Source organism: Belnapia sp. (genome assembly GCF_059504005.1).
This window is the reverse complement of the sequence record NZ_JCACHU010000127.1, coordinates 1-106,596: the sequence shown is the minus strand read 5'-3', so window position 1 is coordinate 106,596 and position 106,596 is coordinate 1. Positions and strand designations below refer to the sequence as shown.

The 106,596-nt window shown below is 71.6% G+C and carries 89 protein-coding genes and 1 pseudogene; 38 read left to right on the top strand and 52 right to left on the bottom strand.

Translation table 11 applies throughout. The annotated features are described in order from the left end of the window. Positions 1-343 precede the first annotated feature (343 nt). Entirely contained in the window at positions 344-904 is a 561-nt protein-coding gene (locus AC5JJ1_RS16380; protein WP_495786173.1) for an SOS response-associated peptidase family protein, read from the top strand. A 117-nt stretch (positions 905-1,021) separates the two neighbouring features. Beyond that, positions 1,022-1,234: a DUF551 domain-containing protein gene (locus tag AC5JJ1_RS16375; RefSeq protein ID WP_495786172.1), complete on the top strand. Its 213-nt coding sequence runs from the start codon at positions 1,022-1,024 to the stop codon at positions 1,232-1,234. Positions 1,235-1,377: 143 nt separating this feature from the next. Here the strand turns inward: AC5JJ1_RS16375 and AC5JJ1_RS16370 are convergent, their stop codons facing one another. The 4 genes from AC5JJ1_RS16370 to AC5JJ1_RS16355 all read right to left on the bottom strand — a co-directional run bounded on the left by AC5JJ1_RS16370 (position 1,378) and on the right by AC5JJ1_RS16355 (position 3,314). Next, a complete protein-coding gene (locus AC5JJ1_RS16370; RefSeq protein WP_495786171.1) occupies positions 1,378-1,998 on the bottom strand; it encodes a hypothetical protein in 621 nt (206 codons plus the stop codon). A gap of 93 nt (positions 1,999-2,091) precedes the next feature. Continuing rightward, positions 2,092-2,694, bottom strand: coding sequence for a hypothetical protein (locus AC5JJ1_RS16365; protein WP_495786170.1), 603 nt, complete (start codon positions 2,692-2,694; stop codon positions 2,092-2,094). Positions 2,695-2,775: 81 nt separating this feature from the next. Next, the gene (locus tag AC5JJ1_RS16360) at positions 2,776-3,084 is read right to left on the bottom strand and encodes a DUF6894 family protein (RefSeq protein WP_495786169.1); all 309 of its coding nucleotides are present in this window, start codon (positions 3,082-3,084) and stop codon (positions 2,776-2,778) included. 2 nt (positions 3,085-3,086) lie between these two features. Then, positions 3,087-3,314 (bottom strand): hypothetical protein, encoded by a 228-nt coding sequence (locus tag AC5JJ1_RS16355; RefSeq protein ID WP_495786168.1) that lies wholly within the window; start codon positions 3,312-3,314, stop codon positions 3,087-3,089. Between the two features lie 639 nt (positions 3,315-3,953). Here AC5JJ1_RS16355 and AC5JJ1_RS16350 point away from each other — a divergent pair. From AC5JJ1_RS16350 to AC5JJ1_RS16340, 3 genes are all read left to right on the top strand, one after another. Further along, the gene (locus AC5JJ1_RS16350) at positions 3,954-4,337 is read left to right on the top strand and encodes a hypothetical protein (RefSeq protein WP_495786167.1); all 384 of its coding nucleotides are present in this window, start codon (positions 3,954-3,956) and stop codon (positions 4,335-4,337) included. Positions 4,338-4,745: 408 nt separating this feature from the next. Next, entirely contained in the window at positions 4,746-4,964 is a 219-nt protein-coding gene (locus AC5JJ1_RS16345; RefSeq protein WP_495786166.1) for a ribbon-helix-helix domain-containing protein, read from the top strand. Positions 4,965-4,975: 11 nt separating this feature from the next. Then, positions 4,976-5,752, top strand: a complete 777-nt coding sequence (locus tag AC5JJ1_RS16340; RefSeq protein ID WP_495786165.1) for a sensor histidine kinase — start codon at positions 4,976-4,978, stop codon at positions 5,750-5,752. Positions 5,753-5,815: 63 nt separating this feature from the next. Here the strand turns inward: AC5JJ1_RS16340 and AC5JJ1_RS16335 are convergent, their stop codons facing one another. Beyond that, positions 5,816-6,781 carry an HNH endonuclease gene (locus tag AC5JJ1_RS16335; protein ID WP_495786164.1) on the bottom strand — a complete coding sequence of 322 codons (966 nt, stop codon included), beginning with the start codon at positions 6,779-6,781 and terminating at the stop codon, positions 5,816-5,818. A 50-nt stretch (positions 6,782-6,831) separates the two neighbouring features. On the opposite strand from AC5JJ1_RS16335, the gene AC5JJ1_RS16330 reads away from it, so the two are divergent. Both AC5JJ1_RS16330 and AC5JJ1_RS16325 read left to right on the top strand, forming a co-directional pair. After that, positions 6,832-7,134: a helix-turn-helix domain-containing protein gene (locus AC5JJ1_RS16330; RefSeq protein WP_495786163.1), complete on the top strand. Its 303-nt coding sequence runs from the start codon at positions 6,832-6,834 to the stop codon at positions 7,132-7,134. Positions 7,135-7,244: 110 nt separating this feature from the next. Continuing rightward, positions 7,245-7,526 (top strand): hypothetical protein, encoded by a 282-nt coding sequence (locus AC5JJ1_RS16325; RefSeq protein WP_495786162.1) that lies wholly within the window; start codon positions 7,245-7,247, stop codon positions 7,524-7,526. A gap of 205 nt (positions 7,527-7,731) precedes the next feature. Here the strand turns inward: AC5JJ1_RS16325 and AC5JJ1_RS16320 are convergent, their stop codons facing one another. After that, positions 7,732-9,297, bottom strand: a complete 1,566-nt coding sequence (locus AC5JJ1_RS16320; RefSeq protein WP_495786161.1) for a DUF6538 domain-containing protein — start codon at positions 9,295-9,297, stop codon at positions 7,732-7,734. A gap of 504 nt (positions 9,298-9,801) precedes the next feature. Between AC5JJ1_RS16320 and AC5JJ1_RS16315 the strand changes: the two genes are divergently transcribed. The 3 genes from AC5JJ1_RS16315 (at position 9,802) to AC5JJ1_RS16305 (ending at position 12,496) form a co-directional block, all read left to right on the top strand. Then, positions 9,802-10,419 carry a hypothetical protein gene (locus tag AC5JJ1_RS16315; protein ID WP_495786160.1) on the top strand — a complete coding sequence of 206 codons (618 nt, stop codon included), beginning with the start codon at positions 9,802-9,804 and terminating at the stop codon, positions 10,417-10,419. A gap of 34 nt (positions 10,420-10,453) precedes the next feature. Then, positions 10,454-11,248, top strand: a complete 795-nt coding sequence (locus AC5JJ1_RS16310; protein ID WP_495786159.1) for a DUF2243 domain-containing protein — start codon at positions 10,454-10,456, stop codon at positions 11,246-11,248. Between the two features lie 276 nt (positions 11,249-11,524). Continuing rightward, positions 11,525-12,496 carry a hypothetical protein gene (locus AC5JJ1_RS16305; protein ID WP_495786158.1) on the top strand — a complete coding sequence of 324 codons (972 nt, stop codon included), beginning with the start codon at positions 11,525-11,527 and terminating at the stop codon, positions 12,494-12,496. A 7-nt stretch (positions 12,497-12,503) separates the two neighbouring features. Here AC5JJ1_RS16305 and AC5JJ1_RS16300 read toward each other — a convergent pair whose 3' ends face one another. Beyond that, on the bottom strand, positions 12,504-12,641 hold the full coding sequence (locus AC5JJ1_RS16300; RefSeq protein WP_495786157.1) for a hypothetical protein: 138 nt from the start codon (positions 12,639-12,641) through the stop codon (positions 12,504-12,506). 133 nt (positions 12,642-12,774) lie between these two features. On the opposite strand from AC5JJ1_RS16300, the gene AC5JJ1_RS16295 reads away from it, so the two are divergent. After that, complete coding sequence (locus AC5JJ1_RS16295) at positions 12,775-13,617, top strand: alpha/beta fold hydrolase (RefSeq protein ID WP_495786156.1); 843 nt, start codon at positions 12,775-12,777, stop codon at positions 13,615-13,617. Here AC5JJ1_RS16295 and AC5JJ1_RS16290 read toward each other — a convergent pair. The 4 genes from AC5JJ1_RS16290 to AC5JJ1_RS16275 form a co-directional block, all read right to left on the bottom strand. After that, complete coding sequence (locus tag AC5JJ1_RS16290; RefSeq protein ID WP_495786155.1) at positions 13,556-14,299, bottom strand: endonuclease/exonuclease/phosphatase family protein; 744 nt, start codon at positions 14,297-14,299, stop codon at positions 13,556-13,558. The two genes, AC5JJ1_RS16295 and AC5JJ1_RS16290, sit on opposite strands and share 62 nt — an antisense overlap. Continuing rightward, entirely contained in the window at positions 14,300-14,884 is a 585-nt protein-coding gene (locus AC5JJ1_RS16285) for a DUF2238 domain-containing protein (RefSeq protein ID WP_495786154.1), read from the bottom strand. It lies immediately after the preceding gene. 55 nt (positions 14,885-14,939) lie between these two features. Next, entirely contained in the window at positions 14,940-16,754 is a 1,815-nt protein-coding gene (locus AC5JJ1_RS16280) for an ABC-F family ATP-binding cassette domain-containing protein (RefSeq protein ID WP_495786153.1), read from the bottom strand. A 61-nt stretch (positions 16,755-16,815) separates the two neighbouring features. Then, positions 16,816-17,097 (bottom strand): type II toxin-antitoxin system Phd/YefM family antitoxin, encoded by a 282-nt coding sequence (locus AC5JJ1_RS16275; RefSeq protein WP_495786152.1) that lies wholly within the window; start codon positions 17,095-17,097, stop codon positions 16,816-16,818. A 245-nt stretch (positions 17,098-17,342) separates the two neighbouring features. On the opposite strand from AC5JJ1_RS16275, the gene AC5JJ1_RS16270 reads away from it, so the two are divergent. The 4 genes from AC5JJ1_RS16270 to AC5JJ1_RS16255 all read left to right on the top strand — a co-directional run bounded on the left by AC5JJ1_RS16270 (position 17,343) and on the right by AC5JJ1_RS16255 (position 36,548). Continuing rightward, positions 17,343-19,085 (top strand): ShlB/FhaC/HecB family hemolysin secretion/activation protein, encoded by a 1,743-nt coding sequence (locus AC5JJ1_RS16270; protein WP_495786151.1) that lies wholly within the window; start codon positions 17,343-17,345, stop codon positions 19,083-19,085. Between the two features lie 46 nt (positions 19,086-19,131). Continuing rightward, positions 19,132-31,500, top strand: a complete 12,369-nt coding sequence (locus AC5JJ1_RS16265; protein WP_495786150.1) for a beta strand repeat-containing protein — start codon at positions 19,132-19,134, stop codon at positions 31,498-31,500. Between the two features lie 14 nt (positions 31,501-31,514). After that, entirely contained in the window at positions 31,515-34,493 is a 2,979-nt protein-coding gene (locus tag AC5JJ1_RS16260; protein ID WP_495786149.1) for a CHAT domain-containing protein, read from the top strand. 69 nt (positions 34,494-34,562) lie between these two features. Then, on the top strand, positions 34,563-36,548 hold the full coding sequence (locus tag AC5JJ1_RS16255) for a serine/threonine protein kinase (protein ID WP_495786148.1): 1,986 nt from the start codon (positions 34,563-34,565) through the stop codon (positions 36,546-36,548). 211 nt (positions 36,549-36,759) lie between these two features. Here AC5JJ1_RS16255 and AC5JJ1_RS16250 read toward each other — a convergent pair whose 3' ends face one another. The 11 genes from AC5JJ1_RS16250 to tssA form a co-directional block, all read right to left on the bottom strand. Further along, entirely contained in the window at positions 36,760-37,695 is a 936-nt protein-coding gene (locus AC5JJ1_RS16250) for a hypothetical protein (protein ID WP_495786147.1), read from the bottom strand. 7 nt (positions 37,696-37,702) lie between these two features. Next, positions 37,703-38,350, bottom strand: a complete 648-nt coding sequence (locus AC5JJ1_RS16245; protein WP_495786146.1) for an OmpA family protein — start codon at positions 38,348-38,350, stop codon at positions 37,703-37,705. A gap of 46 nt (positions 38,351-38,396) precedes the next feature. Beyond that, positions 38,397-38,963, bottom strand: a complete 567-nt coding sequence (locus AC5JJ1_RS16240; RefSeq protein ID WP_495786145.1) for an OmpA family protein — start codon at positions 38,961-38,963, stop codon at positions 38,397-38,399. A 117-nt stretch (positions 38,964-39,080) separates the two neighbouring features. Continuing rightward, a complete protein-coding gene (gene tssG / locus AC5JJ1_RS16235) occupies positions 39,081-40,073 on the bottom strand; it encodes a type VI secretion system baseplate subunit TssG (protein ID WP_495786144.1) in 993 nt (330 codons plus the stop codon). Further along, on the bottom strand, positions 40,070-41,893 hold the full coding sequence (gene tssF / locus AC5JJ1_RS16230; protein WP_495786143.1) for a type VI secretion system baseplate subunit TssF: 1,824 nt from the start codon (positions 41,891-41,893) through the stop codon (positions 40,070-40,072). The genes tssG and tssF overlap by 4 nt, the downstream gene beginning before the upstream one ends. 1 nt (position 41,894) lies before the next feature. Next, positions 41,895-42,395, bottom strand: coding sequence for a type VI secretion system baseplate subunit TssE (gene tssE, locus AC5JJ1_RS16225; RefSeq protein WP_495786142.1), 501 nt, complete (start codon positions 42,393-42,395; stop codon positions 41,895-41,897). Continuing rightward, positions 42,392-43,195 (bottom strand): type VI secretion system accessory protein TagJ, encoded by an 804-nt coding sequence (locus tag AC5JJ1_RS16220; RefSeq protein ID WP_495786141.1) that lies wholly within the window; start codon positions 43,193-43,195, stop codon positions 42,392-42,394. The genes tssE and AC5JJ1_RS16220 overlap by 4 nt, the downstream gene beginning before the upstream one ends. Continuing rightward, positions 43,192-44,772, bottom strand: a complete 1,581-nt coding sequence (tssC, locus tag AC5JJ1_RS16215; RefSeq protein ID WP_495786140.1) for a type VI secretion system contractile sheath large subunit — start codon at positions 44,770-44,772, stop codon at positions 43,192-43,194. The genes AC5JJ1_RS16220 and tssC (AC5JJ1_RS16215) overlap by 4 nt, the downstream gene beginning before the upstream one ends. A 61-nt stretch (positions 44,773-44,833) precedes the next feature. After that, the gene (tssC, locus tag AC5JJ1_RS16210; RefSeq protein ID WP_495786139.1) at positions 44,834-46,327 is read right to left on the bottom strand and encodes a type VI secretion system contractile sheath large subunit; all 1,494 of its coding nucleotides are present in this window, start codon (positions 46,325-46,327) and stop codon (positions 44,834-44,836) included. 3 nt (positions 46,328-46,330) lie between these two features. Continuing rightward, positions 46,331-46,840, bottom strand: coding sequence for a type VI secretion system contractile sheath small subunit (gene tssB / locus AC5JJ1_RS16205; RefSeq protein ID WP_495786138.1), 510 nt, complete (start codon positions 46,838-46,840; stop codon positions 46,331-46,333). 109 nt (positions 46,841-46,949) lie between these two features. Then, positions 46,950-48,089, bottom strand: a complete 1,140-nt coding sequence (gene tssA / locus AC5JJ1_RS16200; protein WP_495786137.1) for a type VI secretion system protein TssA — start codon at positions 48,087-48,089, stop codon at positions 46,950-46,952. Between the two features lie 144 nt (positions 48,090-48,233). On the opposite strand from tssA, the gene tssH reads away from it, so the two are divergent. The 4 genes from tssH to tcuA all read left to right on the top strand — a co-directional run bounded on the left by tssH (position 48,234) and on the right by tcuA (position 53,572). Then, a complete protein-coding gene (gene tssH, locus AC5JJ1_RS16195; RefSeq protein ID WP_495786136.1) occupies positions 48,234-50,882 on the top strand; it encodes a type VI secretion system ATPase TssH in 2,649 nt (882 codons plus the stop codon). Positions 50,883-50,935: 53 nt separating this feature from the next. Next, positions 50,936-51,409 (top strand): Hcp family type VI secretion system effector, encoded by a 474-nt coding sequence (locus AC5JJ1_RS16190; protein ID WP_495786135.1) that lies wholly within the window; start codon positions 50,936-50,938, stop codon positions 51,407-51,409. A gap of 105 nt (positions 51,410-51,514) precedes the next feature. Then, positions 51,515-51,979, top strand: coding sequence for an Hcp family type VI secretion system effector (locus AC5JJ1_RS16185; RefSeq protein WP_495786134.1), 465 nt, complete (start codon positions 51,515-51,517; stop codon positions 51,977-51,979). A gap of 60 nt (positions 51,980-52,039) precedes the next feature. Further along, positions 52,040-53,572 carry an FAD-dependent tricarballylate dehydrogenase TcuA gene (gene tcuA, locus AC5JJ1_RS16180; protein ID WP_495786133.1) on the top strand — a complete coding sequence of 511 codons (1,533 nt, stop codon included), beginning with the start codon at positions 52,040-52,042 and terminating at the stop codon, positions 53,570-53,572. Here tcuA and AC5JJ1_RS16175 read toward each other — a convergent pair. After that, the gene (locus AC5JJ1_RS16175; RefSeq protein WP_495786132.1) at positions 53,559-54,536 is read right to left on the bottom strand and encodes a Bug family tripartite tricarboxylate transporter substrate binding protein; all 978 of its coding nucleotides are present in this window, start codon (positions 54,534-54,536) and stop codon (positions 53,559-53,561) included. The two genes, tcuA and AC5JJ1_RS16175, sit on opposite strands and share 14 nt — an antisense overlap. A 167-nt stretch (positions 54,537-54,703) precedes the next feature. On the opposite strand from AC5JJ1_RS16175, the gene AC5JJ1_RS16170 reads away from it, so the two are divergent. Further along, a complete protein-coding gene (locus AC5JJ1_RS16170; RefSeq protein WP_495786131.1) occupies positions 54,704-55,408 on the top strand; it encodes a hypothetical protein in 705 nt (234 codons plus the stop codon). A 102-nt stretch (positions 55,409-55,510) separates the two neighbouring features. On the opposite strand, the gene AC5JJ1_RS16165 is transcribed toward AC5JJ1_RS16170, so the two are convergent. Next, positions 55,511-56,347 carry a flagellin gene (locus tag AC5JJ1_RS16165; RefSeq protein WP_495786130.1) on the bottom strand — a complete coding sequence of 279 codons (837 nt, stop codon included), beginning with the start codon at positions 56,345-56,347 and terminating at the stop codon, positions 55,511-55,513. Between the two features lie 202 nt (positions 56,348-56,549). Between AC5JJ1_RS16165 and kdsA the strand changes: the two genes are divergently transcribed. From kdsA to AC5JJ1_RS16150, 3 genes are read left to right on the top strand one after another with little or no spacing between them, the layout of a single operon-like run. Further along, complete coding sequence (gene kdsA, locus AC5JJ1_RS16160; RefSeq protein WP_495786129.1) at positions 56,550-57,392, top strand: 3-deoxy-8-phosphooctulonate synthase; 843 nt, start codon at positions 56,550-56,552, stop codon at positions 57,390-57,392. After that, positions 57,389-58,120: a 3-deoxy-manno-octulosonate cytidylyltransferase gene (locus AC5JJ1_RS16155; RefSeq protein ID WP_495786128.1), complete on the top strand. Its 732-nt coding sequence runs from the start codon at positions 57,389-57,391 to the stop codon at positions 58,118-58,120. Before kdsA ends, AC5JJ1_RS16155 begins: the two co-directional genes overlap by 4 nt. Beyond that, the gene (locus tag AC5JJ1_RS16150) at positions 58,117-59,112 is read left to right on the top strand and encodes a KpsF/GutQ family sugar-phosphate isomerase (protein WP_495786127.1); all 996 of its coding nucleotides are present in this window, start codon (positions 58,117-58,119) and stop codon (positions 59,110-59,112) included. The genes AC5JJ1_RS16155 and AC5JJ1_RS16150 overlap by 4 nt, the downstream gene beginning before the upstream one ends. Before the next feature lie 176 nt (positions 59,113-59,288). Here AC5JJ1_RS16150 and AC5JJ1_RS16145 read toward each other — a convergent pair whose 3' ends face one another. After that, a complete protein-coding gene (locus AC5JJ1_RS16145) occupies positions 59,289-60,509 on the bottom strand; it encodes an O-antigen ligase family protein (RefSeq protein WP_495786126.1) in 1,221 nt (406 codons plus the stop codon). Beyond that, positions 60,506-61,900, bottom strand: coding sequence for an aspartate aminotransferase family protein (locus AC5JJ1_RS16140; protein WP_495786125.1), 1,395 nt, complete (start codon positions 61,898-61,900; stop codon positions 60,506-60,508). Before AC5JJ1_RS16140 ends, AC5JJ1_RS16145 begins: the two co-directional genes overlap by 4 nt. Before the next feature lie 243 nt (positions 61,901-62,143). Between AC5JJ1_RS16140 and AC5JJ1_RS16135 the strand changes: the two genes are divergently transcribed. From AC5JJ1_RS16135 to AC5JJ1_RS16125, 3 genes are all read left to right on the top strand, one after another. After that, complete coding sequence (locus AC5JJ1_RS16135; protein ID WP_495786124.1) at positions 62,144-63,154, top strand: hypothetical protein; 1,011 nt, start codon at positions 62,144-62,146, stop codon at positions 63,152-63,154. Between the two features lie 101 nt (positions 63,155-63,255). Next, entirely contained in the window at positions 63,256-65,565 is a 2,310-nt protein-coding gene (locus AC5JJ1_RS16130) for a molybdopterin-dependent oxidoreductase (protein WP_495786123.1), read from the top strand. Then, a complete protein-coding gene (locus tag AC5JJ1_RS16125; RefSeq protein WP_495786122.1) occupies positions 65,562-67,082 on the top strand; it encodes a PhoX family protein in 1,521 nt (506 codons plus the stop codon). Before AC5JJ1_RS16130 ends, AC5JJ1_RS16125 begins: the two co-directional genes overlap by 4 nt. On the opposite strand, the gene AC5JJ1_RS16120 is transcribed toward AC5JJ1_RS16125, so the two are convergent. The 10 genes from AC5JJ1_RS16120 to AC5JJ1_RS16075 all read right to left on the bottom strand — a co-directional run bounded on the left by AC5JJ1_RS16120 (position 67,083) and on the right by AC5JJ1_RS16075 (position 76,617). Further along, positions 67,083-67,406, bottom strand: a complete 324-nt coding sequence (locus AC5JJ1_RS16120; RefSeq protein ID WP_495786121.1) for a hypothetical protein — start codon at positions 67,404-67,406, stop codon at positions 67,083-67,085. It abuts the gene before it with no gap. 153 nt (positions 67,407-67,559) lie between these two features. Then, positions 67,560-68,390, bottom strand: coding sequence for an energy transducer TonB family protein (locus AC5JJ1_RS16115; RefSeq protein ID WP_495786120.1), 831 nt, complete (start codon positions 68,388-68,390; stop codon positions 67,560-67,562). 4 nt (positions 68,391-68,394) lie between these two features. Continuing rightward, positions 68,395-68,844, bottom strand: coding sequence for a biopolymer transporter ExbD (locus tag AC5JJ1_RS16110; protein ID WP_495786119.1), 450 nt, complete (start codon positions 68,842-68,844; stop codon positions 68,395-68,397). Continuing rightward, positions 68,841-69,542, bottom strand: a complete 702-nt coding sequence (locus tag AC5JJ1_RS16105) for a MotA/TolQ/ExbB proton channel family protein (RefSeq protein ID WP_495786118.1) — start codon at positions 69,540-69,542, stop codon at positions 68,841-68,843. Before AC5JJ1_RS16105 ends, AC5JJ1_RS16110 begins: the two co-directional genes overlap by 4 nt. Beyond that, entirely contained in the window at positions 69,539-70,654 is a 1,116-nt protein-coding gene (locus AC5JJ1_RS16100; RefSeq protein ID WP_495786117.1) for a PepSY-associated TM helix domain-containing protein, read from the bottom strand. The genes AC5JJ1_RS16105 and AC5JJ1_RS16100 overlap by 4 nt, the downstream gene beginning before the upstream one ends. Further along, positions 70,651-71,334 carry a Fe2+-dependent dioxygenase gene (locus tag AC5JJ1_RS16095; RefSeq protein WP_495786116.1) on the bottom strand — a complete coding sequence of 228 codons (684 nt, stop codon included), beginning with the start codon at positions 71,332-71,334 and terminating at the stop codon, positions 70,651-70,653. The genes AC5JJ1_RS16100 and AC5JJ1_RS16095 overlap by 4 nt, the downstream gene beginning before the upstream one ends. Before the next feature lie 2 nt (positions 71,335-71,336). After that, complete coding sequence (locus AC5JJ1_RS16090; protein WP_495786115.1) at positions 71,337-73,412, bottom strand: TonB-dependent receptor; 2,076 nt, start codon at positions 73,410-73,412, stop codon at positions 71,337-71,339. Positions 73,413-73,554: 142 nt separating this feature from the next. Beyond that, positions 73,555-75,228, bottom strand: a complete 1,674-nt coding sequence (locus AC5JJ1_RS16085) for a peptide ABC transporter substrate-binding protein (RefSeq protein ID WP_495786114.1) — start codon at positions 75,226-75,228, stop codon at positions 73,555-73,557. After that, positions 75,225-75,890, bottom strand: a complete 666-nt coding sequence (locus tag AC5JJ1_RS16080) for a hypothetical protein (protein WP_495786113.1) — start codon at positions 75,888-75,890, stop codon at positions 75,225-75,227. Before AC5JJ1_RS16080 ends, AC5JJ1_RS16085 begins: the two co-directional genes overlap by 4 nt. A gap of 10 nt (positions 75,891-75,900) precedes the next feature. Further along, positions 75,901-76,617, bottom strand: coding sequence for an orotate phosphoribosyltransferase (locus AC5JJ1_RS16075; protein ID WP_495786112.1), 717 nt, complete (start codon positions 76,615-76,617; stop codon positions 75,901-75,903). Between the two features lie 60 nt (positions 76,618-76,677). Between AC5JJ1_RS16075 and AC5JJ1_RS16070 the strand changes: the two genes are divergently transcribed. Both AC5JJ1_RS16070 and AC5JJ1_RS16065 read left to right on the top strand, forming a co-directional pair. Continuing rightward, positions 76,678-77,703: a mitochondrial fission ELM1 family protein gene (locus AC5JJ1_RS16070; RefSeq protein WP_495786111.1), complete on the top strand. Its 1,026-nt coding sequence runs from the start codon at positions 76,678-76,680 to the stop codon at positions 77,701-77,703. A gap of 5 nt (positions 77,704-77,708) precedes the next feature. Then, positions 77,709-78,608 carry a protein-methionine-sulfoxide reductase heme-binding subunit MsrQ gene (locus AC5JJ1_RS16065; protein WP_495786110.1) on the top strand — a complete coding sequence of 300 codons (900 nt, stop codon included), beginning with the start codon at positions 77,709-77,711 and terminating at the stop codon, positions 78,606-78,608. On the opposite strand, the gene AC5JJ1_RS16060 is transcribed toward AC5JJ1_RS16065, so the two are convergent. Next, positions 78,574-78,993, bottom strand: a complete 420-nt coding sequence (locus tag AC5JJ1_RS16060; RefSeq protein ID WP_495786109.1) for a rhodanese-like domain-containing protein — start codon at positions 78,991-78,993, stop codon at positions 78,574-78,576. The genes AC5JJ1_RS16065 and AC5JJ1_RS16060 overlap by 35 nt on opposite strands. An 88-nt stretch (positions 78,994-79,081) precedes the next feature. Here AC5JJ1_RS16060 and ftrA point away from each other — a divergent pair, with 88 nt between their 5' ends. Beyond that, on the top strand, positions 79,082-80,119 hold the full coding sequence (ftrA, locus tag AC5JJ1_RS16055; RefSeq protein ID WP_495786108.1) for a transcriptional regulator FtrA: 1,038 nt from the start codon (positions 79,082-79,084) through the stop codon (positions 80,117-80,119). On the opposite strand, the gene AC5JJ1_RS16050 is transcribed toward ftrA, so the two are convergent. After that, positions 80,037-81,011, bottom strand: coding sequence for a phosphoribosylaminoimidazolesuccinocarboxamide synthase (locus AC5JJ1_RS16050; protein WP_495786107.1), 975 nt, complete (start codon positions 81,009-81,011; stop codon positions 80,037-80,039). The genes ftrA and AC5JJ1_RS16050 overlap by 83 nt on opposite strands. A gap of 185 nt (positions 81,012-81,196) precedes the next feature. On the opposite strand from AC5JJ1_RS16050, the gene AC5JJ1_RS16045 reads away from it, so the two are divergent. Together AC5JJ1_RS16045 and AC5JJ1_RS16040 are read left to right on the top strand one after the other, a co-directional pair. Next, positions 81,197-82,270: a tartrate dehydrogenase gene (locus tag AC5JJ1_RS16045; RefSeq protein ID WP_495786106.1), complete on the top strand. Its 1,074-nt coding sequence runs from the start codon at positions 81,197-81,199 to the stop codon at positions 82,268-82,270. Between the two features lie 241 nt (positions 82,271-82,511). Continuing rightward, the gene (locus AC5JJ1_RS16040) at positions 82,512-82,760 is read left to right on the top strand and encodes a hypothetical protein (protein ID WP_495786105.1); all 249 of its coding nucleotides are present in this window, start codon (positions 82,512-82,514) and stop codon (positions 82,758-82,760) included. 3 nt (positions 82,761-82,763) lie between these two features. On the opposite strand, the gene cuyB is transcribed toward AC5JJ1_RS16040, so the two are convergent. From cuyB to ruvX, 12 genes and pseudogenes are all read right to left on the bottom strand, one after another. Beyond that, positions 82,764-83,462, bottom strand: coding sequence for a cysteate racemase (gene cuyB / locus AC5JJ1_RS16035; RefSeq protein ID WP_495786104.1), 699 nt, complete (start codon positions 83,460-83,462; stop codon positions 82,764-82,766). 17 nt (positions 83,463-83,479) lie between these two features. Next, positions 83,480-83,713 (bottom strand): hypothetical protein, encoded by a 234-nt coding sequence (locus AC5JJ1_RS16030; RefSeq protein WP_495786103.1) that lies wholly within the window; start codon positions 83,711-83,713, stop codon positions 83,480-83,482. 12 nt (positions 83,714-83,725) lie between these two features. Further along, positions 83,726-84,061, bottom strand: coding sequence for a hypothetical protein (locus AC5JJ1_RS16025; protein ID WP_495786102.1), 336 nt, complete (start codon positions 84,059-84,061; stop codon positions 83,726-83,728). Positions 84,062-84,435: 374 nt separating this feature from the next. Continuing rightward, positions 84,436-85,755, bottom strand: a complete 1,320-nt coding sequence (gene gltA / locus AC5JJ1_RS16020) for a citrate synthase (protein WP_495786101.1) — start codon at positions 85,753-85,755, stop codon at positions 84,436-84,438. A gap of 157 nt (positions 85,756-85,912) precedes the next feature. Then, positions 85,913-87,358: a S41 family peptidase gene (locus tag AC5JJ1_RS16015; RefSeq protein WP_495786100.1), complete on the bottom strand. Its 1,446-nt coding sequence runs from the start codon at positions 87,356-87,358 to the stop codon at positions 85,913-85,915. Between the two features lie 68 nt (positions 87,359-87,426). Next, positions 87,427-89,544 (bottom strand): ribonuclease R family protein, encoded by a 2,118-nt coding sequence (locus tag AC5JJ1_RS16010; RefSeq protein ID WP_495786099.1) that lies wholly within the window; start codon positions 89,542-89,544, stop codon positions 87,427-87,429. Then, positions 89,544-92,306, bottom strand: a complete 2,763-nt coding sequence (gene topA / locus AC5JJ1_RS16005; RefSeq protein WP_495786098.1) for a type I DNA topoisomerase — start codon at positions 92,304-92,306, stop codon at positions 89,544-89,546. Before topA ends, AC5JJ1_RS16010 begins: the two co-directional genes overlap by 1 nt. Before the next feature lie 62 nt (positions 92,307-92,368). Continuing rightward, positions 92,369-93,467 (bottom strand): annotated as a pseudogene (gene dprA, locus AC5JJ1_RS16000) (DNA-processing protein DprA). 55 nt (positions 93,468-93,522) lie between these two features. After that, positions 93,523-94,104, bottom strand: a complete 582-nt coding sequence (gene plsY, locus AC5JJ1_RS15995; RefSeq protein ID WP_495786097.1) for a glycerol-3-phosphate 1-O-acyltransferase PlsY — start codon at positions 94,102-94,104, stop codon at positions 93,523-93,525. After that, positions 94,101-95,378 carry a dihydroorotase gene (locus AC5JJ1_RS15990; protein WP_495786096.1) on the bottom strand — a complete coding sequence of 426 codons (1,278 nt, stop codon included), beginning with the start codon at positions 95,376-95,378 and terminating at the stop codon, positions 94,101-94,103. The genes plsY and AC5JJ1_RS15990 overlap by 4 nt, the downstream gene beginning before the upstream one ends. Continuing rightward, complete coding sequence (locus tag AC5JJ1_RS15985; protein ID WP_495786095.1) at positions 95,371-96,321, bottom strand: aspartate carbamoyltransferase catalytic subunit; 951 nt, start codon at positions 96,319-96,321, stop codon at positions 95,371-95,373. Before AC5JJ1_RS15985 ends, AC5JJ1_RS15990 begins: the two co-directional genes overlap by 8 nt. Before the next feature lie 118 nt (positions 96,322-96,439). Next, complete coding sequence (gene ruvX, locus AC5JJ1_RS15980; protein ID WP_495786094.1) at positions 96,440-96,922, bottom strand: Holliday junction resolvase RuvX; 483 nt, start codon at positions 96,920-96,922, stop codon at positions 96,440-96,442. A gap of 44 nt (positions 96,923-96,966) precedes the next feature. Here ruvX and gatC point away from each other — a divergent pair, with 44 nt between their 5' ends. From gatC to gatB, 4 genes are read left to right on the top strand one after another with little or no spacing between them, the layout of a single operon-like run. Continuing rightward, the gene (gene gatC / locus AC5JJ1_RS15975; RefSeq protein WP_495786093.1) at positions 96,967-97,254 is read left to right on the top strand and encodes an Asp-tRNA(Asn)/Glu-tRNA(Gln) amidotransferase subunit GatC; all 288 of its coding nucleotides are present in this window, start codon (positions 96,967-96,969) and stop codon (positions 97,252-97,254) included. Between the two features lies 1 nt (position 97,255). Continuing rightward, positions 97,256-98,743 (top strand): Asp-tRNA(Asn)/Glu-tRNA(Gln) amidotransferase subunit GatA, encoded by a 1,488-nt coding sequence (gene gatA / locus AC5JJ1_RS15970; protein WP_495786092.1) that lies wholly within the window; start codon positions 97,256-97,258, stop codon positions 98,741-98,743. Continuing rightward, positions 98,740-99,105 carry a hypothetical protein gene (locus AC5JJ1_RS15965; RefSeq protein ID WP_495786091.1) on the top strand — a complete coding sequence of 122 codons (366 nt, stop codon included), beginning with the start codon at positions 98,740-98,742 and terminating at the stop codon, positions 99,103-99,105. The genes gatA and AC5JJ1_RS15965 overlap by 4 nt, the downstream gene beginning before the upstream one ends. After that, positions 99,102-100,550 (top strand): Asp-tRNA(Asn)/Glu-tRNA(Gln) amidotransferase subunit GatB, encoded by a 1,449-nt coding sequence (gene gatB, locus AC5JJ1_RS15960; RefSeq protein ID WP_495786090.1) that lies wholly within the window; start codon positions 99,102-99,104, stop codon positions 100,548-100,550. Before AC5JJ1_RS15965 ends, gatB begins: the two co-directional genes overlap by 4 nt. Positions 100,551-100,617: 67 nt before the next feature. Here gatB and AC5JJ1_RS15955 read toward each other — a convergent pair whose 3' ends face one another. After that, positions 100,618-100,887, bottom strand: coding sequence for a TM2 domain-containing protein (locus AC5JJ1_RS15955; protein WP_495786089.1), 270 nt, complete (start codon positions 100,885-100,887; stop codon positions 100,618-100,620). Between the two features lie 222 nt (positions 100,888-101,109). Between AC5JJ1_RS15955 and AC5JJ1_RS15950 the strand changes: the two genes are divergently transcribed. Continuing rightward, positions 101,110-101,739 (top strand): glutathione S-transferase family protein, encoded by a 630-nt coding sequence (locus AC5JJ1_RS15950; RefSeq protein WP_495786088.1) that lies wholly within the window; start codon positions 101,110-101,112, stop codon positions 101,737-101,739. Positions 101,740-101,755: 16 nt separating this feature from the next. After that, positions 101,756-102,985: a hypothetical protein gene (locus tag AC5JJ1_RS15945; protein WP_495786087.1), complete on the top strand. Its 1,230-nt coding sequence runs from the start codon at positions 101,756-101,758 to the stop codon at positions 102,983-102,985. A gap of 100 nt (positions 102,986-103,085) precedes the next feature. Here AC5JJ1_RS15945 and AC5JJ1_RS15940 read toward each other — a convergent pair whose 3' ends face one another. Then, positions 103,086-104,324 carry a metal-dependent hydrolase family protein gene (locus AC5JJ1_RS15940; protein ID WP_495786086.1) on the bottom strand — a complete coding sequence of 413 codons (1,239 nt, stop codon included), beginning with the start codon at positions 104,322-104,324 and terminating at the stop codon, positions 103,086-103,088. 136 nt (positions 104,325-104,460) lie between these two features. Here AC5JJ1_RS15940 and AC5JJ1_RS15935 point away from each other — a divergent pair, with 136 nt between their 5' ends. After that, the gene (locus AC5JJ1_RS15935; RefSeq protein ID WP_495786085.1) at positions 104,461-106,545 is read left to right on the top strand and encodes a TonB-dependent receptor; all 2,085 of its coding nucleotides are present in this window, start codon (positions 104,461-104,463) and stop codon (positions 106,543-106,545) included. Positions 106,546-106,596 lie beyond the last annotated feature (51 nt).

The following is a 106,596-nucleotide window of genomic DNA, read 5'->3' as shown; positions in this document are numbered from 1 at the left end:
ATTGTTCCATTATAGGGAAGTGGGCGCGAGAGTCAGTGTCCACGCCGGTTGGTATAAGAGAGGCAGGAAGGGAATGTTATACATAGTGCCTCCTCTGCTCCTCCCCTTTCTCTTTGAAAGGAACCCTTCGATGACCTCAAAAGAGAAGGGATCAAAAAGCTTTCGGCAGGACCCTTCAGCACAATCGAGGACCCACGCTGATAGGGTGCGCCAAGCGTTCGAAGGGGTAGAAGCACAATAAGTGGGCAAACCAGCCGCAGGTCATTAACAAATCGCCCCAAGGCGACCGAGCTCCGGCGATAGAGGCCATCGCGTCCTCATCCCTGCAACCTTCGCCATCTCGATGCCCGAACCAGCATGGAAGGCGATCAAGGGGGGACGGCCCGCATATGACACCCGCACAGTCGAGGTGCCGTCCGTCAAATCGTCAGCCCTGAAGAAAGCGCCCTGGGCTGATCTACTCCGCCGTCACCGCGGGATTGTGGCCGTGTCCGGGTACTACGATTGGACTGTGCCCCACCCCAACCTGCCGCACCACAAGCATGTCCACGCTGTCGTGCAACAGGATGGCAGCCCTATGTTGCTCGCCTGCCTTTACGATGATGCCTGTGAACAGCGGCGCGGTGCAGATGTGCGGTTCTCGGTCGTGACCGTTGACGCAAAGGGACATGAGGCGGCGCCGAATGGATGGATGCCCGTTATCTTGCAAGTCGACGATATCGTAGCGTGGATCGAGGACAGCGGTGCGGATCACGACTTAAAGCAACTTTCAGCGTTGCTGCGCCCCGCTGCGGACGGCGTGTTGCGGCGCGACAGGGTGACGAACGCAGTTGGAGACGCGGCGAACGACGGAGAGTGGCTGCTGCAACCGATCGATACAGTGACAGCCACCATGGCAGCCTAAGTTCGAGCACCGACTTCAGCTTTACCATGGCACGGCCAGCGATTGGGCTAGCGTCGCATTCGGCCGAGGCTGCTACCCTGCCTCCCAAACTTTGCTTGTAACGTCGTGGGAGGGGTCATGCAAAGCTATCAGCCTACCGCAACGGCCCCACAAAGCGGTCAGGTCATCCTAGTCTACCTTCCTGACCGTGCCGGCCATGCACTCCGACAAGATGTGATTACCGTCTATTGGAGTAGTTGGGGCGGTGGGAGATGGGAAACGGCGTGGAGCGGGGCTAAGCTCATCGCGAAGCCGACGCATTGGATGCCCTTACCCGCTCCTCCCACCTGACAAGCGTGGTGGATCAAACGGCCAGTTTCAGCCGAAGCGCCATGCCATGAGGTCTAGGGCGCGATATGGGTGTAGATGCCGCTCCCGGATTGTGTTCGAAACGATGGTGAGGCGAGGCCGATCGGAGGCCTCCCTTTCACGTTTCAATAAGAGTCGAGGTACGACGGCCGCTCTAGAGCAAAGGCGCCAAACAACTCCTCCAAAAAGGGCTTAAGAGCGTCCTTGGCCGATTGTCCTATGGAAATCTCACCTCTAAGCTCAACGCTATCAACCGTGGCGCCTCCAAGCCCATTACCTCCTGCCCATGCGCTGTTCGGCGGCGGCGGATAACTGAGCCGCATGCCCTTTATGCCCTCAATTCCCGCGATCCAAGTATATGGCCGATCAATTTCAAGGCGGCTTTCAAGAAACCCCATATAGTTATTCAAGCCATCAATCAGATGCTTCTCTGGAGATGCAAGTACGGGGGCGATTAAAGCGTTGTTGGCTGCCCGATATGCGGTTACGAGAAATGCATTGGTGCTCCAGATTTCCCCGGAGCGAAAACAGAACACAGAATCCTCAGCTGCATTGTGTTCGCCACCGGGAGCGTAGACCCCAAAGCCATCGCTTGCCCTGACGAAATCATAGCCATTCCAATTCTGACCGAGAGGAAGGATAATATGCGGGCGGGTCATTGCTTGTTCTATTTGCGGCACGGTCCATTTACGGTTTACGGCAAACGAAGGCATAACCCTTAACCATATGCCGGGCTTCCGAGCCATTCTAATTTCCCTTGCGGGTTGCCCTGTAAAACCATGAAAGTGGTCGCTCAACCCAAGCGGCTCGCCATCTTTGCGGAAACGCGATGGCCCATCTTATGGCTCGGCTGCTGAAAATGGAGGAGGAGTGGATGTCGCTCGAACACTCGCGCGATAGTCGTCACTCGAGAGGATTGCTCGCAGTGCCATTTCAATGTGCTGCGCGAGGGCCTGCAATTCCTTCTTCTTCTGATCTGCAGTTGCCTCGGCCGCCAAGTTATAAGTATGTGGCCAACGGAGATGTTTCATATCAAATGGCAAAGTTATATCGCTCGGCGTGCCGTAAGCTGCGTTCATAATCGGTATGAGTCGGCGATGACTCAGTGCTTTGAGCGCGTAACCGTACTCTATCAAAACATTTGGGTTAGGAGTTGGCCGGTCGGGCTTTCCCTCTCGCCCTATACGTATGCCAGTGAACGTCAAGTCCGCTATGAAAGCCAAGGACGCGCTAATTTTCCGGAAAATCGTGTCCACGATTGGAGGCTGACCGGGCTCTCCCTTAGTATCGTGATCTAACTCCATTGCATCCCGCATCGGCTCGTCGAGAGTAAGATCAGCCGCGATCCTTTTGATGGCTGAATTTGCCGCGGCCTCAATCAGTGAGCGTCCAACTCGATTAGGAGTGTCGGCTTGCCAAGCAAAAAACACCTTTCCGCTCACGCTTCATCTCCATAAACTAAGGCAATTTAGCCTACTTCGCATTCAAGGGCGATATTTTGGAAAATTAATGTTTGCTGTTTGTCATCCGGAGACGATCGTTACTCTATACCGCTCGCCGGCATCGTCCCGGACAACGACAGTAACCGTTTGACCAGCACCATTCGGGTTAAGCGTCGACCGCATGAGATGGGTGGCAGTCAGGATTGCTTGAAGCCTTGCCGCGTGAATGCCAATGAATCGTTCGCCTTCTTCATCACGGGACGATAAGCCGCACCCGTAGATGTCGAGGAGACAAACTTCGCCAACCGAAGCCGGGACCACCGACAACCGACGCCAATTCTGATCACCCCTCGAACCTGCAGACAGGTGGCGGCGGCTAGCGTGGGCCATGGTTAGGGGACCTTCGCGGCTGGCGGCGAGACAATGCCCTCGGCCGCCTCTCGAAGCATTGCCAGAGGCAGCGTGGGATATCGACCTAGCAGCACTGCCAGCGCCTCCACCACGCCATCACCGCCCGCATGAGCGGCAACTGAAGCAGCCTGTCCGACCGCTTCAGCCGTGTCTCTGTCGAGCCATACAGGCGAGGTAAGCGGCAAGAGAATCGGCAGGGCGTCCGGCATCGGCAGCAGGCTGGCACGCAGGGAGCGAACAATTCAAGAACGCTGAGCAAGCTGACCGGTGGCTATTCCCGTTATCCACAGTCTTATAGGCGAAATGAACGAGAAGGGTTAAGGAACTGGCAGCGTTACTATTTATCTCGCACCGTGCCGCTCTCGGTCAGGTAACTCCTTCTCGTAGGCACCACGCCCCCTACCCGTGGTTGGAGGTTGCCTCCAGGAACCGCATCGATTTTTTGTCACCGCACCCCCGCTGAAAACGGTTTGAAGCTGTACGGAGAGGCCACCCGCAGCGGTCCTACAAGGCAAACTCAGGACCGCCAAAGGCACTGCCAAGCGAAGCTTAGGTTCCACTGAAGCGAACCTTGGGCGGGGTTGAGCCAAACTCATTCCAGTATCGATTCTGAGCCAGCGTGGACACATACGTTCATTAATGCCCATCGACGGTTGCTGGTCGGGCGGCGACACCGGTGACTGTCCCGTCGGTGAGCGCAAACATGTGGCAACCACAACAGATCTTGAACAACCGGAAGTAGAAATGAGTTCAACGACTCATTTGGAGTTGGCAATGTCGGGTACGCCGTCCCCCTTGCGGCAGCCCGCGTCGGGCTTCGGCGCCCTTGTGACGGAGCTGCTTCCCCCATGCCGCTCGATTCCGCGACGTTCGATAGCCACCGCCCGCGACCATCCCAAATGCCATGCCTTGACGATGCCGAGCGACAAGCCGCTGCATGTTTCGGCCCCCGGCTGCAAGCCACCTTGGCGGCGACGCCACCGACCAGCCTCCCCCTTCTCGTCTTGATGGACCTGTCCGAAGGCCTTGCTGGCGCCAACTTCCGGCTTGCACTGCAGGGGCAGGACAGCGCCGTTGCCGGTCCCGGGGAAATTGCAATCGCAAGCGTGCCCGCCGGACTACCGAGCGCGCCCGTGGAACGCCGTGCCCTGTCGCTTCGGATCGCCTCGGCCGCCGCGGGAGCGTGGCGCCAACGCTGCCAGATCGAGCGCCTGGGCCTGGGCCTCGGTTAGCCAGGCTTGCCGGACGAGCGGTGCGCCTGCGCATCCTCAATGCCTCAGGCGACACCCCCATATACCGGACTTACTTGCCGCATCGGTGTCGCTCAAGCCGCCGTCTAGGCCGACTTGACGGCCTCTTCAAGCCAAGCTGAAGCGAGTTTCGGTCGGGCTAGGCGGTGATTGAGGAAAGCTTCGGCGAGGTTGAAGAACGGTCAGAGGCAGCGGAAGAAGGTACAGGAGGGGATGTAACTCATATTGCCTCCCTCCCTCTTTTCCCCTTCTTGAGTCTGCTCCAAGCCAAGGTGCGCAGGCAAAGGAGGGAAAACTCCGCGAAACAATCTAGACCCCATTTTTTAACTCTCTGCGACACCGTTCGAAAACCAAGCTGAACGTGAATGTCTGTGCTACATTATCGTTTAGATGCGGTCCCGGCATAGAAGCGACATGGCCATTCGGAAGTCCATATCCATCTCCATCATGCCCGAGCGAGAGCGCCTCGTCGCGGCCAGCATTAGCTCTGGCCGCTACCAGACGGCTAGTGAGGTGTTTCGCGCCGCCCTGCGCCTGCTTGACCGCGAGGAAGCCAACAGCTCATCCGATCAGCTTGTGGCTGCCCTTCCAAGGTCCCGCCGGGCTTAGACCGAGCGGCGATGACCTACCTGCCGAGCCAACGTGAGACAGAATTGGAAGCAGAGGTCACACGCCTGCGCGCTGAGCTGGCTAAACTAAGGGAGAGGGCCGCAGCCTCAACTGATCGTCACGGGCAGGAACTCGCTACTTCGGAAGAGGTGAACTTGGGCCTTGTGGAAGGCGAGCGGCGCCACGCCCTGTTGCTGGCTGAGTTGAACCACCGCGTGAAAAACATCCTGGCCACCGTTCAGGGGTTAGCCGCGCAGACGTTGAAGGGCACAGGCGGCGACCCTGTGCGGTTCGCGAAGCACTTCGTTGCACGGCTACGGACCCTGGCACGGGCGCACGACATGCTGACTGAGCTAGGATGGGAGGCAGCCGGCGTCGAGGACACTGTACGGAAGGCGCTCGCGCCTTGGCTGGAAACAGGCAAGGGCGTCCGGATTGGCGTATCGGCGGAATGCACGCGCTTCAAGGTATCGCCACGGCAGACGCAGGCGCTCGTGCTCGCCCTCCACGAATTGGCTACCAATGCGACCAAATACGGTGCGCTTTCGGCTGCAACAGGACACGTCGGCATCAGCTGCGTGGCAGGAGTGGGCGGCACAATGAAGATCCTATGGGAGGAAACGGGGGGGCCACCGGTGATAACGCCCATTGACCGGCGCGGCTTCGGCACGCGTCTCTTGGAGCGCGGTTTAGGTCAGGACCTTGGGCCAGGCAGCACGGTCAAACTGCAATTCGAGCCGCTTGGCCTGCGGGCGGTAATCCACTTCACCCCAGCACTGAGAGCTTAAAGTCTACTCAGCCCTGCTCTGAGGCGGGCTCCGAAAGTGCAGCCCGCCGGCGGTGCTGAAGCCTCACTTGCTGAAGCGATTGCCCCGTCCGATGTTGCACATCTGGCAAAGCACACGAAGATTGTCCAAGTCGTTCGTCCCACCCTTCGACACCGGGACGATATGATCGATGTGCAAGACGGTGCCCGGATGGAGCTTGGGGCTCTTCCCGCACGCCTCGCAGGTGTAGTTCCGGTCGTTAAGCAGGGCATACCGCACACTCGGCAGCACTGGCTCACGCTCACGCCCGAGCCTCGCCTGCGTCAAGAACTGCGCGAGGGTAAGCTTGCCGAGCTTCCACAGGACAAATGACGCAAGGAACGGCTTGAGCGGCCCGAAGTGGTAGTAGACGGTGCCGAAGGACACGCCGTCATTGTGTATGCGGCCATACTTCTTGAAGTCCTCCGTCGAGGGTGGGCGCCCACACCACCGCCAGATCCGCTCGACAGCGTCTACGATCTCCTCTTCGGAGTGCCGCGTCGATCTCGTCTGCCCCGGCACTGCGATGCCAAGCTCTTGCAACGCATCGAACCACGAGCCGAAGTGCCGCGAGACTGCCGTCGCGCTCACTGTTCGGAAGCGCCAATCCTTGAAGTTGGCAAGTGTCCGCTCCGCCACTCGGGTTGCCTTGGCGAAGCGGCGAAGCTCCTCCGCAATATCGGTCTTCGTCGGTGCATTCCTTTGTCGGGTCTGATGTTCGAGGCCGGCGCGCTTGAGAGCTTCAATCCATGTGCCGAGCTGGCCGATGATTGTGTGGTCGTGGAAGCGGCGTTTTGGCCATGCGCGATAGTTCAGCATCGTGCGGTCCCGCGGACCGTACGCCGCACCGAAGGCTCGCAAGTCCGCTAGCAACTCGGCGTCGGTGAAGCGCCACCGAACCTCGGGGAAGCGGAACAGCTCCGCGTCGTTAAGCGACCTTGCGGAAGTCGGTCTGGCGTTGAATAGGTCTGTCGTATCGTCCCGCTGTGCCGCGATCGCCTTCTTCGCCATAACCGCCCGCCTCCGCTTGCACGACGGCGCCGCTTCTGGCACCGCTTCCCGTGAGCGAGCAAGATTTCCGCACGAATCGCGCAGTTTTACCAGCCCAGATCCGGGCGGGCCGCGGACTGCTGGATTGGTCGCGGACCCGGCTGGCTAAGGAGAGTGGCGTGTCGCTCAGAGCCCTCGTTGAAATCGAGTCCGGTGAAACGGCACGCCCGCAAATCCGGACTTTGAACGCGCTTACAGCAGCACTGACCGCTGCCGGCGTCGAATTCATCCCCGCCAACGGAGGTGGCCCAGGCGTGCGGCTGACCCGCGAAGCGGCGCTGCGGGAAGCAATGGCGATTGTAAAGCGGGACTGAAGAGCAACGCATCCGGACCTCGGGTCTGAGCATATGCGGTGCTTGCAATAGCTTGCTGATCGAGCCGATGCTGCGCCGTCTCGGCACGTCGGCAGTTCATACGGTCACCCATGTCCAGCTTCGATCCGCACGACCCGGGTAATGCCAGCCGCAAGTTCGGACAAGAGATTGCCGACTTGGTCGTTAGCGTTGGCACCCTTGCGGCACGGGTGGAATTAAAGCGCATCGACGTCATCGTCGGTGGTGACTTCGTCGACGAGTCACCCAAGGCCCGCGACCAATACACCCGAGCGAAGGAGCACTTGCGCGAGCTACAAGCCGATTTGGAAGCTTCCAAAAGGGCGCTTGCCGAAGCCCTCGATGCGGCCTTGCTGGGACGCAGTTTGGATTAACACAGCTCTGTGCGGCAGGGTGAGGGTCACCATGGCCGCCATCACCCAAGCCTATCAATAACCTCGGCGCCCTTTGCCAATGAGCCAGATGGAACGTGCGGGTTCACCGAATGCGCCGGACTAGGCGTGTGGCTGACGAGCGAGGTTGTACTTCCGGACGCGCTAGCGGTGGTTATGAAGAAGTAGACGACGCGGTAACCCAATATCACGCCGCGGACTTCTCCGCGTGGGCTAGTATGCCCGATGCGTCTGCATTGCCCTCAATGCCAAAGTTGATGAGGTCGATCTTTGCCTTCAACGTCCGCATATTGTAGCTGCCATAGGTCCTGCCAATTGATTTCGCTGCGTGCCCGGTGAGCCGGTCATGGAATTCCTCGGCCACTCCGCCATCGCGGCAGCCATCCTTGAAGGTATGGCGAAACTCATGAAACACCTTCCCCGATCCGGGTAGCGCCGCCTCTATCCGCCGTGCCATGCGCTTGCTCATCGCATCGGCATCGACGCTGAATAGGCGCTCTGTCGGCCGACTCCCGATCCAAGCGAGAAAGCCGTCCGTGATAAGCTGGCGGTGGATCGGGACCTTGCGTACCGAGCCAGGAGTCTTGACCGTCCTCCCGACCTCCATGTCCTCATGGATGTCGATACAATGGACACCGTCGACCGCCATGATGTCGCGCTTGACGAGTTGGCAGATTTCATCAAGGCGCCCTCCCGAGTAAAGTGCAATGCGAGCCAGCCACCATTCTTCACCGCTCAAGGCTTGGAACAAGGCGCCAAGCTGGTCGGCGGTGTAGGCGCCGCGCTTCTTCGCATCCTTCGAGAAGGTGGCCTTGATTCGGACAAAAGGGTTGGCTTCGAGGAGCCCATCGTTGACCGCGACGTTGAGCAAGGTACGAAGCATGCTCCATTTCTTCTGCTTCGTCGCTCCGGCGAGATTGGTGGCGCTTACGAGAAACTCTTTAAAGCGTCGTGCATGTTCCACGGTGATCTCGGCATACCGAAGCGGGCCATTCACCGCCTCAAATTGCGCGATCGCTTTGGTCATTTCGCTATGCGCTGATGGCCCCGATGTCCCTTGAGCCTTCCAACGGGCGGCAAGCGCCGTGAGCGAGGCTGTATCGATGGGGTTCTCGCTCGCCTTGTCGCTGTCGTTGGACCCGCCGGCGACCAATGCCCGTTGGGCCTCCAGCGTCCGTCGTTCGGCCTCGGCGAGTTCACGCGCGCGCTCCATCAAGGCTGGAATCCAACGATCGGGGATAGTTCCGAAATCCGGACCGCCATCCTCATCCAGACCTTTGACAAGCGAGGCTCGCGCAGTCTCGTCCTCAAGGGCTGACAGATCGTGGTCAATGTGGCGGATGGCTTCTGCCCGGTTTGCTGGACGGGGTCGTGCAAACCCGGCTGCGAGGTTGCGGGCGACCACCTCGGCTTCGGCAGGCGTCGCCCAAGCGGGAGCAAACGGCAAGCCACCCGTCTCCATCCCGATCGTCACGGCTCCATGGGCCCGAAGCGCCGCGTCAAAGGCCTCTGAGGCCAGGAAGGCTTCCTCGTTCTTCCGGGTATCTTGGAGGCGCCGTGCCTCAGCAAATCGGCTCTCAAGGCCAGCCAATACGGCGTGGGAAGCGGCTTCGGCCTCCTTCCGCTGGGTTGTCTTGAGGCTGATCCAGACCTCCTTCTTCCCCCCGAATGCCATTTGCACATCGGGCGGGATCGGCCGCCGCACGTAGTAGATACCTTTACGGAGGTGTAGAAACTTGGGTCGGGAGGGCATTGGCGCTCACGCATTTTCGTAGCACTCCTTCGTAGCAGCCCTTGCCCAGCAAAGCCAGGAAATAGGCCACACTTTGACCTTGTGTGGCTTTTCCGATTGGCGTCGTCCCCTCCCGTTGGGGACGCCAGCCGCGGCCGTGGCCGGCCTCAGCCTTCAGACCAGGATCAGGTCCCGGCATCCCTCAGCCGCCAACGCCTTGCATCAGGTGCGGCAGGCCGGTGCGCCGCCGGCATCGCGGGCGACGAGGCGCTCCTGCCGGCCCTTCGGGTTGCTGTTCACGCCGGTCCTCCTGGATTGACCTCGAAGGTCAGCAGCCCCTCGGTGCGGCCGGCACATGCTCGCGCCAGGCCCCTGCCACCTCGCGCGTTGCCCCCATTCGGGCCAATTTCGCGGCCCGTCCCGCCCTGCCAGTGCGCGCATATTCCGCCGGCGCGCCGTGCAGCCTCGCGGCGCCCCGTCACGTTACCCGGACCAGCACGGGCATCGTGGCGGAGGGGCAGGCCGATGGGATCTGAGTCGGGACAGGCAGGCTATCGCGGCCGGGGCTTCGCCCCCTATGCATCGAACGAGGTCCCTGGCGGGGCGTGGTCCGTGGTCGCCGCCGGGCTTCTTGCGGGCGCTGCCGGGGTTGCGGCGATGACGCTCGGGGAGAAGCTGGAGCAGAGCATCACCGGCCGGCCGAATTCCTACGTGCCTGCCCATACGCTGGAGCGCCTGCTCGGCCTGCCGGCGCGGCCGGACCGGCAGCGGCTCGGGCTCAACTGGGCGATGCATTGGGGCCAGGGCATCCTGCTCGGCATCGCGCGGGCGGCGATGGCGCGCGGCGGCGTCGGCGGGCCCTTCGGCTCCTTCCTGTTCCTCAACCTGCGCCTGCTCAACGACCAGAGCCTGGAGAACGTCACCGGCGTCGGTGCGCCGCCCTGGACCTGGCCGCGCGACGAGCAGGTGGTCGATATCCTGCACAAGGCCGTCTACGCCTTCGCCGCGGGTGCCGTCGCGGACCGGCTGGTGACGGGGCGCGCATCGCCCGGCACGAAGGAGGCCAGCACGGGCTGGCAGCGGGCCGACCATGCCGAGCGGTCCCGGCAACGGCAGCGTCCGGCGCTCGCCCGTGCCGCCTGAGGCCCCCATTGCCCGTCGCCAGGGAGACAGCCTCATGTCGGACCCCTCCGTCATCGCCCCGCCGCGCGGCCATCCGGCGCTCGCCGCCGGCGTCATCGGCTTCGCGCTCGGCGGCTTCTTCGACGGGATCCTGCTGCACCAGGTGCTGCAATGGCACCACTTCCTCAGCCTCGCCGGCGGCGAGGCCTGGCGCGACATCCGCATGCAGATCCTGGCCGACGGCCTGTTCCACGTCGCCGTCTATGCGATCGCGCTGCTCGGCCTCGGGCTGCTGTGGCGGGCGCGGGGCGGGCTCGGCGGGATGTGGGCCGCGCGGGTGCTCGGCTGGGCGCTGCTCGGCTTCGGGCTGTGGCAGCTCGTCGACGTGGTGGGCTTTCACTGGATTGTCGGCATCCACCGCATCCGGGTGGACGTGCCGAACCCGCTGGCCTGGGACCTGGGCTGGCTCGCGGTCATCGGCCTGCCGCCGCTGCTGGCCGGGGCCTGGCTGCTGCGGCGAAAGGGCGGCGGCGTCGGGCCGCGGCGCCCGGGCGGCGTGGGGGTGGCGGCGATGCTGGCGCTGACGGTGATGGGCGCGGCGCCGGTCGCGTCCCTGCCGCCGGCCGGCGTGACGACCGCCATGGTGCTGTTCCGGCCGGGGCTCGGGCTCGAGGGGGCGGTGGCGGCGGTGGCCGCGGCCGAGGGGCGCATCGTCTGGGCCGATGCCTCGGGCGAGCTGCTGGCCGTCGATCTGGGGCAAGGCGGCAGTGCCTGGTCGCTCTACCGGCATGGCGCCCTGCTGGTGGGAAGCGGCCCGGTGGCGAACTGCCTGAGCTGGATGCGGATCTGACCCCGGGCTCCGGCCGCCATCGGCCTCGCCGGACGCAAGGCCTCGGGGTGAATGCCGGCCCCGGGCGGGCACCCGCCCGGGCCGCGCAGGACTGGAGCCTCCGGTCGGCGCCCCGCGAGGCGCCGGCCCTACCCTTCAACCTGGCATTGAGCGCAAGGGCGGCTAGGCCACCGGCGGCGCCACCTCGCGCCTTTTTGAGTGATGGCGCGTCATTCCTGCTGCCCATGCGGCGCAAAAAGCGCGATCAATCCCAAGGGGATGTTGGGGGAAGTTCAAATGTCGGCGGAGCTGTTGATCAGGGGCCAGCGGACCCCTGAGCGCTACTCGCACGCCTTCGGCGGCAGCCCGGAGCGGCTGCCGGACGGTTGGGTCTGCGGGCGGCAATGCGATATCGGCGGCGAGCCGGGCCAGCCGGTGCGGGTGGACCTGGTGCTGCTGCATCCGGGGCTCGGCGTCGCCCTGCTCGATATCGGCGGGCGGACCGAGGGCGCCGAGGCAGTGCTGCGCGCCCGGCTGGAGGAGGCGCGGTTCGGCGCCATCTTCGGCGGCTACCTGCCGGTGCTGCATGGCTGCCTCGGCCCCGACGAGGTGCCGGACGTCGCCGAGATCACCCGCGCCTTCGACCAGGTGCCGCCGCTCAGCGTCTCCGGGGGGAGCGCCTGGATGTCGACAGTCTCGCGGCTGATCGTGCCGGTCGACCGGGCCTGGATGGACAATTGGGCCGGGGTGCCGAATCGCGGGGCGGCGCCGCGGGTGCCGGTGGAGCCGCTGCGGCAGGGGACCGTGGTGCCGCTGCGCCGGGTGGCGGCGGTGCAGCCGCCGGCGGCGGAGCCCGAGGATCTGGTCATGCCGGCCGAGCCGGCGCCGCGCATGCGGAAGCCTTGGCTGCTGGCCGGGGGCGCGGGAGTCACGGCGCTGGCGGTCGTGGCCGGGCTGTGGCTGGGCTCGGGACGCCGGACCGAGACGGCGGCGCAGACTGCGGCGGCGGCCCGGGTCGTGGCGCCGGCCGCCCCGGCAGCGGTGCCGGCGGCCGGGCCGGCCGCGCCGGTGGAGGCGGCGCCGATCGCTGCGGCGGCCATCGCTGCGGCGGCAGTCGCCGCGGCGCCGGTCGTCGCCGCGCCCGCCCCGGTGCCGCCCGCGGTGCAGCGGCCGCTGCCGCGGCCGGTGCGGGTGGAGCGGCCGGTGCGCGCCAACCCGCCGGCCAAGCCGGCGCGGCGGGCGGTGTCGCAAAGGCCGGCGCGGAGTTGAGCGGCGGCTACTGGTAGCCGCCCGTCTTCTCGCGCTCGGCGGCTGCGGCTTCCTGGGCGCCGGTATCGACCTTCTTCTCCTCCCCCTCCTTCGGGGGGGCGGGCTGCTGGGTTACCTCGGTGGGCTGCGGCTTGTCGTCGGCCATGGCGGGTCGCTCCCTTGGTGAAGCAGGGGCAACCGGCCGGACGGGGCGGAGTTCCGCCGCCGACCCGATGCGGGGCTTGCCGAGGGGGTGCCGGGCGGGTGCAGGATCGGCCGGGGAAGCAGGGAGAGGTCCGATGCCCTATGCGCAGGCCGAAGGCGCGCGGCTCTGGTACGAGGAGGCGGGGCGCGGGACGCCGATCCTCTTCATCCACGAGTTCGGCGCGGACCACCGGGACTGGGAGGACCAAGTGCGGTTCTTCTCCCGCGAGTACCGCTGCATCACCTATGCGGCGCGGGGCTACCCGCCCTCCGACGTGCCGCAGGATCCGAAGCTCTACGGGCAAGACCATGCCGTCGCGGATGCGGCGGCGGTGCTGCGGCATCTCGGCATTCCGCGCGCCCATGTCGTCGGACTGTCGATGGGCGGCTTCGCGGCACTGCTCTTCGGCCTCCGCCATCCGGAGATGGCGCTCTCGCTGGTGCCGGCCGGGGCGGGCTCAGGCTCGCCGCGGGCGGAGCAGGCGGCGTTCCGGGCGCAGTGCGCGGCGCGGGGCCACCGGCTGATCGCCGAGGGCTGGCCGGGCGCCATGGCGGAGGAGACGGGGCATGCGCCGACCCGCATCCAGCTGAAGAAGAAGGACCCGCGCGGCTGGGCGGCCTATATGGCCCGCCTCGCCGAGCATTCCGGGCTTGGCACCGGGCTCACCATGAAGCATTACCAGGGCGAGCGCGATTCGATCCTCGACTGGGAGGACGACCTCCGGCGCATGGAGGTGCCGACGCTGCTCGTCGTGGGCGACGAGGACTGGCCCTGCATCGAGACCAACATCTTCCTCAAGGCGGTGCTGCCGAATGCGGGGCTCTGGATGTGCCCGCGCACCGGCCATGCGATCAACCTCGAGGAGCCGGCCGCCTTCAACGCGGCGCTGGCGGGCTTCTTTGCGACGGTGGAGCGGGGGCGCTGGCGGCTGGGCTGAGGACCGCCTTCAGCGGCAGGTGGTCCGAGGCGCGGCGGGCCAACGGCGTGTCATGCACCTGGACCGCCGCGACCAGGCCCGGCGGGCAGGCCATGATCCGGTCGAGGGAGACGACCGGGTGGAAGGCCGGGAAGGTGGGCGCCCGCGGCGGCGTGCCGAAGAGCGGGCCGAGGACGGCAAGCGCCGAATGGGCGGTGTGCCACTCGTTGAGGTCGCCCATCAGCAGCGTCGGCAGGGGCGGCCCGGCCGCGATCGCCTCCAGCAGGGCGCGGGCCTGGAGGCGGCGCCGCTCGGCGCCGAGGCTCAGATGGGTGGCGATGAGGCGGAAGGGGCCCGCGCCGTAATCGAGCTCCGCCAGCACCGCCCCGCGCGGCTCCAGCCCACCGAGGCGGAGCGCCTGGGGCGGCGCCAGCACCCGGATGCCGCGGCGGAGGAGGACCACGTTGCTGCGCCAGCCGGGATGGCCCGGCCGCTCCGCGATCGGCAGGGGCTGGAGGCCGAGGCGGTGCTCCAGCGCCGCGAGGTCGAGCATGCGCGCGCCGCGTCGGAGGTAATGCTGCGCCTCCTGCAGCGCGATCAGGTCCGGGGCGATCTCGCCGATGACGCCCTCGACGAGCGAGCGGCTGTCCCGGAGGCCGGCGGCGTCCCGGCCCCGATGGATGTTGTAGGTGGCGACCAGCATCTATTCGGCAGGACTCGAGGCCCGGGCCGGAAGGCCGATGCGCGAGAAGGCGGCGGCGAGGCCGGCGCCGGAGGTGGTCAGCAGCACGTCGGTCCAGGTGTCGGTCCAGTCGCCGATGAGCCTGGTCAGCGCCTCGAAGACCTCCCAGGCGGAGCCGAGGAGAAGGCCGAAGAGAAGGGTCTCGCCGATCAGCCGCCAGGTGCTCTCCTGCGGGCCGCGCCACTCGCGGAGCGCGACGAAGACGGCGCCGGCCAGGACGCCGTTCAGCAGGTGCACTACCTCGTCATAGGGGTTGGCGCCGTAGAACCAGTTGAGGCCGAAGCCGGGGCTGACCAGGAGCGTCGCCAGCACCGGCGCGGCGTCGAGGCTACGGGGCAGGGCGCGGATCGGGGCAGGCAGGACCGCCATCCGTTCGCGCGGCGGCAGGATGAGGCCGAGGCAGCCGCCGAGCGCCGCCAGCGTGCCCATGGCGGCGGAGCGGCGGTCGATCGACCAGAACCAGGCGGCGGTGGCGGCGAGCGCCAGGAGGCAGGCCCAGGCGAACCAGGAGTGGCGGCGCCAGTCCTCCCGCGTCAACAGGGCCACCTTGCCGTCCTTTCGCTCCGTTCCACGGACTAAACGGCGCAAGCGGCACCGGGGTTCAGCCGCCCTCGATCTCCTCGCGCAGGAGTTCGAGCTCCAGCCATTCCTCCTCGGCGGCGGCGAGCGCGGCCTCCTTCGCGGCGAGGGCGGCGGTGAAGCGGTCGAAGCGGGCGCGGTCCCGGGCATAGAGGTCGGGGGCGGCGAGGGCGGTGCGGATCGTGCCGATCTCGGCCTGCAGCGCCTCCATCCGGCCGGGCAGCGTCTCGAGGGCGTGCTGCTGGTTGAAGCTCAGCCGGCGGCGCGGGGCCGCGGCCGGCGCGGCGGGGCGCGCGGGCCGCGGCGGGGCCTTGGGCGCCGGTGCGGCCGCCTTCGCCTCCACCCCGCGGCCGCGCTGGGCGAGCATGTCGGCATAGCCGCCGGCATATTCCTGCCAGCGCCCCTCGCCCTCCGCCACGATCACGCTGGTGCAGACGCGGTCGAGGAAGTCGCGGTCGTGGCTGACCACCAGCAGCGTGCCGCCGTAATCGGCCAGCAGCTCCTCCAGTAAGTCGAGGGTCTCGAGGTCGAGGTCGTTGGTCGGCTCGTCGAGCACCATCAGGTTGGAGGGGCGGGCGAAGGCGCGGGCCAGCATCAGCCGGCCGCGCTCGCCGCCCGAGAGCACGCCGACCGCGGTGCGCGCCTGGTCAGGGACGAAGAGGAAGTCCTTCATGTAGCCGACGACGTGCCGCGCCACACCCCCGACATGGACGATGTCCGAGCGGTCGCCGGTCAGCGCCTCGGCGAGGCTGACGCCCGGGTCGAGGCTGTCGCGGCGCTGGTCGAGGCTGACCATCTCGATGCCCGTGCCAAGGCGGACGGTGCCGGCATCGGGGGCGAGGGCGCCGGTCATCAGGTTCAGCAGCGTGGTCTTGCCGGCGCCGTTCGGGCCGATGAGGCCGATGCGGTCGCGGCGCAGCACGCGGGTCGAGACGTCGCGCACCACGGGCGGGGCGTCGCCATAGGCCTTCGTCACCCGGTCGAGCTGGATGACGAGGGTGCCGGAGCCATCGGCCTCGCTGGCGGCCATGCGGACGGTGCCGGTCGCGCGCAGCGCCTCGCGCCGGCGCTGGCGGAGGTCGGCCAGCTCGCCGACGCGGCGCAGGTTGCGCTTGCGCCGGGCGGTGACGCCGTAGCGCATCCAGTGTTCCTCCCGCAGGATCTGGCGGTCGAGCTTGTGGCGGGCGGCCTCCTCCTCCTCCAGCACCTGGTCGCGCCAGGCCTCGAAGCCGGCGAAGCCCTGCTCCAGACGGCGCGTCGTGCCGCGGTCGAGCCAGACCATGGCGCGGGAGAGGGCGGTGAGGAAGCGCCGGTCGTGGCTGATAAGGACGAGGGCGCCGCGGAAGCCGGCAAGCTCCTGCTCGAGCCAGGCGATGGCCGGCAGGTCCAGATGGTTGGTCGGCTCGTCGAGCAGCAGGATGTCGGGCGAGGGGGCGAGCGCCCGGGCCAGGGCGCAGCGCCGCGCCTCGCCGCCGGAGAGGCGGGCGGGCGCCTCCTCGCCGCTGAGGCCGAGCTCGTTCAGCAGCCAGCGGGCGCGGTACGGGTCGTCATTCGGGCCGAGCCCGGCCTCGACATAGGCGAGGGCGGAGGGCGCCGCGCCGAAATCCGGCTCCTGCGGCAGGCTGCGGAGGGTGGCGCCGGGCTGGAGGAAGCGGGTGCCGCGCTCCGGCTCCAGCGTGCCGGCGGCGATGCGCAACAGGGTCGACTTGCCCGAGCCGTTGCGGCCGACGAGCGCCAGCCGCTCCCCGGGCTCGACCGAGAGGGTCGCGCCGGCGAGCAAGGGCGTCGTCCCCATCGCGTAGTGGATGTCCTGGAGCAGCAGAAGGGGCGGGGCCATGGCGGGGCTGTTGGCGCCTCCCCGGCCGGGGCGTCAAGAGGCAGGGCGTCCGGCCCGCGGATCAGCGGCGGCGCCGCCGCGGCGGGGGGTCCGGCTCGATCACCGGCGGGCGCGGGGCGGCGGCCCAGAGGCGGCGGTAGACGTCGAGCGGCAGGAGGACGAAGGCCTCGGTGCCGTTGCGGGTGAGCACGATGGGGCCGCCGACGGCCTGGTCGAGCAGGTTGGGGAACTGAGCCTCCACCGGGGCGAGGTCCATGCGGGGCTGGCCCTCGAGCCCTGGGGCCGGGTCGCCCTCGAAGCCGGTCTCGATGGGCAGGTCGCGGTCATCCAGCCATCCGGCCATGCGATGGAACGATCCTTGTTGCGGGAAGCGCGGAGGATGCCCGAACCGGGCCCTGGGCGGCCAGGGGTTAATCGGGGCGATGCGGCGGCGGCGCGGCCGCCCGGCTGCTGCAAAAGGGAGACGTTTCCCGCCGGACTGGCATCGCGTCGGACTTTGTCAAAAGATTCGGCAACGGTTCCATCGTCATCTTATCAAATATGCAAGGATTGGTTAAACTAGCCGCGAGCGCGGGGAATGCGGCGTCGATGACTCTGTTGCGGTTGGCCCTCGGGACGGCGGCTGTTGCGATCCTGGCCGCCGGCGCCCTCGCCCAGCCGGTGCCGCCGCGCGTGCCGCTGGAGCCCGCGCTCCGCAACCCGGTGGAGCTGAACGCGCCGGCGCCGCCGGTGCGGTTGGCGCCCAGCATCGAGGGACCGCCGGTGCAGGCGCAGACCGGGCCGGGCGCCGCGGCCGAGGTGCCGATCGGCGCCGTCACCATCCGCGGCGCCGAGGCGCTGACGCCGGCGGAGCTGGCACCGGCCATCGCCGGGCTGGCCGAGACCACCATCCCGCTGGCGCGGGTGGAGGAGGCGCGGCTGGCCATCCTCCGCGCCTATCGCGACGCGGGCTATCCCTTCGCCACCATCAATGCCGGCCTCAGCCGGCGCGGCAACGCCGCCGACCTCGAATTCGCCGTCACCGAGGGCTTCGTCGCCGAGGTCAAGCTCGAGGGCGACATCGGCCCGGCGGGGACGCAGGTGCTGCGCTTCCTCAACCGCTTGGTCGGCCAGCGGCCGGTGACGGCGGCGGCGATCGAGCGGGCGCTCTTGCTGGCGCAGGACATCCCCGGCGTGACGGTGCGCGGCACGCTGCGGCCGCTGCCGACCGAGGCGGGAGCGCTCCAGCTCATCGCCCAGGTCGAGCGCCGCTGGTACAGCGGCTACCTCAATGTCGACAACCGCGGCTACAAGCTGGTCGGGCCCTGGCAGGGGCTGCTGGTCGGCGGGCTGAACTCCTTCACCGAATTCGGCGAGCGCACGGAGTTCTCGCTCTTTGGCGCGCAGGACAGCACGCAGTGGTTCGCGCAAGGCTCGGTCGAGGCCTTCGTCGGCGGCTCCGGCCTGCGCGTCAGGCTCTATGCGGGCACCGGGCAGACGCGGCCCTCGGGCAGCCTCCGCGCCATCGGCTATTACGGCGAGACGCAGGTGGGCGGCATCTCCGCCAGCTATCCCATCATCCGCAGCCGGCCGGCCAATCTCTACGCCGTCAGCAGCTTCGACGTCTTCGACGGCCTGGTCGAGACCGGCACCAGCGGCCGCAATCGGGCGAGCCGGGATGCCATCCGCAGCTGGCGCGGCGGCTTCGACGGGCAGCTGCTCGACAGTTGGATCCCCTACCTGCCGGCGGCGACGAACCTTGCGAGCTTCCGGGTCAGCCAGGGCGTCGCCGCGCTGGGCGCGACGCGCAACGGCTACCCGCTCTCCGGGCGGAGCGGGGCGGAGGATTTCGGCTACACCAAGATCAGCGGCGAGGTGCAGCGCACCCAGCCGGTCTGGTCGCCGGGCGAGGGGCGGATGTTCAGCCTGCAAGGGCTCTTCGCCGGGCAGTGGACGGGCGACATCCTGCCGCAGGCGGAGAAATTCTATCTCGGCGGCAACCGGCTTGGGCGCGGCTACTACTCCGGCCAGGTGACCGGCGACCGGGCCTGGGGCCTGGCGCTCGAGGCGCAGTACGACCTCGCCTTCGACCTGCCCAACAGCGAGTTCGGGCCGGGGCGCGTGGCGGCGCAGTTCTACGCCTTCCGCGACATCGGCCGCACCGCCGAGAACCGGCCGAACGACGCGAACCGGCGCCTCTCCTCCTGGGGCGGCGGCGTGCGCATGGTGGTCAACGACACGGTGCAGTTCGACCTCGAGGGCGCCTATCGCGTCGTCCGGCGCCCGGACGGCGCGGCGGCGGATTCGCTGCACGAGACGGTGGTGCTGTTCCGCACGCTGGTGAAGTTCTGAACCTTGGCCGCCCCGGCCCGCGGCCGGGTTTTGGGAGACCGGGCCGATGGCCGCTTCTGCATGGACCTGCCCCGTGATGCTGCGGGCCTGGCTGCTCGGGACGACGGCGCTGCTGCCGGCGGCCACGGCCGCGCTGGCCCAGGGGGGCGTGGCGCCCAACGCGCTGCCGACGGGCGGGCAGGTGGTGGCGGGGCAGGCCGCGATCTCGCAATCCGGCGCGGCGATGCAGGTGCGCCAGGGCAGCGACCGGGCGGCGATCAACTGGCAGGGCTTCAGTGTCGGCGCCAATGCCAGCGTGAACTTCCAGCAGCCGAGCGCCACCTCCTGGACGCTGAACCGCGTCACCGGGCCGGACCCCTCGGTGATCGCCGGGCGGATCACGGCGAATGGCGGCGTCGCCATCGTCAACCAGTCCGGCATGGTCTTCGCGCAGGGGGCGCAGGTGAATGTCGGCAGCCTGATCGCCAGCGCGGCCAACGTCACCAACGAGAACTTCATGGCCGGCCGGATGGTCTTCGACGGCGCGCCGAAGCCCGGCGCCAGGGTCGAGAACCATGGCAGCATCACCGTCGCCGACCGCGGGCTCGCCGCGCTGGTGGGCCCGCGGGTCGGCAATAGCGGGACGATCCGGGCGCGGCTCGGGCGCGTGGCGCTGGCCGGGGCGGAGACCTACAGCCTCGACCTCGCGGGCGACGGGCTGCTCTCCATCGACGTGACGCAGGCGGTGCGGAAGGCGGAGGGCGGCGCGACGGCGCTCGTCACCAACAGCGGCGTCATCGAGGCGCAGGGCGGCGCGGTGCTGATCACGGCGCATGCCGCCTCGGGCCTCGTCGAGGACCTGGTGCGCAATACCGGCCGCGTCAGCGCCGATGCCGCGGCGGGGCGCGCCGGCCAAGTGGCGCTGCGGGCCGAGGGCGGTGGCGTCCGGGTCGAGGGGCAGGTGACGGCGCGCGGCGGGGCCGCGTCGCAGGGCGGACGGGTCGAGATGCGCGGCAGCACGGCGACGACCGTGGCGGGGACGGCGCGCATCGATGCCTCTGGCGGGGCGGGCGGCGGCACGGTGCTGGTCGGCACCAGCGGCGTCGGGCGCAACCAGGCGATGAGCGCGCGCACCACGGTGGAGGCGGGGGCACGGTTGCGGGCCGATGCGCGGCGGCAGGGCCAAGGCGGGACCATCGCCGTCAACTCGACGACCGCGACCGTGGCGCGCGGCAGCTTCTCCGCCCGCGGCGGGACCGAGGGCGGCGATGGCGGGCTGGTCGAGCTGTCGGGGCAGGGCGCGTTGCAACTGCAGGCGCAGGTCGACCTGGCGGCGCCGCGCGGGCGCTCCGGCACGCTGCTGCTCGACCCGGACAGCATCTCGGTGGTGACAGCGCTGCCGGGCACGTTGGGCGAAGGCGATGCCACGGTGGCCGCTCCGGGTACTACGGTCACTGCCAACACCGGGCCGGGCGGTATCACCTTCGTTACCGCAGCCAGCCTCAGCGCACTCGACGGCGCCGGCGTGACTGTGCAGCTCGAGGCGAAGCAGAACATCGCCATCAATGCGGCACTGGCCCTCAGCAATTCGACCCTGAATCTCTTCGCCGACGCCATTACGCAGAGCGCGACAGGCACGATCACTGCCGACAAGCTGGTGATCCGCGGTTTCGCCGGCACCACCACCGCGGCCGGAAGCGCCATGCTCGAGGCCGCCAACTCCGTCCGCACGCTGGATGCGCTCGTCAGCGGCGTGCTCACATTCAACAACACCAGCCCCAACCTTGCCGTCCTGGCCGCCACGGGCAGCAGCGTCACGCTGAGGACGACCGGCAACCTCAGCGTCGCGGGCAATGTCGGCGGCGCCGGCGTCGCGGTCGCCCTCAACGTCGATGGCGCGATCAGCCAGACGGCTGGCACCACCATCGCCGCGGCCACGCTGACGGTCGCCGGGGCCAACAATGCCGGCGCGGCCTCGGTGGCGCTGACGGGCAGCAACGCGGTGCAGTCGCTCGATGCGCAGTCGGCCGGCGATCTCGGCTTCACCAACGGCGCGGCAGTGCTGGCTGTCGCCCGGGCCACGACGAGCGGCCCCAATGCGACAGTCACCTTGAGCGGCGGCGGCAGGCTCACGCTCGAGGGGGCGGTCGGCAGCACCAGCACCGCCGCCCTCGACGCCACCGGCGCCACGGTGAACCTGGCCACGCCCGATGGCGTCGGCCAGTCGCCGGGCAGTGCCATCGCCGCCAGGTCGCTCAGCGTGACGTCGGCCGGCGGCGGCATCGACCTGAGCCAGACTGGCAACGAGATCGGCAGGCTGGCCGCCACGGCGGGCGGCGCGGGCAATGGCGTGGTCGTGACCTCGGCACGGGCAATGTCGGTTCTGGCCGGCGGCATCACCGCGGGGGATGGCTCGACCATCGGGCTCAGCGCCCCCGACCTCGACATCGATGGCGCCCTCGGCTTCGCCCCGGGCAGCCTCGCCAACCGCATCAACCTCACCGCCGACACGCTGGGCGCGACGGCGGCGATCAATGCCGGCAGCAACGGGCTTGTCTCCATCGCAACCCGTAGGGCCGGCAGGGACATCGGAATCGGCGGGCCAGCGTCGGATGCGCTCTCGATCAGCACCGCGACGCTCAACCGGGTGACGGCGGGCCGGCTGGACATCTCCGCAGGCGGCGCGCTGACCGTCGGCACCAGCCTGGCGACGGCGCCGGTGATCTCCCTCGCCGCCGGGGGCGACATCACCCAGAAGGCGGGCAGCACGATCACGGCGACGAGCCTCGCCGTCACCTCCACCGGCGGCAAGATCGACCTCAGCCGGACGAATGCCGTCGCCACGCTCGACGCCTCGGCAAAGGGTGCGTTGAGTTTCGAGAACGGCAGCGCCCTGGCGGTGACCCGGGCGTCCGGCAGTGCGGTGACGCTGAGGACAGCCGGCGCACTGACCCTGAATGGCGCGGTCGGTAGGGCGGATGGGACGGTCGACCTCAATGTCGGCGGGGCGATCACCCAGGCGGGCGGGGCGGTGAGCGCGACGACGCTGACCATCCGCGGCGCCGGTGCCGGGGCGTCGAGGGCGGGCAGCGCCTCGCTCGGGCAGGAGAATGCGGTCGGCGGGCTGGATGCGCGGGTGACGAACGGGCTGTTGATCGACAACGGCGCGAACACCCTGGCCGTGACGGAGGCCTCCGGCGCAACGGTGACGTTGACGACGAAAGGCAGCCTCGCCCTGGAGGGCGGCGTCGGCGGCTCGGGCGCGGCCGTCGCGCTCAACGTGACCGGTGCCGTGACCCAGACCAGTGGCACGATCGAGGCGGCTTCGCTCACCATCCGCGGTGGCACCGGGACGGCCGGCAGCGCGGCGACCAGCATCGCGCTCGGCCAGGACAACGACGTGGTCCAGCTGGAGGCCAGGGCAACCGGTGCGCTCAGCTTCAGCAACGGCAATTCCGACCTGGCGGTGACGCGGGCGGTCGGCAGTGCGGTCACTCTGACGACCAGGCAGGCGCTCGACCTGCAGGGCACGGTCGGGCAGGCGGATGGCACGGTCGCGCTCAACGTCACCAAGGCGATCACCCAGTCGGCCGGCCTGGTGGCGGCGGATCGGCTCACCGTGCGGGATGCGACGGGGGGGGACGGGACCGGCGCGGCGAGCCTGGCGCTCGGCCGGACGAATTCGGTCGCAAGGCTGGATGCGAAGACTGCGGGCGCGCTCAGCCTCGACAACGGCACCGCCGATCTCGCGGTGACAAGGGCGGTCGGCGGCACGGTGACGCTGACGACCACCAAGGCGCTGCAACTGGATGGGCCGGTCGGGCAGGGGAATGCCGCGGTCGCGTTGCATGTCGGGGGGGCGATCACCCAGACGACCGGCGCCGTGACGGCGGCGACGCTCACCATCCGTGGCGCGACGGGCGGGACAACCCGCGCGGCGAGCGCCGCGCTCGGCCAGGCGAATGCCGTCGAAAGGCTGGACGCGCGCGTCACCAACGACCTGCTGCTCAACAACGGCACCACCGGCCTGATCCTGGCCGAGGGCCTCGGCAATGCGGTGACGCTGCGGGGATCGGGCACGCTCAGCCTGCAGGGCGATCTGGGCGGGGCGGGCAATGCCGCCGTCACGCTGCGGATCGGTGGAGCGACCAGCCAGTCCGCGGGGGTGGTGACGACCTCGGCGCTGACGATCCGCGGCGAGGATGGGACATCCGCGGCCGGGGCGGTGACGCTCGGCCGGGCGAATGCCATCGGCACGCTGGACGCATTCTCCAACGGCGACATCGCGGTGACGGCGACCGGCGCGCCGCTCGGCGTGGCGCGGGCGGAGGTGACGGGGACGGGCAAGGCCGTCAGCCTGGCGGATGCTGCGGGGCTCGGCCTCACCGGCACGGTGGGCGGGACGGATGCCGCGGTGACGCTGGCGGCCGCCGCGGGCGGGATCGCCCAGTCCAGCGGCGCGCTCACGGCGGCGAGCGTCACGGCAACGGCGGGGTTGGGGGGCATCGCACTCGGCGCGACGGGCAACCGGATCGCAGGCGTCAGCGCCGCCTCGGGCGGCGACGTCGGCGTGACATCCGGCACGTCGATGACGGTGCTGGCGGGCGGCATCACGGCGGCGGCGGGTGCAAGCATCGCGCTGGCTGCGCCGACGCTCACCATCGGCGAGCCGGTCGGCTTCGCCGGGCCGAGCGCGGACAACAGCATCACCCTTGCGGCGAACGCGCTCTCCGCCACGGCGCCGGTCAATGCGGGCGCCGAAGGGCTGGTGCGGATCACGCCCTTCAGCGTCAGCCGCGCGCTCACCATCGGCACCGGGGCGCTGGAGCAGGCGACGCTCGACCAAGTGACGGCTGGGCGGCTGATCCTCGCGGCGAGCGGCACCGGGGCGTTGGCGCTGAACGGCAACCTGACCCTGGCCAAGGTGCCGGTGCTGGAGCTGATCGCGGCGGGCGGCATCAGCCAGGCCGAAATGGCGGTGCTGACGGTCGGCATGCTGTCGGCGACGTCGACGAGCGGCTCGATCAGCCTCGTGGGGCAGAACAGGATCGGCCGGATCACCGGCCGCCGCGACGACCCGATGCTCGGGCTGGTGGCGGGCGGCGATGTCACCATCGCCAATGCCCAGGCCATACGGACCGAGGCGGCGCTCGTGGCGGGGACGGGGCACAGCATCACCCTGCGAGCGGATGACCTCGCCCTCGGGGCGGAGCTCCGGGCGGCGAGCGGCAGCCTTGGCGCGATCAACCTGGTGCCGCGGACGGACGGCCGGCCCGTCCTGCTCGGCGCGGGCGATCCGGCGGCGCTGTCGGTGGACGCGACGCAGCTTCAGTGGCTGCGAGCCGGGGCGGCGGGCACGCTGCGCATCGGCGGCAATGACATCGAAAAGCCGGTCGCCGGCAGCGTCAGCATCGGTGGGGCGGTCGGGCTGCGGGGCGGGTTCAACCAGGGGCTGGCAGGAACGCTCGACCTGCAGGGCCGCAGCATCGGGCAGAGCGCCGCCCTCGACGTCGCCACACTGGCGGCGGTGGCAAGCGGCGGCGATGTGACGCTGATGCGGGCCGGCAATGCGATCGATGCCCTGGGGCGAGTCAGCGCGACGGAGGGCGTCGTGAGCATCGCCAGCGCGAGCCTCGGCGGGCTCACGCTGGGCGGGCCGCTCGATGCACGGGCGGCGACGCTCACGGCAGCGGCCGGGCTGACGCTGTTCGGCAACGTCACGCTGAGCGGCGACCTCGTGCTGCGCAGCGACGGCGCGATTGGCCAGGGCGGCGGCCGGATCAGCGCGGGCGGGGTGCTGGCGGCGGGCGCGGATGCGGCGACGGCTGCCTCCGTGCAGCTGCTGGCGGCGGGCAATGATGTCGGCAGCTTCGCGGCACGGGCAACCGGGCTGGTGGGCGTCTCCTCCACCGCGGGCGGTGCGGGCGGAACCTTCACCATCGGCCGCGTGCAGGGCGTGGCCGGCATCGAGGCGGGGCGGCTGGTGGCAGGGAGCAGCGGCAGGCTTGCCGTCGCCCAGGCGCTCACCCTGACCGATGCCGGCACAGACGGCTCGCAGCTGACGGGCAGGCTCGGCCTCGGCCTCGCCGCCAATGTGACGGCGGCGGGGGATGTGCTGCTGCGGTCCGATGCGGCGATCGAGCAAACGGCCGGGCCGATCCGGGCGAGCGGGATCGCGGCCAGGGGGGCGGACGGCGCGAGGACCGGCTCGGTCCGGCTGCTGCAGGATGGCAACGCCATCGGCCGTTTCGCCGCGGCGGCGAGCGGGGCGGTCGAAGCCGGTTCTTCGGGGACAGCGCCGGACGTCACCTTCACCATCGGCACGGTGCAGGGCGTGAGCGGCATCACCGCCAACGGCGTCCGCGTCGTCGCCGGCGGCACGCTGGCGGTGGCGCAGCCCATCCGCGCCAGCGACACGGTCACCCTGCAGGCCGACCGGATGGCGGTCGGCGCCGTCATCGGCGCGAGCGGCGACAGCCTCGGGGCCATCAACCTGCTGCCGCTGACGGCGGGCCGGAGGGTAGTCCTGGGTGGTGCGGATGATCCCGCGCGCCTCTCGCTGACGACGGCGGCCTTCCCCTTCCTGCAGCCGGGAGGCAACGGCACGCTGCGCATCGGCTCGGATGGCGGCACCCCTACGGCAGGCAGCCTCGTCGTCGCCGGCGACGTGACGGTGGCGGGCAGCAATGCGGTGCTCGACCTCAGGGCGCATGACGTGTCGCAGACGGGCGGCGTGCTGACCGTCGCCGCGCTCACCGGCGCCGCGCAGGCGGGCTTCGTGCTCGATGCCGCCATCAGCGGGGCGGCGGTGAACAGGATCGGCGCGCTCGGCGTCGCGGCCGGGCGGGTGGGCAGCGCCATCGGCACGGCGGCGGGCGACATCAGGATCCTCAGCGCGCTCGGGCTGACCGTGCGCGGCACGGTGACGGCAGACTCCGTGACGCTGCGCGGCGAAGGCCTCGTCATCGGCGAGAGCCCGGCGAGGCCCGTGTTGGTGCAGGCGGCGGGGGGCAGCGTCACGCTCGATGGCGGCGCCGGCGGATTCGACCTCACTCGGGGCTCGACGGTGCGGGCGGTGGCGGGGGCCGAGGGCGGCGACGTCGCCATCAGCGCCGGGGCCGGCGCGAGCATCCACGGCCTGCTCGATACAGGCGCGGCGGGCGGGCGGGACGTCACCATCGCGGCCGGCGCGCCGGTGCTCGACGGCATCGGCATCCGCGCGGCGCGCGACGTGAAGATCACCAGCAGCGGCAGCTACAGCGTTGCCACCGACGTGACCGCAGGACGCGATGCGCTGCTCTCGGCGGACCTCATCCTCGGTGTCAACAGTGGCGGCAGCGTCAGCGCGGGGCGCGACGCCGTCCTCACCGGCGCCGGCAGCAGCAGCATCGATGGCGCCATCACCGGCGGGCGCAGCGTGCGGGTGGTCTCGACCGGCGGCGACATCGCCATCGGCGCCGTCAGCATCGCCGCAGGCAGCGGGACGCTCTCGGATGCAACGGCGGAGCTGCGGCTGAGCGCAGGGGGCGGCATCACCAACGATGGCAGGCTGACCAGCGCCGGGCGTGCCATCGCTCTCGTCTCGACGGGTGGCTCCGTGCTCAACAGGTCGATCATCGACTCAAGCGATGGCGGCGGGGCGGCGGGGGCGATCAGGCTGGAGGCAAGCGCGCCGGGCACCATCGTCACCAATGCGGCCGGGGCCCGCATCACCGGCGGCAGCGTGGTGCTCGCTGGGCAGGCGCAGGTGGTGCAGGACAGCAGAGTGAGCGGCACGGAGATTACCCTGTCGGCCGGCAGCGGCGCCCCCCTGAACGGCATCCTCGTCGGGAGCGGCAGCATCACCACCGCCTCCTCGCTTCTCACTTTGATAGCCGCGTCCGGCAACATCGCCGCGACCGGAGCGATGCTGAAGGCAAGCGGCGCCATGAGCATCGAGGCACAGGCGGGCGCGGTGAGGTTGACCGGGAGCGACGTCAACGGCGTGACGACGGTGACGGTGAGAGCAGGCGCCGGTGACATCGTGCAGGATGGCGGGCTGCTTTCGGCCAGGAACTCGCTCAGCCTGACGGCTGGGGGTAACGTGACGCAGGCCAGCGGCGGGCGGATCGTAACGCCAGTACTGAGCGGCAGCGCCGACGGCAACGTCGCGCTGCTCAACGGCGTGGCGCTGCCGGCGAGGCTGGCGGCTACGGGGATGGGCAATGCCATCGACGAGGTCGCCGGTTTCACTGCCGGCGGTGACTTCGCGCTGGCGAGCACGGCGGCGCGGCTCGGGATCAGCAAGGCGGTGAGCGCCGGCGCCGGGCGGGAGCTTCGGCTCTTCGCCGAGGATTTCGCGCTGACGGCGGCGCTGCAGGCGCCGGGCGGGACGGTCAGCCTCTCGCCCTATACGCGGGACGGCAGCGTCGCCCTTGTGCTCGGCGGACCGAGCGGGGCCAGCGCCGTCAATGCCGTCACCCTCGACAGCGCGGAGCTCGACCTGCTGCCAGCCAATGCGGCGGCGCGGCTGCGCCTCGGGCGGCTGGACACGCCGGACGGGCGAAGCGACTTCGGTGCCATCGGCATCGCCGGCCGGGTCGACCTCGTCGATCCGGCGACGGGGGCGGATGCGAAGGTCGGGCGGCTCGAGCTTCAGGCACGGGGCGGCATCGCCCAGCAGGCCGGGACGCGGCTGGCGGCGCTCGGGCTGGCGGCGACGGCGGGCGGCGACATCCTGCTCGACCCGGGCACCGGCGCGAACCGGATCGGCGGGCTGGCGGGGGTGGTGACGCCGGGGAATTTCGTGCTGCGCAACGGCTTCGGCGGGACGATGGCCGTCGCGGCGGGGAGTGCCGTCGCCGGGGATGCCGGCCAGGGCGCGGATGGCATCCGAGTCGGGGACGGGAAGACCGTCACGCTGCGCGGCGACGACTTCGCCATCGCCGGGGCGGTACGTGCGCCCTCCGGCACGATCGAGATCCTGCCGGAGACGCAGGGGCGGGCGGTCGCGCTCGGCGGCGGCGGGGCGGATGCGTTCGGCCTCGACGGCGGGGAGCTGGCGCTGATCGGCGGCGGCCTGCCGCTCGATGCCGGGGCGGCGACATTGCTGCGGATCGGCGGCGCGGCGGGGCTGGCGCTGCCGACGGCCGGGGCGATCACCCTCGGCGGCCCGGTTGGCCTGCAGGGCGCCGTGGCGCGGGTGCAGGCGCTCGAACTGCTCTCGGCCGGGTCGATCCAGGGCAGCGGCGGCGCCATCACCGTGCCGGCGCTGCGGGCGGCCGCGGCGGGCGAGGCGAGGCTCGACCATGCCGGCAACAGCTTCCTGGTGAATGCGGTGAGCGGTACCGACGTCGCCATCCGCCAGGCCGGCGACCTGCGCCTGGCCAATGCGGTGGCGGCCATCGGCGGCGTCGATGCGCCGGGCGGCGTGACGGCGACGGGGAGGCTCGCCCTGGTCGCGGGCGGCACCATCACCCAGGACGCCGGCGCGGTGATCCGCGCAGGCACGCTCACGCTGGCCTCGGGCGGGGCGGTGACGCTCGGCGAGGCGAACCGGTTCGGCACGCTGGCCGCGGCCAGCATTGGCGGCGCGGCGGCGACCAGCCTGGTCCGCGGCACCGGCTATGCCGTCGCCGGGCCGGTGACGGCGGCAGGCTCCCTCCGACTCGTCGCCGCGGAGTCCGGCAGCCTTGCGGTGACCGGGAGCATCGCGGCGGCCGGGGCGCTGGAGCTCGCCACCGGGCAGGGCGCGGGCCCCGGCGCGGCGCCCTTTGGACGGATCAGCGTCAGCGGCAGCATCGCGGCTGGGACGGACATCGCCCTCGGCACGGCGGTCGGGCCGGTCCTGCTGACGGGGGCGACGCTGACGGCAGGGGGCGGGATCACGCTGGCGACGGGCGGGACCGGCTTGGAGATCCTGGGCTCGACGGTCAGGGCGGGCGGCGCGCTGACAATCTCGGCAGGCGTCTCCGGGCAAGGCGGGGCGGTCGGCGTCACCGGCAGCAGCCTGACGGCGGCCGGCACCCTCGCCATCGGCGCCAGCCATGGCGATCTCGGCATGGACGGCAGCACGGTCGCGGCGGGCGGCGGCCTGACCCTGACCGCGCTCGACGGGGCGATCAGCCAGCGGCGCGGCAGCCTGGGCGGCGCGACGCTCGCCCTGCGGGCCGGGCGGGGGATCACGCTTGTCGATGACGGCGGGGCGTCGCCGGTCCTGGCCGCAACGGCCGGGGCGCTGACCCTGACGACCGGCGCGGGCGACATCCGCATCGCCGGGACGGTGCTCAATGCCGCGGCCGAGCTGGGCCTGGAGGCGTCCGCTGGGGCGATTGGCATCGGCCGGTCGAGCGTGACGGCGGGCGGCGCGGCGGCCCTGCGGGCGGCGACCGCGCTCAACTTGACCGATGTCGCGGTACAGGCGGGCGGCGACATCGCGGCGATCGCCGGAACGGGCGATGTCACGCTGCTGCGGGCGGGCCTGGCGGCCGGCGGCGGGCTGTCGATGGCGGCGACGGGCGGGAGCCTCGGCCTCGACGCCGTCACGGGGGCCGCATCGGGGGCGGTGGCGATGATGGCCGGACGCCTGATCGACATCGCCGGCTCGAGCGTCACCGCGGGGCTGGGCCAGAGCATCTCCGCGCAGGGCAGCTTCGGCGCCACCGGCTCTACGGTGACGGCGCAGGGTGCTGACCTCGACATCGTCGTGGCGGGGAGGCTCTCGCTCGACGGCAGCAGCCTCACGGCAGGCAAGGCGCTGACGGTGAACGCCGGGCGCATCGACCAGCGGCGCGGCAGCCTGACCGGGGCGGGCATCACGGCGCAGGCGGCAGGCGGCATCGCGGTTGCGGCCGATGGCGGCGATGCGCCGCGCCTGACGGCGACGAATGGCAGCCTCGGCCTCTCCACCAGTGCGGGGGATCTAGCGCTGTCCGGCGCGGTGCTGCTCGCCGCGACGCACCTCTCGCTGAATGCGGCCGGCGGCGCCATCGCCGCGACCGGCCTCACCGCGGCCGCAGGGGCGGTCTCGGTCGATGCGGGAAGCGCCATCGTTTTCGGCAGGTCGGCGCTCTCGGCGGAGAGGGACCTGGCGGTCGCGGCTGGCGGCGATCTCGGCCTTGCCAGCTCCACGCTCCTGGCAGGGGCCGGGGCGCGGATGACCGCCGGCGGGCTCCTCACCGCGACCGGGGCGAGCCTCGCTGCCGGGACGGACCTCGCCGTGACCAGCCGGCTTGCGTCGAGCTTCACCGATACGGCGATGACGGCGGGCGGCGCCCTGGCGGTGACCTCGACCGCGGCCGGGATCGGCCAGACCCGCGGCAGCCTGACCGGCGGCGAGGTGCGGCTCCGCGCGGCGGGCGAGCTGCTCGTCGCCGACGGCGGCAGCGGCCCTCCGCCGGCACTGCGGAGCACGGCCGGTGCGCTCTCGCTTCGCGCCGGCAGCGTGGCGCTGCGCCAGGCCACGGGCAGCGGGGCGACGGGGCTCGACCTTGCCGCCGGGGGCGGGATCTCCCTGGCCAATACGGCGCTCGCCACGCCGGGGCTGCTGACGGCGGCGGCCCGCAGCCTCTCCGTGCTGGGGAGCAGCCTGACCTCGACCGCGGGCGATATCGACCTGACGGCGGGCGGGGCGGGGGCCATCGTCACGAGCACGCTCCGCGCCGCCCGGCAGGTGCGAGTGGTGACGGGCGGCGGCCTGGCGCTCACCTTCCTCTCCCTCGATGCCGATGCCGCGGATTTCGAGGCGGGGCGGCCCAATCCCGCCGCCTATGGCGGCACCGACGGCGGCAGCGCGATGACGACGAGCGGCGTCACCGCCAGGATCGGCACGGCGCTGCTCCTCGCCGCGCCCGGCGGCGTCACCGGCCCCGGCCCGACCCTCGTGACGCCGCGCGGCGCGGCGCTGCCGGCGGTGCTGTTCGACACGCGGCTCGCGCCGGAGCGCAACCCGCTCACCATCGTCCAGCCGGACATCGCCGGGGTGGAGGCGGGCCAACAGCCGACCCAGGTGCGCAGCGCGCCCGGCTCGCAGGGGCCGGGCGCCTTCGGCCTGCCAAACCAGACGACAGCGGCCGGGCCGGTGGCGCTCAACCTCAATGCCGGGCAGTCGGCCGTCTTCCTGCTGGTCGACGGCGGCAGCGTCTCCGGCAGCGTCACCGCAGGACGGCTCGCGGTGCATGGCGCCGGCGGCGGGTCGACGCTCGCCGGCACGCTGGGCGGCTCGGCCGGGGCGGAGGCGGCGCGCTTCGCCGACATCACCCGGCCGATCGATGCCGGCGCGCTGCAGCGGTACCGCTTCAACAGCTGCGTCATCGGCTCGATCAACTGCGTGGTGCCGCCCTCCATCCAGATCCTGCCGCTGCGGCCGACGGATCAGGCGCGTTTCACCATCGAGAACAACCGCATTAATCTCTCCGACGTCCTGATCCCGAATGTCGGCGAGGAGGACAACCAGTGAGCCGGAGCCGCGCCATGCCCCGCCTTCCGCTGCTGCTGCTCGCGGCGCTCCTCGGCTGCGCCCGGCCGCCGGAGAACGCCTATGTCGCCGCGGCGCCCGGCAGTGGGCCGGTCGATCCCGCCGGCAAGGATGCGCGCGGCGAGGATTGCTCGGCCCAGGCCGGCGCCGCCCTGCCGGCCGACCTGCCGGTGGTCCGCAGCCGCGAGGTCTATTGCGGCGGCTGGACGCAGCCGGCGGCGCGCGTCGTCCAGCTGCGCGGCGCGGGCGATGCGGCGCGGCTCGATGCGCTCGCCTCGGGCGGTCTGTGGCGCACCTGGCTCGACCAGCGCGTCAGCTGCGCGGCGCCGCAGGCCACGACGCTGGCGGGCGGCGTGCCGGCGCGGCTGCTGGCCTGCACGCGCAAGAATGGCGGCTGGCCGCATGTCGCCCTCGTCGCAGCCGGGCCGGACGGGCCGGTGCTGGCCGATGGCGTGGCGACGGCGGCGCCGGTGATGGAGGGGCTGGCGACCGGCCGGGTCTCGGCCGGCGCCGCGGGGCAGGCGCGCTCGGCCGCGCTCGAGATCGCGGTGCGGCGGCTCTCGGCGGAGGCCTTCAGCGCGAAGGATGTCGGCCGCTACGAGGAGCTGATGACCCTCGGCCGCGAGCTGAACCAGGCGGAGAATTTCGCCGCCGCCGAGGATGCCTACCGAGCGGCGCTGGCCCTGCAGGAGCGGGTGCTTGGCCGCGACAGCCCGGATACGGTGGCGGCGCTGGTGCATCTGGCGCTCAACCTCTCCAACCAGGGGCGCGGGCAGGAGGCGGCGGCGCTCTTCGCCCGCGCCGCGCCGCTCGCCGAGCGTGCCGGCGACCCGGTGGCGCGCGCCCGGCTGGCGCATTACCAGGCGCTCTCGCTGTTCCAGGAAGGGCAGGACTCCGCCGGCCTCGCCCGGCTGCGGGAGGCGGAGGCGCTCTACGCCGCCCTCGTGCCGCGGAGCCTGCTGCGGGGCGGCGAGGGCAGCGGGCTGGTGAGCGACCCGGCCGCCGTCTCCGCCATGCTCGGCCTCTCCGAGGTGCGGCGCAACCTGGCCCGCGCCGTCGCCCGCAGCGACGACAAGGCCGCGGCGCCGGCGCTGATCGCCGAGAGCCGGCGGCTGCTGCGGCAGACCGGGCTCGAGAACGGGCTGCTGGTGGCGCGCTCGCTGCGGACCGAGGCGGGCGCCTCCATCCTGCTCGGGCGGGACGATGCGGCGACGCGCCAGCTGGAGGCGGCGGCGCAGCGCTTCGCCATCGCCGCGCCGGGCGAGCGGCCGGAGGCGGTGACGCTGTTCCTCACCGGCGCCCGGCGCGCGGCGGTCGGCCGGCGGGAGGAGGCGCTGACCGCCTTCCGCGCCGGTGCCGCCATCCTCCGCGCCCGGCAGATCGCGCTGCCGATCAACCTGGTGCTGCCCTATCTCGACGCGCTCGACGCCGCGGCCACGGCCCGGCCGGCCGAGGCTTCGGCGCTGCGCCGCGAGGCCTTCGCCGCGGCGCAGCTCGCCCAGCGCAGCAACACCGTGCGCTTCGTCCAGCAGGCCAGCGCGCGGATCGGCGCCGCGGCGGGCGATGCGCGCGTGGCCGAGGCCGTCCGCAAGCTGCAGGATGCCGACCAGGCGCTGCGCGGGCTATTCGCCGAGCGCGACACGGGGGCGGGCGGGCTCGATGCGCGCATCGCCGCCGCGCAGCAGGCGCGGGCGGAGGCCGAGAGCACGGTCGCGGCGGCCGCGCCGGGCTACCGGCAGCTGCTGCTGAGCTCGGTCGATGCCGATGCCGTCGCGGCCTCGCTCAACCCGCGCGAGGCGCTGGTCACCATGCTGCTCGGCCGCAGCCATAGCTGGGTGCTGCTGGTGCGCGGCGGCGAGGTGCGGATGGCGCGCTCCGGCCTCACCGAGGCGGAGGCCGGGCGGCTGGTGCATGCGCTGCGGAGCGGCACGGTCGATGCTGGCGGGCGGCCGGGGCGGTTCGACCCGGCGCCGGCCCAGGCGCTCCATGCCGGGCTGCTGGCGCCGCTGGCCGCGGCGCTGGAGGGGGCGGAGACGCTGATCGTCGTCCCGGACGGGCCGTTGCTCGGCATCCCCTTCGGCATGCTGCTGACCGGACCGGCCGACCCGGCGGCGCTCGGCGCGGCACCCTGGCTGGTCCGCCGCCATGCGGTCGTCCATGTGCCCTCGCCGCAGACGCTGGTGACGCTGCGCGGCGCGGGGCTCGGCTCCGCGGCGCCGCTGCCCTATGCCGGCTTCGGCGACTTCGTGCCGCCGACGCCGGCGCAGCTCATCCGCAGCTTCCCCGTCGACCGCTGTGCCGCCGATGCGCGGCTGGCGGCCGGGCTGGTGCGGCTGCCGGGCACCCGCATCGAGGTCGAGGAGGCCGAGCGGCTGACGGGCGCGCGGCCGCAGGACATCCGGCTCGGCGCCGCCTTCACCGCGGGCGCGCTGAGGGCGGCCGATCTCGGCCAGCGGCGGATCATCCATCTGGCGACCCATGCGCTGCTGCCGGGCGAACTCTCCTGCCTGCCGGAACCCTCCATCGTCGTCTCCGCCATGCCGGGCGCGGCGGAGGCGGACTCGGCCTTCGTCAAGGCAAGCGACCTGCTCGGCCTCAAGCTCGACGCCGACCTCGTCATCCTCTCCGCCTGCAACACCGGCGGGCCGGGCGGGGCAGGGGGCGGCGAGGCGCTGTCGGGCCTGGCGCGCGCCTTCTTTTATGCCGGGGCGCGCGGGCTGATGGTGACGCATTGGGCGGTGGACGATGCCGCGGCGGCGCTCACCGTCGCCGACTCGCTGCGGCGGCAGCAGTCCGGCGCCTCCTCCGCGGCGGCGCTCCGCGGCGCGCAGCTCCTGCTGCTGGACGAGGCGGGGAAGCGGCTGCCGGAGGCCTTCGGCCATCCCTTCTACTGGGCGCCCTTCGCGCTGATCGGCGACGGGCGGCGTGCCGCGCCGGTGCAATCTGCGGCAGCGGAATCCGCGCCCAGGCTGTAAGATGATGTCCCGCCCGGCACGATCCTTCCCGCCGGGCGGCATACTGGAAGCCTCGAGGTTGCTGGGCGGATGATTCCGAACGAGATCGCCGGGAAGTACGAGCTGCGCGGCACCCTGGGCAGCGGCGCCATGGGCACGGTCTATGACGCGCTCGACCGCAACATCGAGCGGCGGGTGGCGATCAAGGTGGTGAAGCGCCCGCCGCCGGGCGACCCGGAGGGCGAGGAGGCGCATGGCCGCTTCCGCCGCGAGGCGCAGGCGGCCGGCAGGCTCGCCCATCCGAACATCGTCGGCGTCTACGACTATGGCGAGAATGCCGAGGCGGCCTGGATCGTCATGGAACTGGTCGAGGGCGGCTCGCTGAAGGACCGGCTGGACCGGAAGGAGCGCTTCCCCGTCCCCGAGATCGTCCGGATCATGGAGCAGGTGCTGGCGGCGCTCGCCTATTCCCATGCGCGCGGCGTGGTCCACCGCGACATCAAGCCCGGCAACATCATGCTGTCGGGGGACGGCACGGTGAAGATGGCCGATTTCGGCATCGCCCGGCTCGAGAACTCCTCCATGACGCAGGTCGGCACGGTGATGGGCACGCCGAGCTACATGGCGCCCGAGCAGCTGCGCGGCGAGACGGTGGATGCGCGGGCCGACATCTGGGCGGCCGGCGTGATGCTCTACCAGCTGCTGACCGGGGAGAAGCCCTTCGAGGGCGGCTTCTCGGCGGTGATGCACAAGGCGCTGCACACCGACCCGCCGCCGCCCTCCAAGCTTTCCGTCACGGCGCCGCAGGCCTTCGATGCGGTGATCGCAACCGCCCTGGCGAAGCGGCCGGAGGATCGCTACCCGAATGCGGCCGCCTTCGCCGCGGCGGTCCGCGCGGCGGCGACGGCGCCGGCCGCTTCGCCGGGCGGCTTCGCCGGTGCCGGGCGGCTGCCGGGCCTCGACAGCGAGGCGACGATGGTCGGCACCGTCGCACCGGCCGCCCCGGCGCCGCGGCCGGCCGCGCCGCAACCTGTCCCCCCGGCCGCCCGCAAGGCGCCGGTCGGGCTGATCGCCGGCGGGGCCGGGGCGCTGGCCGCTGCCGGCCTCGCCGCCTTCTTCCTGCTCGGCAGCGGCGGCGACGGCCGCCAGGCGGAGCAGCAGCGGCTGGAGCAGCTTCGCCTCGCCGCCGAGCGGGAGGCGTGGGAGAAGGCGGCGCAGGCCCAGCCGCCCGCGCCGCAGCAGCCCGTCACGCCGCCGGCCATGGCGGCCGGCGCCGCCGCGCCCGCCGACACCCAGGCGGAGCTGGAGCGGCGGGCCCGCGAGGAGGCGGCACGGCGCGAGGAGACCGCCCGGCAGCAGCAGGCCGCCGAGGCCGCACGCCGCGAGCAGTTGGCCGAGGAGGCGCGGCGGGCGGAGCAGCTTCGCGCTGGCCTGGCCGCGGCCGGGGCGGCGCTGGCGGAGACGCCCTGCAGCCTGATCGCCTGGTCCTCCAGCGGGACGAGCCTCAGCCTCACCGGCATCGTCCGCCGCGGCGACGAGGCGGCGCTGCGCCAGCAGCTTGCCGCGCGCGGGCTGCCGCCCGAGGCGGTGCAGATGCAGCTCCGCAGCTTCAGCGGCCCCTATTGCGAGGCGCTCGACCTGGTGCGTCCCTATCTCGCCGCGCCGGATGCGGGGCCGCAGGCGGGCATCATCGGCAACTCGCCCCTGGCGAAGGGCGAGCTGCTGCGCCTCGCCGTCACCATGCCGCCCTATCCGAGCCAGCTCTATGTCAGCTACCTGATGCAGTCGGGGGAGGTGGCGCATCTGGTGCCCTCGCGGGCCGAGACGCCGAACGCGCAGGTGCGGCTCGGCGACCCGACCGCCAGCTTCACCGGCTGGGAAGTGGATGAGCCCTTCGGCACGGATCTCGTGCTGGTCTTCACCTCCGACCGGCCGCTCCTCGCCCAGCGGCGCCCGGTGATGGAGAAGGCGGAGGACTATCTCCGGGCGCTGGCTGCCGGGCTGAAGGCGGCGCAGCAGCAGAAGGCCCGCGTCGCGGTGCAGGCGGTGCTGGTGGAGACGGTGGCGCAACGCTGACCGGCTGCCGCGCCCGCCCGTCACACCGGCTCATGCCGGCTGGTGCAACCTTAGGCTGGCGCATCCCCGGTTCACACGGGTTCAGCGGACATGCTGCAGGCTGTTGTTCACGGAGCAGCTTCACGGCTCCGGACGAAGCCCTCCTGCAGCGATCTGCTTCCGGGTCAGCCCGTCGCGCCGCCCGGGTGATCCGACCTGACCGAGGCCTGCCTCAGGGCAAGGGCAGCCCGCTGCGCAGCAGCGCCCGCAGCCGCTCGACCGCGGCGGGCGGCAGCCCGACCGCGCCCGGCGAGAAGAGGCGCGGATCGGGCGTGAAGAGCGTATAGGCCATGGCCTCATTGGCCATCAGCTCGTCATTGCCCGTGTCGTAGCCTTCGCGGCCGAGGAAGGCACGGTAGGCGGCGCGCTCCGCCTCGCTGAAACCGTGCCGCCAGGCCGCCTGCACATGCTCGGCGAAGCCGGGCAGGGTGAAGTAGTGGCCATGGCCGATCTCGTGCCGCAGCACGGCGCGGCGCATCTCGGCATCCATCGGTCCGCCCGGATTGGCGGCGGAGACGAGGGCGAAGGGAACCGGTCCGGCGAGCGCCGCGGCGGTGGCGAACTGCTCGCGCAGCCACTGCTCGGCCTCGGTCAGGGCCACGCGGTCCCGCTCGGCAAGGGCGAAGAAGCGGGCGAGGTCGGCCGAGCGGTAGTCATGGCCGAGATACCAGGTCTCCGCCGTGTCGCCGCTGCGGGCGATGGCGGCGGCGAGCTCCGCGCCGTCGAGCAGCCGGTCGCGCGGCAGCCCGGCCTTCTCGACCAGCGCCGCGGCGCGGTTCATGGCGGCGCCCTGGGTGGCCAGGTCCGGGAAGAGCAGGACGAAGACGCCCGGATTCTCGCGCAGCCGCAGCAGGCTCGGGCGGTCGGGGGCCAGGGCCAGCAGCTCCGCCTCGGCGAGCAGCGGCACGGCGGGCGCGAGGGCGGCGACGGGCGCCAGGGGCGGCGGCACCGGGGGCGGTGCGGGCGCCGCTCCCATCCAGGCCCAGGTCGCCGCCATGGCCGCGCCGATCGCCCCGAGGGCCGCCGCGCTGCGCAGCAGCCCGGCACGCGCCGGCCGCGCCGCGCCGGGGCGGGGCAGCCTGACCGTATCGTCCTCGGCCCCCACCATGGGTGGCTCAGTTGCCGATATTGACGACCTGGACGCGGCGGTTCCGCGGCTCGTTGACCTGCGGCGGCGTCTGCACCAGCAACTGGGAGGCACCGAAGCCGACCGCGACCACGCGGCTCTCCGGCACGCCATAGGCGCGGACGAGATGGTCGCGCACGGCGGCGGCGCGGCGCTCGGAGAGCGCCTGGTTCACCGCGGCATCGCCGACCGTGTCGGTATGGCCCTCGATGCGGAAGCGGTAGGGGGCGAGGTCGGACGAGGCCAGCGCCTGGCCGAGCGGGGCGAGCGCGCGCTCCGCCTCCGGCGTCAGCGTGGCGGAGCCGGTCGGGAAGGTGACGGTGATGGAGACGGAGGGCGCATCGGCCGTCGTCTCGCGCGGCGCGGTGCGGGGCGCGGGCGGCCGGGCCGTCGCCGTCTGCTCGGCGGGCGCGGCCTGCGGACGGGCAGGCGCGCTCCAGACCGGGGCCGGGGCGGCGACCGGGGCGGGAGCCGGCGCCTCGCCCGTCATCCGGATGCCGCGGGTCCCGGCGCTGCCCGAGGGCTTGAGCCGGTCGATCAGCGACTGCGCGGCGCTGTCGCTCTGCGCGCCGGCGGGGCCGGGGAGGGTGAGGGCGAGCGTGGCTGCGAGGCAGGCCAGCACGGGAAGCCGGGCCATGATGCGGGTGCCTTCTTGGACGGTGGGTTGCGGGGACATGGCAGGCCTAGCTGCCGAGATTGATGACCTGGACCCGGCGGTTGCGGGCCTCCGCGGTCTCGTCCGGGGTGGCGACCAGGGGCTGGCTCTCGCCCAGACCGACCGACTCGAGCCGGCCGGCGCTGACGCCGTGGCGCGAGGTCAGGTAGTCCCGCACGGCGGCGGCGCGCCGCTCTGAGAGGGCCTGGTTCAGCTCGGGGCTGCCGACCGTGTCGGTATGGCCCTCGATGCGGAAGCGGTAGGGCGCGAGGTCGGATGAGGCGAGGGCGCGGCCGAGCTCGTCGAGGCTGCGCTCGGCCTCCGGCGTCAGCGTGGCGGAGCCGGTGGCGAAGCGCAGCATGATCGAGGCGGCGGCGGTGCCGGGGGGCGCGGTGGTCGTGCGCTGGGCGACCGGCGTGGCCGTGGCGGCGGGGGCCTGGCCCGGGACGCGGATGCCGCGGGTCGTGGGCTGGAGCTGCTCGATCAGCGCCCGCATGCTGGGGTTCTCCGGCTGGCTGCGCTGCGCCCCGGCCTGGGCCGGAGCCAGCAGGGCCGCCACGCCGAGCATGAGCAGGGTCTTCGCAGTGCGGGTCATCGGGCACCTCCGTCCGTGGCCGTGATCATAGCGCAAACCAACCCTTCCGCACATCGCCATGCGTTCATGCGCGCCGGGGTTTCGGGCGGAACCGGCGGGCGGGAGACATCACAATTCTCATTTCGACGTGACGAGGCTGCCCTCGAAGCGCGGCTCCGTCCCGTCGCGCCGGCGCGGCCGCGGCGCGGTGAGCCAGGAGGACCAGCCGAGCCGCCCACGGCCGAGCGCGAGGGGCGGGATGGCCTCCGCCGCCAGCACCGGGTTGACCGCGAAGCCGGTATCGAGCCCAGCGAAGAGGCGGGCCAGGGCGAGGACGCGGTCATGCTGCGGCGTGCCAGGCAGCATCGTCTCGAACCGCTCCCGGTCCAGCGGGCCGATGCGGATGGTGAAGCGGGCCTGGCTGTCCCAGGTCTCCGCCCCGGCGACGGCGCCCTGGCCGAGCAGCGCATGCTGCCCGCCGGCCGCGCGGCCCCGGCCGCCGCCGGCCAGCCGGGTCCGCTCGCTGGCCGGCAGGCGGATCCAGCCGCCGGCGAATTCCTCGATGCGGACGGGCAGGCCCGTCTCCTCCTCCAGCATCGCCTGCAGCCGCGCCGCGGAGCGGCTGCGGGAGGCGAGGTTGCCGGCATGGTAGAGCAGCCGCGGCAGGTCGAGGCCGAGCCGCCCCTCGAGATGCGGCGTGGCGAGGCCGATGACGGCGGCCAGCGCCCGCTCCGCCGGCGCCGGATCCTGCGTCGGGCGGTACTTGTCGCCCGCCTTGACGAAGAGGCCGGTGAAGCGCGAGGCGCCGAGGTCGAGGAAGGCATGCAGCGCCTCCGACCGCTTGCGCTGTTCCGTCCCGACCAGGGCGGTGAAGTGGCGCGGCAGCACGCCCCCGGCGCCGACCAGGCCGAAGGTGGTGACGGGCAGCTGCTGCCCATCGGCGCGGGGCGGGCCGATCTCGCCCTCCGGATGGCCGAGGCGGAGCACGGTGCGGTAGCGCAGCGCCAGCACGTCGCCGCCCGGGGCCAGCAGATGCGCCGCCTGGTCGAGGCTGAAGCGCGTCGGCTCCCGCTGCAGCCGGGCGCGAGGCGCGGCGGCCAGCGGCCGGATCGGCGGCGGCAGGGCGCTCACAGCAGCGCCCGGGTGCCGCTTCGCGCCGGCCATTGCGCGACATGGCCGCTGCGGCCGCGCAGCGCGACACCGGTGCGGACGAAGGCATTCACCGAGACCTGGAGCGAGAGGAAGCGCTCGAGGATCGCCGCCATCAGGTAGAGGCCGCCGCCCTGCCAGCGCTGCGCGTCGTAGGTGAGCGTCACGTCGAGGCCGCGCACCAGGGCGCCGGGCCTGCCGCCCGGCAGCCGGGCGACGCCGGGCCTGGCATCGACGGCGAGCAGCGCGGCGAGGGAGGAGCGGCTCTCGGCGCTGTCCCGCAGATCGTGCAGGCGGAGCATCTCGCGCAGCGCCAGCGCCCCCGCCTCGCCGCCGCTGACCGAGAGGTGGTTCAGCGCGAGATGGGAGATCAGCTTCCAGGCGCCGCGCTCGCGCAGATTGGGCCGCAGCGTCGGCGTCGGCGGCGACAGCGCCTCGGCATGGGCGGCCGGCGAGCCGCCCGTCGCGATGCGGAGCAGCGGCTGGCCGCCGCCGAAGGGCAGCATGCTCGGCAGGTCGCGGTTGCAGCAGAGCGCCTCCACCGTCAGCACGCCATCGGCCGGGCGATGCGGGTCGAAGGCGGCATCGCGCAGGCTGAGCAGCGTCTCCGTGCCGCCGAGCGCGGGCGGCGCCGGGCGGCGGCTGGCGATGTAATGCGCCTCGGCCGCCTCGCCCTCGGCATCGGCGCGGCCGAGCCGGTGGAAGGGCAGGACGAAGCGGCGGGTGCCATCGGCGCGGCTCTCCCGCACCTGCTCCACGGCATAGACCTCGAGCGCGGTCGGGCGACGGGCATCCGGCACGACGAGCCATTCGGACTGGGTGCCGTCGAGGGCAATGGGCTCGCAGCGCTGCGGGAAGAGGTTCACCGCGGGCGTGCAGGCGAGGGCGAAATTCTCCGCCGTCAGCGTCCGCTCCAGCTCCGGCATGGAGCGGGAAAGGTAGATGAAGACCTCCAGCCGGTCGCCCTTCTGGACGAGGCTGCGGGCATCGAGCCCGTCGAGGTCGAGATAGAGGAATTTCTCCGGGAAGGCGAAGAACTCGGTCAGCAGCCGGTGGCCGGCGAAGGCGCGGCGCGGCCAGGGCAGGGCGGCTTCCTCGGCCTCGAAGCCGCCGGGCTGCAGCGCGCCGGCGCCGAGGATGGTCGGCCGCGTATCGGCCGGGCCATCGGCGAGGGCGATGGAGAGGGTCGCGGTGCAAAGAAGCTCGTGCAGTTGCGCGGCGGCCGGGCCGATGCCGCGGAGATGCAGGCGCAGCCGGTCGAGCCCGAGCTCCGCCATCGGCAGGTCGGGCGAGGCGGTCTTCAAGGTGAGGCGGAGGCAGGCGACGGCACCGGCGGCGCGCGGATTGGCGGGCGCCGCCAGCGGCAGGCCGGAGAGCCGCGCCGCCTCGATCGTCAGCGGCCAGAGCGTCACATCATGGCAGGTGCGGAAGCGGACGGGCTCGCCCCGCACCGGCTCGGTCTCCACCGCGAGGCCGCGCGGCACCTTCACCGGCGCCCGCGTGTCGGCGGGCGGGGCGAGGCGCAGCGTCGTCATCGAGGGGACGGGCGCCAGCAGGTGCGGCGAGAGCATCTCGAGCAGCGCGTCGCTGATCTCGGGCAGCTCGTCGTCCAGCCGGTGCTGGACGCGCGCGGCGAGGAAGGCGATGCCCTCCAGCAGCCGGGCGACGAAGGGGTCGTCCACCGTCTCGGCGGAGAGGCGAAGCCGGCCGGCGACCTTGGGGAACGCCTCGGCGAACTCGCCGGCATCGCGGCGGATCGCGGCCAGCTCGCGGTTGAAATAGGGGAGCAGCGTCTCCGACATCTCAGCCCTCGCGCACCGAGACGTCGAGCGTGACGGGGCGGAGCTGCGTCTCGAAGCTGATCTGCTCCGGCACCGGGTCGCTGCGCAGCACCGCCTCGACGCGGAGGCGCAGCGTGCGGTCCAGCGGCTCCGCCCGTTCGCGCGGCGACTTGGCCAGCGTCACGCGGATATTGGTCAGCCGCGGCTCGAAGCGGCGGACCGCGGCCTCGACTTCGGCGGCCAGCGCCTCGCGCCGCTCATCCTCGGTGAAGCTGCCGGCGGTCGGGTCTGGCACGCCGTAGCCGAGGGCGGAGACGGGAAGCTCGGCCAGCGCGGCCGGGAGGGGCACGCGGCGGCGGCGGGCGTTCAGCAGCGCCTCCATGTCGCGCCGCACCGCCTGGCGCAGCAGCTCCACGGCATAGGCCTGGGTGACTGGCGGATCGACCGGCGCCGCCGGATCGGCATCGAGCAGCCGGTCCAGCAGCGGCAGCCGGATGCGCCCGCCGCGTGCCTGGTCGCTCATGTGAAGGTCAGGCTGCCCGCATCGGCCAGCGGCAGAGCGTCCTCACCGGCAAGGAAGAGGCGCTGGCCGAGGCCGCGCACCGGGCCGGCGCCGGCATCCGGCCAGTCCGTCTCGCGGCCGAGCTTGAGCGCGGCCGGCGTCGCCGGATCGGTCCAGAGATAGATGGCGGGGACGAAGACGAGGCCCTCGGTGCCGTCCTTCAGGGTAAGGTTGGTGCGGCGCCAGAAGAGGTCGCGCGGGCGGCGCGCGGCCTCGAAGACCAGGCTCTGCAGCCGCTCGACCGGCACCCACATGTACTCGCCGCCGGCCGTCAGCACCTCGAGATGCGGGCTGAACAGGTCGTCGGCATCGCGGAAGTCGTCGAAGGGCGTCACCTTGCCGTCCGGCGCCTCGGCCTCGCCGGGGGCGCGGGGGCGAAGCTCCTCCGCCTCGGCCGCGGCGGCGGCGGCGCCGGCGGCATCGCCGAGGCGAAGCAGGGTCACGGCGCGCATCGCGGCCGTCTGCGCCGGCGTCGCCTCGTCGCCCTGGAATTTCGGCACCCGGCCCTCGCCGAAGACCTGGCGCCGCACGACCTCGGCGCGCAGCAGGCGGCGGAATTCGAGGACGGCGGGGGAGGGCTCCTCCTCGATGACGCTGTCCAGCGTGCGGTCGGCGCGCTCCACATCGCCGGAGAAGAGGAGCATCTCCGTCAGCAGCCAGCGCGCGCCGGAATCGCGCGGGGCGGCCTTCACCCCGGCGGTCGCGGCGGCGATGGCGGCGGGCAGGTCGCCCTTCTGGAAGGCGTCACCGATCGTGCTCATGCTGCTGCCCTCGGCGCGGAAAGGTCGGTCACCAGCCGGAAGGCAGCGCCCACCTCGTCCAGCTGGAAATGCGGTTGCATCTGGATCGTGCAGCCGAAGACGCCGGGCTGGCCCGGCTTCTCCCGCACCTCGACCTTGGAGGCGCGGAGCGGCTGGCGGGCGCCGCTCTCGCCGGCGGCGCCGCTGGTCGTACTGGTGAACTGCATCAGCCAAGTTTGCAGCCGCCGCTCGATCTCCTGCGGCGTCTTGAAGCTGCCGACCATGTCGCGGCCCATCATCTTGACGCAGTGGGCGAAGCGGCTGACGCAGAGCACGGCGTTGAATTGCGCGGACAGGCGCTGGTTGGCATTGGCCGCCTCGCCGGTCATGCGGGGCGGACGGTGCAGGCTGGGGGCGGCGGCGAAGGCGGCCTCCGGCAGGCCCTCGAGGCCGATCAGCGGCATGAGGCCCGCCTCGACCACCTGGCGCTCCTGGTCGTCGGTCAGGGCGAGCTCGACCGGCGGGCGCGGCGGCAGGCCGGGCGGGTCGGAGCGCAGGCGCTCGGCCGGCAGCCCGTCCACGACGCCGCCCATCGGCACCGCATGGACGGTGGCGCCGCGGATATCCGCCGGCCAGCCATGGTTGGCGAAGGCGCGCATGGCAATGGCGGCGAGCGGGTAGACCGGGCTCATCCAGGCGCGGGCGCCGGGCTGGCCGGCATCCGTGCGGTAGCGGAAGCGGTCGGCACGGCTGCCGTCATCCGCCCAGGGCGGGCGGGCGAGGACGCGCGGCAGCAGCACGGACAGGAAGCGGGTGTCCTCGCGCTCCTGCAGGCTGCGCCAGCGGCGGCGCTCCGGCCCGCGCATCGGCTCGGTCGGGTCGATGGCGGGGCCGAGCTCCTGCCACTGGTCGAGGCCGAAGAGCGAGGGATGGGCAGCGACGACCGTCGGCGCGAAGGCCGCGGCGGCGACGCCGGCGAGCGCGTCGAGGCCGGAGACGTCGTCGGTGTTGCTGCCGGGGCCGGGGAAGGGCCGCAACTCCCAGTCGCCGCAGAGCAAGCCGTAGGGCTCGCCGCCGGGGGTGCCGAACTCCTCCTCGTAGACCTTGCGGAAAAGCTGGCTCTGGTCGAACTCGATGGCACGCTCGAAGTCGCGGCAGAGCTCCGACCAGCGGAGGGTGAGCTGTTTCACCTTACAGCTCCGCCCGGGCGGGAGGCGGTTGACCAGCCAATGGAGGCCACGCCAGGAGCCCTCCAGTCGGCGCAGCCGCTCCTGCCGCAGCACGGCGTCGAGTTGTTCCGAGATCAGCCGGTCGATCGTGGCGATGTCGCGGTCGACGGCTTCCTCCAGCCGGGCCATCGCCTCGGCGCGGCCGCGCCGGGTGCCGTCATGTTCGAGGATGGCGGCGAGCCCTGCCTCGCCGAACCAGAGCTGCAGCGAATGGGCAGGGCCCTCGACCAGGAAGCTGGCCATGCCATCCGCAGCGTTGGCGCCGGCCCGGCCGAAGAAAGCCCCGGCGAGGGCGGCCGCGCGCAGGGGCGGCGGGGCCGAGGCCCCGGGGCCAGCATCGGCCGTCGCCGCGGCCGGCGATCCATCCATGCTGGGCGCTCCCCCTCCCGACGCACAGGCGCTGGCCCGGCCGAAGCCGGGCCAGATCAGGTCAGGCCTTTTGGGGGATGCGGGCGACCATCCGCATGGAGGTCGTCAACTCCTCCATCTGCAGCCAGGGCTGCAGATAGGCGACGGCGTTGTAGGAGCCGGGGCGGCCCGGGATCTCCTTTACCTCGACCTTGGCCTCGCGCAGCGGGTAGCGCGCCTTGGTCTCCGGCCCCGCGCTCGGGTTGCCGTTGACGTAGTTCAGGATCCAGCGGTTCAGCCACTGCTCGCAGTCGGAGGACTCCATGAAGGAGCCGATCTTGTCCCGCGCCATCACCTTGAGGAAATGGGCGAAGCGGCTGGTCGCCATCAGATAGGGCAGCCGGGCCGAGATGGCGGCGTTGGAGGTCGCCTCCGGCCGGTCGTACTTCTTCGGCTTCTGGGTGGACTGGGCGCCGAAAAAGACCGCGTAGTCGGTGTTGCGGTAGTGGCAGAGCGGCAGGAAGCCGAGCCCCGAAAGCTCCGCCTCGCGCCGGTCGGTGATGCCGATCTCGGTCGGGCACTTGGCGTCCATGTCGCCGTCGTCCGAGGTGAAGACATGCGTCGGCAGGTTCTGCACCTTGCCGCCGCCCTCGGCACCGCGGATGGCCACGCAGAAGCTGGTCTGGGCGAAGCTGTCGGTGAGGCGCTGCGCCATGACGTAGGCCGCGTTCATCCAGCAGTAATCGTGGTGGTCCATCGCCTTGGCGCGGCCGGCCTCGTCGAAGGGCGCCTCCTCATAGCCGAACTCCTCGACCGGGACGGTGCCGGCGCCATAGGGCAGCCGGGCGATGACGCGCGGCATGACCAGCGTGACGAAGCGGCTGTCCTCGGTGTCGCGGTAGGAGCGCCACTTGGCGTATTCCGCCGTCTCGAAGATCTTGGCGAGGTCGCGCGGCTTCGACAGCTCGCGCCAGTCGGAGAAGCCGAACATGCCGGCGCCGACGCCCGAGATGAAGGGCGCGAAGGCGCTGGCCGCGACGTTGGAGGCGAGGCGCAGCGTCTCGATGTCGTCCGGGTGATTGGTCCACTCGTAGTCGCCGACCAGGGCGCCATAGGGCTCGCCGCCCGGGGTGCCGAACTCGTTCTCGTAGACTTTCTTGAAGAGCTGGCTCTGGTCGAACTCAACCGCCCGCTGCAAGTCGCGCGACAGGTCGCGCTTGCTGCATTGCAGCATCCGCAGCTTCAGCGAGGTGCTGGTCTCGGTGTTCATGACCAGGTAGTGCAGCCCGCGCCAGGAGCCCTCGAGCTTCAGGAAGCGCTCGTTGTGCATCACCGCGTTGAGCTGGCTGCTCAGCTTGGCGTCCAGCGCCGCGATTGCCCGCTCGAAGGTCTGGGTGAGGTTGCGGCTGTAGGTGACGGTACCCTTCAGCGCCTCCTCGGTGAGCGCCTTGATCAGGTCCTGGGCGCGGTCGCGCTCGGTCTGCTTGGTGGCGCCGAGTACTTGGTCGAGCAGGCCGAGCCCGGCCTCCTCCGTGACCGTCGTGGCGCCGGCTGCCGCCGATTGTGTCTCGCTCATGGATCAGGCCCCCTGTTTGTCGAGGCCGAGCTGGGACGACAGCGCCGCCAGCTTGTCCTTGTCCTGGAGGACCTCCTCGAGCAGGCCTTCCAGCTCCTCGGAGCGGTCCACCTTGCTCATCAGGTCGCGCAGCTTGGCGCGGGTGTCCATCAGCGCCTTCAGCGCCGGCACCTGCTCGGCCACCTTCGCCGGCTCGAAATCCTCGATCGAGCGGAATTTCAGGTTGACCGCCATCTGGCTGCCGTCGCCGGCCAGGGTGTTGTCCACCTTGATGTTCAGGCCAGGCTGGATGCGGGCCATCACGTCGTTGAAATTGTCGCGATCAATCTGCACGAATTTCCGTTCGGCGAGCGGCTTCAGCGGCTCGGACGGGTCGCCGGCGAAATCGCCCATGACGCCGACGACGAAGGGCAGCTCGCGCTCGACGGCGGCGCCCTCGGTCTCGACCTCATAGGTGATATGGACGCGCGGCTTGCGCACCCGGGCCAGCTTCTGATGGACGCTACCGCTCATCCTCTATTCTCCCGATTCGTGCCGGTAACGGTTCTGGCGATGGCGAACACGATACGCGGCGCGGACGAAACCAGTCAATCAAACCCTTGCTGATCGGTTGATCAGCCGGTCACTCGTTCTCGCCCATGGCGGCCCGGATCCCCAGCATCGTTAGCATCGCCTGCCGCGCCCCGCTGTCGGGCAGCACCTCGGCCAGCAGCTCCGGCAGTGGCATGCGGGCGCGGCGGACGGCATCGGCGAGGGTATAGGCTAGGGGGGAGTGCGGCTCCGTCTTGCGGAAGAACTCGGCGAGATCCTCGATCTGGCGGATGGCATCCTCGCGGGTCCGCAGCGTGCGGGGCGCCGCGGCCATCGCACCGCCCATCGCCGGCCCTTGCTCCGCCACTGCCGTCGCCTCCTCAGCCGTTGCCGCCGCCTCGGCATCCGTCGCGCGCTCCTCGACGACCGGGCCGACCAGCCGTGTCGCCATCGCCAGGACCTGCTCCAGCGCATCGGCGACGCGGCGGGTGTTGGGCGCGATGTCGCCGAAGCGTGCGTCCATCTGCGCGCCGAGCGCCGCCCAGGCGCGCTGCGCCGCCACCGCCTGCTGCGCGGTGCGGCGCAGGGTCGCGGCATCGATGCGGGCCTCGGCCTCGAGCGCCTTCAGCTCCGGCACGCCAGCTTCGTAGCGGGCTTGGCGGCGGCGGCGGTTCTCGCCCTCGTCGGGGATCGCCGCGGTGTCCTCGGCGATCTTCCAGAGGTAGAGGCTGACGCCGCGCCCGTCTGGCCGGCGGAACAGCGGCAGGCGGCGCAGCGGCTGCATCAGCGTGCCGTCGGCGCCCTCGCCGGAGAGGCCGCTGAGGGGCGCGGCGCGGATATCCATCCCATCCTCGTCGGGCTGCGGGAAGCCGGGCTCCCAGTAGCGCTCGAGCAGGCCGGTCAGCAGCTCCGAGCCGGCGATGAGGCCGGGCAGGCCGTCGAGCCGCACCAGCGATTCCAGCAGCCAGGCGGCGACCTCGAAATCCTTGCTGCGGCTACCGAGGCAATCGAGGCCGAGCCGCTTCACCTCGCGCCAGCTCTGCGGCACGGCGGGCTCGGCTTCCTCCGAGGTCTCCAATGCGCGCTCCTCCGCCCGGGCCTCGGCCCGCGCGTCGCGCAGCTTCTGGTACGGCGAGGTCGGCGAGTAGTCGCTGCGCAGATCGGTGCCCGCGCCATCGGGCCCGTCGAGGGGCGCGAGCAACGTCTCAATATCGAACAGGCTTCCCGACATGCAGGGTCGACTCTTCCGCGTGAAAATAAAGGCCGGGTGGCCCGCAACCGATACGCTATCATGCTGGACAGCGCTTGCCCAAACTGTTTACGGTCCGGCCATCCGAGGCAACGGCAGAAGTAGTTAGCGGGAGGTTAACGGCGCATGGTGGCGATCGACCTCAAATCCCTCGTCGGCCGCCTCAGCGCCATCGGGCGGCGGCAGCTCGAGGCGGCGGCCGGGCTGACGCTCTCCCGCTCGCACTACAATGTCGAGATCGAGCACCTGCTGCTGAAGCTGGTCGAGACGCAGGGAACCGACGTCAACGTCCTGCTGCGCAAGCAGGGGATCGACAGCGGCCGCGTCATCGCGGAGCTGACGCGCGCGCTCGACAAGCTGCGCACCGGCAATGCGCGGGCGCCCTCGCTCTCGCCCGACATCGTCACCTGGCTGCGCGAGGCCTGGCTAGTGGCCTCGCTCGAAAGCGGGACCGGACGCATCCGCACGGGCCACATGCTGGCCGCGCTGCTGTCCGACGAGACCCTGCAGCGCACGGTGAAGGATGGGGCGCCCAGCCTGCTCTCCCTCCCGGCCGATGCGCTGCGCCGCGGCGGGCTCGACACGCTCTGCGACGGCAGCGAGGAGGCCGGGGAAGCCGGTGCCCCATTGCCAGGCGAAGCGCCGGCGGCCGCGGGCGGCGCGCCCGGCGAGGCGCCGCGCGGCGGCGGGCCGCTCGAGCAGTTCTGCACCGACCTCACCGCGCAGGCGAAGGCGGGGAAGATCGACCCGATCCTCGGCCGCGACGGCGAGATCCGGCAGGTGATCGACATCCTGACGCGGCGGCGGCAGAACAACCCGATCCTCACCGGCGAGCCCGGCGTCGGCAAGACAGCGGTCGCGGAGGGGCTGGCGCTGCGCATCGCCGCCGGCGACGTGCCGGAGGCGCTGCGCAAGGTGAAGCTGATGTCGCTCGACCTCGGCCTGCTGCAGGCAGGCGCCGGGGTGAAGGGCGAGTTCGAGAACCGGCTGAAGGGCGTCATCGACGCGGTGAAGGGCTCCCCGGTGCCAGTCGTCATGTTCATCGACGAGGCGCATACGCTGATCGGCGCCGGCGGCGCGCAGGGCCAGAACGACGCGGCCAACCTGCTGAAGCCGGCGCTGGCCCGCGGCGAGCTGCGCTGCCTCGCGGCCACGACCTGGGCCGAGTATAAGAAATACTTCGAGAAGGACGCGGCGCTCACCCGCCGCTTCCAGGTGGTGCAGGTCGGCGAGCCGGCGGTGGCGCTGGCGCAGGCGATGCTGCGGGGGCTGGTGCCGGTGCTGGAGAAGCACCACGGCGTCCGCATCCTGGACGAGGCGGTGGAGCAGGCCTGCGTGCTCTCGGCACGCTACATCCCGGCGCGGCAGCTGCCCGACAAGGGCGTCTCGCTGCTGGACACCGCCTGCGCCCGCGTGGCCATGAGCCAGGCGGCGGAGCCGGCGCCGCTCGAGGACCGGCGGCGGCGGCTCGACCTTATCGCCACCGAGCTCGGCGCCATCGCGCGGGAGGAAGCGGCGGGGCAGGACCATGCCGCGCGGCGCGCGGGCCTCGAGGAGGAGCGGGGAACGGTCGGGGCCGAGCTGGCCGCCCTCGAGGCGCGGTACAGGGAGGAGAAGGAACTCGTCGCCAGCATCCGCGAGTCGAGGGAGGCGATCGAGGCGGCGATGGCTTCCGGCGCCGACGCGGCGGAAGCGAAGGCCAGGCTCGCCAGCGCCACCGACGCGCTGCATGCGCTGCAGGGCGAGGAGCCGCTGGTGCATCCCGTGGTGGACGGCCAGGCCGTCGCCGAGGTGGTCGCCACCTGGACCGGCATCCCGGTCGGGCGGATGGTCTCGGACGAGATCAAGACCATCCTGAACCTGAAGGACAGGCTGGAGGAGCGGGTCGTCGGCCAGCCGCATGCGCTGGCGGCCATCGCCCAGGCCATCCAGACCAACCGCGCCGGCCTGACCGACCCGCGCAAGCCCATCGGCGTCTTCATGATGGTCGGCACCAGCGGCGTCGGGAAGACGGAGACGGCGCTGGCCGTGGCCGACCTGCTCTATGGCGGTGAGCAGAACCTGACGACCATCAACATGAGCGAATTCAAGGAGGAGCATAAGGTCTCGCTCCTGATGGGCTCGCCCCCCGGCTATGTCGGCTACGGCGAGGGCGGCGTGCTGACCGAGGCGGTGCGGCGGCGGCCCTACAGCGTCGTCCTGCTGGACGAGATGGAGAAGGCCCATCCCGGCGTGCAGGACGTGTTCTACCAGGTCTTCGACAAGGGCAACATGAAGGACGGGGAGGGGCGGGACATCGACTTCCGCAACACCGTCATCATCATGACGTCCAACGCCGGGACGGACACCATCGCCAAGCTCTGCGCCGACCCGGACCTGATGCCGGAGCCGGAGGCGCTGACGGAGGCGCTGCGGCCGGACCTGCTGAAGGTGTTCAAGCCGGCCTTCCTCGGCCGCTGCAACATCGTCACCTACTACCCGCTGGCCGACGACATCATGAAGCTCATCGTCGGGCTGCAGCTGAAGCGGATCGGCCGCCGGGTGAAGTCCGCCTACGGGGTCGACTTCCAGGTCGATGACAGCGTGCCGGAGGCGATCGTCGCCCGCTGCAAAGAGGTGGAAAGCGGCGCACGAAATATTGAAAACATCCTCAACCGCACGATGCTACCCGAGTTGTCATCTCGAATTCTGTCGCGACTGGCCGATGGCGGCGAGGTCGGGCGGGTCAAGGTCGCGATGGGCGAAGGGGACACGTTCCAGTATGATATCGGCTAGGCGACGGCAGGGGGCCGTCTCCGGCAGTCGGGCAGGCAGAAAGGGATAGAAGTATGGCGATCCTCGTTAAGTACGGCGACATCAAGGGCGAGTCGAAGGTCGAGGGCTTCACCGACCATTTCGAGGTCGCCAGCTTCCAGTTCGGCGTCGGCCGGGCCATCGCCTCGGCCCGCGGCACCTCGACCCGTGAGGGCTCGGTCGTGTCCGTCAGCGAGATCACGATCAGCAAGACCAGCGACAACACCAGCATCAAGCTGTTCGAGGAAGCGCTGCACGGCAAGCTCGACAAGAAGGTCGAGATCCGCTTCGTCCGCACCGGCGGCGCCAAGCCGACCGCCTATTTCACCGTGGACCTCGAGGGCTGCGGCGTCTCCGGCTTCTCGATGAGCTCCGGCGGCGATCGCCCGAATGAGTCGCTCAGCCTGAACTTCGACAAGGTGAAGCTCGGCTACAACCCGGTCGGCGACGACCTCACCGGCTCCCCGGTCTACTACACCTGGGATCTGGCCAAGGGCACCGGCTCGTAAGCCGGCACTGCGCCTTCACGGGATGAGGGATGCGGTGGCCTGCCGCCGCATCCTCTGCCCGGGGGCGGTCTTTCTGTATCCGCATCGCTCACCGAGGCTGGCCCCATGGCGATCTTCATGAAGTATGAGGGCATCGACGGCGAGCATGGCCTGAATGGCGAGGGCGGCTATATCGAGCTGACCGGACTGGCCTGGTCGATGTCGCGCAGCGGCTCCGCGATCTACTCCGGCGGGCGCGGGCGGGTCGAGCCGTCGGTCGGCGAGGTCAACTGCTCCAAGCTCAGCGACATCAGCTCCATCGGGTTGCTGAACGAGGCCTTCAGCGGGAAATTCGACCGCAAGGTCACCATCAGCTTCGTCCGCCAGGGCCAGGCGAGGCTGCTGCCCTACATGGTCTATACCCTGACCGAGGTGGGCATCATCTCCTTCGCGCATGGCGGCGGGGAGGGGGTTCCGACCGACAGCTTCGCCCTCACCTTCGGCTCGATCGACATCCAGTACACCCGCTTCACCGACGACTTGACGGGCGTTTCGGCCAACATCCTCTACAACGTGCCTCAGGCGCAGTAGCGCGGGGCCGCCGCCGCGACCTGGACAGGCGCGCGGCTCCCTGTATACATCGGTGTACAGATGAGCGGGGATGCCATGTCCGAGGAGTTCGACGTCATCGTGGTCGGCGGCGGCAATGCCGCCTTCTGCGCTGCCCTCTCGGCGCAGGAGCAGGGTGCGCGGGTCGTCATGCTGGAGCGGGCGCCGGAGGACGAGGCGGGGGGCAATACCCGCTTCACCGCGGGCGCCATCCGCTTCGCCTATCGCGGCGTCGATGACCTGCGGGAGATCATGCCGGACCTCACCGATGCGGAATGCGCGCAGACGGATTTTGGCACCTATACCGAGGACCAGTTCTTCGACGACATGTTCCGCGTGACGCGGAATCGCACCGACCCCGAGCTTTGCGACATCTTGGTCCGGCGCAGCTTCGAGACCATGAAGTGGCTACGCGGCAAGGGCGTCAAGTTCGCGCCCATCTGGGGGCGGCAGGCCTTCAAGGTGGATGGCAAGTTCAAGTTCTGGGGCGGGCTGACGGTCGAGGCCTGGGGCGGCGGCCCCGGCCTCGTCGCCGCCGAGACGGAGGCGGCGCGGAAGCGCGGCATCGAGATCCGCTACGCGACGCGGGCGCAGCGGATCCTCTACGACGGCTTCAAGGTCGAGGGCGTGCGGGTCAAGTCGCCCGGCCGCATCTACGACATCAAGGCACCTTCGGTGATCCTCGCGGCGGGCGGCTTCCAGGGCGACGCGGAGATGCGCACGCGTTATCTCGGCCCGGGCTGGGAGCTGGCGAAGGTGCGGGGCACGCGCTTCAACACCGGCGACGGGATCAAGATGGCGCTCGAGATCGGCGCCTCGCCCTTCGGCAACTACTCCGGCTGCCATGCGGTGCAGTGGGACTTCAACGCGCCGGAATATGGCGACCTCGCCGTCGGCGACGCCTTCCAGAAGCACAGCTACCCTTGGAGCGTGCTGATCAACGCGAACGGGCGGCGCTTCCTCGACGAGGGCGCCGATTTCCGCAACTACACCTATGCCAAATACGGCCGCGTGGTGCTGGAACAGCCGGGCAATTTTGCCTGGCAGGTCTTCGACCAGAAGGTGCTGCATGTGTTGCGCGACGAGTACCGCATCAAGCAGGTGACCAAGGTGCGCGCCGACACGCTGGAGGAGCTGGCGGCGAAGCTGGAGGGCGTCGACGGCCGCGCCTTCCTCGAGGAGATCCGCGCCTACAACGCCGCCGTCCGGCGCGACGTCCCCTTCAACCCCAACGTGAAGGACGGGCGCTGCACGGAGGGGCTGGCGGTCAACAAGTCCAACTGGGCGAACACCATCGAGGACGGGCCCTTCGAGGCCTACCAGGTGGGCTGCGGCATCACCTTCACCTTCGGCGGCCTCAGGATCGACAGCGAGGCGCGGGTGCTGGATGCGGACCAGCAGCCGATCGCCGGCCTCTATGCGGCCGGCGAGCTCGTCGGTGGCGTCTTCTATTTCAACTACCCGGGCGGGTCGGGCCTCATCAACGGCGCGGTCTTCGGCCGGCTGGCCGGCGCCACGGCGGCGGCCGACCTGAAGACCAATGCAGGCGGGATGGCCACCCCTATTCCAGCCTGACATCGGCGCCCTGGATGACGGGCGCCCAGCGCTCGTACTCCGCGGCGACGAAACGGTCGGTCTCGCCCGGGTCCATCCAGATCGGCTCGCTCGCCGTCTCGGTGAGGCGGGCGCGGATGGCGGGCATCGCCAGGATGTCCTGCAGCGCGGAGGCCAGCGCCGCGGTCACCGGCCGCGGCGTGCCGCGCGGGGCGAAGAGGCCGGTCCAGGAGCGGACGGCATAGTCCGGCAAGCCGCCCTCCTGCATGGTCGGGATGTCAGGGCGGCTGCCGACACGCCGGTCGGTGCAGACGGCGAGCAGCGTCACCCGGCCCGCATCGGCCGGCCCCACCACCGTCGGCAGGTTGAGAAAGACGATCGGCACCGTGCCGGCGACGAGGTCGGTGATGGCCTGGCCGCCGCCGCGGTAGGGCACATGCGTCAGGTCGAGCCCCGTCCGCAGCCGGAAGAGCTCGCCCGCAAGGTGGTTGGAGGAGCCGACGCCCGAGGAGCCGAAGCTCATCCCCCGCCGGTCGGCCTTCGCCCTGGCGATGAGCTCCGGCACCGTCCGGATGCCGAGCCCTCTGGTGGCGGCGAGCACGTTCGGCACGTCGACCAGCATGGCGATGCCCTCCAGCGCCTCCCTTGCGTCATAGCCAAGGTCCCGGGCGATCAGCGGATGGAAGACGTGGTTGGAGGCGGAGGAGACCAGCAGGGTCAGCCCATCCGGCCGGGCGCGGGCGACGAGGCCCATGCCGATGCTGCCGCCACCGCCCGGCCGGTTCTCGACGATAAAGGGCTGGCCGAAGCGCGCCTCGAGCTGGGGCGCGAGCAGCCGCGCCACCACGTCGTTGGAGCCTCCTGGTACCCAGGGGACGATCAGCGTGACCGGCTTGCCGGGCCAATGACCCTGCGCCATGGCGGCCCGGGCGAGCAGCAGGGCAGGCGCAGCAAGGGCTTGGCGGCGGGCGAAGGCGTGCGGCATTCCGTCCTCCCGGATCTTTCCCGCAGCATGCCCTGGCAGGGCCGGGGAGGCGAGCCCGTCGCGGAGGGCGGGAACTCCTCGGCCTGCCGATCCCGTTCGGCGTTTTTCTGCTGATGCCGGTCGGGCGGCCCGTTACAAGGCGGCGCGGGGCGGTTGGGGCGAGGCGCATGCGCGAGACGGTTTGGCTGGCGATCGGGATGGGGCTGCTGGCCGGGTGCTCGGGGCAGCGCTCCTCGGGAGTGATGCCGCTGGCGGATGGCAGCTATCGCGTCGCCGTGGCGAGCCGCGACCTCGGTGGCGCCGCGCAGCGGGCGCTCGGCCAGGCTTCGGCCCATTGCAGCGGCCAGGGCGGCCAGGCACTGATGCTGCGGCGCCAGATCAACGCGGCCGATTACGACCTAGTCTTCCGCTGCGCGGATGCCGCCGCGCCGCCGCGCAACGGGGCGGCCCCCATCCTGCTCGGCAGTGCCGCCCCCGCGGCGACGGGCATGCCGCAGCCCGCGATGCTGCCGCGGGAGCCGCGCACGCTCGTTGCCCCCGGGGCCAGGACGGTGCCGCCCTCCGCTGGGGGGCGCCTGCCGCCGGTGCCGGACCTGCCGCCGCTCCGGCGGATTTCGGTGCAGGGACAGGAATTGGCCGTCGCGCCCTTGCCCGCGATGCAGCCGGCCTTCTCCGCGCTGCCGCCGCGCCCGCCGGCGCCGCGGGCCTATGAGAGCCTGCCCCCGGTGACGGGCATGCCGGGCGGGCCGCCGCCGCGGCCCCTGACGCCTTTGCCGCCGATTGCCGAGCCGGCGCTGGCCGGCCCGCCGCTGCGGCAGGGTGCGGCGAGCCCGACGCCGCCCTCCGCCTTCTGGGACTTCCGCCGCAACTAGAACCAGCCCTGCTCGGATGGAATCCGCCGAGCGGCCTTCGCTCGACCAGGCCACCGGCCGGAGCGCGTTCCGTGAGCCGGGCCGGACGGCGCGCGCCCCGGCTCAGCCGCGGAAGAGGCTGACCAGCGACTGCGGGGCCTGGTTGGCGATGCCGAGCGCCTGGGTGCCGAGCTGCTGGCGGATCTGCAACGCCTGGAGCCGGGCGCTCTCCTTCGCCATGTCGGTGTCGATCAGCGCGCCGAGGCCGCTCTGCTGCGCATCCAGGATCGACTTGTTGTATTTGATCTGGTTGTCGATGTAGCTGGCGTAGCTGCCGAAATTGTTCAGCTGGCTCAGCGTGTTGGTGATCGCCTTGCCGACGCCGCCGGTCTTGGTCAGCGCGGCGCAGGCGTCGCCCCGCGTCCAGGCATTGGCGCCGGAGACGCTGTCGAAGATGTTGGTGAGGGCTTTGTAGCCGCTGAAGGTGTAGTAGCTCCCCGTCCCGTTGACGACGACCTTCACGGCGAGGGTGGTCGGGTCGTCGAGGACGTTGAGGCCGTTGTAGCTGGCGTCCTTGATGAAGGACTTGATGTTGTTCGTCAGCTCCTTCGCCCGCGACTGGTACTGCGACCGCTGCTCGGCGGCGATGCCCCCGTCCGCCAGCTTTATCGCGACCTTCTGGAGATCGATGAGCGCGGTCGAGACGTTCTCCAGCGCGGCGCTCGAGACATCGAGCAGTCCCTTGACGCCGCCCAGCTGCTCATTGGCCGAGTTGGTGGCGGCGATCGCGCCGCGGATGCGCTCGGCGACCGCGAAGGCCGCGCCGTCATCCTTCGCATCGACGACGCGGTAGCCGGTCGAGATGCGCTTCTGGGTCGCCGTCAGCTCGTCGCTGGTGCGGTTGAGCGACTGCAGCGCCACCATGGCGCCGGCATTGGTATTGACGGAATTCAGCGGCATCGGGTTTTTCCCTTGGCTGGCGACCGCGATCCTCGGGCCGGTTGAGGGGATGCTGCCCGTTCCGGGTAAAGAACCGATGAAGGCCGCCGCCGGAAAATTCGGGGTCCCCCCGCGAAAGATCGAGCCTGCTTGATCCAGCCGGGCCGAATGGAGGATACCGGCGGCTTGCGCGCCCATCCGCGCCGAAGGGAAAAGCATCGCCATGTCCGCCCCCGATCCGGTCGTCTCCATCGGGCAGGTCCGCCTCGGCAACCACCTGCCGCTCGCCGTCATCGCCGGGCCCTGCCAGCTCGAGAGCCGGGCGCACGGGCTGGAAGTCGCCTCGGCGCTGCGCGAGGTGGCGGCCGGGCTCGGCTTCGGGCTGATCTTCAAGGCGAGCTTCGACAAGGCCAACCGCACCAGCGCCGCGGGGGCGCGGGGGATGGGGATGGCGCAGTCGCTGCCCATCTTCGCCGAGATCCGCGAGAGCCTGCGCCTGCCGGTGCTGACCGACGTGCACGAGCCGGGACAGTGCGCGCCGGTCGCCGAGGCCGTCGACGTGCTGCAGATCCCGGCCTTCCTCAGCCGGCAGACCGACCTGCTGGTGGCGGCGGCGGTGACGGGGCGCGTGGTCAACGTAAAGAAGGGGCAGTTCCTGGCGCCCTGGGACATGAAGAACGTCATCGCCAAGGTGACGGAGGCCGGCAATACCCGCGTGCTGGCGACGGAGCGCGGCGCCTCCTTCGGCTACAACACGCTGGTCTCCGACATGCGGGCGCTGCCGATCATGGCGGCGATGGGCGCGCCGGTGATCTTCGATGCGACGCATTCCGTGCAGCAGCCGGGCGGGCAGGGGACGTCGTCGGGCGGGCAGCGGGAGTTCGTGCCGGTGCTGGCCCGCGCCGCGGTCGCGGTCGGCGTCGCCGGCGTCTTCATCGAGACGCATCCGGACCCGGACCATGCGCCGTCCGACGGGCCGAACATGGTGCCGCTGCGCGACTTCCCGAAGCTTATCGAGACGCTGATGGCCTTCGACGCGCTCGCCAAGCAGCAGGCGGGTTCATGAGGCCGATCGTCCTCATCCCGGCGCGCATGGCGGCGACGCGGCTGCCGGACAAGCCGCTGGCCGACATCCATGGCCTGCCGATGATCGTCCATGTGCTGCGCCGGGCGCAGGAGGCGGATATCGGCCCCGTCGCCGTCGCCACCGACACGCCGCGCATCGCCGAGGCGGTCGAGGCCGCGGGCGGGCGGGCGGTGCTGACGCGGGCGGACCACCCCTCGGGCTCGGACCGCATCCATGAGGCGCTGGGGCTGCTCGATGCCGCGGGCCGGCATGACCTCGTCGTCAACGTCCAGGGAGACCTGCCGACGATCGACCCGGCGGCGATCCGCGCGGCGGCGGCGCTCATGGCGGCGGCGGAGGTGGCGCTCGGCACCCTCGTCGCCGAGATCGTGCGGGAGGAGGAGAGAACGGCCTCGCAGGTGGTGAAGATGGTGGGCACGCCGCTCGGCGCGGGGCGGCACCGGGCGCTCTACTTCACGCGCGCCACGGCGCCCTGGGGCGAGGGGCCGCTCTACCACCATATCGGCCTCTATGCCTGGCGGCGGGAGGCGCTGGCGCGCTTCGTCGCACTGCCGCCCTCGCCGCTGGAGCGGCGGGAGAAGCTGGAGCAGCTCCGCGCGCTGGAGGCGGGGATGCGGATCGACGCGCAGGAGGTGGCGGTGGTGCCGCTCGGGGTCGACACGCCATCGGAGCTCGAGCGCGCCCGCGCGATGCTGGCGCCGCGATGAGCGCCGCGCTGAAGCACGGCACGGATGCCGCGCGCATCCGCGCCACCATCGCCCGCACCGTCGCCATCGAGCAGGAGGGCATGGCCGCGCTCGCCGCCGCGCTCGGCGGGCCGCTCGGCGAGGCGCTGGCGCGGGCGGTGGAGACGATCTTCGCCGCCTCCGGCCGCGTCGTCGTCACCGGCATGGGCAAGAGCGGGCATGTGGGCCGCAAGATCGCGGCGACGCTCGCCTCGACGGGGACGCCGGCGCTGTTCCTGCACCCGGCCGAGGCCAGCCATGGCGATCTCGGCATGCTGACGGCGGCGGATGTGGTGCTGGCGCTGTCCTGGTCGGGCGGAACGGTGGAGCTGCGCGACATCGTCCATTACTCCCGCCGCTTCGGCGTGCGGCTGATAGCCGTCACCGGCCGGGCGGAGAGCGCGCTCGGGCGGGCGGCGGACATCCCGCTGATCCTGCCCGCCGTGACGGAGGCCTGCCCGCACGGGCTGGCGCCGACCACCTCGACGCTGATCCAGATGGCGATCGGCGATGCGCTGGCCATGGCGCTGCTGGAGCGGCGCGGCTTCACCCCGGCGGAATTCCACCGCTTCCATCCGGGCGGCAAGCTCGGGGCGCAGCTGTTGACGGTGGGCGAGGTGATGAAGCGGGCGCCGGACCTGCCGCTGGTGCGCGAGGACGCGCCGATGGGCGAGGCGATCATCGCCATGACGGGGCACAGCCTCGGCTGCGCCATCGTCGTGGACGCGGCGGGCGATGTGGCCGGCCTCATCACCGATGGCGACCTCAGGCGTCACATGCATCCCGGCATCATGGCCGACCGCGTCGATGCGGTGATGACGCGCGCGCCGCGGCATACCGTGCCGGAGCAGATCGCCAGCGCGGCGCTGGCCGAGATGAATGCGCGGCGGATCAACGTGCTGGTGGTGCAGGACGGGCCGCGGCCGGTCGGGCTGCTGCATGTGCAGCAGCTGCTCTCGGCGGGGGTCGTCTAGAGCAAGCTCCGATCAGGTGGAATCACCTGATCGGAGGTATTTGCCCGACCAAACAATGGGGTTCGAGCGGGTTCCCTGGGCCAGGTCGAGCGGAACCCGCTGCGGGGCCTCGACGCTCTCCCCCGCGTCCGGCAATGAAGGCCGCAGCGAGAACCGGACCACGCCCCGGCGCCGCATCACCCGCCCGGCGCTGGCCCGGGCCGGATCCTGCCGGCGCAGGCCGTGGCGGCGACGGCGGCCAGCAATTCCGCCCCGACCCACCATTCCTGCCAGATGCCGAAGCTCAGCATGGCGGTGACGGCGCCGGCGGCCAGCATCGCCAGGGCGACCGGGGAGGCGCAGGCCATGGCCAGCGCCACGGCCAGCGCCGCCGCCAGCAGCACGCCGGGCCAGCCGAGCTCCAGCCGCAGCTGCAGCGCGCCGTTGTGCGGATGAAGCGGCAGCAGCTCCAGGGTCGCCAGCCAGGCGCTCTCCGGCCCGTCGAGGCCGAACCGCGCCATCGCCTCCGGTGTCGGATGGCCGCGATGCCCCGGCACGCTCCGGCTCGCCTCCATTCCCCAGCCGAGCAGCGGCCGGTCGGCGATGCGCCCGATGACGAAATCCCAGATCAGCAGCCGGTGCGCGGCCGAGGGCGGGATGCCGGCCGCCGGCACGCCGCGCGCCAGGACGGGCCCGAGCAGCACTGGCATGGCGACCACGGCCACGGCCAGCACCGCGCCGAGCCCCGGCCGCACCAGCCGCGGCAGCAGCAGCGCCAGCACGCCGACCAGCAGCCCGGCCAGCACGGCGAGCTTCGCCGCCTCGCCCGGCAGCAGCACCAGCACGACGGCGCCGGCGCCGATCACCCCGGCGCGCAGCGGCCGCGGCAGGGGCGCCGCCGCCACCAGCGGCAGCCAGAGCGCCATGGCCGAGGCGGCCGGCTTCAGCCCGAAGGCGAGGTTCTGCGGGACCTCCCGAAGGCCGCGGACGGCGGCGCGGATGGCATGGCCCGTCGCCGCGTCGAGGCCGGCGAGCAGGATGCCGGCCGCGAGCCCGCCCGTCGCCGCCAGCAGCAGGCGCCGATGCGCGGCTGCCGCATCCTCCGCCACCGCCCGCGCCGCCGCCGCGCCGAGGGCCGCGAAGCCGCCGATCTGCAGCGAGGTGCCGAGCGCCCGCAGCGGCTCGATCGCCCAGAGCGCCGTCACCGCCGCCCAGCCGAACAGGCCGATGGCGAGCCAGGCCGCCGCGCCACGCGGCCAGGGCCAGGTCCCGCGCTGCCGCCGGTGCGCGAGCACGGCGAGGAGCAGCGCCACCACCGCAATGGGGGCGAGGGCCTTCGATTGCAGCACCCCCGCCGCCGGGCCGACCGCAAGGGCAGCGGCGACCGGCAGCGAGGGAGACCAGGCGAGGCGGCTCAAACGGCCGCGAGGCTCTCGCGCCGCACCGTCACCATGATCTCGTCGAGCGACTTCGCCACGCGCTCCAGCATCTCGTCGACCTCCTCCTCGGTGATGATGAGGGGCGGGGAGAAGCCGATGCTGTCATTGGTCATCGCGCGCATGATGACGCCATTCGCCTCGCCGAGCTTGGTCAGCCTCGGGCCGACCTTCTGGGCCGGGTCGAAGTTCCGCCGCGTCGCCTTGTCGGCCACCAGCTCGATGGCGCCGATCAGGCCGGTGCCGCGCACCTCGCCCACCAGCGGGTGGTCTGCGAAGCGGGCACGGAGCTGGGCCTGCATATGCGCGCCGACCCGCTTCACATGGCTGCCGATATCCATCTCGTCGTAGATCTTCAGCGTCTCGATGGCGACGGCGGCCGGCACCGGATGGCCGGAATAGGTGAAGCCATGGCCCCAGGTGCCGATGGAGGACGACCCCTCGGCGATGCCCTGGAAGACGCGCTCGTTCACCAGCACCGCCGAGATCGGCAGGTAGGAGGCGGAGAGCGCCTTGGCGCAGACCAGGATGTCCGGCTGGATGTCGAGAGTCTGGCTGCCCCAGTAGCTGCCGGTGCGCCAGAAGCCGCAGATCACCTCGTCGGCGACGAAGAGGACGTCGTACTTCTTGAGCACCGCCTGGATCTTCGGGAAGTAGCCCGCGGGCGGCAGGATGACGCCGCCTGCGCCCATGATCGGCTCCGCCCAAAAGGCAGCGACCGTCTCCGGCCCTTCGGCCAGGATCTTCTGCTCCAGCTCCTCGGCGAGGCGGGTGGCGAAGTCCTCCTCGGACTCGCCGGGCCCGGCATTGTGATAGTGGTGCGGGGTCGAGATGTGATGGAAACCGGCGATCGGCAGGTCGAAGAGCTTGTGGTTGGCCGGCAGGCCGGTGAGCGAGGCCGCCGCCAGGGTGATGCCGTGATAGCCCTTCAGCCGGGCGATGATCTTCTTCTTCTCCGGCCGCCCGATGGCGTTGTTCATATACCAGATCATCTTGATCGCGCTGTCATTCGCCTCCGAGCCGGAATTGGCGAAGAACACCTTGCTCATCGGCGAGGGCGCGCGCTCGATCAGCATCTCGCTGAGGTCGATCAGCGGCTCGTGCGACTTGGCGGTGAAGGCGTGGTAGAAGGGGAGCTTCCGCATCTGGTCGGCGGCGGCCTGGACCAGGCGCTCATTGTCGAAGCCGAGGCTGGCGCACCAGAGGCCGGCGACGCTCTCGATATACTCCTTCCCCTGCTCGTCGAAGACGCGGACGCCCTTGCCGCGGCTGATCACCAGCGGGCCGTTCACCAGATGCGCCTTGTGGTCAGTATAGGGGTGCAGCGCATAGGCGATGTCGCGGGCGGCGTTGGAATTGCGCGGAGGGGTCATGACGGCTGCCTTCCTGACGGATGGCGGAGTGTAGACAGAGATCGCGGCCACCCCCAAGAGGCCGCGGGCCGGAGGCGAGGCCCCTGCCGCGCATCGTTGCGCCCTGCGTCCCCCGAATGAGGGATGCGCGGCGGGGCCCCCGCGGGCTTCGCTCCTGCTTTCGGGCGCGAGGGGTGCGGCGATGGGCGGCAGGCCAGGTCGGCGGCACGGGCGAACCCGCCGCTGCGGCGGCGCAGGGGCGGCATGAGCCCGGCCGCGCTGCTCGCCCTCGCCGGGCGGCATGGGCCGCTGCTGCTCCTCGCCGGCGTGCTGGCCGGGCTGGCCTGGCCGGGGCTCGCCGCCGCCTGCCGGCCGGCGATGGACGTGGCGGTCTTCGGCTTCACCCTGGGCGCCTTCCTCAAGGTCGAGCCCCCTGCCCTGCGCGGGGAGACCGGGCGGGCGCGGCTGCCGCGGAACCTCGCGGTGCTGGCCTGGTCGACCTTCGGGGTGCCGCTGGCGGGGTGGGGGCTGATCCTGCTGCTGCGCCCAGCGCCCGAGCTGGCCGAGGGGATGCTGCTCTGCCTGCTGGCGCCGCCGGTCGGCGGGGCGGCGGCGCTCGCCTGCATGCTCGGCCTGAATGCGCCGGTGGCGCTGCTCGCCTCGGTCGCGGCCACTGCCCTGTCCCCTCTCGTCTTGCCGGCGCTGGCGGAGCTGCTGGGCGGCTACGCGCTGGCGCTGGAGCCGCTGGCCATGGCGCGGCGGCTCGGCCTCATCGTCGGCGGCACCGTGGCGGCGAGCTGGCTGCTGCGGCGCTGGGCGGGGCGCAGCATCGCCGCCCACCCGGAGGCCGTCACCGGGGCGGCGGTGGTGGCGCTGGTCGTCTTCGCGCTCGGCGCCATGCAAGGGATGCAGGCGCGGTTCGCGGCGGAGCCGGGCCTGGTGGCCGCCTATCTCGGGATCGCCTTCGCGGTGAATGGCGGCTTCCAGCTGCTCGGCGCGGCGCTCTTCGCCCGGGCCGGGCTCGACTGCGCGGCCACGGTCGGGCTGATCAGCGGCAACCGCAGCGTGGGCTTCGCCTGGGCCGCGGTCGGGGCGACGATGCCGCCGCTGGTAGAGACCTATTTCGCCATGGCCGTGCTGCCGATCTACGTACTGCCGGTGGTGGCGAAGCCGCTCGTCGCGCTGGCGAGGCGGCGCGGCTGGCTGCGTGGCTGGCGGCCGGCGGCAGCCGCGCCCGCCCTCGTGCCCTTTGAGGCGCCGGCGACGCAGGGTTGAGGCGGGGCGGCCGCCGGCTCCCATCACGGTCCGGCAAGGACCGCCGGCCAGCGGCATCCGCCCGCTTGCCAGCCCCGGGCGGGGGGGCCAAACAACGCGGCATGACCGAGATCAAGCCGCATGCCTCCCATTGGGGCTATTTCGATGCCGTGGTCGAGGGCGGCCGGGTTACCGGGGTGCGTCCCTTTGGCCCGGATCCCTTCCCCGGCAGCCTGATCGAGGCGGTGCCGGACGTGGTCCATGCGCCCTGCCGCATCGACCGGCCCCATATCCGCCGCGGTTGGCTGGAGGGGCGGCGCCGCGGGCATCTGCGCGGGGGCGACCCCTTCGTGCCCGTCGGCTGGGACGAGGTGACGCGCATCCTCGCGGAGGAAACCTCGCGCATCCGGGCGGAGCATGGCGCGACCTCGATCTTCGGCGGCTCCTATGGCTGGTCCTCGGCCGGGCGGTACCACCATGCGAAGACGCAGCTGCAGCGCTTCCTCGGCCTCGGCGGCGGCTTCACCTCCTCGGTCAATGCCTATTCCTACGCAGCGGCGCAGGCGCTGGTCCCGCATGTGCTCGGCACCAACGAGGTGCTGCTCGGCCGCGTCACCGACTGGGCGGCGATCGCCCGGCATGCGCGGCTGATGCTCTGCTTCGGGGGTCTGGCCGCGAAGAACGGCATGGTTGCCGCGGGCGGCCAGGGGCAGCACGACTACATGCCCTTGATGCGCCGGGCGGCGGAGGCGGGGGTGCGCTTCGTCAACGTCTCGCCCTTCCGCGGCGATACGGAGGCGGAGCTCGGCGCCGAATGGATCCCGATCCGGCCGGGGACGGATACCGCGCTGCTGCTCGCCATGGCGCAGGTGCTGGTGGAGGAGGGCAGGGAGGATCGCGGCTTCCTCGCCACCCACTGCACCGGCTGGGAGCGGCTGCGCGCCTATATCCTCGGCGAGGCGGATGGGCAGGCGAAGACGCCCGGCTGGGCTGCGCCCATCACCGGCATCGCGGAGGAGGCGATCCGGCGGCTGGCCCGCGACTGCGCCGCGCAGCCCAGCATGCTGACCGCCGCCTGGTCGCTGCAACGGGCGGATTACGGCGAGCAGCCCTACTGGATGCTGATGGCGCTCGCCGCCATGCTGGGGACGATCGGCAAGCCCGGCCAGGGCGTCGCCTTCGGCTACGGCAGCATCGGCGGGATGGGCGTGCCGCGGCGGGAGCTGCCGGCGGTCTCCTCGCCCACCATCCGCAACCCGGCCGGCCTCGCCATCCCCGTCGCCCGGGTGACGGAGCTGCTGGAGCGGCCGGGCGAGGTGCTGCAGTTCAACGGCCAGGACATCACCCTGCCTGATATCCGCATGATCTGGTGGGCCGGCGGCAACCCCTTCCACCACCACCAGGACCTGCCGCGGCTGCAGCGGGCCTGGGCGCGGGCCGAGACGGTGGTGGTGCAGGAGCCGTGGTGGACCGCGCTCGCCCGCCAGGCGGACATCGTCCTGCCGGCGACGACGTCGCTGGAGCGCAACGACATCGCCTCCTCCAGCCGCGACCGCTTCGTCCGCGCCATGCATCAGGCGGTGCCGCCCCAGGGGCTGGCGCGGAACGATGCCGACATGCTGGCCGACATCGCCGATGCGCTCGGCTACCGCGACCGCTTCACCGAGCAGCGCGACGAGGGCGCCTGGCTGCGCCACCTCTACGGCCAGTGGCGGGTCGCCTGCGGCCGGCTCGGCTTCGAGGCGCCGGAATTCGACCGCTTCTGGGCGGAGGGCCATGTCGAGGTGCCGCCCATCGCGCCGGGCGAGGAATACACGCAATTCGCCGCCTTCCGCGCCGACCCGGAGGGCGAGCCGCTCGACACGCCTTCCGGCAAGGTCGAGCTGTTCAGCGAGACCATCGCCAGCTTCGGCTATGACGACTGCCCGGGCCACCCGGTCTGGCGCGAGCCGCGGGAATGGCTCGGCGCCCCGGCCGCCTCGCGCTTCCCGCTGCACCTGCTCTCCTTCCAGCCGGCGACGAGGCTGCATGGCCAGCTCGACCCGGGCCGCGTCTCGGCCGCGGGCAAGATCGCGGGGCGGGAGGCGATCCATCTCAGCCCGGAGGATGCCGCGGCGCGCGGCCTGCGGGAGGGCGACATCGTCCGCATCTTCAACGACCGCGGCGCCTGCCTCGGCGGGGTGCGGATCAAGGACGGCATGTTGCCCGGCGTCGCCGCCATGGCGACCGGCGCCTGGTACGACCCGCTGGTGCCAGGCGACCCGGATGCGCTCTGCGTCCATGGCAACCCGAATGTGCTGACGGCGGATGTCGGCACATCCCGCCTCGGCCAGGGCCCCTCCGCGCAGTCCTGCCTCGTCCAGGTGGAGCGCTGGGAGGGGCCCCTGCCGCCGGTCACCGTGCATCGGCCGCCGGCGGTTGTCGCACCTTGATCCCCCGGCGTGCCCTGCTGGCGGCCGGGACGACGGCGCTGGCCGCCCCGGCGCTGGCGCTCGAGGCCGGCCCGCTCGCCCTGCCGGTGAAGCAGGACGACACGGTGGCGCCGGGCTACCGGCGCGACGTGCTGATGCGCTGGGGCGACCGCGTCACCTTCGACGCGCCGCGCTGGAGCCCGCGCACGCCGGACCCGGATGCGGCCGCCGCGCAATTCGGCTGGGATGCGCGGGTGCTCGGCATCGCCGTACCGCAGCAGCCGGCGGCGGATGGGGTGGCGCGGGCCATCCTCGCCGTCGCCCACCCGGCGGTCGACGCGGCCATGGCCTTCCCCGACGGGCAGGACCAGCCGGCGGCGGCGGCGGCCATGCAGGGCGCCTCGCTGCTCAATATCGAGCGCCAGGCCGGGCGCTGGGTCGTCGTGGATGGCGGCTACCAGAACCGGCGGCTCGGCCTCTCCACCCTCTGCCGCATCTCGGGCGGCGGGGCGGTGCGCGGGGTGCTCGGCATCCGCGGCGGCTGCGTCACCCCGTGGGGCACGCTGCTGCTGGCCGAGGGCGACCCGGTCTTCTGGCAGGGCAGGCTCGGCGGGCTGGACCCGGCCATCGCCGATGGCGCGGGCTATGGCTTCGTCGTGGAGCTCAACCCCTTCGACCCGCAATCCGTGCCGGTGAAGCGCCGCGCGCTCGGCCGCTTCGCCCATGGCGACGTGGCGGCGGCGCTGAGCCGGGACGGGCGGGCCGTGGTCTACATGACCGACCATCGGATCGGCGGCTTCCTCTACCGCTTCGTCTCGGCCGGGCCGGCGCCGGCGGAGCGGGCGCTCGATGCCGGCACGCTCTTCGTCGCCCGCATGGAGGGCGACCGGCTGGGCTGGATCGCCCTGCCCGAGGGCGCCCCGCTGCCCGAGGCGGCGCAGGGGGCGGGCGGGACGCCCTTCGACACCCCCTCCGGCCTCGGGCTCGACCCGATGGGGCCGCGGCTGCTGCTCGCCTGCCACGGCAGCCCGGCCCGGCCCGCCGGCCATGTGATCGAATTCTCGGCCGATGACGGGGATGACGGGGCGGCAGGGGCTGCCGCGCGGCTCCTCTTCGCCGCCGGCAACCGGCGCAGCCCGCAGGCGCGCTACGGCAATGGCGGGCTGCCGCCGGGCAGCGCCTGGCCGGAGAACCCGGATACGGTCACGGTCGATGCCCGCGGCCGCGCCTGGATCGGCACCGACCGGCCCGGCCGCGTCGGCACGCAGGCGGAGGGACTTTATGCCTGCGACCTGGCGGGGCCGGGGCGCGGCGTGCCCCTGCCGGCCTATGGCGCGCCGCGCGGCGCCTCGGTCGGCGGGGCGGCGCTGACGCCGGATGGGGAGACGCTGTTCTTCGCCGTGCGCCATGCCGGCGCGGAGCCGGGCGCGACCTTCGACCGGCCCGGCACCCGCTGGCCGGAATTCGAGGCGGGCGTGCCGCCGCGCAGCGTTCTCGCGGCGCTCACCCGCGCCGGCGGCGGTTTCGTGGGCGGCTGATCAGGCGCGGGTCAGGGCGGCGATCGCGCGGCCGATCTCGGCCGCGGCGCCGTCGATCCGGCCCTGCGAGAGCTGCGCCTGGGCCTGCCGCAAGGCGAGCAGGGATTGCAGCACCTCCGCCCGCGGCGCCAGGCCGCCGGTGCGGCGGCCCAGTTCCCGCTCCGCCCGGTTGAGGCCGATCCGCGCCGCATCGGCCTTGTTGCGCGCCAGCGCCGCGCCGACCGCCCTCAGCGCCTCGATGGCCGGGGCCATGTCGGAGCCGGGGTGTCGTGCCCTCGGCAGCGACGGCTCGATCCGGAGGCCGGGGCTGGTGCGAGGATGCATGCCGGGATTTGCCTTTCCACGAGAAGGTCAGGATGGATGCCTGACGCCCCATCGGCGGATCGGCTGCCCCGTCGGAGGGCCACAGCCCCATGACATTCCCGCTACCTTGCCGGGTAGGGCGACGCAACGGCCAACCTGCGGTAGAGGCGCCCTTCAGCGCAGCGAGAAGCGCACCGGCACCGTCAGCTCCACCGGGTCGCCGGCCAGCTCCACCGGCGGGGCCGGCAGGGGGGAGGCGTCCTGGATCATGCTCTGCACCGCCTGGTCGAGGGCGGGGTCGCCGGCGCTGCGCTCGATCCGGTAGCCGACCACCGTGCCGTCGCGGCGCATGCGGAAGCGCAGCAGGGCGATGCCCTGGGCCCGGCGCCAGCGCGCCTCGTCCGGGTAGCGGCGATGGCGCTCGAGGGCGCGCATCAGCAGCGCCGTGTAGCTGGGCGGCGGCGCCGCGGCGACCGGGGCGGCGGCCGGGGCAGGGGGAGCCGCCGCGGGCGGCACGGGTGCCGGCGGCGCCTCGGCGACCGCGGGCCTTGCCGGGCGCGCGGCTGGCGCCGGGCGGCGCGGTGTGGCGACCGGCTTCGGCTCGGACGGCGGTATGGGAGGCGGCAGCGGCAGCTCGGCGACCTCCTCGGGCGGGGGCGCCTCGGGCGGCGGCTCGGGCACCATCGGCTCCGGCGGCGGGGGCTCGGCCATGGCGATGGGCGGCGGCTCGGGCGCCGTCGGCTCCGGCGGGGGAGGTTCGGCCATGGCGAGAGGCGGTGGGGGCGGCGGCTCGGGAGGCGGGGCGGGCTGCGGCGGCTGCGCCTCGGCGACCGGCTCGGGCGGCGGCTCGGCCTCCGGCTCGGGCGCGGCGGGGGCCGGCATCTCGAGCAGCATCACCGGCATCGCCGGCGGCTCCTCGGCGGGCAGGCCATGCAGCAGCACGGCCGCCCCGGCCGCGTGCAGGCCGAAGGAGAGGCCCCAGGCGAGGTGGCGGGCGCGGGGCATCGGCTCAGCGCCCCGGGGCGGGGGGCGGGTCGCCGCCCGGCTGCGAGACCAGCGCCACCTTGGTGATGCCGGCGCGCTGGACGAGGCCCATCACCCGCAGCACCTCGCCGTAGTCGAGGCCGCGGTCGGCGCGGAGGTGCAGCGCGCGGTCCGGCGTCTCGGCTTGGATGGCGGCGAGGCGGGGCTCCAGCGCCTCGGGCGCCATCGCCTCCTTGTCGAGGAAGACGCCGCCCTCCCGGGTGAGGCTCAGCTCCAGCGGCGGGGCGGGCGGGCTGAGCGGGGCGGCGGCGGTCTTCGGCAGGTCGAGGCTGATGCCGGCCGTCATCATCGGCGCCGTCACCATGAAGATGACCAGCAGCACCAGCATCACGTCGACCAGCGGCGTGACGTTGATCTCGGAGACGGGCTGCGCGTCGTCCTCGTCGTCGAGGCCGGAGGGGAGCTGCATGCTCATGCCGGCTCGCCCAGCTTCCGCCGTCCCTCCAGCACCGCCGGACGTCGCGCCAGCCGCCCGGCGAGGCTCGCCGCGGCGGCCATCGCCTCGGCGCGGATGCGGGAGAGGCGGATGCTGTAGCGGTTGTAGGCGATCACCGCCGGGATGGCGGCGACGAGGCCGATCGCCGTGGCGAAAAGCGCCTCGGCGATGCCCGGCGCCACGGTGGCGAGGCCGGTATCCTGCTTCGCCGCGATGCCGAAGAAGCTGTGCATGATGCCCCAGACCGTGCCGAACAGCCCGACGAAGGGGCTGACGGAGCCGATGGTCGCCAGCAGCGGCAGGCCGGGCTCGGCGCGTCGCAGCGTCGCGGCGACGGCGGCGCGCATGGCGCGCTCCAGCCGGTCGCGGAACTCGCCGGCGCTCTCATGCGGGTCGCGGCCCTCGCGCCATTCGGGCAGGCCGGCGCGCAGCACGGCGCCGGCGAGGCCGTCCTTCGCCGCATCGCCCTCGGGCGGCAGGATGGCGCCGGAGCCGGCGAGGGCGGCGAGGCCGGCCGCCTCCCGCTTGAGGCGGCCGAAAAGGATCGCCTTCTCGATGATGATCGCCCAGCAGGCGAGCGAGGCCAGCAGCAGCAGCGCCATCACCCCCTGCACGACCGGGTCGGCGTTGAGGATGAGGCTCTGGATGGTGAAGTCGGGGATAGGGGCCGGGTTCATGCAGGTCTCCCTTGGGGGATGGCGAGACGGCGGCGGTTGCGGCGGCGGAGCAGCCAGGCGGCGAGGCCGGTGACGAAGAGCACCGGCATGGCGAGGCCCGAGGCGAAGACGAGCAGTCGCCCGGGCCAGCCGAGCAGGGCGCCGCCATGCAGCCAGCGCTGCATGGCGAGCAGCTCTTCGCCCAGGCTGCGGGTGCGCGGGCCCCGCTCCTCCGTCACCGCGCCGGACCAGGGATCGACGGCGACGAAGCTGCGTGCGCGGAGCTCGGCGCTGCCATCGGCTGGGCGGAGCGTCACCTGCCAGGCCTGCCGCTGGCGGGAGGGCAGCAGCAGGCCGGTCGCGACCTGGCCGCGCAGATGGGCGAGCGCGGTGGCGACTGCGGCATCGGCATCGACGGTCATCGGCTCGCGCCGCGGCGGGGCGGGCGCTGGCGGCGCGGGCTCGGCGATGCCGAGGACCGGGCGGAACCAGCCGGGGAAGATGATGGCGACGCCGGAGACGGCGACGACGGCCAGCACCGCCGCCATCCAAATGCCGATGACGCGGTGCAGGTCGAGGTTGAGCACGACGCTCGGCCTTCGGCGGATGGTGACGAGCGCGGTGCCGAGCGATCCCTGCCGCGGCCACCACAGCCAGATGCCGGAGAGCGAGAAGAGCAGCAGCAGCACGCCCATCCAACCGACCGCCTCATGCCCGCCCCACTCGCGCAGCAGCAGCGCCTCGTGCAGCTGCCGCGTCACGCCGATGACGCTGGCGCGCGGGTCGCGCTCGCCGAGCAGCCCTCCGGTGGCCGGGTCGAGATAGGCCGTTGGCCCCGGCGGCGTGCCCCGCTGGCGGGGCGGCGAGACGACCCAGACCGGCCAGACCGCATCCGGCGGGCGGATGCTGCCCGCCGGGCGGCCCGTCGCGGCCTCGGCCGCCTTCAGGATCGCCGCATAGCCGAGCGCCGGGTCGGGCGGCCCGCCCGGGCGGAAGAGCGCGGGGTTCAGCGCCGCGTCGATCTCGCGCTGGAAGGAGAGGATGCTGCCTGTCACGCCGAGCAGCAGCATGACGAGGCCGAGGATGAGGCCGAGCCAACGATGGCCGAGCAGCAGGGCGCGCCGGAAGGTCATGCGTCGGCCCAGCGGCGCAGCAGGTTGTGGTACACGGCAGTCAGTTCCGTTGGCGCGCCGTGGCCCGGCGGCAGGTCGCCGCGGGCGCGGTTGATGGCCATGTCGAGATCGAAGAGCAGCGTGCGCTGGCCGTCGTCGCGCACCATGCTCTGCACCCAGAAGAAGCTGGCGAGGCGGGCGCCGCCGGTGACGGGCGCCACGCGGTGCAGGCTCGTCGCCGGGTAGATGACGGCGTCGCCCGCCGGCAGCTTCACCCGCTTCTCGCCATAGGTGTCCTCGACGATCAGCTCGCCGCCCTCGTAGCTCTCAGGGTCGCTGAGGAAGAGGGTGCAGGAGACATCGGTGCGGATGCGCGCGGCCGTGCCGGTGACCTGGCGGATGGCGTTGTCGACATGCGCGCCGAAGGTCATCCCCGGATCGTAGCGGTTGAAGAGCGGCGGGAAGACCCGCAGCGGCAGCACGGAGGCGATGAAGAGCGGGTTGCGTTCCAGCGCGCCGAGCACGATCTCGCCGAGGGCACAGTGCTCGGCGCAGCCCTCCGGGATCTGCAGGTTGTCCTTCACCTGCACGGACTGGTGGCCGGCGGTGACGCGGCCATCCACCCATGGCGCACGCGCCAGCAAGGCCCGCGCCTCCGCGAGCCCTGCCGCATCCAGCACCTCCGCGATGTGGAGGAGCATCGCTAGTACCGCGCCGTGAGGCTGGCGATGATGGTGCGCCCGGCGCCGGGCGTGATGTTCCCCTGGTAGACGCCCTCGTAGAAGCGCTTGTCGGTGAGGTTCAGCGCATTGACCCGGACGCCGAGCTGCTCGGTGATCGCCCAGGCGATGGCCGCGTCGTAGCGGACATAGGAGGGGGCGACGACGGTGTTGGCGTTGTTGCCGTAGCGCTTGTCGATGTAGCTGAGGCCGCCGCCGAGCTGCACGCCATGGGGCAGGTCGTAGCTGGTCCAGAGCGTCGCGGTGTTGCGCGGCGTGTTCAGCAGCTCACGCCCCACCTCGGCCGGGGTGTTGGATCGGGTGATCTGGGAGTCGATATAGGTGTAGCCGGCGATGACGTTCCAGTTCCGCGTGACGCGGCCGGCGGCCGAGATCTCGAAGCCGTCCGAGCGCTGCTCGCCGGCCAGCACGTTCAGGGTGCCGTTGGCCGGGTCCGGCGTGCGGGCATTGGTCTTCTCGATGCGGAAGACGGCGCCGCGGATGGCGAGGTCCGGCGTGATGTCCCAGCTCGCGCCCACCTCGAAGGAACGGTTCCTCTCGGGCGCCAGGTTGGTGGTGTTGGCGGCGAGCGTCAGCGCCTCGGCGCTCGGGTTGAAGGAGGTGCCGGCGGAGAAGTAGGTGCGCACCGTGCTGGTCGGCTTGAAGACGAGGGCGCCGCGCCAGCTGAACATGTCGTCGGTGCGGTTGAAGTTGCTGCGGATGCCGGTGGCGCCGGCGAGGCTGGTGAAGTCCGCGTCGAACCGGTCGTAGCGGCCGCCGAGCAGCACCTCGAAATACTCGCCGATGCGGATCTGGTCGGCGACGAAGGCGCCGAAGGTATGGGCCGTGGTGTCGGCATCGGTGTTGACCGAGAGGGTCTGGTCGAAGGCCTGGTAGAAATTCGGGTTGAACAGCGTCGCCGCCGGCCGGGCGTTGCTGGTGAAGCGGGTGAGCTGCGAGGTCTCGCGGCCGATCTCGATGCCGGTGACGATCTGGTGCCGCAGCGGGCCGGTATTGGCCGTGGCGCGCAGCTCCGTCTGGTTCTGCAGGATGGTGTCCGTGCCGCGCCGCACCTGGGGCTGGCGGTTGACCAGCACGGTCGAGAGGTCGGTCGCCGGCCCGATGGTGCCGATGATGCGCGGCGCCGTCGCGTTCACGTCGCGGTCGTAATTGCCGTAGCGGAAGCTGTTGCGCAGGCTGATGCCGTCGGCGAAGCGGTGCTGCGCCGTCAGCGTCATGACATTGGTCTCGGTCCGCTCGCGGTCGACGCCGGCGAGGCCGTAGAAGGTGCCGTAGGCGACGGGGGCGGGGCGGCCCCGCACGATGGGGATGCCGAAATCGGGGACGTTGTCCTCCGACTGGTGCAGGAAATGCAGCGAGAGCTGGGTATTGGTCCCGAGGCCCCAGGTGACGGAGGGCGCGACGCCCCAGCGCTCATTCGTCACATGGTCGCGGCGGGCGATGTCCTGCCGCGTCGCCATCGCGTTCAGCCGGACGCCGACGCTGCCGGAATAGAGGCCGATGTCGGAGGTGGCGCGCAGGCCGAAGGGCGAGAAGCCGGTCAGCGTCAGCTCGCCGAAGTTCCGCTGCTGCGGCATGCGCGTCGAGAGGTTGATGGCGCCGCCGGTGGAGCCGCGGCCGAACATGATGGAGGAGGGGCCCTTCAGCACCTCGACGCTGTCGAGGAAGAAGGGGTCGCGCGTGTACTGCGCGGAGTCGCGGATGCCGTCGATGAAGAAGTCGTTGCGCGCGCTGAAGCCGCGGAGCGTGAGGTTGTCGCCGGAGAAGCCGCCCTCGCCGGCGGCGAGGCTGATGCCGGTTACGTTGCGCAGCGCCTCGCGCAGGGTGGTCGCGCCGCGCTCCTCGATCAGCTCGCGGGGGACGACGCTGATGCTCTGCGGCGCCTCGCGCACCGAGGTCGGCATGCGGACGACAGGGGTGTCGTCGGCGCGGTAGCGGGGCGGGGTCTGGCTCTGGACGTTCAGCTCCGGCAGGGCGACGGCGCCGGCGGGCGGGGCATCCTGCGCCATGGCCGAGGGCCCGGCGGCGAGCAGACCCATCCCGGCGAGGCCGAGGCTTGGTTGGAGGCGAGGCAACGGAGCGCGAAGCGACGACATCAAGGCAGGTTCCCGGCTTAGGCCGGGATGGCGTAGCGCTATTGAGAATGACTCGCAATAGCGCTACGCAACACGCCGTTGCGAGTCAGGGCTGCCTGCCTCGCCACTGCTCGACCCAGAGCGAGCTCGGATTGAGATGGCCGGTCGGCTGAACCCCCTCCAGCCAGCGCGGCCAGACATGCGCGTCCGAGCGGAACCAGAGGGGCAGCTGCGGCAGGTCCTCGGCGAAGATGGCCTGGAAGCGCGCCCAGAGGGCACGCCGCTTCTCGCGGTCCAGCTCCTGCGGCAGGGCCTCGATCAGCGCGTCCATCTCCGGGTTGCGGTAGCCACCGTAATTCTGGCCGGACCAGTTGCGCGCCTCGGTCGGGACCTCCTCCGAATGCAGCGTGCTGCGCGGCACGTTCTCCGGCGCGGAGATCCAGGCGAAGAGGGCGGCGCCGGTGAAGCGGCGGCGCGACAGCGTCTCGCCGAACAGCACCCGCGGCGGCTCGTTGCGGATGCGCGCCTCGATTCCCGCCTGGCGCCACATGCCTTGGATCACCTGCTGCACCGCTTCGCGGGCGCGGTTGCCGGCGGTGGTCATCAGCTCGATGGTGAGGCGCTCGCCGGCCGCGTTGCGGCGGATGCCGTCCGGCCCCGGGCGCCAGCCGGCCGCCTCCAGCAGGGCGGCGGCGCGGGCGGGGTCGTAGGGCCAGCGCGGCGCGGTCGGGTCGTGCATCGGGTCGAGCGGGTTCACGCCGGTCTCCGCCACCACCTGCCGCCCCTCGAAGAGCCGCGCCACGATCTGCGCCCGGTCGATCGCCATCAGCAGCGCCTGGCGCACCCGGCGGTCGGCGAGCGGCGGGGTGTCGAGGCGGAGATCGAGATGCTCGTAGACCAGCCCCGGCTTGTACTCGACGCGGAAGCGGCCGCCCGTCCGCCGCTCGAGCGCCGCCGCCTGCTCCACCGGCAGGCCGAGCTCGCCCGCGATCATGTCGATCTGCCCGGCCAGCAGCTGCGCCTCCATCGCCGCGGTGTTCTCGACGGTGCGGATCTGGATACGGCGGAAGGCGGGGGCGGGGCCGGCCCAGGCCTCGTTCCGCTCCAGCGTGACGCCGGCGCCGGGCTGCACGGCGGTGATGCGGTAGGGTCCGGACCAGAGGCCGGGATTGGCGGTCTCCGTGTCGTAGCCCGTGCGGTTGCGGTAGGTCCGCGGCTCCTGCTGCCAGCGGGCGCGCTCGAGATGCGCGGGCAGGGGCTGGAACTCGCCCGCGACGTTGTAGTCGAAGGTGACCTTGTCGTAGCGCAGCGTCACCGTGCGCTCGTCCTCGACGATCAGCTCGTAGGCGGAGCGGTAGAACTCCGCCCCGCCGAATCCGGTGGCGCCCTCCCGCCCGGCCTCCCAGGCAAAGCGCAGGTCCTCGGCCGAGACGGGGCGGCCGTCGCCCCAGCGGGCACCGGCGCGGAGGCGGTAGGTGACGCGGATGCCGGGCTTGCCGTCGGGCGTCGTCTCGTGCCGGGCGCCGCCATTCTCGAGCGTCGGCAGGCTCTCGCAGGCCAGGCAGAGCGGTTGCCAATCGGCGCCATAGGCGGTGAGCGGCTGATGCGCGAAGCCCAGCACGTAGGACTTCGCCGCCATGGCGTCGATGTTCGGGTGGAAGGTCGAGGGGTACTGGATGATACCGACGGTCAGTGTCTCGCGCGGCTGGGCGAGGGCGGGGGCGGGGGCGGCGAGCGCCGCGCCAATCCATACAAGCCGGAAATAACGAACATACGTCATGGAGCGAGATCATTCGTTCCAGTTGAAGTTAAAACCCGACGGTCGCCCCTGATGAGAGCAACAGCGTCGATAGCTGGAACGCGCATTACGCACTCCGCGAAGATGTTGCCGACCATGGAGCGGGCGTCTTGGTCCTCGATGAAATCGCTGCCTTCGATCTGGTCAGAGACGAGGAGAACTTTCCGCGAGCCCATAGGCGCATGTTGCCAGAATTTCGGCTTGGACTTCCGTACAATGGCTTCGAGCAAGTCGGAGCGGAAGCCGATCTCGACCTCCTCTCCAGCAACGCGGCCGGGATCAAAAGAGAAAAATCCCCGCGGGGATGGCTTGTGAGCAAACTCGTCCATTCCGCTTTGGAACGAGCTTGATCCTGCGTCGGTATGCTCAATGGCCAAGACAGCCTGGCCATCGTAAGGGCGAAATACGAAGTCAGGCGCTTGCTGTTGGATGAGCGATCCAGGAAACAACCTAGGTGCGTGCTTCGCTAGGTGCCGCATCAGCAGAACAATGCACAATCGCTCACGGTGCCAGTTCTCGCGTCCCACTCCGCGTGGCGGAACCCGAGTCTCGATGGAGTTGAGCAAGGCTGATCCGGCCAAGCCATCGGTCAGGCCCACCTCCGCCGACTTCGCCAGCATCCAGTCGCGCTCGAATGGCACCATGCGCCGCGTTCTATTCCTCCTTCGCCTTGGCCTCCGCCGCCGAGCCGATGCCGCCATGCGCCTTCGACCAGCCGACCGGGTCCTCGAGGAATTTCCGCACCTCCTTCAGCGCGCCCTCGCTGAAATAGGGGCGCTCGCGGCAGACCTCGAGCACGTCCCACCAGGTGCAGAGGTGGTGGAGCGAGAGGTTCATCCCCTTCATCGTCTCGAAGCTGCCGGGGAAGACGCCGTAGAAGAAGACGACGAAGGTGTGGTCGCAGACCGCGCCGGCATCGCGCAGCGCCTGGGCGAAGCGGATCTTGGAGGCGCCGTCGGTCGTCAGGTCCTCGACGAGGAGGGTGTTCTTGCCCTCCGGCACGTCGCCCTCGATCTGGGCATTGCGGCCGAAGCCCTTCGGCTTCTTCCGCACATAGGCCATGGGCGCCATCATCCGGTCGGCGATCCAGGCGGCGAAGGGGATGCCGGCGGTTTCGCCGCCCGCGACGGCATCGATCGACTCGTAGCCGATATGCCGGCCGATCTTCTCCACCGCGAGGTCGCAGATGCGGTTCCGGGCGCGGGGGAAGTAGATGATCTTGCGGCAGTCGATATAGACGGGGCTCTTCCAGCCGGAGGTGAAGGTATAGGGCTCCTCGGGGCGGAAATTCACCGCCTTGATCTCGAGCAGGATGCGCGCCGTCGTCAGCGCGGCATCCCGGTCCCAGTCGGAAGCGTGTTGGATGGTCATGGCCCTGTTCCCTGCCGGCGGCGTCCGGCCCATCCGTAACCGCGGCGCGGGGCGGCGTCCATGACCCAGGATCCGCCGCGGCCGGCGGTCTGGGTCCTGGCCGACCCGCGGGCGGGGACGGCGGCGCAGGCGCTCGGCATCGCGGAGCGGCTGGGGCTGCCCTTCCGGGTGATCGAGCTGGGCTGGGGCCCGCTCGCCCGCTGGCCGATCCCCTGGCCGAGCCTCGCCGGGCTGACCGCGGCGGCGCGGCGGGCGGTCCTCGGCCCGGCCCTGGGCCCGGCCCTTGCGCGCGTCCCGCCGGGGGCACGGCCGCGCATCGTCGGGGATTGGCCGGCGCTGACCCTCTCGGCCGGCCGGCGTTCGGCGCCGGTTGCGCGCTGGCTGCGGCGGCATGGGGCGAGGGCGGTACATTGCATGCGTCCCGGCCTCGGCGCGGCGGAGCTCGACCTGCTGGTGATCGGCGCGCATGACCGGCCGCGTCCGGCGCCGAACCTGATGGAGATCCTCGGCGCCTGCCATCGCATGTCGCCCGCGAGGCTAGCGGCGGCGCGGGAGGAGTGGGCGGGCCTCGCGGCCCTGCCCTCGCCGCGGGTGGCGCTGCTGGTCGGCGGGCCGGTGCGGGCCGAGGGCATGCGGCCGGAGGTGGCGGCGGCGATCGGCCGCCGGGTCGCGGCGATGGCGGGAAGCGTCCTGGCGACGACCAGCCGGCGGACCGGCAGCTCGGCGACCGAGGCTCTGTCGGCTGCGCTGGCCGAGCGGCCGCATCGCCTCTTCCGCTGGGGGGAGGGTGGGGCCAACCCCTATGACGGCTTCCTCGCCTGGGCGGATGCCGTGGTGGTGACGGGCGACAGCGTTTCCATGCTCTCCGAGGCGCTGGCGACCGCGGCGCCGGTCCTCGTCGCCGATCCGGGCGGGCTCGGCCCGCGGCATCTGCGGCTGCGGGAGAGCCTGGTCGCCGCCGGCCAGGCGCGGGTGCTGGGCGAGGGGTTGTTCAGCCGCCGGCCGCTGGACGAGAGCGCCCGCGTCGCCGCGGCCATCCGCGCACGCGGTTGGGGGGTTACCGGGCAGGCGGATGGGACGAAATAGGGAGCATGATGCAGGCCATCTTCCGCGCCGCCTTTCCGCCCGCCCTGCCGAGCCGGCGGGGACGGTCCATCCCCTGGCCCTGGCACGACCGGGCCGGGCGGTTCTCCCCGCTGCGCGCCGTGGCGCTCGCGCTGCTGCTGGCGCCGGCTGGCTGGCTGCTGACGACCTACCTCGCCCAGGGGCTGGGGCCAGAGCCGGCCAAGGCGGCGCTGCGGGAGATCGGCCTCTGGTCGATCCGGCTGCTGCTGGTGACGCTGGCGGTCACGCCCATGGGGCGCATCCTCGGCTCGCCGCAGCTGCTCGGCCTGCGGCGCATGCTGGGGCTGGCGACGCTCGGCTATGCGCTGCTGCACCTGCTGCTCTATGCGGCCTATCAGGACTTCGTCCTGCCGCGCATCGCCTCCGAGATCGCGCTGCGCTTCTACCTGACCATCGGCTTCGTCGCGCTGGTCGGGCTGGCGGCGCTCGGCTGGACCTCGACCGATGGCTGGATGCGCCAGCTCGGGCGGCGGTGGAAGCGGCTGCACAGCCTGATCTTCCCGATCGCGGCGCTCGGCGTCTTCCACTTCTTCCTGCAGTCGAAGTCGCAGCTCTGGGAGGCGGTGCTGGCGGCGGGGCTGTTCGCCTGGCTCGTCCTCTGGCGGCTGCTGCCGGCGCCGGCGCGGCTGCACCCGGTCGCCCTGCTGCTACTGGCCCCGGCCACCGGCCTGGCGGCGGCCGGGCTCGAATACGCCTGGTACGCGCTGGCCACCAACCTGCCGGCGGCGCGGATCCTCGCCGCCAACCTCGACGTGAGCTTCGGCCTGCGCCCGGCCGTCTGGGCCGCAGTGGCGGCGGTGGCGCCGCCGCTCCTCGCGCTCCCGCTCTGGATCAGGGCGCGAGCGAGCCGGGTTCCGGCCCGGTAGTGACCGGGAAGCCCTCCTCGACCCAGCCCTGCATGCCGCCGATCATCACCTTCACCGGGCGGCCGAGCCGGGCGAGGGCGAGGGCGGCGCGGTCGGCGCCGTTGCAATGGGGGCCGGCGCAATAGGCGACGAAGAGCGTGTCGGCGGGCCAGGCGGCGAGGCGTTCCGCGGTGATCTCCCGGTGCGGCAGGTTCACCGCGCCGGGGACGTGGCCGCGCGCATAGGCGGCCGGGCCGCGGGCCTCGATCAGCACGAAATCCGCCGCGCCGCGCCGCAGCGCGTCATGCACGTCGGAGCAGTCGGTCTCGAAGGCGAGGCGGCGGGCGACATGGACCGCGACCTCGGCGGCGGGGGCGGGCGGGGTGGCGGTAACGAGGTTCGGCATGGCGTGCTCCATCACTGGGTGGCCTGCCGAGGATGGCCCGGCGCGGGGGGGCTGGCTGCTGGCAGGATCGCCGGTTACCGTTGCGATCATGCCAAAGCTCTCACCCGGCCACCTCGTCGCCGTCCTCGCCTATGACGGGCTGTGCACCTTCGAATTCGGCGTGGCGGTGGAGATCTTCGGCCTCGACCGGCCGGAGATGGGGCCGAGCTGGTACCGCTTCGTAGTCGCGGCGCTGGAGCCCTCGCCGCTGCGCGCGGCGGGCGGGGTGCGCGTCGTGGCGGATGGCGGGGCGGAGGTGCTGGCCGAAGCCGGGACCATCATCATCCCGGGCTGGCGCGGCGCCGCCGAGCCGGTGCCGGCCGAGCTCTGCGCGGCGTTGCGGGCGGCGCATGCGCGGGGCGCCCGGCTGCTCTCGCTCTGCTCCGGCGTCTTCGTCCTTGCCGCGGCCGGCCTGCTCGCGGGCGGGCGGGCGACGACCCATTGGCGCTACCTGGAGGCGCTGCGGGCCGCCCATCCCGGCATCACCCTGGTGCCGGACGTGCTCTATGTCGACGAGGGCCAGGTGCTGACCGCGGCCGGCAGCGCGGCGGGGATCGACCTTTGCCTGCACCTCATCCGGCGGGATTTCGGGCCGGAGGCGGCCAACAGCGTCGCCCGCCGGCTAGTCGTGCCGCCGCACCGCGAGGGCGGGCAGGCGCAATACATCCCGCGGCCGGTGCCGGCGGAGCGCGAGGGGGCGCGGCTCGGCCCGGTGCTGGAACGGATGCGGGCGCGGCTCGACCGGCCGCAGCCGCTCGCGGCGCTGGCCGGGGAGGCGGGGATGAGCCTCCGCACCTTCCTCCGCCGCTTCCGCGACGCGACCGGCTGCCCGCCCGGCGAATGGCTGATGCGCCAGCGGCTGGACCGGGCACGGGAGCTGCTGGAGGGGCCCGCGCGGCCGCTCGAGGACGTGGCGGCCGCCGCCGGCTTCGGCTCGGCGGCGCTGCTGCGGCAGCATTTCCGCCGCCGCTTCGGCACCAGCCCGGGCGGCTATGCGAGGCGGTTCAGAAATACGGCGCCAGGTTCCGCCGCACCCGCTCCAGCACCGGCTCATCCGCCGGCGGCAGCGGGAAGTCCTGGCCGGTGATGGTCTCGAAGGCCTCGACATAGAGGCGCGCCGCCTCGAGCACGATCTCGGCCGGGATCTCCGGCAGCGGGTCCCTGTAGGGGTCGCAGCGGGCCGCCACCCAGCGGCGGATGAAGTCCTTGTCGAAGCTCTGCGGGGCCTCGCCCGAGGCGAGCCGCTCGGGGTAGCTGGCGGCGAACCAGTAGCGGCTGGAATCCGGCGTGTGGATCTCGTCGGCGAGGATGATGCGCCCGGCTTCGTCGAAGCCGAATTCGTATTTGGTGTCCACCAGGATGAGGCCCCGCCGCGCCGCCATCTCTCGCCCGCGGGCGAAGAGGTCGAGGGCGAGGGCCGAGGCCTCGGCCCATTGCGCCTCGGTCAGCAGCCCGCCGGTGATGATGCGCTCCGGCGTCAGCTCCTCGTCATGGCCGGCGTCGAAGGCCTTGGTGGTCGGCGTCAGGATGGTCTGCGGCAGCTTCTGGTTGGCGTGCAGCCCGTCCGGAAAGCGGTGGCCGTACATCTCGCGCCGGCCGGCCCGGTACATCGACAGGATGGAGGTGGAGGTGGTGCCCGCCAGATAGTCCCGCACCACCACCTCGACCGGCATGATCCGGAGGCCCCGGCAGAGCAGCACGTTGGGGTCCGGATAGGCGATGACGTGGTTCGGGCAGAGGTCCCGCGTCTGGTCGAACCAGTACCGCGCGATCTGGGTGAGCACCTGGCCCTTCAGCGGCACGGCGGTGATGTTGCGGTCGAAGGCGGAAAGCCGGTCGGTGGCGATGATCAGGCGCCGCCCGTCCGGCAGGTCGTAATTCTCCCGCACCTTGCCGCGGTAGTGGTTCGGCAGCTCGGGGATGGCGGCGTCGCGCAGGACGAGGCCGGCATAGGGGGTGAGGAGGGCGGGGCTGGTCATCCCGCCACCATAGCCCGGATCCGCCCCTGTTGGGCAGCGGACCGGGTGACGCGGCCGGCGCCTCCGCCTAGTGCAGGAGTGGCTCGCGCCGAGTTCCGCACCGGCCCGCCGCTGGCCGGCCACGGCGCGGATTGAGGAGCGGCGCGGCCCGGGCCATGGTGCGGCGAACCGCACAGGGGACGCCCATGGCCCACAAGACCTACCGCATCGCCGTCATCCCCGGCGACGGCATCGGCAAGGAGACGACGCCCGAGGGGCTGCGGGTGCTCGACGCCGCCGCCCGCCGCTTCGGCTTCGACCTCGAGCTCACCCATTACGACTGGTCCTGCGAGACCTATGCGCAGACCGGGCGGATGATGCCGGAGGACGGGCTGGACCAGCTCCGCGCCTCCGACAGCATCTTCCTCGGCGCGGTCGGCTGGCCGGGGGTGCCGGACCATGTCTCGCTCTGGGGGCTGCTGATCCCGATCCGCCGGGGCTTCGACCAGTACGTCAACCTCCGCCCCTGCAAGCTGCTGCCGGGGGCGACGACGCCGCTCGCCAACCGCGGGCCGAAGGACATCGACTTCTACGTGGTGCGGGAGAACACCGAGGGCGAGTACAGCTCGGTCGGCGGGCGGATGTTCCCGGGAACGGAGCGCGAATTCGTCTCGCAGCAGAGCATCTTGACGCGCATCGGCTGCGACCGCGTGATGAGATATGCCTTCGAGCTGGCGATGACGCGGCCGCGGAAGAAGGTGACCAGCGCCACCAAGTCGAACGGCATCACCTTCACCATGCCCTACTGGGACGAGCGCTTCGCCGAGATGGCGAAGCACTATCCGGAGGTGACGACGGACCAGTTCCACATCGACATCCTCTGCGCCCATTTCGTGCAGCATCCGGACTGGTTCGACGTGGTGGTCGGCTCCAACCTCTTCGGCGACATCCTCTCCGACCTCGGCCCGGCCGTCGCCGGCTCCATCGGAATCGCCGCCTCCGCCAACATCAACCCGGAAAAGGCCCATCCCTCGATGTTCGAGCCGGTGCACGGCTCGGCCCCCGACATCGCCGGGAAGTGGATCGCCAACCCGATCGGGCAGATCTGGTCCGGGGCGATGATGCTGGAGCATCTCGGCGAGAAGGCCGCGGCGGATGCCATCGTCCAGACCATCGAGCGCATGCTGGCCGAGGGCGGGCCGCGGACGCGCGACATGGGCGGCCAGGCCGGGACGGCCGATGTCGGCAAGGCGCTGGCGGAGGCGGTGGCGCGGGCCTAAGCCGTGCGGCCGCCACCTGTTCGCGCAGCGCGGACGCTCTCCGCCCCCTTCGACCCATGCGAAAGGGGCGGGGGCTAGGCGGGGAGCGGCGCGACGAGGGGTGCCGAAGGCGGGGGATCGAGGATGTCGATCAAACCCGGTGAGGCGCCTGATCAGGCCTTGAAGGATCGGTAATGCATCGCTAGCATGCAATTCTGTTGCGAGTGATTCTCAACTCGCTTGCGACCGAAGGAGTGGGTTGATGGGTCACCTGGCCGTCGAAACCGGCATCATTGGGCGACGCTGCGAGCGTGCGGTGGTCACCGCCTATCGCGAGCTGCGCGAGACGGGCAATGACGACCTCTCGGCCTTCCGTGCCTGCACCACCCTCTACCGGGTTCACCACCCGGAAGCCTCCGTGCAGGAGGCCCGCCGGCTCGTCGCCGAATGGATCGACCACCATGTCGTGCGTGGCGATCTCGGGCCGACCGACGGCTGCGACTGCGACTGATTCTTAATCCGCCCGTGCCCAGGTGATCGAGGCCCGGGCCAGCGCATCGATGCTGTCCGCCACCGGGAAGGGCGGGGCGGGCCCTGCGGCGATGCCGAGCGGGATCTCGGTGCAGCCCAGCACCACCGCCCTGGCCCCCCGCGCCATGAGGCTGCGCGCCGCCTCCGCCAGCGGCGCATAGGCCTCCGCCACGCGGTTCGCCTTCACCAGCGCGATGCCGGGCGTGACCCGCTCCGCCATCTCCGCCGCATCCGGCACCAGGCAGTGCCAGCCCCGCCGCTCCAGCCCTTGCTGGTAGAGCCGCATGGCGAGGGTCGCCGCCGTCCCCATCACCCCAATCGGGCCCTCCGCCACGCCGAGCCGCGCCAGCTCATCCGCCGTCGCCTCGACGATGTGGAGGATGGGCAGGGCGGTCTCGGCCTGCATCGCCGCATGCCAGCCATGGGCGGTGTTGCAGGGGATGGCGATGGCGCCGCATCCGGCCGCCTCCAGCCCGCGGATGCCGCGCAGCAGGGAGGGCAACGGGTCCTCGCCGGTGCCGAGCCGTGCCGCGGTGCGGTCCGGCACGCGCGGGTCGGACCAGAGCACGGCGGGAATGTGCTCCTGGTCGCGCTCCGCCGGGGTGAGGAGGGTGAGGCGCAGCATGAACTGCGCGCTGGCCAGCGGGCCCATGCCGCCGAGGACGCCGAGGATCTTCGTCATCCCCGCAGCATGCCCGATCAGGGCAGCCGCATGAAGTTGGCCGTCGCGCTGGCGCGGGCGATCAGGGCGCGCATGTCGGGGTCCTCATGCCCGCGCTCGGCGGTCAGCGCGTCCATCGGGCAGTGAAATTCGTGCGGTTGCGCCACTTGGTTGCGCGCGAAGCCCTCGTAATGCCGGGTCTTGAGCCCGAAGAGGACGCGGACATCCCGCACCGGCAGGATCAGCGGCTGCGCCGGCTCCGCCTTCAGCATGCGGATGAGGCGTCAGCGCGGCGTCTCGTCATTCGGCTGGGCCGGGCCGCGCAGCCAGTCGAGCGGGCAATAGGCCATGAGCGAGGAGGTGGTCGGCGCGAAGCGGGAGCGCTTGTCGAGCAGGTTCTGCAGCGAGGAGCAGGCCTCGATGCAAAGGAGGTCGACGTAAGGATCGACGGAGTCGGGCGAGAAGTGGAGCCACAGCCCGTCCGGCAGGGTCCGCAGGCGGTTGGAGCCGGGTAGCTTCAGGTAGGGCTGGTTGGTGGCGGCGTGTCGCCGGGGCGGCCACGCAGCCAGGTGCCCGGCTGCTTCGCGCTGGACAGCACGCCCGGGGGGCGCTGCGGCCACTTTTTCAGTTGCGTGCGCACCTGGCGGTCCAGGGAGTGAGGTGGTGCGGAGGTGAAAGCTTCGCTCATCGAATGCATCCCGAGCCGTTCATGCAACCAGAGATGCCTAGTGCGCGTATTAGATTCGAATGCGCAACAACTGTCGGTTGTCGTTCGCTTTCCGTTCATAAGATGGTCACCGAGTGCCACAACTGGACATTTGAAAGTACTTGCAGAAAGTGCAATAAGGACTTGTGAATACTTGCTTCGCGCTCAAGCAGAACAATGTCTCGCTGGCCGAAGCATGTCCAGGCCAAGGGACGGGCCGGCCCCGGGCCGCAAAAAAACCGGCCGGGGCTGCTCCCGGCCGGCTTCGCCCAGCGCGGACTCGAAGGATCAGTCGCGGCGGCTGACCGGCACGTAGTCGCGCGTCCCGGCGCCGCTGTAGATCTGCCGCGGGCGGCCGATGCGCTGCGCCGGATCCTCGATCAGCTCCTTCCACTGGCTCACCCACCCGACGGTGCGGGCGACGGCGAAGAGCACGGTGAACATGTGCGTCGGGATGCCCATCGCCTTCAGGATGATGCCCGAGTAGAAGTCGACATTCGGGTAGAGCTTGCGGGAGACGAAGTAGTCGTCCTCCAGGGCGATCCGCTCCATCTCCATCGCCATGTCGAGCAGCGGCTCGTCCTTGATGCCGAGCTCGGCGAGGACCTCGTGGCAGGTCTCCTTCATGATCTTCGCCCGCGGGTCGAAGTTCTTGTAGACCCGGTGGCCGAAGCCCATGAGCTTGGTGTGGGCGTTCTTGTCCTTCACCTGCCGGATGAACTCGGGGATGTTCTCCGGGCGGCCGATCTCGGCGAGCATCTTCAGCACCGCCTCGTTCGCGCCGCCATGCGCCGGGCCCCAGAGGGCGGCAATGCCGGCGGCGACGCAGGCGAAGGGGTTGGCGCCGGTCGAGCCGGCGAGGCGCACCGTGCTGGTCGAGGCGTTCTGCTCGTGGTCCGCGTGCAGCACCAGGATGCGGTCCATGGCGCGCGACAGGATCGGGTTGTTGACATAGGGCTCCGCCGGCACGGCGTTGAGCATGTAGAGGAAGTTCTCCGCATAGCTCAGGTCGTTGCGCGGATACATGAAGGGCTGGCCGATCGAGTACTTGTAGGCCCAGGCCGCGATGGTCGGCACCTTGGCGATCAGGCGGAAGGCCGCGATCTCGCGCTGGCGCGGGTCGTTGATGTCGAGGTTGTCGTGGTAGAAGGCGGCCAGCGCGCCGACCACGCCGCAGAGGATCGCCATCGGGTGCGCGTCGCGGCGGAAGCCGTCGAAGAAGCGCCGCAGCTGCTCGTGCAGCATGGTGTGGTAGGTAACGTTCTTGCGGAACTCGGCGAGCTGGCTCGCGGAGGGCAGCTCGCCCTCGAGCAGCAGGTAGGCCACCTCGATGAAGTCGGACTGCTCGGCCAGCTGGTCGATCGGGTAGCCGCGATAGAGCAGCACCCCGGCATCGCCGTCGATATAGGTGATCTTGCTTTCGCAGGAGGCGGTCGCGCCGTAGCCGGGGTCGAAGGTGAAGACGCCGAGATCGCCGTAGAGCTTGCGGATGTCGGCCACCGCCGGGCCGAGGGTGCCGGAGAGCAGCGGCAGCGTGGTGCTGCGGTTGGTGCCGTCCAAGGTGACGGTTACGGTCGGCTTGGCCGCCCCGGATGCCGTGCTGCTCATGTCGCCTGTGTCCTCGGATGCTGCGGCCATGCCAGGAAGACGCGGCCGGATGGTGCGGTGCAAGATATCGGGTGGTGTCGCGGCTTGGCAACGCGGCCTGGAACGGGCCGGGAACGCCAGGGTTTCCACGATCGGGCCTGGCTTGGCCTGCCGGCGCTCACCGGGCCAGCGCCGCCTCGTAGGTTGCCGGCTCGGTCAGCAGCGCCCGGGCCATGGCGGCATCGGCGGCCTTGCCCTCGGCCGGCGGGCAGGCCTGCCGCAGCGCCGCGACCTCGCTCGCCGGGACCGGGGCGCGGGCCGCCCGCTCCCGCGCCAGCACCGCCGCCATCGGCGGGTCCTCCTGCCGCAGCCGGGAGAGGCCGGCCGCCGCCGCCTCCTCGCCGAGGCTGGTGCAGAGCGCCGGCAGCACGCCGAGCGCCTGGATCGGCCAGCCGCGCGGCGCCAATACGCGCGACCAGGTCACCAGCAGCTCTCCGCCATTCGGCAGCGGCATGACGATCTGGACGAGCCCCTTGCCCGTGGTGGCGCTGCCGACGACCACGGCCCGGCCCTGATCGGCCAGCGCCGCGGCGACGATCTCCGCCGCCGAGGCGGTGCGGCCATCGACCAGCACGATGACCGGCGCCCCGCCGGTGCGGTCGCCGAGCGTCGCCAGGTAGACCCGCGCCGCATCCGGGTGCCGCCCCGCCGTCTGCGCCACCACCCCACCGGGGAGGAAGGCGCCCGCCACCGCCACCGCCTGGCCGAGCAGCCCGCCGCGGTTGCCGCGGAGGTCGAGCACCACGCCGCGCGGCCGCGTGGCGCGGGCGCCGTCGGACGGGAAGCTCTCGGCCAGCGCCTCCAGCACGTGGCGGTCGGTGGCGCTCGAGAAATTGTCGAGGCGGATCCAGAGGATGTCGTCGCGCCGCTCGGCATGGACGGTCTCCGGTGGCAGCAGGCTGCGCAGCAGCCGGGCGGTGAAGCGCCGCCCGGCACGCTGCAGGCGAAGCACCACCTCGGTTCCGGCCGGGCCTTCCAGCAGGGCGGCGGCGCCGGCCAGGTCCTCGACCGAGACGGTGGCGCCGTCGATCGCCAGCACCCGGTCATTCGGCCGGAGCCCCGCCGAGGCCGCCGGCCCGCCGGGCAGGATGGTCGCCAGCACCACCTCCCGGCCTCGCCCGGCAGCGAGCCGCAGGCCGAGCCCCACCTGGCCGACGCGCCGGCCGCGCGCCGCCTCGGCCTCCTCCGGCGTCAGGTAGCGGCTATAGGGGTCGAGGTGGTTGAACAGCTCCTCGAAGCCGCTGCGCAGTATCCGCTCCGGCCCGGCGCGGCGCAGCAGCGGGGAGTACTGCCAGGCGGCTTCGAACAGCGCGGCGAGGCCGAGGGCGAGGCCGGGCGCGGCGGAATCCGGCGGCGCATTCGGCAGGAGCGGGGGGAGGGGGCGGGCGGCGAGCAGCCGGTCGCCGGCCGTCAGCAGCAGCGTGCCGGAGCGCATCTCCGCCTTGAGCTGGCTGTCCAGCACCTCGAGGCCGCGCAGGGTCCAGAGGCCGAGATCGGCCGGCGCCGCCGCCTCCAGGTGCCGCTCCAGCACCGTGCCGAGCGCGGCGGCGAGCACCGCCTGCATCGGCTCGCGCGGAAAACCCTCCTCCGCCGCCGCACCGCGCCCGACCAGCGTGGCGAGCAGCAGCAGGATCAGCGCCGCCGTGCGCCGCGCGGCCTGGCAGGCACGCCCTGCATGAGATGGAACACCAGCCCGCCGGTGCGCGGCACCGCCTCGGCCAGACGAACCTCGACCGCTTGCCCCAGGGCAAAGCGCAGCCCGGTCCTCTGGCCCGCCAAGGCGTGCCGCGGCAAATCCTGCAACCATCGGTCGTCCGGCAGGGACGCGAAAGGAACAATTCCCGCCGCGCCAGTCGCCTCCAGGGTGACGAACAGGCCGAAGCGTGTCACGCCGGAAATATGGGCGGGAAACACGTCACCGATACGATGTGCCATATAAGCCGCAAGGTAGCGCTCCACCGCGTCGCGCTCGGCGGCGGCAGCGCGGCGCTCGGTGGCGGTGCCGTGGTCGCCGGTCTCGGTGAGGCGGCTGGCCTCCTCCTCGGTCAGGCCGTCGGGGCCGAGGCGGAGGCCGCGGACCAACGCGCGATGGACGGCGAGGTCGGCATAGCGCCGGATCGGGCTGGTGAAATGCGCGTAGCGCGGCAGGGCAAGGCCGAAGTGGCCGATATTGTCCGGCGCATAGGCGGCCTGGGACTGGCCGCGCAGCAGCGTCTCGTTCACCAGCCGCTCCTCTGCCGCGCCCCGGACGCGGTCCAGCACCCGGGCGAGGTCGGCCGGGCGGACGCGGTCGCCGGGCGGCAGGCTGATCTCGAACGTCTCGAGGAAGCGGCGGAGGCCTTCCAGCTTCTCGTCCGAGGGGCGGTCGTGGATGCGGTACAGGCAGGGCTGGCCGAGGCGTTCCAGCTCCTCCGCCGCCGCGACATTGGCGGCGATCATGAATTCCTCGATCAGCCGGTGCGCGGCGAGACGGGCGCGTGGCTCGACCGATAGCACCTGGCCGGATTCGTCGAGCCGCACGCGCCGCTCCGGTAGGTCGAGGTCGAGGGTGCCGCGGCGGTCGCGCGCCGCCTGCAGCGCGGCGTAGGCGCCGAGCAGCGCCTCTCGCGTGCCGGCCGGATCCTCGCCGGCCTCGAAGCCTTCATAGGTGAGGCGCGCGGCGCTCCGCATGATGCCGCGCCCGAAGCGGTGGCCCGTCTTGCTCCCCGCCGCGTCGATGGTGATCTCGGCGAAGAGGCAGCCGCGATCCTCGCCGGGCTTCAGGCTGCACCAGCCATTGGAGAGCGCCTCCGGCAGCATCGGCACGACGCGGTCGGGGAAATAGACGCTATTGCCGCGCAGCCAGGCCTCGCGGTCGAGCGCGCTGCCGGGGCGGACGTAATGCGCGACGTCGGCGATGGCGACGAGCAGGCGCCAGCCGCCCTCGACGGGCTCGGCCCAGACGGCATCGTCGAAGTCCCGCGCATCCTCGCCATCGATGGTGACGAGGGGGATCGGGCGGAGATCTTTCCGCCCATCGGGCTGGACGGCGCAGGCCGCCGCGGCCTCGGCAAGCGCCGCGCCGGGCAGCGCATGCGGGATGCCATGGACATGAATGCAGAGCAGCGAGACCGAGCGCGGCTCGCCCATCCGCCCTAGCCGCTCGATGATGCGCGCCGGGCGGAGGCCCATCGGCCGGCCCGGCAGCGGCTCGGCAAGGACCAGCTCGCCCGGCTCGGCGCCGCCCGCCTCGCCGGGCGGCACCTCCCATTCCGCGCGGTGGCGGCGGTCGACCGGCTTGATCCGGCCCTCCTCGAAGAGGCCGAGCAGGCGGGCCGGGGTGCTGCCGATGCGCTTCACCGTGCTGCCGTCGTAGCGGCCGCGGCCGGCGGGCTTGAGGCGCGCCAGGACCCGCTCGCCGGGGGCCAGGGCCGGCTGGCCCGCGCGCTCGGGGCGCATGTAGACGAGGGGCATGTCGCCCTGCTCCGCCTTCCAGCCGAGCGGCCGGGCCAGCGGGTCTCCATCCCGGTCGGTGCCGAAGACCTCGACCACCGCCATCTCCGGCAGGCGCCCGGGCGCGGCGAGCCCCCGCCGGCCGGCGGGCATGGCGCCGCCCTCCGCCAGCACGTCCCGCAGCAGGGCGCGGAGGGCGGGGCGCTGGTCCGAGGTCAGGCCGAAATGCCGGCTGATCTCGGTCTTGCCGACCTTGCCCGGCGCGGCCTCGATGAAGCGGCGCAGCTCCTCCTTGGAGGGGAGGGGGCGCTCCGCCATCAGGCCTTGGCGGCCGGCTTCCGGGCCGGGGCCTTGCGGGCGGCGGGCTTGGCCTTGGCGGCGGGCTTCTTCGCCGCGGCGACGGCTGGCTTGCGGGACGCGGGCTTGATGGCCGCCTTGCGCGGGGCGGGCTTGGCCGGCGCCGGCTCGGCTCCGTTGGCCCGGGGTGCGGACCTCGCCGGCTTCGCCTTGCCCTTGCCGCCCTTCGCCAGCGGCTTCAGCTCCTTGCCCTTCTCGGCCAGCAGGGCGACGGTCTGCTCGAGCGTGGCATCCTCCATGGCGAGGTTGCGCGGCAGGTTGGCGACCACCTTGCCGTGCTGGGCATAGGGGCCGAAGCGCCCTTTGCGGATCTCGACCGGGGCGCCGTCCTTCGGGTGCTGGCCGACCAGGCGGACCTTGGCCCGGGCCTTCGCCAGCAGCTCCATCGCCCGGTTCATGCCGAGGGCGAGCACGTCGTCGCCCGGCTCGAGCGACTGGAAGATCGAGCCGACCTTGATGTAGGGCCCGAAGCGGCCGAGCCCGGCCTGGATCTCCTCGCCGCTCTCCGGGTCCCGCCCGATGACGCGGGGGAGGGAGAGCAGCTTCAGCGCCCGCTCCAGGTCGAGCGTATCCGGGTCCATGTCGCGGGTCAGGCTGGCGCGGCGGGGCTTGGTCGGCTTGCCCTTGGCATCCGTCCCGCCCTCGCCGAGCTGGACATAGACGCCATAGGGGCCGCGGCGGACCGTCACCTGCTCGCCCGAGGCCGGATCGCTGCCCAGCTCGCGCGGGCCCTCCGTCAGGCCCGTGCTGCCCTCGCCCTCGGCGCCGGGGGCGATCAGCGGGCGGGTGTAGCGGCATTCCGGGTAGTTGGAGCAGCCGATGAAGGCGCCGGTCCGCCCGAGGCGGAGGCCGAGCCGCCCGCCGGCGCAGGCCGGGCAGACGCGCGGGTCGGCGCCGTCGCCGCGCTCGGGGAAGAAATGGGGGCCGAGCTCCTCGTCCAGCGTGTCGATGACGTCGCTGATCTTGAGGTCCTTGGTCGCATCGACGGCCTTGCGGAAATCGTCCCAAAAGGCGCGCATGACGGCGCGCCAGTCGATCTTGCCGCCGGAGATGTCGTCGAGCTGCTCCTCGAGCCCGGCGGTGAAGCCGGTATCGACGTAGCGCTCGAAGAAGCGCACGAGGAAGGTGGTGACGAGACGGCCGCGGTCCTCCGGGATGAAGCGGCGCTTGTCGAGCTTCACGTAGTCGCGGTCCTGCAGGGTCTGCAGGATGGAGGCATAGGTGGAGGGCCGGCCGATGCCGAGCTCCTCCATCTTCTTGACCAGCGAGGCCTCGGAGTAGCGCGGCGGCGGCTGGGTGAAGTGCTGCAAGGCCGCGACCTCGCCGCGCTTCAGCGGGTCCCGCTCGCGCATCGGGGGCAGGGTGCGGCTTTCCTCGTCCTCCTGGGCACCGGTGACGAGGCCTGCGCGGGCATCGGCGGCGCGGTCGTCCTCGTCCTCGCGGTAGAGCTTGAGGAAGCCGTCGAAGGCGATGACGGAGCCCGTCGCGCGCAGCACGGTCTTGCGGTTCGCGTCGGCGATCTCGACCGTGGTCTGGTCGAGCTCGGCCGACTGCATCTGCGAGGCGACGGCGCGCTTCCAGACCAGCTCGTAGAGCTTGCGCTGCCGGTCGTCGAGGAAGCGGGCCACCTTCTCCGGCGTGTTGCGCACATCGGTCGGGCGGATCGCCTCATGCGCCTCCTGAGCGTTCTTCGCCTTGGAGGAGTATTCGCGCGGGGCGGAGGGCAGGTAGTCCGGGCCGAAATCGCCCTTCACATGGTCGCGGATGGCGGCGATCGCCTCGCGGGCCATCTGCACGCCATCGGTCCGCATATAGGTGATGAGGCCGACCGTCTCGCCCTGGATGTCGACGCCCTCGTAGAGCTGCTGGGCGGTGCGCATGGTCTGCTGCGCGCCCATGCCGAGCTTGCGGCTCGCCTCCTGCTGCAGCGTCGAGGTGGTGAAGGGCGGCGGCGGGTTGCGGCGGACGCGGCGCTTCTCGACCGAGACGACCGAGAAGGTGCCGGCCTCGACGGCGGCCTTGGCGCGCATGGCGCTCGCCTCGTCCGGCAGGTCGAACTGGTCGAGCTTCTTGCCGTCGAGATGCGTCAGGCGGGCGGTGAAGGGCGCGCCCTGGGGCGTGGTGAAGCGGCCCTCGATCGTCCAGTACTCGCGCGCCTTGAAGGCCTCGATCTCCGCCTCGCGTTCGCAGATCAGGCGGAGGGCGACGGATTGCACGCGGCCGGCGGAGCGGCTGCCGGGGAGCTTTCGCCAGAGCACGGGGGAGAGGGTGAAGCCGACAAGGTAGTCGAGCGCGCGGCGTGCGAGGTAGGCGTCGATCAGCGGCGTGTCGAGCTCGCGCGGATGGGCGATGGCGTGCTGGATGGCGCGTTTGGTGATCTCGTTGAAGGTGATGCGCCGGACCTCGACGCCCTTCAGCACGCCCTTGCGCGCCAGCATGTCCTTCACGTGCCAGGAGATCGCCTCGCCTTCCCGGTCCGGGTCGGTGGCGAGGAAGAGGCGGCGGGCGCCCTTCAGCGCACGGGCGATCTCGTTGACCTGGCGCTCGCCGCGGTCCTCCGATTCCCAGTCCATGGCGAAGTCCTCGTCGGGACGGACGGAGCCGTCCTTCGGGGGCAGGTCGCGCACATGGCCGAAGCTGGCGAGGACCTTGTAGTCCCCGCCGAGGTACTTGTTGATGGTCTTGGCCTTGGCGGGCGATTCGACAACGACGACGTCCGTCATGGACTCCAGTCCCCCTGGCCTTCGCGGCCGGGTGCATAGGTTCCGGTCCGGGAACCCTTCCGTCAGGCCTGGCCGGTGAGCGCCACGCGGTTGCCCGGGAGCATCTCTACCTGCCCGGCCAGTTCGAATTCGAGAAGGATCGTCTGGACCGCGGAGGGCGAGAGGTGGCAGCGCCGCACCACCTCGTCAACCGCTATGGGGGTGGCCCCAAGCAATTCAAACACTTGGCCCGCCTCGCCGGGTGGCGGGGCTGGGGCGGGCGGGGCTTCGCGTTCGGGTCGGGCGCTGAAGAGGGGCTGGTCGTGCGGCACCTCGGGCAGGTTCGGCAGGATGTCCTCGGCCGACTCGGCGAGATGGGCGCCTTGGCGGATCAGGTCGTTGGAGCCGCGGCAGCGCAGGTCGAGCGGGTTGCCGGGGACGGCGAAGAGCTCCCGGCCCAGCTCGAGGCCGAGCCGCGCGGTGATCAGGCTGCCGGAGCGTTGCACCGCCTCCACCACGACGACGCCCATGGCGAGCGCGGCGACGATGCGGTTCCGGCGGGGGAAGTGCTGGGCGTGCGGCGCGGTGCCGAGCGGCGCCTCGGCGAGCACGGCGCCACCCTCGGCGGCGATGCGGGCCTGGAGCGCCGCATGCTCGGCAGGGTAGGGACGGTCGAGTCCGGTGGCGACGACGGCGACCGTCCGGCCTTCCCGCATTGCGCCGAGATGCGCCGCGGCATCGATCCCACGCGCCATGCCGGAGACGATGACGAGGCCGGCCCTGGCCAGGTCGGCCGCAAAGGGTATCGGCCAGGCGGCGGCCGGCGGTGGAGGCGTTGCGGGCGCCGACGATGGCCACAGCGCGCGGGGCGAGCACGGCTGGGTCGCCGAGAAGGGCGATGGCCGGCGGCGGGTCGTAGAGCGTCTCCAGCAGCGGCGGATAGCCGGGCAGGCCGAGGCAGAGGAATTGCCCGCCCAGCCTGGCAAGGGCGGCCATCTCTCGCTCCGCGAGGCTCGGCGCCGGCGGGAGGAGGCGGCCCTTGCTGAAGTCCGGCAAGGCGTCGAGTGCCGCCCGGGCGGTGCCGAAGCGCTGCAGCAGCTTCTGGAAGATCTGCGGCCCAAGCCCTTCGGTGCGGGCCAGGCGAAGGCGGTCGAGCGTGTCGGCGGTCATCGGCGCAGCCATGGTTCACCGGGCAGGAACCATGGCCCCCCGCCGAAGTCCAGCGTTTCGTTCCGGATTATTTATGACCGATGCGCGGCTCGGTGCCGGCCAGCAGGCGCTCGATGTTCGACCTGTGCCGGAAGGCGACCAGCAGGGCGATGCCGGCGCTGAACACGGCCAGGTCGTACCGCCCTGCCACCAGCGCCAGCACCGGCGCCGCGACGCAGGCCGCCAGCGCGCTCACCGAGGAGATGCGGGTGGCGAAGGCCGTCGCCAGCCAGACCAGCGCCGCGCCGAGGCCGAGCCACCAGGCGGCGACCAGCAGCACGCCGCCCCCCGTCGCCACGCTCTTTCCGCCCTTGAAGCCGAGCCAGACCGGGAAGGCATGGCCAAGCACGGCGCCGAAGCCGGCCGCCAGCCCTGCCTGTTCGCCCCAGAGGCTGCCCGCCAGCCAGAGTGCGAGCGCTCCCTTGACGATATCGAGCACCATCGTCGCGGCGGCGAGCGGCTTGTTCCCCGTCCGCAGCACATTGGTCGCGCCAATGCTGCCGGAGCCGATGGCGCGGATGTCGCCGAGCCCGGCGGTGCGGGTCAGCACCAGCCCCCAGGGGACGGAGCCCAGCAGGTAGCCGAGCAGCAAGGCCAGCAGCAGGCTCATGCGCCGAAGACCCTCCGGCCGAATTTCCAGGTGCCGATGACGCGGCCCTCCAGGGCCCGTCCGTCGAAGGGCGAGTTCTGCGCCTTACCGGGGAGAGCGCCTGCCTTCACCTGCCAGCCGCGATCGAGCTCGAAGAGAACGAGGTCGGCCGCCGCCGCCTTGGCGAGCCGCCCGATCGGCAGGTCGAGGAGCGCCGCCGGCCGCGCCGTCAGCAGGCCGAGGGCCTGGAGCAGCGGCAGGTCCCCGCCATGGACGCGGGCGAGGGTGACGCCGAGCAGCGTCGCCAGCCCCGCCCCGCCCGCCTCGGCCTGGGCGAAGGGCAAGCGCTTGTCGTCGGCATCGTGCGGCTGGTGGTCGGAGGCGATGGCGTCGATCGTGCCGTCCTGCAGCGCCGCGACCACCGCCAGCCGGTCCGCCTCCGGCCTGAGCGGCGGGGAGAGCTTGGCATAGGTCCGGTAGTCGCCGATCGCCGTCTCGTTCAGGTCGAAATAGGGCGGCGCGGTGTCGCAGGTCACCGCCAGCCCCTCCGCCTTCGCCGCGCGGATGAGGTCGAGCGCCGCGCCGGTGCTGATATGGGCGAAATGCACATGGCCGCCGGTCAGCCGGGCGAGGGCGATGTCGCGCTGGACCAGTATCGCCTCCGCCGCGGCGGGAATGCCGGGCAGGCCGAGGCGGGTCGCCAGCTCGCCCTCGGTCGCGGCGCCGCCGGCGGCGAGGCCCGGCTCCTCCGGGTGCTGGACGACCATGCGGCCGAAGGCGCGGGCATAGGAGAGAGCGAGGCGCATGGTCCGGGCATGGCCGATCGCCCGCCTGCCATCGGTGAAGGCGACGGCGCCTGCCTCCAGCAGCAGGCCGTATTCTGCGATCTCCTTTCCGTCGCAATGCTTGGTCGCGGCGGCATAGGGGAGGAGGGTGATGCAGCCCGTCGCCTCGCCACGGCGAAGGACGAATTGCACCAGGGCAGGGTCGTCCAGCGCCGGGTCGGTATCGGGCAGGGCGCAGAGCGTCGTGATGCCGCCCGCGACGGCGGCCGCGGCGGCGGAGGCGATGGTCTCGCGGTGCTCGGCGCCGGGCTCGCCGATGGCGGCGCGGAGGTCGACCAGGCCCGGGGCGAGGCAGGCGCCTTCGGCAGCGATCACCTCGGCGCCCTCGGGGCGGGCGAGGTTGGGGCCGTGGTCGAGAATCAGCCCGCCGCGGATGAGCAGGTCGCCCGGCGCGTCGAGGCCGGAGACGGGGTCGAGCAGGCGGGCGCCGGCGATCAGCGTGTCACGCATTGCGGCGAAGGTCCCGCGCCAGTACGTCGAGCACCGCCATGCGGCAGGCGACGCCCATTTCCACCTGCTCGCCGATGACGCTGCGCTCCGGGTCGTCGGCGATGGCGCTGTCGATCTCGATGCCGCGGTTCATCGGGCCGGGATGCATGACGATGGCATCGGGCCTGGCCCAGCCGAGCTTCTCCCGGTCGAGGCCGAAGAAGCGGAAGAACTCGCGGGAGGAGGGGACGAGGCCGCACGTCATCCGCTCCTTCTGCAACCGCAGCATCATGACGACATCGGCGCCGGCGAGGCCGGCCTTCATGTCGTGGAAGACCTCGACGCCGAGCCGCCTGGCCTCCGACGGGATCAGGGTCGGCGGGCCGACGACGCGGACGCGGGCATTCATCGCCGTCAGCAGGTGGATGTTGGAGCGGGCGACGCGGCTATGCAGTACGTCGCCGCAGATGGCGACCACCAGCCCCTCGAGCCGGCCCTTGCGGCGGCGGATGGTCAGCGCGTCGAGCAACGCCTGGGTCGGGTGCTCATGGGTGCCGTCCCCCGCATTGATGACGCTGGCCGAGACCTTCTGCGACAGCAAGGCCGGGGCGCCGGACTGGGCATGGCGGACCACCAAGAGGTCGCAATGCATGGCGTTCAGCGTGGTCGCCGTGTCGATTAGCGTCTCGCCCTTGTTCACCGAGGAGTTGGAGACGGACATGTTGATGACATCGGCCCCGAGCCGCTTGCCCGCGAGCTCGAAGCTGGTCCGCGTCCGGGTGCTGTCTTCAAAGAAGAGGTTGATCAGGGTCCGGCCCCGCAGCAGGTCCCGCTGGGTCTTCCCCTGGCGGTTGAGGAGGGCGTAACTCTCGGCCAGGTCGAGCAGGGCGCCGATATGCGGCGGCTCCAGCCCCTCGATGGCGAGGAGATGGCCATCGGGCAGGATGGGGAAGGAGAAGGACATCCAGGATTCGCCACTTTCAGGTCGGCGGGACACTAGCCCGCGATCGCCCTGAGTGAAATCGCTCAGGGCGTGAATCGCCGGCTCGAAAGAAGCCGGTCCGGCGTCGGCCTGGCAAGGGTCAGGCCGACGCCGGACCCGCGGCGGGGCGGCTGGCGTCCAAGGCTGCCTGGAGCATATAGGCCGCCGCCGCGGCATCGACCGCCGCCGCACGCTTGGCGCGGCTGAGGTCGGCCTCGACCATCATCCGGTTCACGGCAGCGCTGGACAGCCGCTCGTCCCACATGGCGACCGGCAGGCCGACCGCGGCGGCGATGGCCGTGGCCCAGTCCTTCGCCGCCTGCGCGGCCGGGCCGAAGCTGCCATCCATGGAAAGGGGCAGGCCGGCGACCAACCCGCCCACGGCCTCCTTAGCAACGATCGCCCGCAGCTCCGCCGCATTGGCCGCCAGCTTCGCCCGCTTCAGGCTGCCATAGGGGCTGGCCAGCAGCAGCGAGGCATCGGACAGGGCAAGGCCGATCAGCTTGCTCCCCGGGTCGAGCCCCAGCAGGCGATGTCCCCGGGGAAGGGCCGAACGGAGGTCGGTCAGGTTGAAGAGCGCCATGCGGAGCCTTATAGCCGCCTCTCTCGTGCAGACTGGAATGGCCCATGTCCCTCGATCTCGCGACGGTCCGCCGCATCGCCGCCCTGGCCCGCATCCGGCTGGAGGAGGGCGAGCTCGCCCAGGCCCAGGTGGAGCTGAACGGCATCCTCGGCTGGATCGAGCAATTGCAGGCGGTGAATACCGAGGGGGTTGAGCCGATGGCCGGCGGCGGCGCCGTGGCCCTCCGCCCGCGCCCCGATGCGGTGACCGATGGCGGCATCGCGGACAAGATCCTCGCCAATGCGCCCGACCGTCAGGGCGAGTATTTCGGCGTCCCGAAGGTGGTGGAATAAGATGCACCCAACCGACTTCACCCTGCGCGGCGCCATCGAGGCGCTGAACGAGGGCATCATCAGCTCGGTCGAGCTGACGAGTGCGCATCTCGACGCCATCGCGGCGCTGAACCCGCGCCTCAACGCCTACATCACCGTGACCGGCGAGCGGGCGCTGGAGCAGGCCCGCGCCAGCGATGCGCGCCGGAAGGAGGGCATCGCCGGCCCGCTCGAGGGCGTGCCGCTCGCCATCAAGGACCTGTTCTGCACGGCGGGGACGCTGACGACGGCGGGCAGCCGCATCCTCGGCAACTTCATCCCGCCCTATGAGAGCACCGTCTCCGCCAACCTGTTGCGGGACGGCGCGGTCTTCCTCGGCAAGGCCAATCTTGACGAGTTCGCCATGGGCTCCTCGAACACAACCAGCGCCTTCGGCCCGGTGGAGAACCCCTGGTCGCGCGCCAATGACCCGGATACCCGGCTGGTGCCCGGCGGCTCCTCCGGCGGCTCGGCGGCGGCCGTTGCGGCGCGGCTGGCGTTGGGCGCGACGGCGACGGATACCGGAGGGTCAATCCGCCAGCCGGCGGCCCTTTGCGGGGTCGCCGGCATGAAGCCGACCTACGGACGGTGCAGCCGCTTCGGCATCGTCGCCTTCGCCTCCTCGCTCGACCAGGCGGGGCCGCTGGCCCGCACCGTCGAGGATTGCGCCATCCTGCTGCGCTCCATGGCCGGCCACGATCCGAAGGACAGCACCAGCGCCGATATCCCCGTCCCTGATTTCGCCGCCGCCTGTGCCCGCGGGGTGAAAGGATTGCGGATCGGCGTGCCGAAGGAGTACCGGCTGGACGGCATGCCGGCCGAGATCGAGGCGCTCTGGCAGCAGGGCCTTGACTGGCTGCGCGCGGAAGGGGCGGAGACGGTCGATATCAGCCTGCCGCACACCCGGTATGCGCTGCCGACCTACTACATCGTCGCGCCGGCGGAGGCCTCCTCCAACCTCGCCCGCTATGACGGCGTGCGCTTCGGGCTGCGCGCCGCGGAGTCGGGCGGCGACCTGCGCGACCTCTACGAGCGGACGCGGGCCGAGGGCTTCGGCGCCGAGGTGCGCCGGCGCATCCTGATCGGCACCTATGTGCTGAGCGCCGGCTACTACGACGCCTACTACCTGAAGGCGCAGAAGATCCGTGCCCTCATCAAGCGCGACTTCGACGAGGCCTTCGGCAAAGTGGACGCCATCGTCACGCCGGCGACGCCCTCGGCCGCCTTCGGCATGGACGAGAAGCAGGACGACCCGGTGAAGATGTACCTCAACGACGTCTTCACCGTGACAGCGAACCTCGCCGGCCTGCCGGGGATCGCGGTGCCGGCCGGGCTCGACGCCCACGGACTGCCGCTCGGCCTGCAGGTGATCGGCAAGCCCTTCGACGAGGAGACGGTTTTCGCCGTCGGCGCGGCGATCGAGCAGGCGGCGAATTTCACCGCCCTGCCGCGGCTGAGGGCCGGCACATGAGCGGCGAGCTCGACATGGAGCGGAGCCTGGCCGCGATCCATGCGGCGGCGGCAGGCCGTCGCTATCTCAGCTATGGCGCGGTAGCTGCGGCAAGCGGGCTGCCCTGGTCCGCGGCCCGGCGGCGGATGGACCCGCATCTTTACGGGCTGTGCCGCATGGCCATGGAGCGCGGCTGGCCGCTGCTCTCCGCCATCGTCGTCGACCAGCCGAGCGTCCCGCATGGCGCGATGCGCGGCCGGCCGCTGATCGGCTTCGCCCGCGCCGCCGAGCGCTGCGGCCGCATCGTCGGCCCGGATGCCGCCGGCTTCCTGGCGGAGGAACAGGAACGCGTCTTCGCCTGGGCAGAGGAGACAAGCCCATGACCTACATGATCGAAGGCCGCACCGGCCCTTGGGAAGTCGTCATCGGACTCGAGGTCCATGCCCAGGTGACCTCGCAGGCCAAGCTGTTCAGCGGCGCGGCGACCGAGTTCGGCGCCGCGCCGAACAGCCAGGTCTCCTTCGTCGATGCCGGCTTCCCCGGCATGCTCCCGGTGATCAACAAGGAATGCGTGGCGCAGGCCGTGCGCACCGGGCTCGGGCTGAAGGCGGAGATCCATCTCTGGTCGCGCTTCGACCGGAAGAACTACTTCTATGCCGACCTGCCGCAGGGCTACCAGATCAGCCAGTTCGCCCACCCGATCGTCGGCACGGGCACGGTCGAGATCACGCTCGCCGATGGCAGCACCAAGCAGATCGGCATCACCCGCCTGCATCTCGAGCAGGATGCCGGCAAGTCGCTGCACGACCAGCACCCGTCGAAGAGCTTCATCGACCTCAACCGCTCCGGCGTCGCGCTGATGGAGATCGTCTCCGAGCCCGACATGCGCTCGCCGGAGGAGGCGGGGGCCTATCTGACGAAGCTGCGCCAGATCGTGCGCTACCTCGGCACCTGCGACGGCAACATGGACGAGGGCTCGATGCGGGCCGACGTCAATGTCTCCGTCCGCAAGGCGGGGGAGGGGTTCCGCACCCGCTGCGAGGTCAAGAACGTTAACTCCATCCGCTTCGTCATGCAGGCGGTGGAGGCCGAGGCGCGCCGTCAGATCGAGGTCTGGGAGGAGGGCGGCGCGGTCGAGCAGGAGACGCGGCTGTTCGATACCGGCCGCGGGGTGACGCGCTCCATGCGCTCCAAGGAGGATGCGCATGACTACCGGTACTTCCCTGACCCCGACCTGCCGCCCCTCGTGCTCGAGGCCGATTGGGTCGAGAGCCTGAAGGCCTCGCTGCCCGAGCTGCCGGATGAGCGCCGCGCGCGCTACGTCGCCATGGGCCTCTCGCCCTATGACGCGCATGTCCTGACGCTGGAGCGCGAGACGGCCGGCTTCTTCGAGGCGGTGGCCAAGGGGCGCGACGCCAAGACGGTCGCCAACTGGGTCACCGGCGACTTCTTCGCCGCGCTCAACCGCACCGGCCTCGGCGTCGAGGAGAGCCCGGTCGACGCCGCGGCGCTTGGCGAGCTGCTGGACCTGATCGCCGACCGGACCATCAACGGCAAGATCGCCAAGGACGTGCTGGCCATCATGTTCGAGACCGGCGAGCGGCCGGGCGCCATCGTCGATGCGCGGGGCCTCCGCCAGGTGGTCGATACCGGCGCCATCGAGGCCGCGATCGATCAGGTGATGGCCGCCAATGCCGACAAGGTCGCCGAGTACCGCAGTGGGAAGGAGAAGCTGTTCGGCTTCTTCGTCGGCCAGGTGATGAAAGCGATGCAGGGCAAGGGCAACCCGGCCCTCGTCAACGAGGTGCTGAAGCAGAAGCTGGCCTGAGGAGGGGCGCGACCTTCCTCAACCCTCGGTTGTGCAGCGCCCTTGGGGGAAGGGGCGCCGGCCTCCGTCAGGGTGCCGCGGCCACTGCCGTGTTGAGCTCCTTCGCCATGCCGGGGATGAGGATGGCATCCGCCAGCGCCCAGGTGCCGGTGGCGACGAAGCCGAGCAGGCCGAGGCCGCTCCAGATCAGCGGCACGGACAGCACGGTGATGGCGGCCATGCCCGCGGCCGAGAGCGTGCGCCCCAGATAGAAGCGGTGCAGGCCGAACAGGCCGAAGGCGGCCCAGATCAGGTAGGCAAGCGTCACCGACTTTCGGCGCGCGGCCGGAAGCGACATTCCCAGCATGAAACTCATCCCCCAAAACGCCGTGCCGCCACCATGTCCCCTGGCCGGCACTGCACGCACAGGTTGCGTCATCGCAGCGACTTTGGGAAGCATCTCCAATGTTTCGCACGCGGGTTCGTGGCCATGGGTGGCTCCGCTGCCACAGTGCGCCGCGCTCGCCAGCCCCTGCGGCCTCGGCTAGGCTCCATCCGACGCATTCGGGACGGGGACCCCATGATCGAGCTGCATACATGGAACACGCCGAACGGCCGGAAGATCAGCGTGGCGTTGGAGGAGATGGGCCTCCCCTACACGGTGAAGACCGTCAACATCACCAAGGGCGAGCAGTTCGCCCCCGGCTTCCTTGCCTTCAGCCCGAACAACCGCATCCCCGCCATCATCGATTCGGAGGGGCCGGGCGGCCAGCCGATCACCGTCTTCGAGAGCGGCGCCATCCTCCTCTACCTTGCCGAGAAGACGGGCCGGTTCCTGCCGCGCGAGCTGCGCGACCGGGTGCCGGTGCTCGAGTGGCTGATGTGGCAGATGGGCGGCTTCGGCCCCATGCCCGGCCAGGTCCACCATTTCCTCATGCAGCAGGACGGGCCGGCCAAGGACTACGGCCTCAACCGCTACCATACGGAGACGAAGCGGCTCTACGGGGTGCTCGACCGGCGCCTGGCAGGGCGCGACTACGTGGCGACCGAGGCCGAGCCGAGCATCGCCGATTTCGCCATCCTCGGCTGGGCCTGGCGGCATGAGCGGCACCAGGTGCCCTTCGACGACCTGCCCCATGTCGGCGCCTGGTACGCGCGGATGATGGCGCGCCCGGCAACGGCCAAGGGCTTCGAGGTCCATCTCGGCTGACGCTGCCGCAACCCGGATGCGCCTCCGCCTGCTGGCCTTCGCCCTGCTGCCCGGCCTCGCCGCCTGCTCGCTCGGCGGGAGCATCGCCGAGAACAGCATAGCCTATAACGGCACCCTGCAGGCGGCGACGGACACGCTGCTGGTGGTTAACGTGCTCCGCGCCAGGGACCAGGCGCCGCTGCACTTCTCGACGATCGGCGCCATCCACGGCGCCTTCACCCTCTCCGCCGGCTTCGGCTACGACCTCAGCCAGACAACTGGCCTGGCCCAGCCGGCGCTGCTGGCCTCGACCAACCCAAGCTTCGACATCGGGCCGCTCGACCGGCAGGAATTCGCCCGCGGCCTGCTCCGCCCGATCGACCCGGTGCTGCTCCGCCTGCTCTCCGACCAAGGCCTGCCGGACCAGGTGCTGCTCTACCTCCTGGTCTCCAAATTCGACGAGGGGCCGGGCGGCCGGATCATCGAGAACAACCCTGCCCGCCGCCAGGCGCTCGACCCTGGGGCGGAGGCCGCCTGCGCCGCGGCCGGCCTGGAGGCGAGGCCCCCATGCGACCCCTTCCAGGCCATCGTCGACCGGCTGACGCGCTTCGGGCGCCTCCGCTTCAACGGCTACACGCGGCTGATCCCGCTCGGCCCGCCGCTCAGCCGGGCGGAGGCGACGGCGCCGGACCGGCTGGCCATGCTGAAGGAGGCCGGCATCAGCCTGCGCCGGGCCGGGGAGGGGTGGCAGCTCTATCGCGCGGTGAACCAGCTGGTGATCTGCGTGCCCGGCAGCCCCGGCTCCTCGCCGCCCTTCACCGCGCTTGCCCTCGACAACGAGCCGCCGCAGATCTCGCCGATCACCCAGGAGGGCGACCCCTGCAATGCCGACGAGGTGGCGGACCACGCCATCCCTGCCGGCCGCGCCGCGGCGCAGGGCCTCGCCTGGTACCTGCGGTCGGTCAGCGAGATCCTGAACTATCTCGGCGCCGTGCAACGCAGGGAGGAGGAAGGCGTCGCCTATCGCATCTCCGTCCCGCTGCCGGGCGGCCAGCAGGCAAGGCCGCGGCTCTTCCATCTCTGGCAGCAGCCGCCGGCCCGGCCGCGGCTCGCGGTCGATTACGGCGGCGCGCGCTGGTATGTCGCGCAGCAGGAGGAGGCGGAGGACCAGACGCTGCGCGTCCTGGCGCTAACGACCCAGCTGCTCAACCTGCAGAAATCGGCGGGGGAGATTCCCTCCTCCGGGACGTTGCGCCTCGTGCGCTAGCGCGGTTCCCGTCCGCCACGGCTCACGGCCCCCGCTCTAGCCTGTTGTCCGGTCGAGCAACCACCTCCCATCGGGTGCTTCCACCTGATCGAAGCTTGCCCTAGGCGCCAAGCCGGTCGATCATCGCCGCGCCGCCCTTCATGACGAAGGGGATGCGCTCGCCCTGGCCGGTGAGCACGCCGATATCGGCGATGGGGTCGCCGTCAACGAGGATGAGGTCGGCCAGCGCCCCGGGCGCCACCACGCCGAGCGCGCCCTCCTGGTTCAGCAGTGCCGCCGCCACGCTGGTCGCGCTGCGCAGCACCTCCGCCGCCGGCAGCACCTGGCGGCGGATGACGAATTCATCCGATTGCCGCCGGTGCATCGCCCCGAGCAGGTCCGTCCCCAGTGCCATCCGCACCCCGGCCCGCGCCAGGATCTCGAGGCTGCCGAGCCCGGCATCCTTCACGCTGGCGAGCTTCGCCATGCTCTCGGGCGGCAGGCCGAGCGCCGGCCCCTCCTCCTCCAGCGCGTCATAGGTGACGAGGGTCGGCACGGCGAAGGCGCCGCGCTCCGCCATGAAGCCCGCCGTCTCGGCGTCGATGAGGTTGGCATGCTCGATCGAGCGCACACCGAGCCGCACCGCGCGGTGGATGCTCTCCGGCGTATAGGCATGGGCGAGCACGTAGCGCCGCCAGGCCTTCGCCTCCCAGACGGCGCAGGCGATCTCCTCGTCGCTGTACTGTAGGGCGTAGATCGGGTCGGAGGGCGAGGCGACGCCGCCGCTCGCCATGATCTTGATGGCATGCGCCCCGCGCTTCAGCTCGCCGCGCACGGCCTTGCGCACCTCGTCGACGCCATCGGCGATGACGCCGAGCGCCATGGCTGGCGCGCAGCAGCCGCAGAACTGGTCGAGCATGGTGTTGGGCCGCATGTCGCCATGCCCGCCCGTCGGCGAGAGCGCCCGCCCGGGATAGAAGAGCCGGGGCCCCGCGATCAGCCCCGTCTCGCAGGCGATGGCGAGGCCCCAATCGGCGCCCCCCGCATCGCGGATGGTGGTAAAGCCGCGCTGCAGCGACTGCCGCAGCCGGTCCGCCGCCTGGAGCGCCTGCAGGCTGTGCGGCAGCCGCTCGAGCCGGGCGAGGTCGGCCTCGCTGCCATAGGCGTGCACATGCGCGTCGATCAGCCCCGGCATCAGCGTCCGCCCGCCGCAATCGACGAGGCGCGCCGTGGCGGAGGTGATCGGCCGGTCGGCGAGCTCCTTCATCCGCCCACCCTCGACCAGCAGCTCCATCCCCTCGGCGAGCTGGTCGGAGAGGCCATCGAAGAGCCGGAAGTTGCGGAAGAGCGTGCCGGTCATGAAGAGCCTCGTCGGTCTGCCCCGCCAGCATCGCGCATTGCGGCGGCTTGCGCCATCCGCTGGGCTCGTTCAGGGTAAACCACTGAAAATAAACATTAAACACATGAAGATATCAATAGCCGTGGATGATGCAGAGATGAACACCTATCGAATTGTCGCCATCGCATTCTTCCTCGCGGCGGCTGCGGCGCGGGCGGAGGAGCAGGTGTTCGAGTTGCCCGACCTCGTCGTGCAGTCGCGGCGCCTCGATATCGCGCGCAACGCCATCGCGCCGAGCCTCGGCGCCAGCCGCTACGAGATCGACCGCGAGGCCATCCAGCAGCTTCCCCAGGGCGAGAATGCCCGCCTCACCGACGTGCTGCTCCAGGCGCCGGGCGTGGTGCAGGAGGCCTTCGGCGACCTGCATGTCCGCGGCGACCACCGCAACCTGCAATACCGCGTCAACGGCGTGCTGCTGCCGGAGGCGATCAGCGGCTTCAGCCAGCTCTTCGACGCGCGGGCGCTGCGCAGCGTCTCCCTCATCACCGGCGCGCTGCCGGCGCAGTTCGGCTACCGCACGGCGGGCATCGTCGACATGCAGCTCCGCTCCGGGCTCGAGGATCCGGGCGGCAGCATCGGCATCTATGGCGGCAGCTTCGGCACCATCCAGCCGGGGGCGAGCTATGGCGGCAGGGCAGGGCCGGTCGAGTATTTCGGTTCCATCTCCGGCCTGCGCAGCGACCGGGGCTTCGAGAACCCGACGCCGGGGCCGGACGCCATCCACAACCGCACGGAGCAGATCCGCGGCCTCATCCATGCGGCCGTGCCGGTCGGCGACCGCAGCCGCATCTCGCTGATCGCCGGCAGCATGCTCTCGACCTACCAGGTGCCGAACACGCCGGGGCTGCAACCGGGCTTCACCGCCTATGGCCGCTCGGCCTTCGACAGCGCCGACCTCCGCGCGCGGCAGGTGCAGCGCAACAGCTTCGCCATCCTCGCCGGGCAGCACAGCGTCGGCGCGGTGGACCTCCAGCTCTCTGGCTTCGTCCGCAACTCCTCCATCCGCTACCGGCCGGACGGGCTCGGCGACCTGCTCTTCGACGGCGCGGCGAGCACGGTGGGACGGGAGAATCTCTCCTACGGCACCCAGGGCGATGCCGCCTGGCGCCTCCATCCCGAGCACACGCTGCGCGCCGGCTTCTTCCTGTCCCAGGACACGACGCGGAGCGTGACCGACAGCACGCTGCTGCCGCTCGACGCCTTCGGCCAGGCCTTCGACGCGCCCTTCAACCTGCGCGAGTCGGGCCGGGTGCGCCAGACGCTCTTCGGGGTCTACCTCCAGGACGAGTGGCGGATCACCGAGCGCCTCACCCTCAATGCCGGCGGCCGCTTTGATACTGTCTCCGGCATCGTCGAGGCCTCGCAGTTCAGCCCGCGCGCCAACCTGGTCTGGACGCCAGACGACGCGACGACCGTCGCCTTCGGCTATGCCCGCTACTTCACCCCGCCACCGGCCGAGCTGGTCGGGGTGATCGACATCGCCCGCTACCGCGGCACCACCCTGCAGCCGGCGACGCAGCAGGCCGACCCGGTGCAGCCGGAGCGGGCGCACTACCTCAATCTCGGCATCCGCCGGCGGGTGACGGAGAGCCTGACCCTCGGCATCGAGGCCTATGGCCGCTCGGTCGAGGACATGCAGGACCTCGGGCAGTTCGGCCGCGCCTATGTCTTCTCGCCTTACAACTACCGGCGCGGCCGGGTCTACGGCACGGAGCTGACGGCGGACTGGCGGCAGGGGCCCTGGCGGGTCTACGGCAACCTCTCCGTCTCCCGCTCGGAGGGGAGGGGGCTGGTCTCCAACCAGTATTTCTGGTCGCCGGCCGAGCTTGCCCAGATCCGCCGCAAATGGGTCCGCACTGACCACGACCAGCTCCTCACCGGCTCGGCCGGTGCCGCCTACGAGGCCTGGGAGGGCGGCACCCTCTCCACCTCCGTGGTCTATGGCAGCGGCCTGCGGAGGGGCTTCGCCAACAGCGAGGTGGGGACGCCCTATCTCACGGTGAATCTCGGCATCTCGCAGCGCCTGACCCTGCCGAATGGCGGCGCCTGGACGCTGCGCTTCGACGTGCTCAATCTCTTCGACCGCGCCTATCAACTGCGCGACGGGACGGGCATCGGCGTCGGGGCGCCGCAATACGGGATGCGGCGGGGGTTTTTTGCGGGAATCTCCCGGGCGATCTAGCAGCCTGTCGGATTTGGGTTTGCCGGTGGTTTGTTGGGTGGCGAGAGGGTC

What these genes read in the sequence shown, in the direction of transcription:
- AC5JJ1_RS16380 (WP_495786173.1), top strand. Translation starts at nt 344, where the DNA reads ATGCCCGAACCAGCATGGAAGGCGATCAAGGGGGGACGGCCCGCATAT.
- AC5JJ1_RS16375 (WP_495786172.1), top strand. Translation starts at nt 1,022, where the DNA reads ATGCAAAGCTATCAGCCTACCGCAACGGCCCCACAAAGCGGTCAGGTC.
- AC5JJ1_RS16370 (WP_495786171.1), bottom strand. Translation starts at nt 1,998, where the DNA reads ATGGCTCGGAAGCCCGGCATATGGTTAAGGGTTATGCCTTCGTTTGCC.
- AC5JJ1_RS16360 (WP_495786169.1), bottom strand. Translation starts at nt 3,084, where the DNA reads ATGGCCCACGCTAGCCGCCGCCACCTGTCTGCAGGTTCGAGGGGTGAT.
- AC5JJ1_RS16355 (WP_495786168.1), bottom strand. Translation starts at nt 3,314, where the DNA reads ATGCCGGACGCCCTGCCGATTCTCTTGCCGCTTACCTCGCCTGTATGG.
- AC5JJ1_RS16350 (WP_495786167.1), top strand. Translation starts at nt 3,954, where the DNA reads ATGCCGCTCGATTCCGCGACGTTCGATAGCCACCGCCCGCGACCATCC.
- AC5JJ1_RS16345 (WP_495786166.1), top strand. Translation starts at nt 4,746, where the DNA reads ATGCGGTCCCGGCATAGAAGCGACATGGCCATTCGGAAGTCCATATCC.
- AC5JJ1_RS16340 (WP_495786165.1), top strand. Translation starts at nt 4,976, where the DNA reads ATGACCTACCTGCCGAGCCAACGTGAGACAGAATTGGAAGCAGAGGTC.
- AC5JJ1_RS16335 (WP_495786164.1), bottom strand. Translation starts at nt 6,781, where the DNA reads ATGGCGAAGAAGGCGATCGCGGCACAGCGGGACGATACGACAGACCTA.
- AC5JJ1_RS16325 (WP_495786162.1), top strand. Translation starts at nt 7,245, where the DNA reads ATGTCCAGCTTCGATCCGCACGACCCGGGTAATGCCAGCCGCAAGTTC.
- AC5JJ1_RS16320 (WP_495786161.1), bottom strand. Translation starts at nt 9,297, where the DNA reads ATGCCCTCCCGACCCAAGTTTCTACACCTCCGTAAAGGTATCTACTAC.
- AC5JJ1_RS16315 (WP_495786160.1), top strand. Translation starts at nt 9,802, where the DNA reads ATGGGATCTGAGTCGGGACAGGCAGGCTATCGCGGCCGGGGCTTCGCC.
- AC5JJ1_RS16310 (WP_495786159.1), top strand. Translation starts at nt 10,454, where the DNA reads ATGTCGGACCCCTCCGTCATCGCCCCGCCGCGCGGCCATCCGGCGCTC.
- AC5JJ1_RS16305 (WP_495786158.1), top strand. Translation starts at nt 11,525, where the DNA reads ATGTCGGCGGAGCTGTTGATCAGGGGCCAGCGGACCCCTGAGCGCTAC.
- AC5JJ1_RS16300 (WP_495786157.1), bottom strand. Translation starts at nt 12,641, where the DNA reads ATGGCCGACGACAAGCCGCAGCCCACCGAGGTAACCCAGCAGCCCGCC.
- AC5JJ1_RS16295 (WP_495786156.1), top strand. Translation starts at nt 12,775, where the DNA reads ATGCCCTATGCGCAGGCCGAAGGCGCGCGGCTCTGGTACGAGGAGGCG.
- AC5JJ1_RS16290 (WP_495786155.1), bottom strand. Translation starts at nt 14,299, where the DNA reads ATGCTGGTCGCCACCTACAACATCCATCGGGGCCGGGACGCCGCCGGC.
- AC5JJ1_RS16280 (WP_495786153.1), bottom strand. Translation starts at nt 16,754, where the DNA reads ATGGCCCCGCCCCTTCTGCTGCTCCAGGACATCCACTACGCGATGGGG.
- AC5JJ1_RS16275 (WP_495786152.1), bottom strand. Translation starts at nt 17,097, where the DNA reads ATGGCCGGATGGCTGGATGACCGCGACCTGCCCATCGAGACCGGCTTC.
- AC5JJ1_RS16270 (WP_495786151.1), top strand. Translation starts at nt 17,343, where the DNA reads ATGACTCTGTTGCGGTTGGCCCTCGGGACGGCGGCTGTTGCGATCCTG.
- AC5JJ1_RS16265 (WP_495786150.1), top strand. Translation starts at nt 19,132, where the DNA reads ATGGCCGCTTCTGCATGGACCTGCCCCGTGATGCTGCGGGCCTGGCTG.
- AC5JJ1_RS16260 (WP_495786149.1), top strand. Translation starts at nt 31,515, where the DNA reads ATGCCCCGCCTTCCGCTGCTGCTGCTCGCGGCGCTCCTCGGCTGCGCC.
- AC5JJ1_RS16255 (WP_495786148.1), top strand. Translation starts at nt 34,563, where the DNA reads ATGATTCCGAACGAGATCGCCGGGAAGTACGAGCTGCGCGGCACCCTG.
- AC5JJ1_RS16250 (WP_495786147.1), bottom strand. Translation starts at nt 37,695, where the DNA reads ATGGTGGGGGCCGAGGACGATACGGTCAGGCTGCCCCGCCCCGGCGCG.
- AC5JJ1_RS16245 (WP_495786146.1), bottom strand. Translation starts at nt 38,350, where the DNA reads ATGGCCCGGCTTCCCGTGCTGGCCTGCCTCGCAGCCACGCTCGCCCTC.
- AC5JJ1_RS16240 (WP_495786145.1), bottom strand. Translation starts at nt 38,963, where the DNA reads ATGACCCGCACTGCGAAGACCCTGCTCATGCTCGGCGTGGCGGCCCTG.
- tssF (WP_495786143.1), bottom strand. Translation starts at nt 41,893, where the DNA reads ATGTCGGAGACGCTGCTCCCCTATTTCAACCGCGAGCTGGCCGCGATC.
- tssE (WP_495786142.1), bottom strand. Translation starts at nt 42,395, where the DNA reads ATGAGCGACCAGGCACGCGGCGGGCGCATCCGGCTGCCGCTGCTGGAC.
- AC5JJ1_RS16220 (WP_495786141.1), bottom strand. Translation starts at nt 43,195, where the DNA reads ATGAGCACGATCGGTGACGCCTTCCAGAAGGGCGACCTGCCCGCCGCC.
- tssC (WP_495786140.1), bottom strand. Translation starts at nt 44,772, where the DNA reads ATGGATGGATCGCCGGCCGCGGCGACGGCCGATGCTGGCCCCGGGGCC.
- tssC (WP_495786139.1), bottom strand. Translation starts at nt 46,327, where the DNA reads ATGAGCGAGACACAATCGGCGGCAGCCGGCGCCACGACGGTCACGGAG.
- tssB (WP_495786138.1), bottom strand. Translation starts at nt 46,840, where the DNA reads ATGAGCGGTAGCGTCCATCAGAAGCTGGCCCGGGTGCGCAAGCCGCGC.
- tssA (WP_495786137.1), bottom strand. Translation starts at nt 48,089, where the DNA reads ATGTCGGGAAGCCTGTTCGATATTGAGACGTTGCTCGCGCCCCTCGAC.
- tssH (WP_495786136.1), top strand. Translation starts at nt 48,234, where the DNA reads ATGGTGGCGATCGACCTCAAATCCCTCGTCGGCCGCCTCAGCGCCATC.
- AC5JJ1_RS16190 (WP_495786135.1), top strand. Translation starts at nt 50,936, where the DNA reads ATGGCGATCCTCGTTAAGTACGGCGACATCAAGGGCGAGTCGAAGGTC.
- AC5JJ1_RS16185 (WP_495786134.1), top strand. Translation starts at nt 51,515, where the DNA reads ATGGCGATCTTCATGAAGTATGAGGGCATCGACGGCGAGCATGGCCTG.
- tcuA (WP_495786133.1), top strand. Translation starts at nt 52,040, where the DNA reads ATGAGCGGGGATGCCATGTCCGAGGAGTTCGACGTCATCGTGGTCGGC.
- AC5JJ1_RS16175 (WP_495786132.1), bottom strand. Translation starts at nt 54,536, where the DNA reads ATGCCGCACGCCTTCGCCCGCCGCCAAGCCCTTGCTGCGCCTGCCCTG.
- AC5JJ1_RS16170 (WP_495786131.1), top strand. Translation starts at nt 54,704, where the DNA reads ATGCGCGAGACGGTTTGGCTGGCGATCGGGATGGGGCTGCTGGCCGGG.
- AC5JJ1_RS16165 (WP_495786130.1), bottom strand. Translation starts at nt 56,347, where the DNA reads ATGCCGCTGAATTCCGTCAATACCAATGCCGGCGCCATGGTGGCGCTG.
- kdsA (WP_495786129.1), top strand. Translation starts at nt 56,550, where the DNA reads ATGTCCGCCCCCGATCCGGTCGTCTCCATCGGGCAGGTCCGCCTCGGC.
- AC5JJ1_RS16155 (WP_495786128.1), top strand. Translation starts at nt 57,389, where the DNA reads ATGAGGCCGATCGTCCTCATCCCGGCGCGCATGGCGGCGACGCGGCTG.
- AC5JJ1_RS16150 (WP_495786127.1), top strand. Translation starts at nt 58,117, where the DNA reads ATGAGCGCCGCGCTGAAGCACGGCACGGATGCCGCGCGCATCCGCGCC.
- AC5JJ1_RS16140 (WP_495786125.1), bottom strand. Translation starts at nt 61,900, where the DNA reads ATGACCCCTCCGCGCAATTCCAACGCCGCCCGCGACATCGCCTATGCG.
- AC5JJ1_RS16135 (WP_495786124.1), top strand. Translation starts at nt 62,144, where the DNA reads ATGAGCCCGGCCGCGCTGCTCGCCCTCGCCGGGCGGCATGGGCCGCTG.
- AC5JJ1_RS16130 (WP_495786123.1), top strand. Translation starts at nt 63,256, where the DNA reads ATGACCGAGATCAAGCCGCATGCCTCCCATTGGGGCTATTTCGATGCC.
- AC5JJ1_RS16120 (WP_495786121.1), bottom strand. Translation starts at nt 67,406, where the DNA reads ATGCATCCTCGCACCAGCCCCGGCCTCCGGATCGAGCCGTCGCTGCCG.
- AC5JJ1_RS16115 (WP_495786120.1), bottom strand. Translation starts at nt 68,390, where the DNA reads ATGCCCCGCGCCCGCCACCTCGCCTGGGGCCTCTCCTTCGGCCTGCAC.
- AC5JJ1_RS16110 (WP_495786119.1), bottom strand. Translation starts at nt 68,844, where the DNA reads ATGAGCATGCAGCTCCCCTCCGGCCTCGACGACGAGGACGACGCGCAG.
- AC5JJ1_RS16105 (WP_495786118.1), bottom strand. Translation starts at nt 69,542, where the DNA reads ATGAACCCGGCCCCTATCCCCGACTTCACCATCCAGAGCCTCATCCTC.
- AC5JJ1_RS16100 (WP_495786117.1), bottom strand. Translation starts at nt 70,654, where the DNA reads ATGACCTTCCGGCGCGCCCTGCTGCTCGGCCATCGTTGGCTCGGCCTC.
- AC5JJ1_RS16095 (WP_495786116.1), bottom strand. Translation starts at nt 71,334, where the DNA reads ATGCTCCTCCACATCGCGGAGGTGCTGGATGCGGCAGGGCTCGCGGAG.
- AC5JJ1_RS16090 (WP_495786115.1), bottom strand. Translation starts at nt 73,412, where the DNA reads ATGGGTCTGCTCGCCGCCGGGCCCTCGGCCATGGCGCAGGATGCCCCG.
- AC5JJ1_RS16085 (WP_495786114.1), bottom strand. Translation starts at nt 75,228, where the DNA reads ATGACGTATGTTCGTTATTTCCGGCTTGTATGGATTGGCGCGGCGCTC.
- AC5JJ1_RS16080 (WP_495786113.1), bottom strand. Translation starts at nt 75,890, where the DNA reads ATGGTGCCATTCGAGCGCGACTGGATGCTGGCGAAGTCGGCGGAGGTG.
- AC5JJ1_RS16075 (WP_495786112.1), bottom strand. Translation starts at nt 76,617, where the DNA reads ATGACCATCCAACACGCTTCCGACTGGGACCGGGATGCCGCGCTGACG.
- AC5JJ1_RS16070 (WP_495786111.1), top strand. Translation starts at nt 76,678, where the DNA reads ATGACCCAGGATCCGCCGCGGCCGGCGGTCTGGGTCCTGGCCGACCCG.
- AC5JJ1_RS16065 (WP_495786110.1), top strand. Translation starts at nt 77,709, where the DNA reads ATGATGCAGGCCATCTTCCGCGCCGCCTTTCCGCCCGCCCTGCCGAGC.
- AC5JJ1_RS16060 (WP_495786109.1), bottom strand. Translation starts at nt 78,993, where the DNA reads ATGCCGAACCTCGTTACCGCCACCCCGCCCGCCCCCGCCGCCGAGGTC.
- ftrA (WP_495786108.1), top strand. Translation starts at nt 79,082, where the DNA reads ATGCCAAAGCTCTCACCCGGCCACCTCGTCGCCGTCCTCGCCTATGAC.
- AC5JJ1_RS16050 (WP_495786107.1), bottom strand. Translation starts at nt 81,011, where the DNA reads ATGACCAGCCCCGCCCTCCTCACCCCCTATGCCGGCCTCGTCCTGCGC.
- AC5JJ1_RS16045 (WP_495786106.1), top strand. Translation starts at nt 81,197, where the DNA reads ATGGCCCACAAGACCTACCGCATCGCCGTCATCCCCGGCGACGGCATC.
- AC5JJ1_RS16040 (WP_495786105.1), top strand. Translation starts at nt 82,512, where the DNA reads ATGGGTCACCTGGCCGTCGAAACCGGCATCATTGGGCGACGCTGCGAG.
- cuyB (WP_495786104.1), bottom strand. Translation starts at nt 83,462, where the DNA reads ATGACGAAGATCCTCGGCGTCCTCGGCGGCATGGGCCCGCTGGCCAGC.
- AC5JJ1_RS16030 (WP_495786103.1), bottom strand. Translation starts at nt 83,713, where the DNA reads ATGCTGAAGGCGGAGCCGGCGCAGCCGCTGATCCTGCCGGTGCGGGAT.
- gltA (WP_495786101.1), bottom strand. Translation starts at nt 85,755, where the DNA reads ATGAGCAGCACGGCATCCGGGGCGGCCAAGCCGACCGTAACCGTCACC.
- AC5JJ1_RS16015 (WP_495786100.1), bottom strand. Translation starts at nt 87,358, where the DNA reads ATGCAGGCGGTGCTCGCCGCCGCGCTCGGCACGGTGCTGGAGCGGCAC.
- AC5JJ1_RS16010 (WP_495786099.1), bottom strand. Translation starts at nt 89,544, where the DNA reads ATGGCGGAGCGCCCCCTCCCCTCCAAGGAGGAGCTGCGCCGCTTCATC.
- topA (WP_495786098.1), bottom strand. Translation starts at nt 92,306, where the DNA reads ATGACGGACGTCGTCGTTGTCGAATCGCCCGCCAAGGCCAAGACCATC.
- plsY (WP_495786097.1), bottom strand. Translation starts at nt 94,104, where the DNA reads ATGAGCCTGCTGCTGGCCTTGCTGCTCGGCTACCTGCTGGGCTCCGTC.
- AC5JJ1_RS15990 (WP_495786096.1), bottom strand. Translation starts at nt 95,378, where the DNA reads ATGCGTGACACGCTGATCGCCGGCGCCCGCCTGCTCGACCCCGTCTCC.
- AC5JJ1_RS15985 (WP_495786095.1), bottom strand. Translation starts at nt 96,321, where the DNA reads ATGTCCTTCTCCTTCCCCATCCTGCCCGATGGCCATCTCCTCGCCATC.
- ruvX (WP_495786094.1), bottom strand. Translation starts at nt 96,922, where the DNA reads ATGGCGCTCTTCAACCTGACCGACCTCCGTTCGGCCCTTCCCCGGGGA.
- gatC (WP_495786093.1), top strand. Translation starts at nt 96,967, where the DNA reads ATGTCCCTCGATCTCGCGACGGTCCGCCGCATCGCCGCCCTGGCCCGC.
- gatA (WP_495786092.1), top strand. Translation starts at nt 97,256, where the DNA reads ATGCACCCAACCGACTTCACCCTGCGCGGCGCCATCGAGGCGCTGAAC.
- AC5JJ1_RS15965 (WP_495786091.1), top strand. Translation starts at nt 98,740, where the DNA reads ATGAGCGGCGAGCTCGACATGGAGCGGAGCCTGGCCGCGATCCATGCG.
- gatB (WP_495786090.1), top strand. Translation starts at nt 99,102, where the DNA reads ATGACCTACATGATCGAAGGCCGCACCGGCCCTTGGGAAGTCGTCATC.
- AC5JJ1_RS15955 (WP_495786089.1), bottom strand. Translation starts at nt 100,887, where the DNA reads ATGTCGCTTCCGGCCGCGCGCCGAAAGTCGGTGACGCTTGCCTACCTG.
- AC5JJ1_RS15950 (WP_495786088.1), top strand. Translation starts at nt 101,110, where the DNA reads ATGATCGAGCTGCATACATGGAACACGCCGAACGGCCGGAAGATCAGC.
- AC5JJ1_RS15945 (WP_495786087.1), top strand. Translation starts at nt 101,756, where the DNA reads ATGCGCCTCCGCCTGCTGGCCTTCGCCCTGCTGCCCGGCCTCGCCGCC.
- AC5JJ1_RS15940 (WP_495786086.1), bottom strand. Translation starts at nt 104,324, where the DNA reads ATGACCGGCACGCTCTTCCGCAACTTCCGGCTCTTCGATGGCCTCTCC.
- AC5JJ1_RS15935 (WP_495786085.1), top strand. Translation starts at nt 104,461, where the DNA reads ATGAACACCTATCGAATTGTCGCCATCGCATTCTTCCTCGCGGCGGCT.